The organism is Streptomyces sp. NPDC004752 (genome assembly GCF_053601275.1).
This window is the reverse complement of sequence record NZ_JBSGBN010000027.1, coordinates 1-82118: the sequence shown is the minus strand read 5'-3', so window position 1 is coordinate 82118 and position 82118 is coordinate 1. Positions and strand designations below refer to the sequence as shown.

Here is an 82118-nt window from a genome sequence, read left to right as displayed (position 1 = left end):
GAGCGCCGCCCGCACCCGCTCGGCCTCCTCCTGCAACCGCGCCACCTCTTCCCGGACCTTCTTCTCCCGGGCCTCCAGCAGACCGAGCACCGACGGCACCAGCCACCTCCACAAGCGAGACGAACGGACGAAACACGCCCATCTCTCCCGCCGCCAGGCGGAGTTCATGCCCACCCAGCCCGAACCAAACGATCACGTTCGGAAAGCGGATGGTGTCTAAGGAACCCACACCGTCCAGACGCATGATTGGGCTGCGCCGCCGGGGATGGCGTCGTTCTCGCGGACTGTCCAGTTTGATGGTCTTATCTCCAAGCTGGTCAAGGGCCTGGGTGCTGTCGACGATCTTGTGATCCGGACGGACGGGCGGCCGTTCCTCGGTGTTCGCGATTATGCACGTGTGCTCTCGTGATCTTCGCCGCCTACAGTTCGGTGATCGGTACCTTCTTCTCCGAGCTCTTCCCCACCCGGATCCGCTACCCAGGTATCTCCCTCGCGTACCACCTTGCCTCCGTCGTCGCCGGTTCGCTCGCGCCGGTCATCGCGCTCGTGCTGTACGTGAAGTTCGCCACCGGTTACGCGATCGGCGCCTGTCTCGCGGCCATGGGCATGGTGTCGCTGATCGCCGCGCTCATCGCGAAGGAAACCCGCTCCGTCACACTCGACACAACCGAGAGCATCGACGAGAACAACACACCAAGCGCGAAAACCACACCGACATAGCCCTGAGGTGCGATCAGGCACCGTGGCGCCAGCGCGATGAGGCATGGTCCGACACGGAGTGGCGCCCGGACCATGCCTGCTCCACGGTGCCACAGCTACAACAGGTGGGCACGATCTCCGGTCGAGGTGGGGCGGTGGAGTGTGGTCAGAGCTGCTGGCGTTCAGGCCGCCGAGCGGCGACGGGGCCACGGGCCGACGACGTCCAGCGACCCGAGTGTGTGAGGTCTTTTCGCCCGAGCCGGGCACTCCCCCGCCGGTGTCCGCCCACCTCGAGCCTCGGCAGCGCCGGGTCGCCGACAGCGACGCCACGACACGGGAACGGCTGAGCCGCGCCCGAGCAACCGCTCCGGGCAGGTCGCCGCCGACGAGCCGGGAAGCGGTCCACTGCGAGCCCTTCTCGGTCTCTCTTCCCCATCGCGTCTTGGAAGGACGCAGCGCACCGGCGTCAGCCAGGGTGGGGAGTGTGCAGGTGCTCGGGAATTGACCGTGGCAACGCGGCGCCCGGTCGATCAGCAGCCGGCGGCGCACAGCGCGCTCTATTACAGAGCCTGCTCGCACCAGATGGTCTTGCCCTGCCGGGTGTGTCGGCTACCCCACCGCTGGGTCAGTTGGGCGACCAGCAGCAGTCCGCGGCCGCCCTCGTCGTACAGGCGCGCACGGCGAAGGTGCGGGGCCGTGTTGCTGCCGTCGACGACCTCGCAGATGAGCGTGCCGACCTTGATCAGCCTCAGCTGGATGGGCGACTGCCCGTACCGGAGCGCGTTGGTGACCAACTCACTCACCACAAGTTCGGTAACGAACTCCAGCTTCTCCAGGCCCCAGGCACTCAGCTGCTCCTGGGCCCAGCTTCGGGCTTCGCCGACGGCGGCGGGATCGGCGGGAATATCCAGTACAGCGATCTGGTCCGTGCCCAGAGCGCGAGTACGGGCGATGATCAGGGCAGCGTCGTCGGTGGGGGCGGCCGGGAGCAGTTCGTCAACCACGTGGTCGCACAGAGCGTCCGGCGAGCGTGCGGGGTAGGTCAGCGCGGTGCGTAGCCGCTCCAGTCCCTCATCGACGTCGCGATTGTGGATGTCCAGCCAACCGTCGGTGTACAGGGCAAGCAGGGTGCCCTCGGCTAGGTGCACCTCGAAGGATTCGAACGGCAGATTGCCCAGGCCGAGCGGGGGTCCGGAAGGGATGTCCAGGAACCGTGTGGAGCCATCCGGGGCCACTGCCAGCGGCGGCGGATGCCCGGCCAGGGCCAGCACGCAGGTGCGTGCAACCGGGTCGTAGACCGCGTAGGAGCACGTGGCGCCCAGGCCAGTGGGGTCAGTGCCGACGTCGCTGTCCTCGGTGGCCAGGCGGGTGACCAGGTCGTCCAGGTGGGTAAGCAGCTCGTCCGGGGGCAGGTCCACGTCCGCCAGAGTGCGCACTGCGGTGCGCAGCCGCCCCATGGCAGCGGCGGCAGTAAGGCCGTGGCCGACGACATCGCCCACGACCAGGGCCACGCGGGCGCCGGACAGTGGAATCACGTCGAACCAGTCTCCCCCTACGTGAGAGCGCCCGCCCGCAGGCAGGTAGCGGGAGGCGGCCTCGACCGCCACCTGCGTCGGCAGACGCCGAGGTAGCAGGCTCTGCTGCAGCGCCAGGGCGGCTGTGCGCTCGCGGCTGAAGCGTCGGGCGTTGTCAAGGCACACCGCGGCGCGGGCGACTAGCTCCTCCGCCAGCAGGCGTTCGTCATCGGTGAAAGGTTCCGTGGCGCAGCGGAGGATCATGGTGACGCCCAAGATGGCGCCGCGCGCACGTACCGGCACGCTCAGGATCCACCGGTAGCACTTTTGTCGGTAAAGGTTGGCGCGCACAAGGTCTTCAGCCAACCAGGCGCGGGTCGCCGGGTCTGTCACGTGGTGCATGTCCGAACGGCCGGTCACCATGCAGCGGACCGCAGGAGAGTAGGCGGGGTAGAAGTCCACTTCTCCTGGCTGGCGCAGGGCTTCCGGGGCTCCTTCATGGATCGACCGGTTTGCGACCCGCCGCAGCGCTACCGCACTCGTGAAAGGGCCGGGCTCCTCACCGCTGAGCGTGGTATCCAGCAGGTCGACGTTGAGCCAGTCTGCACGGAGCAGGGGGAGAGTCACGTCCGCGAGCTCCTGGGCAGTGCGCATCACGTCCAGGGTGCTGCCGATGCGGGTACTGGCCTCATTCAGCGCGGCCAGTCGCTCGCGGGCGCGGTACTTCTCGGTGGTGTCGGCTGCCGTGAAACACAGGCCCAGTACACGCCCGAGCCGGTCGCGCAGCAGGGAAGCGGAGACGGAGAACACACGGTCGTGCTGGGGCTCGGCGGGCAAGCGGCCTTGGAACTCTGCTTCCTGGACGGGCTCGCCGGTGGCGAGGACTTGGCGCAGGCACCGCTCCCAGGCCACCGGGTTGTGGCTGATCAGGACGTCGGTGACGTGCTTGCCTCGGTGGTCCGCCTCTGAGACTCCGGTCAGGCGGGTCATCGCGGAGTTCTGTCGGACACATCGCAGCGTGAGATCGCAGATCATCACCGCGATGGGGGAAGAGGTGAACAGCCAGTCCAGTACCGCTCCCCCGTCCTGGGACAGTGTTGGAGAGGGACGCCCTGCTGCGGGGAGAGGCAGTACTCCCTCGTGCGATGGACGCCCGCCGCGAGCGGCGCCTTCAGCGCTCATACCGCCCGGCCTTACTGGGGTGCAATCGGAGTGTGTGTCCTTAGACTAATCTTCAAAACGCTACCCTCGCTCTGCGTCCCGAACAAGGCATGCTCCCGAGGTGGTCGGTGCGATCGGCCATGTCCGGACCACCCGACGGAACGCCAGGAACTCAGACCCACAGCAAGGGGGCACGGTGGCTGGGGCGCGTCTGAACCGGCTGCCGTCTGAGGAGGTAGTGGCTTGGCGCCGTCGCCGAAGCTCCACCGGGGAGAGCGCCGTGCCAACCGCGTACGGGCCGCACGCTGGACCTCTCTCGCAGAGATCAGACGGGGTGAAGCGCTTTGTGGACCGGCTGAGGGACGTCGCTCAACCGGTGAGGACTGCCGGGCGGCGCCGGGTGATTCCCGCGGTGAGGGCGGCAGCGAGCCCCGCGGTGGCCAGAGGCGCGCCACGATCAGAACGGCCTGCCACGCCAGCGCCTGCAGCAGGTAGCCCAGCACGTCGGTGAGCATCAGCGAGTACGCCGCAACGCCGCAGACGACCACCCACGCGATGTGCGGCAACCGGATGCCGAGAACGCTCCGCACGACGGTCTCAAGGTTGTTCGCGGCCAGGAAGTAGTTCGCGGTGTTGATGCGCGTCTGGGAGATCGCGACCAGCAGCACACCCGCGAGCCCCAGCGATCCCACGACGGCGTCGACCACGCCACTCTCGGTGCCGCTCGCGCCGAAGGCGGTGACGACATGGATGCCGATCAGCCCGTTGACCCCGAACGTGCAGGCGTAGAAGAGCGGACCGAACGTCACCCGACGGTGGAAACCCGCGTCCTCGGACCGCCCGAGAGCAGCGAAGTCGATGGTGTACATCATCATCACCCACACACCCATGTAGATCAGGTATGAGCCCAGCCAGCCCGGAATGCCCGGCGTCGGCGCGGGCGCAGCCAGCCAGCCGTGCGGGTACCCGTGCTTGAGCGTCGCCGCCAGGACAAGCGCGACCAGACCCGTCACGTAGAACGGCAGCAAAAACCCGTTGAGCCGGTCGAGCCAGTGCCGGACCCCGCCGAAGGCCAGCGGCATCGCATACAGCACGCACACGGCGTACCAGAGCTTGATGCTGCCGCCGAACCAGGCATGCATGCTCACCGCGATGACCGAGCCCTCGAAGGCGCCGTAGTAGAGTGCGGTGACGGCGAGCAGCAGCGCCGCGAGGGTCGCGCCGTGTCTGCCGAAGAGCACCTGTGACAGGCTTTCGACGGTGTGCCCGGTGCGCAGGGCGTACGTCGCCAGCACCTTGTTGACGATCCCGTACGTGGCGATGGAGAGCACCATGCCGATGATCGTGCTGCGTGGGCCGTACGCCGCGGCGGACGCCGCTGAGACATAGAGCCAGAACATAGCGCTGAACAGCGACCACCAAGCCATGGTGAGAGACCACTTGTTGACTTTCGTCTCGGCTGCCTGGGGATCGACGGCTTGTCTTTGGAGCTGGACCATGTCGCGGAACCTTCGGTGCTGCCAGCGTGGTTCGCCGGTTGTCACGAGGGTGCCGACGGCAGTGCCCGGCCGATATGTGTCGGTGCGTACAAACGGCCGGCCGGGGGCTGTCCAAGCTGCGCACTCGCGTCACCGTCATGGTCCGGCACGCTTGGTCCGCCCAACGCCGCTGGGCGTTCGATGACCGGCCAAGCAACCGCAGAGGGAGACATGGCGACTCTTCGCTCACACGTCCTGATCGATCACAGCCCGAGCACGGTGTGGAAGGTGATCCGAGGAGGAGATCGTCACGCTCGACGACGAGCTGCTTCGCCTCCAGTACCGGGCGGTCGGCGGGGATCTTCCGATCACCAGCCACCTGGGCACGGTCGACGTCCTGGAGATCGATGAGGGCCGCTCGATGGTGGTCTACAGCACCGAGATCGAGCCTGATGGGCTCGCGGGCGCGTTCGGCCCCGCCGAGACACTCGGCAATCCGCGCGGCAATGTGCTCGACGTACGGGCGGTGGCCGACGTCGCGCACGCGGCGGGCGTCCCGCTGATCGTGGACAACACCGTGCCCACCCCGTACCTGCTCCGGCCCATCGAGCACGGCGCCGACATCGTCGTGCACTCCGCGACCAAGTTCCTCGGCGGCCACGGCACCACCATCGCCGGCATCGTCGTCGACGGCGGCACCTTCGACTTCGGCGCCCACGCCGACCGGTTCCCCGACTTCAGCGAACCTGACCCCAGCTACCACGGCCTGCAGTACTGGCCCGCGCTCGGCCCGGGTGCCTTCGCCATCAAACTGCGCGTGCAGCTGCTCCGCGACATCGGACCGGCCCTCTCCCCGCACTCGGCCTTCCTGCTGCTGCAGGGCGTGGAGACGCTCAGTCTGCGCCTCGAACGGCACTCCGCCAACGCCCAGGCCCTGGCCGAATGGCTGGAACAACGCGACGAGGTCGCCACCGTCCACTACCCGGGCCTGGAATCCAACCGGTGGTACGAGGCAGGGCAGCGCTACCTGCCGCGCGGCGCCGGCGCGGTCCTGGCCTTCGAACTGCGGGACGGCGTCGAAGCGGGCAAGCGGTTCGTCGATGCTGTCGAGCTGTTCAGCCATCTCGCCAACATCGGCGACGTGCGCAGTCTCATCATCCATCCGGCGTCCACCACCCACAGCCAGCTGGACGAGGCACAGCTGGCGGCGACCGGCACCTCGCCCGGCCTGGTCCGCCTGTCGGTCGGCATCGAGAACCTCGCCGACCTCAAGGCGGACCTGGAGGCAGGCTTCCGCGCGGCGAAGGGCGCGTCCTGAACACCGTACTGGCGACCTCCGAGGTCCCCCTCCCGCCGGCCTCCGGGGCCTGGCGGGAGGGGGACCCGCCGGGGCGCCGACAATGGCACGTACGGGAGAAACCGCTGCCGCTGGAGGCCGGAGGTGAACTGCCCGGCGTGCGGCTCGCGTTCGAAACCTGGGGGCGGCTTGCACCTGACCGCTCCAATGCCGCACTCGTGCTCCACGCGCTCACCGGCGACAGCCATGTCACCGGACCGGCCGAACCCGGTCATCCCACACCCGGCTGGTGGGACGGGCTCATCGGGACCGGTCTCGCACTGGACACCGACCGCTGGTTTGTCGTCGCTCCCAACGTGCTGGGCGGCTGCCAGGGCAGTACCGGACCGGCGTCCTTCACACCCGATGGACGCCACTGGGGTGGCGGCTTCCCTTTCCTGACACAGCGTGACCAGGTGGCCGCAGAGGCGGACCTGGCCGACACGCTGGGCATCGACCGCTGGGCACTGGTCGTCGGCGGGTCGATGGGCGGAATGCGGGCGCTGGAATGGGCCGTGTCGCATCCGGAACGGACGCGGGCGCTCCTTCTGCTGGCCACGGCGGCCGCGGCGAGCGCGGAGCAGATCGCCTGGGCGAACATCCAGCTCCATGCCATCCGCAGCGACCCTCACTGGCGCGGCGGCGACTACCACGACGCCGGCCCCGGACTCGGCCCGCACGCGGGACTCGGCCTGGCCCGTCGCCTCGCCCACGTCACCTACCGCAGCGAACCGGAACTCCAGGTCCGCTTCGGCCGCGCGCCGCAGGGCACGGAGGATCCCTGGAACGGCGGCCGGTACCAGGTCGAGTCCTATCTCGACCACCACGCCGCCAAGCTCGTGCGCCGCTTCGACGCGGGCAGCTACGTCACACTGGCAGAGGCCATGAACAGTCACGACATCGGTCGCGGCCGAGGTGGTACGCGCGCCGCCCTGAGCCGTGTGACGGCCAGGACCCTGGTCGCAGGCGTCGACTCGGACCGTCTCTATCCGCTGCCCCAGCAAGCGGAGTTGGCAGCCGGGATTTCTACAGCGGATCACGTCCGGGTGGTCGAATCCCCATACGGTCACGACGGCTTCCTCATCGAAGTGGGACAAGTCGCCGCACTCGTGAGCGAACTCGTCGGCTAGACGGCGCCGGGTGGCCGCGTGGGCTCGGCCTCCGGCCCTCGCCGTCGGCGGTGACGCTGCGCGGCGAAGCGGTGGTCCCGCGTCAATGTCGGCATCCTGTTCCTCACCACGGCCCGGCGCGAGGCGTCGGGCCAGAGGGGCAGAAACCCAGTCGGGCCAGCCATGTCGGCGAGCTCCCGCCCCCCTCGATGAGCTTGTCCATCTCGGGGTTCCGCTCGTTTCGACGGTGAGCTCGCCGTACATGGTCAGCGCGCAGCTGCACGAGCGCCACCCACAACTGGACGTCACCGAGCGTGAGTTCACCGCCGCCCTGCCCGACGCCTCGGACGGCGGGATGCCGGCCCGCTGCAGCGAAATGGCCAAGTCAGGCCCGAGGACGCCCTGTTGCCACAGATCGGCGGCTGACTTCACGATCGAGGTCGGTGCCGGGGCGTAGGTCTTCGACACCACTCCGGCCCGGGCGAGCGCCTCCCAGGCGATGAGGATCGCGACCGGAGTCGTGTAGCTGCCCAGCGGCCAGCGCAGGCGCTCGCGGAGTGTGCTGAGCGGTGTGCTTCGGCGGGCGTCGCGCGGCAGGAACACCTCACGCTCGCGCACGCTCGCCGTCTCGACGTCCGGGCGCTCGGTGGCGGCCGGCGCCTTGAGGCTGAGCTCGGTCATGCCGCCACCGCCAACACGCTGCTGTAGTGCGACGAATCGCCGACGAGTTGCTCGCTGCGGCGGCCGTCGACACCGGTCGGCACCTCACCCGCGACCGTCACCCGGTTGAGGCGGCGCGGGTGGTCGTCGTAGTTGTCCACCCCGTAGTGCTGGGTGATCCGGTTGTCGAAGATCAGCAGCTGGTTCGGGGACCAGGTCCAGCGCAGGATGTTCTCCGGGCGGGTCACGTACGACTGCAGGATGCGCAGCAGGTCCACCGAGTCACTGCCCGACAGCCCGACGATCCGCTTGGCGAACCCGCCGATGAACAAACCGCGTTCACCCGTCAGCGGATGCACCCGCACGACCGGGTGCTCGGCCTCGTAGGGCGTCGAGACGAAGACGCGGTCGTACTCCTGCCGTTCGGCGGTCACGGCCGCGGGGCGCGCGTAGTCGTACTGGTTCGTGTGCACGACGCGCAGCGTGTCGGCAAGGGAGCGCAGCGGTTCGGGCAGGTCGCGATAGGCCGCCGCGGCGTTGGCGATGAGGGTCTCTCCGCCGTACGGCGTGGTCACGATCGACCGGAGCGTGGTGAGCTGCGGCGGATTGACAACGAAGGTGACGTCCGTGTGCCATTCATTGGCCTTGGACGTCTCACTGTCGACGGCGAGCACGTTCGTCGTGCCCTCTGCCGCCGGCACGTTCGGATGAGCGGTCGTCAGGTCGCCGAACTACCCGGCCACACGCTCCTGGTCGGCGTTGTCGAGCCGCACGTCGTCGAACACGATCGCCTTGTGCTCGTTGAGGGCGTCCCGGAGCGTGGTGATCGTCGAGAAGTCCGGCGGCGCCGCGAGGTCGACGCCCTCGACGACTGCGCCGATACGGCCGGTGAGCTTAAGGATGGACGGAGGCATGAGGGGGTCCCTCCGGACGGATGAGCACACCAAGGCGTGCCGGGCAGTTGGATGAAGGCGCTGGTAGCGCGCAGGGCTGATCGACCCAGCACGCGGAACGCCGAATCGGCCGGGCCGGAGAGAAAAAGCGTGGTCGCAGGACTGCTACAGCCGCGTTCTCAGCGACCCGGTCGGCGTGCGCGAACAGGCTTCCGGCTGATACGAGGCGGAGAGCTCACAGGAGGCGGATACGACGATCCGGTAGGGAAGCATCGCAGTGCGGGCGGTTTCACACCGCCCCGGCCCGGCGCGCGCCGACTACACACACCGGCGGATGCCGGCGACCACTTGCCGGGTCAGTGACAACAAAACGCGCTGGAGACGTGCGCCAGATCGATGTGGCGCCGCCGGGTCAGGTCCACGCGCGGGTTCATGGGACGGGAGTCCAGCAGACGGTCACCACGTTGGTCAATGCTTTTCCGGACAGGTCTTGCATTGCGGACACGCAGCACCTCTGCGCCGGTCGACGGCCGCCGCTCGGTACGGCTTGCCCGCCGTCGCCGTCGACGGCGACGGTGGGCAAGATCCGCGCATTCGAGGCCCAAGAAGGCACGCAGGCGTCCCAGCGGTGAGACGCCCCTCCGCCATGTGCGACCTTGACATTCGCAGGGGCGGACGACGTACGTTGAAAAGGAGATTACTGACAGCCGGAGGCTTTGATGCACGTACTGGGCGCGGCACCGCGCGGTGCGTGCACCGGTGCACGGCTCATCACCCGGCGTCATGTCGACTACTGCCGTACCTCCTCCGCCGTCTGTCCTTCCGTACACGCCTGACCCTGCCGGCCTTCCCGCCGGCTGTCTCGTCGTGGCCCTATGGCCGCGAGTCCTCGTGTTTCCCGGAAGGAACCCCATTGACCGGCCCCGCCCTGCACCTGGCCGTCGAGATCGACAGCGACGGCGCCCACCCCGCGGCCTGGCGCCGCGCCGTCCACTCTCCCGATCAGCTGCTCACACCGCGCCGCGTGGCCCAGGTCGCCGCCATCGCCGAGAACGCCGGGTTCACCCTGATCACCCTGGATGACGGGGTGCTGCCGCCCGGCGCCTCACCGGGGCCGGTGGGCCGTATCGGCGCGGTGGAGCGGGCGGCCTTCGTCGCGGCGTCCACGAGCACCGTCGGGATCGCGCCCGTCGTCCCGGTCACGTATGCCGAACCCTTCCATTTCTCCAGCCAGTTGGCGTCCCTGGACCACGTCTCCGCTGGTCGCGCCGGGTGGGTGGTGACGGAGGAGGAACGTCCCGAGGCGGCGCGTGCCTGGGGGCGGCCGCTGATCGCCGACGCCGCCGCGCGGGCCCGGGAGTCCCGGGACGGTGTGGAGGTGGCCCGCGCCCTGTGGGACTCGTGGGAGGACGACGCGGTCATCCGGTCCGTGGCCACCAGCCGCTACCTCGACCGCGAGCGGCTGCACTACATCGACTTCACGGGCGAGACGTATGCCGTCAAAGGCCCGTCGATCGTGCCGCGCCCGCCTCAGGGGCAGCTGGTCGTCCTGGGCCGGCCGGACCGGGTTCCCGCCGCACAGCTCGACGTCGCTCTCGTCGAGGGGCGCGACCTCGCGTCGGTCACCACGGCCGCTGCCGCCGCCGGTACGCCCCGCGTCTTCGCCGAGGTCGACGTGGCGCTGGACACCCCGGAGTCCACGGCCGCCGAGCGCGTCGCCGACCTGGAACGGCACGCGGCGTGGAGCGACCGGGGAAGGCTGCGGCACGTCGGTCCCGCAGATCAACTCGTCGCTATCCTGGGTGAATTGAGTCGTCACGTCGACGGTGTACGGCTGCATCCGTTGGTGCTGGACGAGGACCTGCCCGTCCTCTCCCGCCTCGTGCTGCCGGCCCTGTCCGAGCGGCGCCTCGTCACCCGTGCGCTGCCCGGTACGTCCCTGCGCTCGACCCTGGGTCTGGAGCGCCCCGCCAATCGCTTCGCCGCCGCATCCGCGGCTGCCCAGGAGGACGCCCGATGACCCGCACCGACCCCCTCGACGTCCCCCGGCCGCACGCCCAGCTGCACTTCGGGGTGTTCTTCCAGGGCGTCAACCACTGGACCATCTGGTCCGCCCCCGAAAGCGGCTCCCAGATCGACCCAGCCTCTTTCCGCCGGGTCGCGCAGACAGCCGAACGGGGCCTGTTCGACGCGTTCTTTCTCGGCGAGGGGCTGCGGCTGCGCGAGGTCGACGGCAGGATCCACGATCTCGACGTGGCCGGACGTCCTGACGCCATCACCCAGCTCGCCGCGCTGGCCGCGGTCACCCGCCGGATCGGCCTGGTCTCCACCTCGAACTCCACCTTCAACGAACCCGCCGATCTGGCCCGCCGTCTGTCCGGACTCGATCTCCTCTCCGAGGGCCGCGCCGGCTGGAACGTGGTGACCACGGACAACGCCTGGACCGGAGCGAACTTCCGCCGCGGCGGCTACCTCGACCATGCCGACCGCTACCGCCGCGCCGAGGAGTTCCTCACCGTGGCCCGCGCCTTGTGGGACGGCTGGGAAGACGGATCAATCGCCGACTCCGCGCGTGCACGGGAATGGTCGGTGCCCGGTGCCGTACGCCGGGTGCGCCACCGCGGACCGCAGTTCGACGTCGACCTCGCCCCCACCCTGCCGCGCAGCGCCCAGGGCCACCCGGTCATCTTCCAGGCCGGTGACTCCGGTGAGGGACGCGACTTCGCCGCCCGCAACGCCGACGTCATCTTCTCCGCGCACGGCAACGACTTCGACGACGCACTGGCTTTCGCCGACGACATCCGGCGCCGGCTGCGGGCGGTCGGCCGACCCGACGACGACCTGCGGATCCTGCCCGGCACCGAGATCATCCTCGGCGCAACCGAGGAGGAGGCCCAGGAGAAGAAGCGCTGGATCCGCCTCCAACAGGTCACCCCAGCCACGGCGTTGGGGATCGCCGGGCTGCTGTGGGGCATCGACCTCTCGGACCGCGACGCCGACGGGCCACTGCCGAAGGAGGATCCGGTCGTCGCCGAGAACGACGGTTCCTTCGGCGCCCGGCGCATCGCCGACCCGCGCGCGGTCGTGGCCGAATGGCGGGCGAAGGCGGACGCGCACGGCTGGTCGCTGCGCGAGACCGTCATCGCGCTCGGCCCACAGCGCGGGCATGTCGGCACCCCGTCCGGCCTGGCCGACAAGTTCGCCCACTTCGTACGGCGCGGCGCGATCGACGGCTTCAACGTCACGCCGTACCTCATCCCCGACGGCCTCGACGACATCGTCGACCTGCTCGTCCCGGAACTGCAGGAACGCGGGGTCTACCGCACCGAGTACACCGGCACCACCCTGCGCGAGAACCTCGGCCTGCGCGAACCCCTCACGCACCGGTCCGCGCGGGACCGACGGCAGGCGGGATGAGCACCGGGATGGCCCTTCCGCTCAGGATTGAGTACACATGACTGACAAGAAGCTGTCACACACAGACCGGAATGCGGGTCCGACCGACGCCCGTTCTGACTGACATGACTGTTGGAGTAGCGCTCAACGCGTCCGACGCGCCGAACCAGGTCGACGCCACCGTGCAACTGGCCCAGGAGGCCGCGGGCGCCGGTCTGCGGTCGGCCTGGTTCGGGCAGACCTTCGGCGCGGACTCACCCCAGCTCGCGGCGATCGTCGGACGCGAGGTGCCCGGACTGCAGGTCGACACCTCCGCGATCCCCGTCTTCGGCCGCCACCCGCTGCTGGTCTCCAACCAGGCCCAGACCGCCCAGGCCGCGACCCACGGCCGCTACCACCTCGGCCTGGCCCTGGGCACGAAACTGCTGACGGAGACCGGCTTCGGCCTGCCCTTCGAACGCCCCATCGCCCGCCTGCGTGAATTCCTCACCGTACTGCGGCAGTTGACCGAGACCGGCACGGCCGACTTCCACGGCGAATTGCTCACCGCGACCACCCCGGTCCCGGCGCGGTACCGGGTGCCGAGAGCGGTGTCCCCCTGCTGGTCGCCGCGATGGGGCCGCAGGCGCTGCGGGTCAGCGGTGAGCTGGCGGACGGGATCCTGCCCTACCTGGCGGGACCGCGCGCCCTTGCGGAACACATCGTGCCCGCCCTGACCGCAGCCGCCGAGGCCGCCGGCCGCCCCGCGCCCAGGATCGTGGCCCTGGTGCCCGGCGTGGTCACCGACGACGTGGAGGCGGTGCGGGCCAAGGCCACCGAGAGCCTCGCGTTCTACGAACAGATCCCGTCCTACGCCCGGGTCATCGAGCTCTCCGGCGGCCGGCGGGCCGCCGACCTGGCCGTGATCGGCGACGAGAAGGCCGTCGAGGCCGAGATACGCCGTTACCGCGACGCCGGCGCCACCGAGGTCGTGTTCTCGGGCACCGAGATCGCGGGAGAAGCCGACCGCCGAGGCACCTGGCGACTCCTCGGCGAACTGGCTCGCTGAGCACGCCGGTCGAACCGACGGCCCGACCGGCCCCCCTGCACCCCCGTGACGAAGGAGTACCCATGACCAGCGAGGCCACCACGACCGACTTCCGTGCATTCACCGAGAACTGGCTGGAGTGGTACCGCGCCCAGGAGGCCCGGCTCGCCAGCCCGCACGGGTTCCTGGCGATCACCGGCCTGCACTGGCTCGACGACCGGCCCCAGCGCTTCCCCGACGCGCCCGGTGCGTGGCGCACCGGCCCAGACGGGGTCGTCGTAGACCTCGACGACGGCGAGGAACTGGTCGTCGACGGAACGCCGGTGCACGGGGAACACCACTTCGGCGTGCTTCCCGAACGCGGCGGCGTCGACGCGGTCTGGGGAGACGCCGTCATCGAGGTCGCCAAGCGCGGCGGCAACGACATCGTGCGCCCCCGGCACCCGGACGCGCCGCTGCGTACGGCCTTCACCGGAACACCCGCGTACGCCCCCGACCCGCGCTGGGCCGTGACGGGCCGCTACATCCCCTTCGACACGCCACGGCCGACCACCGTGGGCGCCGCCGTCGAGGGCCTTGAGCATGTGTACGACGCTCCCGGCAGGGTCGAGTTCGAGCTGGACGGGCGCCCGCTGTCGCTGACCGCGTTCCCCGGCCCTGGCGCGGACCGGCTGATGGTGCTCTTCACCGACGCGACCTCCGGGGTCACCACCTACGCCGCCAACCGGGCCCTGCCCCTGGAGCCGCCCGCCGCCGACGGTACGGTCGTCCTGGACTTCAACCGCGCCGCGAACCTGCCATGCGCCTACACGGACCTGGCCACCTGCCCGCTGCCCCCGGCCGAGAACCGGCTGCCGGTGGCGATCGAGGCCGGCCAGAAGATCCCCCGCGAGCGCGGCGGTTCCTGAGCCGGACCCGGTGCCGGTCCGACTGCCCCAGCAGGGCGTCGATTTCCGGCATTGACGTACGACAAGAGCCCTCCGTACGATCACGAACGGCATTGAGTGCCAGCGTCAAGCCCTGGCTCGCTGACCGGCAACCCTCCCGCGCGGTGGGGTGCTCCAGGTGAAAGCCCGGCGGGATCACCGACGATCCCCGCAAGCGCGTGGCCCCGTGACCGGGGCCGGAAATGTGGAGGACCGGCATGCGGCACGGTGGTGACCTCAGCGCCCGCTTCGCCGACGCCACCGTGTTCTCCCGGCTCTCGCGTCGGCGCCACATCGACCTCAAGCGCTCGACCAGCTGCCTCTGTCAGGCCTGACGGCCCCTTCCGCCGCCGGTCGTAGTCCGGCACGCACCGGCCGTCACCGCAGCCGCCTGCGGCTGACCCCCGCTCCGCCCTGGTCCCTGTCTGCACAGCGCTTCCCCGCCACCGGTCTTGTACCGGCCAGGGCCGCACACCCATGCACGGTTGTGCCTTGTACGGCGCCTCCATGCCTGGTGACACGAGTAGGAGAACCCTCCGTGAACGCACTTCCGGCTTTCAGAGCCCCCCGCTGGGCGCCCCTCGCCGCCCTGCTGACCACCAGTGTTCTGCTGACCGCCTGCGGTTCGGGCGACGACTCCGATAGCGGAAGCAGCCGGCCGAAGTCCGGTGGCACCCTGACCTTCGCGGTGAGTTCCGACGTCGGCTGCGCGGATCCACAGCAGGTCGGCAGCAACGAGAGCATCTACTCGGTGCGCCAGACCGTGGACTCCCTGACCGACCAGGACCCCAGGACCGGCAAGATCGTGCCGTGGCTCGCCAAGAGTTGGGACATCAACGCCGACGCCACGGAGTTCACCTTCCATCTGCGCTCGGGCGTCACCTTCAGCGACGGCTCCCAGCTGACCGCGCAGGTGGTCAAGGACAACTTCGACGCGGTGCCGAAGCTCGGCGCCCTCGGGGTCCTCGCCCAGGGCTATCTCAGCGGCGTCAAGAGCACCACCGCGGTAAACCCGCTCACCGTCAAGGTGACCTTCAAGGAGCCCAACGCCCAGTTCTTCCAGGCGACTTCGACCCACTCGCTGGGCATCGAGTCGTCGGCGAGCGTGAAGAAGACCCCGCAGCAGAAGTGCAGCGACGGTGTGATCGGGTCGGGGCCGTTCGTGCTCAAGCAGTACGTCCAGAACCAGTCGATCACTCTGGCCAAGCGCACCGGCTACGACTGGGGCTCCTCGCTGTGGTCCAAGAAGGGCGAGGCATACTTGGACAAGCTGGTCTTCAAGGTCGTCCCCGAGGCGGGGGTGCGGGCCGGCAGCCTCCAGTCCGGGCAGGTGGACGCGATCAGCAGCGTCGGCAAGGCCAACGAGGCGGCGCTCGGGGGCGGTCAGGTCACCCTGCTGCGCCGGGCCAACCCCGGTGTGGTCTTCGGGCTCGGCGTCAACAACTCGCGGCCGCTGCTGAAGGACGTGAAGGTGCGTCAGGCGATCCTGGCGGCCATCGACCGCAAGCAGATCGCCGACACCGTGTTCCCGACCGGCACCCAGCCGGCGACCAGCGTCCTGGCGCACACCACGCCCGACTACACCGACCTCTCCTCGGACCTCGCCTTCGACGCGGCCAAGGCGAAGTCCCTGCTGGAAGCGGCCGGTTGGAAAGCCAGCAGTGACGGCATACGCGCCAAGGACGGCAAGAAGCTGAGCCTGACCATCAGCTGGTTCCCCAACGCCGCCACCAACCAGCCCGCACTGGAGCTGGTCCAGCAGCAGCTGAAGGCCGTCGGGATCGACGTGGTGCTCAAGCAGGGTCAGGTCAGTCAGTTCGCCACCACGCTCCAGGGCGGTGACTTCGACCTGGTGTGGAGCAACGTGACCCGCTCCGACCCGGACATCCTGCGTACCTCCTTCTCCACCCAGCTGGCCAACTTCTACCGCCTGCCCGCCACTTCCCTGGACAGGGCACTGTCCGGCCAGGCCGCGACCACGGACACCGCCAAGCGCGAGCAGCTGGTGGACGAGGCGCAGCAACTGATCGTGCAGAACGCGTACAACGTGCCAGTGGTGGAACTCCAGACCCAGCTGGCCGTGTCGAAGAAGGTGCACAGCCTCGACTTCGACTCGGGCAGCCGCATCCAGTTGCACGACACCTCGATCGGCTAGCGCATGCGCCGCTATGTGATCAAGCGACTGGCACAGGCGGTCGGGGTGCTGTGGGCGGCGTACACGGTGTCGTTCCTGGTACTGAACTGGTTGCCCGGTGACCCGGTCACCGCGATGGCCAGTGCCGGGATGGACTCGGGGGACGTCGACCCGGCCCGGCTGGCCGCGCTGCGGCACGAGTACGGCTTCGACAAGCCGGTGCTGGTGCAGTACGCCGACTACCTCGGCCGGGCGGTGCGCGGAGACTTCGGCGACTCGGTCGCCACCGGCCGGCCGGTCACCTCGACGCTGGCCGACGCGCTGCCGCAGACCCTCCAGCTGACCGGCGCGGCACTGCTGCTCGCGGTGGTCCTCGGCGGCGGCCTGGCGGGGCTGGCGACGTACACCTCCCGGCGATGGCTGCGGCAGCTCCTGCTGTCGCTGCCCCCGCTGGGGGTGTCCGTCCCGACGTTCTGGGTGGGTCTGCTGCTCGTCGAGGCGTTCTCCTTCCGACTGCACTGGTTCCCGGCGTTCGGCAACGACGGGCTGAAGGGGCTGGTCCTGCCGGCCCTGACGCTGGCGGTCCCGACCGGCGCTCAGGTCGCCCAGGTGCTCGCCAAGAGCCTGCTCACCGCGCTGGACCAGGCGTATGTGGAGACCGCGCGGGCCAAGGGCGCCGGCCGGTGGCGGGTCCATCTGCGGCACGCGCTGCGCAACGCGTCCCTGCCGGCGCTGACGGTCGTCGGCCTGCTGGTCGGGCAGCTGATCGCCGGTTCGGTGGTCGTCGAGACGGTGTTCTCCCGCGACGGCCTCGGGCGCGTGACCGCGGCGGCGGTCACCGCCCAGGACATCCCGGTGGTCCAGGGGGTGGTGGCCTTCGGGGCGCTGATCTTCGTGACGACGAACCTGGTCATCGACCTGGTGTATCCGCTCCTGGATCCGCGGATCGTGGTGGCCTCAGGCAGAAGGGCGGCACTCGCATGAGCCAGAGCCTTGTCGACGACCCGGCCGAGGCGGCGCCGGGACTGGCTCGCCCGGTCGAGGCGGGGTCGGGGCCGGAGCCGGGACGCCGCGTGGATGTACGGCGGCTGCTGCGCTTTGTGGCGCGCCGCCCGGGTCTGCTGCTGTCGGTCGTCGTCCTCGTGCTGGTGGTGCTGGCCTCGTTCTGGCCCGACCTGTTCACCTCGCAGGACCCGCTGAAGGGCGTGCCGTCGCAGAACTTCCGCGGCCCGAGCGGAAGTCACTGGTTCGGCACCGACGAGCTGGGCCGCGATGTGTTCTCGCGGGTCGTCCATGGCGCCCAGCTGTCCCTGAAGGCCACGCTGATCGCGGTGCTGGTGGCGTTCGTGGTCGGCGGACTGCTCGGGGTGATTGCCGGGTTCGTGGGCCGCTGGGTGGACGACGTGCTGATGCGCTTCGTCGACGTACTGCTGTCCATCCCCGCGCTGTTCATGTCCCTGGCCCTGGTCACCGCGCTGGGCTACGGCACGGTGAAGGTGGCGGTCGCGGTCGGCATCGCCAGCGTCGCCGCGTTCGCCCGGGTGGCGCGCGCGGAGGTGCTGCGGGTGCGGCAGGCGGTGTTCGTGGAGGCGTCGCGCGCGAGCGGGGCCCGCTGGTACTCGGTGCTGGGCCGGCACGTGCTGCCCAACACGGCGGGCCCGGTGATCGTGCTGGCCACCCTCGACTTCGGCTCCTCCATCCTGGCCGTGTCGGCGCTGAGCTTCCTCGGCTACGGCGCGCCGCCGCCCGCTCCGGAGTGGGGCACGTTGATCTCCGACGGCCGCAACTACCTGGCCAACGCCTGGTGGCTGACCACGCTGCCCGGGCTGGCGATCGCCGCGACCGTGCTGGCCACCAACCGCATCGCCCGGGCGCTGGACGGCGAATGGTCCCGGCAGCGATGACAGACGAACGTGAGAACGGTGACGACGTGACCACACCGCTGCTGGAGATACGCGGCCTGTCGGTGTCGTACCGCACCCGGGGCGGCACGGTCGAGGCCGTCCGGGGCGTGGACCTTGACGTATGGCCGGGACAGGTGACTGCGGTGGTCGGCGAGTCCGGCTCCGGCAAGAGCACGACCGCACACGCGATCACCCGGCTCCTTCCAGGGAACGGCAGCATCGACGCGGGCACGGTCCGCTTCGGCCGGCACGACCTCGCCACCCGGTCTGAGGCGGAACTACGTACCGTACGCGGAGCGCGGATCGGACTGGTCCCCCAGGATCCGACGGTCTCCCTCAACCCGGTCAAGCGGATCGGCGACCAGGTCGCGGAGGTGCTGCACATCCACGGCCTGGCGACCCGCCGCTCGGCCCCCGCCGAGGCGGTCGCCGTCTTGGACCGGGCTGGGCTGCCCGACGCGACCACCCGCGCACGGCAGTACCCGCACGAACTGTCCGGCGGAATGCGGCAACGCGCGCTGATCGCCATCGCCATCGCCGCGAAGCCCGAGTTGATCATCGCCGACGAGCCCACCAGCGCGCTCGACGTCACCGTGCAGCGGGTCATCCTCGACCATCTCCAGCGCCTCACCGAGGAGTCAGGCACCGCGGTCCTGCTCGTGACCCACGACCTCGGGGTCGCCGCCGACCGGGCACAGCGGCTGGTAGTCATGTCGCGGGGCAAGGTCGTCGAGGCGGGCCCGACCCATGACATCCTCGCCAACCCCCGGCACGAGTACACGCGGCACCTGCTGGCCAGCGCCCCGAGCCTGACCACCGCCCGCCCCCGTACGGCCGTCCCCACTCCGCAGGCGTGCACGGCCTCCCTGGTCGAAGTACGCAACCTGGTCAAGGAGTTCAGGCTCCCCCGTACCGGCGACGGGCCCCGCACCCTCCGCGCGGTCGACGACGTCAGCTTCACCGTCCACCGCGGCCGGACCCTCGCCCTGGTCGGCGAGTCGGGCTCGGGCAAGTCCACCACCGCCCGCCTGGTCCTCCGTCTCACCGACGCGACCGCCGGACACGTCCTGTTCGACGGCACCGACGTCACCACCGCGCGTGGCGCCCAGGCCAGGCAGCTGCGCCGCCGCGCCCAGCTCATCTACCAGAACCCGTACGCCTCCCTCGACCCCCGCTTCTCCATAGCCGAGGTGATCACCGAACCACTCCGGGCCTTCAAGGTCGGCGACCGCGCCTCCCGGCTCGCCCGCGCCCGCGAACTGCTCGACCGGGTGGCGCTTCCCTCCGCCACGCTGGAACGGCGTCCGGCGGAGCTGTCCGGCGGGCAGCGTCAGCGGGTGGCGATCGCCCGCGCCCTCGCCCTCTCCCCCGACCTGGTGGTGTGCGACGAGCCGGTCTCCGCGCTGGACGTGTCCGTGCAGGCCCAGGTCTTGGACCTGCTGGCCGAGTTGCAGGCCGACACGGGGGTGGCCTACCTCTTCATCTCCCACGACCTGGCCGTCGTACGGCAGATCGCACACCAGGTCGCCGTCATGCGGGCCGGCCGGATCGTCGAGACGGGCCCGCCGGAGGAGCTGTTCACCAGCCCCCGCCACGAGTACACCCGCAAACTGCTCGCGGCGATCCCCGGCGGTCGTGTCCCCTCCCCCGCCGCCGAGACCACCACGAGCTGAGGACCAGCGTCACATGAGCACCCCCACCATCACCTCCCTGGCCCTTCTCACCCCGGGCAACTTCGCCGACGACGATCCCTACACCGGCCTGGAGGAGACACTCCAACTCTTCGAATACGGCGAGCGGTTGGGCTTCGACGGCGCCTGGATCCGCCAGCGCCACCTCGAACACGGCGTCGGCTCGGCCGCCGTGTTCCTCGCCGCGGCCGGCCAGCGCACCGAGCGGATCGAACTGGGCACCGCAGTCATCCCCATCGGGTACGAGAGCCCGTTCCGCCTGGCCGAGGACCTCGCGCTGGCCGACGTACTGTCCCGCGGCCGCCTCCAGGTCGGCTTCAGCACCGGCATGCCTCACCCCGAACTGCTCGGCGACCTGGTGTACGACGGGGACTGGCGCGGCTTCGACCTGTCGTACGGCAGGATCGCCCGCCTCGTCGACAACCTGCGCGGCGACTACCTCGGCGGCCCGGACACGGTGATCCACTCGCCCGGGAACATCCAGCGGCCGCGGCTGCAGCCGCACAACCCCGGTCTGGTGGAGCGGATCTGGTATGGCGGAGGCAGCCTGCGCTCAGTCCGCTGGGCCGCCGAGAACGGTCTCAACCTGCTGTCCGGCAACATCGTCTCCGGCGAGGACACCGAGGACTTCACCACCGCCCAGCTGAACCTGCTCTCCGAGTACCGGCGCACCCTGGGCGACGACCGGCCGGCGACGCGGGTAGCGCTCGGACGGGTGATCGTGCCGTTCGACAGCGCCGACGCGGCCACCCGGGTCCGCTACCGGGACTACGCGGCCAGTCGGCACGAGCGCGCCCTGAAGCCGCAGACCCTGGCGGCGCTGGGCCCGAAGCGGTTCCTGTTCGCCCCGGACGTGGTCGGCACCGCGGAACAGATCCTGGAACAGTTGGCGGCCGATCCCGTCCTCGCTCAGGTGTCCGAGCTGCGCCTGGAGCTGCCGTACGAGTTCCATCGCGAGGAGTACGAACAGATCCTGCACGACGTACGGCATCTGATCGCCCCCGAGTTGGGCTGGCGCCCCGCTTCCCCGGCGTTTCAGGAGACGGGCCGGTGAGTCCTGTTCCGGAGCCCCGGTCCGGCTGGAGATGCACGCCCGCGAGCCGTTCGCCCAGGCCCACCGCTTCCACCGCGCCGGGGCATACGAGGCGCTCACCGCCACCGACCACTACGCCATGGCTCCGACGGCACCAAATCTGGTAACGCCAGCTGGTTACGGCGTTTACCCGGCAGGGCACGACGACATCGCCGCCAACGCGCTTCGAAGTCGTGAGCAGCCCTCGCCTCTCCCTCCTCCGACAAGAGACCCAGGCAGGGGCGAGCCCACCCGTTCGCGGCCGGTGACGCCCCGCCGAGTGATGTAGCGGCGAGTGCAGTGAGTGCGCAGGTCGCGGGCTGTATGCAGAGCCCTCTGTCACCTATTCGGGGCTGTTGCATCCAGCTCGTGTAGGTGGAACTGTGCGTTCTGGCAGCCCTTGAGGGCGTGCGGTGGGACATCGATGCGCCCCGCAAGGTGAGGCTGCCCTGTGCGATGGGGGTCGCATGACCAGCGAGGTGAGGTTCGAGCCCGACTTGTATCGGGACACCGCCGGTTACTACGACAGGTTCCGGCTGCCCTATCCCGACATGATGATCGCCGACCTCGCGCGCCGGACAGCCTGTGGGGCTCGAGTAATCATCGCTGCTGGTCAAGCGGCGTACCTGTACTCGTTGATCACGCCGCCGAGGATGCGGGTGCGCAGGACTCTGCGGTCGGCCGGGGCACGGACCTGCGGCGGTTGTTCGTGGGCTTCGGGAGACAACTGGCTTCGCGCCCGGTGGGGGCGATGCGCGTTGTAGCGCCTCTCGTACTCGGCAAGAACCTGGCTCGCGTGAGCTTCGCCCAGGATCAGCACATGATCGAGGACTTCTCGGCGGAGGGTGCCGATCACTCGCTCGCAGTGGGCGTTGGCCCTCGGCGCGCGGACCGGTGTCTTGATGATCTCGATATCCTCGGCGTGAAACACCGCATCGAACCTCGGTGTACTTGCTGTCGCGGTCTCGGATCAAGAAGCGCAGCGGGTCCATGCTCGCGCCGAGTTCGGCGGCCAGGTTGCGGGCTTGCTGGGTGGCCCAGGCAGCGGTCGGGGTGCAGTGACGCCGGCGATGTGCAGGCGCCGAGTGTGGTGTTCGAGGAAGACCAGGGCGTACAGCCGGCGCAGGCCGATGGTGTCAATGTGGAGGAAGTCGCAGGCCATCACACCGGCTGCCTGGGCGGAGAGGAACTCGCGCCAGGTGGGGCCAGTGCGGCGCGGGGCCGGATCGATGCCGGCCGCGTGCGGGATCTCCCAGACGGTCGAGGCGGCGATCGGGTGTCCGAGCCGGACCAGTTCGCCCTGGATCCGGCGGTGTCCCCATCGGCTGTTGTCCCGGGCGAGGCGCAGCACGAGATTCTTGAGGGCCGCATGGGTGGGCGGCCGTCCCGGCCCACGGCGTCGCCCGGAGTAGTCCCAGCGGCGGGCGATGAGCTTGCGGTGCCAGGCCAGAAGCGTGCTGGGCGTGACCGGGAAGACCTCGGCCCAGTGGCGGCGCGAGATCAGCGAGGACAGGGCCACGAACCAGAGGCGGTCCGCAGACTCGTACCGTATTGGTCTTTGCAGCTGGCGTCGTAGCACGGCGTTCTCGTGCCGCAGGACCAGCAGTTCCGCCTCCTTCGTGGTCTGGCGCCGCAGCAGCACCGCCGGAACAGACAGAAGATGCCGAGTGACCTGGTACACGAGCGACACGATCACTTGAGCATGGTCGCAGACCAACACCCCGGGGCGTGGCGCTTTGACCAGCAGCGATGAATAACCGAGCCCCACAGGGACAGGCGAGGCCAGTTGTCGCATGCATCCTCGCCATCGTCCTGTGCTGCCGAGCCATCGGCCTCGACGCTCAGCGCGTGGCCGACTACATCCTCCATCAGCGAGTGGATCTCTTTCCCGCACCGGGAGATGGTCTCCTCCAGGCGCTGGAGCCGCTGGCTGGCGTCGCGTTAGGCGTTCGCCTCCATCGGTGAGCCGTCCACGGCCACCGCCGAAAGACCGACCAGGCCACGTCGGCCGCACAGCGACAACACCTGCACGAACAGCGAGTTCAAGGCGGCACGGTGGCGTCGTACGAACCGCGCGACGGTGGAGTGGTCCACTCGGCGGTTCGCGGCGATGACTCGGCAGCCCACGTCGTCCCAGCAAGCCTGCTCGATGCGACGGGAGGAACGTACTCCCTTGCTGTAGCAGCACAGGAGCAACGCAATCAGGCTCGCGGGAGGGTAAGCCGCCCCGCCCCGCCCAGCGTCATGGTAGCTGTTCTCGAACGCCGACAGGTCAAGTAGCTCGACGGCGTCGAGCACCCTCCAGCACAGGTGGTCGGGCGGCAGCCACTCCCGCACATCCTGCGGCATCTCAAGATCACGTTCACGGTCGCATGACAAGAAGTTCCGCCCCACCAGCCAAGATTCCGACGCCTCCCTGATCTTCGGAACCGAACAACGAATCGCTCTTGACCTTCACTGGGCAGGAGCCGTGCGACAGCCTCTGCAGGTGCGGGCGGAGGTTCCGAAACCCTCGGCGGACTCGGGCCGGGGTGAGCCGGCCGGGCTTGGCGGGCTGCTCCCACGGCCGCCGCAAGTCGGCGGCGGCGTCGCGCAGGAGCCGGATCTGGGTGTGACCTGCGCGGTGACCGCAAACCCGCAGATCACCCGCGTCGCGCAGTCGATGAACCACGTCACCCACGGACGCCCCGGAGCCCCGTCGATGTCCACCTCGACCTTCACCTGGACGTGGTCGGTCTCCCACGCCTCATTACGGTGCACGGCAGGACGCTCGAAAAACACGTCGTGCTCCCGGCGGGCGGCCCCACCACCGCGCATCCCTGCCCTCACCCACGGTGTCACGTCCCGGGCGAGGGCCCGGTACAACGTCGCCAAAGACGGCGTCATCTGACCCGCCACGGCCGCCTCGGCTACCAACTATCAGTGCAGGGCGACCGCGTTCCCCCGGTGGAACGCCAGCCGACGAGTCAACTGCGGCGTGAGAGTGAACCGGCGGCGCTCAGCCCGCTCCAGACGGCCCTCTTCTCGTGCTGCCACAAGCCACCGGCGCACCGTCCGCTCGGACACCGCCAGTGTGTCTGCGACCATCCGCCGATGACCGGCCGCAACACACCGGCATCCGCCGCAGCCCCAACCGAGCCCACCCCACGCTCCCCCACCGCAGACCGGGCACCCACGGCCCACCGAGAATGATCAAGGAAAGACTTGACTCCATTGGAGCCTTCAGCTTGCTGACCAGCCAATTCTCAACCACTGACCAACTGTCCTCACCTCGCTGTCCAGCTCCAACGCCCTCCCCCACCACCCCGAACACCCTGCAAGACAACACCAATCAGCCCACTCAACCTCATCCACCCACCTGGACACTGAAATGAGAACCACACCGGACAAGTACGCGAGAACGACCAGTCACGGGCGCGTCAGCGCCCGGAACCCGCTGCGCGGGGGAAGGAAAGGCCGCGTCTGTCGGGCCATCAAACACGTCACAGCTACACCCAGACAGCAGCCAGACCGGCTCCCGCTCCTGCTCTTTCCGGACCGTCGGTGGCCTGGGCGCGCGCTACGCCCGGTGCTGCTACTCCATGGCGTGACCGTAGTGAGCGGCCAGTGCCGTCAGGTTCGGTTCACCAAATTCTGCGCGCAAGGCGTTGAACGCTTCGACTTTCTCATCGCCGAATCGTCGGACGTACTGGGCATAAGTGGGCGCAGACAAGAATTTCGGGCGTGTGGTTTTACTGTGGAATTTATCGGCATACATGATCAGTCTCTCCTCTGCGGTTTCCGCGAGGTAATCGCAGGGCGGCAGCGGAAGACCCTGTGAGATGACGTCATGCTTCGTGAGACCTACGCCGGTATGGCATGAGCAGATCCGGCAGAGGCGTTCGGGGTAGTTCTCATTGCTGAGGATCTCATCGCCGAGGATGCCGTGACGGACGTAGTTTCCGTGGTCGATGTGTCCGTCAACGTCGTAGAGGGAGTAGACCCCGATGTCGTGAAGGAGACAGCCCGCCCTCACCTGCTCAAGATCTACCTGCACGGGCGAACATGCGATGAGGTGCTCGGCAACGCTCCAAACGATCTCACAATGGGTGTAGACGAGATCGAGGGCTTCTTGCGTCGGCGCGTACTTCTCGTGCAGAGCGCGGATTTCTTCAACACTGGGAAGGGACACGTGCAGAGCGTAGCAAGGGCTGTTCAGGCCATGACGGTCTCATCTGTGGCTTTGTTCATGTCGCAGGGTTCTGGCTCAACTTCTGTGACGCGACCACTCTGAGTAACAGATGAGCCCCTTCGAGCTGTACGTGAAGTCGCCCGAAAATGGTCCGTGAGCAAGGCAGTTGGGCTGAATGTTCGGGCCGTGGAAAAGGTCGTGCTCCGGCTGAAGGAATTGTTGTTCCCGTCGGTCGCGGACATCGCGGTGCTGTCGGTAGACGTGAACATCGAGATAGTGCGCGTTGACGCGCGATGCACTGCGGACGGCGCCGTGTGCCCGGTCTGCGGGGTCTGGTCGAACCGGGTTCATGGTTCCTACCTGCGGTTTCCCGCTGATGTACCGAGCGGTGGCCGAAGCGTTGTTCTCCAGTTGAGGGGCCGTCGGTTCGCATGCGGGAACTCGGGCTGCGCACGCCGCACCTTCGTCGAGCAGACACTTGGGCTGACGCTGTGCTTGCCGGAAACCTCATCCATGCAGGTGAGGGTCTGTCTGGGGGGCAGAGTACTCGCGCGGCTGGTGGTCGCCCCGGCATGATGGCCAGCCGTGCTGCTTCGACTTGCCTATCTGGGTGTGGCGAACGTGTTCGCACTGCTGCGACTGCTGCCGGTGAGCAACCAGGACAAGGACGCGGAGATCCTCGCGCTGCGTCATCAGATCACGGTGCTGGAGCGCCAACTCGACGGCCGGAGAGTGCGGTTCGCCCCGAGTGACCGGGTGTTCCTGGCCGCGCTACTGCACCGGCTCCCGCGCGGTGTGCTGCGCCGGGCACGGCTGCTGGTGCGCCCGGACACTGTGCTGCGCTGGCACCGTGACCTGGTCTCGCGCCGCCACGCGGCCCGTTCCCGGCCGGGGCGTGCGGGTCGGCCGCGTACCGTGCGCTCGATCCGCGTTCTCGTGCTGCGTCCGGCGCGGGAGAATCCCGGCTGGGGCTACCGGCGCATCCACGTCGAGCTGCTGGTTCTGGGCGTGCAGGTGGCCGCCTCCACGGTGTGGGAGATCCTGAAGGAGGCGGGGATCGACCCGGTACCCGAGCGGGGTTCCAGCACCTGGACGGACTTTCTGCGCTCCCAGGCCGATGCCCTGCTGGCGTGTGACTTCTTCGAAGCGGTCACCCTGTCCGGGGCGCGGCTGTACGTGTTCGCGGTGATCGGGCACGCCGGCCGGCGCATCCGGGACCTGGGCGCGACGGCGCACCCGACCGCCTCCTGGGTGGCGCAGGCCGCCAGGAACCTCGTCATGGATCTCGAGGATGCCGGCTGCCGGGCAAAAGAGACGGCGCCAGCCTGAGCGTCTACCAGGTCACCCGCGAACTGCAGTTACTCCTCGCGGCCTGGAACGGCGCCTGCCCCATCTGTCACCGAGGCATGCCAGAGCTGGCATCAACCTGACCGGGCCCTACTTGGTGGTCACACAGGTTGGGTGGTACGGCAGTTGGGGAACGTATCGGCTCCATTGCTGCCAGCTCAAGGCGCCGGAGCTCCCGTCGCAGATACGGCTGATGGCGGACTCGACGTTCAGGTCCCAGAGCGTGGCCACGCCGTCGTCGGTGGTGGCGGCCAGGGTGTGACCGTCCGGGCTGAACGCCAGAACGGCGACGAATCCGGTCTCCACGGTCAGCGGTCGGCCGATGGAGGTGGGGTGGTCGGGATCGGTGACGTTCCACAGGTTGATGGTGCCGTTGTCGGTGTGGCTGGCCGCCGCGAGGGTGTGCCCGTCCGGGCTGAACGCCACCGACCACAGGCTGCCGCCGGGTACCGTCAGGGGCCTGCCCCTGCGCGTGAGGTGGTTGGGGTCGGTGGCATTCCACAGGGTGACGGTGCCGCGGTCGTTCCCGGTGGCGAGCGTGCGGCCGTCCGGGCTGAACGCCACCCAGGTGCTGGTGCCGGTCGGCTGGTCGATCGGCTTCCCGATGCGGACCCCGGGGTCGGTCGTACTCCACAGGCCGACCTCGCCGTTGCTGCCGTCGCCGCCGGCCGCCAGGATCGTGCCGTCGCGGCTGAACGCCAGGGACCGGACGGACCTCGTGCGGTCATTGGAGATGCCGGCCTTGGACTCGGGGTTCGCGGGGTCGCTGACGTCCCACAGGGCGATGCTGCCAAGCGCGTCGTCGCCAGCCGCGGCCAGGGTATGGCCGTCCGGGCTGAACGCCAAAGAGAAGATGAGTCCGTCGGCCCCGGTGAGGGTCTCACGGAGGCGAACGGGATGGCTGGGGTCGGCGGTGTTCCAAAGCGTGACGGTGCCGCCGCTGTCACCTGCGGCCAGGGTGCGCCCGTCGGGGCTGAACGCCACTGCGTTGACCGGGTCCTTGGGACCGGTGAGCGGATCGCCGAGGGGAACGGGGTGGTGGGGGTCGGTGGTGTTCCACAGCGAGACGGTCTTGTTCTGGTTTCCGGCGGCCAGGGTGTCGCCGTCGGGGCTGAACGCCACGGATGCCACATTGCCGCCGGCGCCGATGATCCGGGTCGGCGGCAGATTCCACAGATCGACGTTGCCGTCGGTGTTCCCGGCGGCGAGGGTGCGGCTGTCGGGGCTGAACACCACGTCGGTCACCCCGTCGCCGGGACCGGTCAACGGTCGGCCCAGAGGGCCGATGGCTTCGGGGTGGGTGACGTTCCACAGATGGATGGTGCCGTCGGCGCTGCCGGCCGCCAGGGTGTGCCCGTCCGGGCTGAACGCCACCGACATGACGGGCTGGGCGGGACCGGTCAGCGGCTTGCCCAGGGAGGTGGGGTGGCCGGGGTCCGCGACCTTCCACAGGTGGACCTTGCTGTCGCTGGATCCGGCGGCCAGGGTGCCGCTGTCGGAGCTGAACGCCAGGGAGTTGGCGGGACGCCCGGCCTTAAGGGAGCGGCCTCGGGCGGGGTGGGCCGGGTCGGTGGTGTTCCACAGGCGGATGGTGCCGGCGTCGTCGTCGCATGCGGCGGCCAGGGTTCGCCCGTCGGGGCTGAACGCGATGCTGTAGGAGAAGACGTCGGAGCAGTCGAGGTTCAGGGGCGCGCCCGCGGGGTTGACGTCGTGGGGGCGGGTGACGTTCCACAGGCTGACGAGCCCGGTGTGCCATCCCGCGGCCAGGGTACGGCCGTCGGGGCTGAACGCCAGCGATTCGATGGAGGCCATGGCGTCCCAGTCCTTGATGGCGGGACTCTTCAGCCGGCCGAGCAGGTCTGGGTGACTGGGGCTGGTCAGGCTCCACAGGTCGACGAATCCGCCGGAACCGCCGTCGCCTTTGTCGCTGGTGTGGCCGCCGATGGCCAGCACCCGGCCGTCCGGGCTGAACGCGAGCGAAAGGATCGAATCGACGGAACGGTCCACGGGCACGGCTTTGCCCAGCGCCACCGGACGGCTGGGATCGGAGACGTCCCACAGCCGGACGAGCCTCTGGTTAACATTCCCGGCGGCCAGCATGTGTCCGTCGGGGCTGTAGGCCACGGTGTACACCGCGCCGGACGGGCCGGGAAGCCGGGTGGCCAGCGGTGTGTTCTCGGTCGAGATGAGCCGGGACGCCGCCTCCGGGGTCGGGGCCATCCGGTGGGCGGTCAGCGCGAGTTGAGCGGACAGCGAGGGATCGGTCGGCGCCAGTTGCACGGACGCGGAGGTGACGGCGGCGTTGATGGCCTGGTCGCGGGCTCGCACGGCCTGGGCGGCGGCGGCCCGGGCGTTGGACTCCTGCCGGAAGGCGAACACCGCGGCCAGCGAGGCGACCACGGCCAGGGCGGTGATGGTGGCAACCGCGGCGCGCCGGAGCCGTTGCCCGCGCCGCTGGTGGTGGCGGGCGGCTGCCAGGAATGCCCGGGCGGCGCCGCTGAGTTCCGGCCCGTGCGTTTCGGCCCAGGCGAGCGCGGCCTCCAGGCGGTTGCCGCGGTACAGCGCGGCTGCCTCCTGGCCGGCCCGTTCCCAGAGCGCGGCCGCCTCCTCCAGATCCTGTCGTACGAGGTTCCCGCCGCGGTCGTGCTCGATCCAGTCCCGCAGCCGGGGCCAGGCGCGGATGAGCACCTCATGTGTCATCACCACCGTGTCCTGGTCCCGGGTCAGCAGCCGGCCACGGGTGAAGTCGTCCAGGACTCTTTTGGCCGCTTCCCGGTCCGACGCATGCCGCAGCAACTCGTCGTATCGGACGCGGCGGCGGCTGTCGTCGGCGTCGCGTCCCACGATGACGAGCCGCAGGAACACCCACCGTGCGGCTTCGCGGCAGGGCGGCGGCAGGATGTCGTAGAGCCTGTTCGCCGTGGTGGCGATGGCGCCCTGGATGCCGCCGGTGACGCGGTATCCGTCCACGGTGAGCGTGTGGCCGTGACGCTGCTGCCAGGTGGCCCGCAGCGCGTGTGCGAGCAGCGGCAGCCGGCCCGTGGTGCTCGTACCGATTGGTCCCCCGTTGACCGCGCCCAGGTCCGCCAGCAGCACCTCGACCAGGCCGTCTTCGACGTCGAGTCCCACGTTGTCGGCCGGGCGGCGGATCGCCTGCTTGAGTTCGTCTTCCGTCATCGGCTCCAGCAGGACCGGTCCGGCCTGGAGCGCCGCCCGGAGCTGCGGATGGGCCGTGCACGCGGCATAGAAGTCCGCGCGCACTCCCAGCACCACGACCGCGCCACCCGCGGGCCGGGCCAGACGGTCCAGTACGTCGATGAACCACTGCCGTTCGGTCTCGTCGCCGCAGGCTGTAAAGACCTCCTCGAACTGGTCGACCACGACGACCAGGCCCGCGGAGGGGGGCTCCCCGGTGGGCGCCGGATCGCCGGCTCCGGTGATCTCGCGCAGCTCGTCAAGGCACCGTGCGGGATCGGCCCGCCACTCCGGTGCCGTGCGCCGGGCGGTCTCGGCGTCCAGCCCGGCGGCGGCCGCCAGTGCCAGGGCCGGGGACGCCGTCGGGGTCAGCAGCAGTCGGGGCCAGGTACTCGTACCCGCCACCGGAAGCCGGCCGTCGTCCAGGGCCGACAGCACTCCGGCCGCGAGCAGGGACGACTTCCCGGCTCCCGAGGGGCCGATCAGCACCAACGGGCCGCCCTCACGCAGCCGGGCGTCCATCCGCTCGCACACGAGGTGAACCATGCGCTCACGGCCGTAGAACCACTGCTTGTGCAGCGCGCCGAACGGGGCCAAACCCGGGTACGGGCACAGCACTTGGTCGGCGCCGGGGCCGGGCAGGGTTCTGCGCCCCTCGTCGCCGTAGCGAACGTGGATGTCGCGGCCGGCCATGAAGGCGCTGCCCCCTCCCGTCACGGTCGCCTTTAGCCCTTTCGGCTGCCAGGGGGGCGGACCGTCAGGGGTGGGCCCGTCGGTGGGCGGCTCGTCGGGGGTGGCCCCGTCGGGGGACGCGGCACCGGTGTCGCGTTCCGTCACGCCTGTTCGCCTCTGGTGACGGTCATGTCCCGGCCGGCCAGGAACGCGTCGCCGCCGGAGACGTGTGCCTCCAGCGTCATCGAGCCCGTGATCTGCTGTTCCGGGGTTCCGGCAGCGCGCAGTTCCTCGCCGAACAGCGCGCGCAGCTCGTCGACGGCGTCCGGCCGCGTGGCCATCAGCCGGATGATGCGCGCCTGCCACTCGGCGACCAGCAGCCCCTGGAGCTCCTGGCCGTCGCCCGTCTGCTGTGCCTGGAGCAACTCGCCGCGCGCATCGGCGAGTTCCTCCTCGACGCGCTCCGGGTGCGCGGACCGCCACAGGGACAGGACCGAGGACTTGACCGCGGCCCAGCCGTCCGTCGCCAGCAGATCGATCAGGCGTGCCGCGGCCGCCGACGCCAGGCCGGCGAGTTCCACACTCGTCTCCATGCATTCTCCTTGTCGCTTACCGTGCGTGGGCCGCGATCGCGGTCACTGTCAGGTGCGAGGCGATGAACACGTGGTCGCCGCCCACCGTCCACATGAACCCCACGTCCGGCTGCCCGGGGTCGCTGTACTTCCACCGGGCCCTGCCGATGGCCGCGTCGATGGCCCACAGCGTCTTGGCGCTGTCGGTGGCGAAGACGGTGTCGGCCGAACACTGCGTGCTCTTGCCGGAGAGCCTGCTGGCGGCTTTGAACATGTTGGAAGTGCCCGTCTCGCTGGCCCCTTCGAGCCTCGCGACCCACTTGAGAGTGCCGTCGGCCGTGGCCAAGGCGGCCAGGTCGCTGCCGATCGGTACGTACACGGTCGCGCCGTCCAGGCTGGAGAACGGTGTGCCGATCCGGACCTGGTCCCCGCTCTTCGAATCGAAGCGCTGATGCCACTTCTCGCTACCCGTGGCCGCGTCGACGGCGAACAGCGTGTCGCCGTTGCCGCCGGCGAACAGGAACAGCCCTGCGGCGTAGCACGTCAGCGGCCAGCCGGTGCTGAAGTAGTACGCGGCGTCCGGAACGGACACCTTCCAGCCGCGGGCGCCTTTCCTGCCGACGTCGATCATCTGGACGCGGCCGGGCTTCTTGCCCGGAACGGCCGAGGTGGCCAGCAGGTGAGAACCGGAGGGCGGCACGAGCACGTTGTTGATGTCCGTGCCCTTGACCTGCCACAGCATCTTGCCGGTCGCGGCGTTGAACGCACGGATGTAGCCGGTGGTCGGAGACCCGGTCGAGAACTTCCCGTCGAGCTGACGCACCTGCCCGCACACATAGACCGTGTTCCCCGCGACTGCCACATAGTTGCTCGGGTACATCGACACAAGCGTGGCGCCGCCGGGGTCGTAGGCGGAAAGGTTGGTCGCCCACTTCGCCTTCCCGCCGACGGTGTCGAACGCCGCCAGCACGCCTGACTGACTCGGTGTGTCGCAGAGCAGGTAGAACACTCCGTCCGCGTACGCCGTCGGGTACTTGAAGCTGTCCGTGCGGAACGCGTTGGTCGTGTTCAGGGGATCGAACACGGATTTCCCGGTTGCGGCGTCCAGGAAGGACGTGGCCGTGTCCGTGACCACCATGACCACCTTGTCAGACGCTTCCAGGCAGGTGGGGGCGTTCTTTCCGGCTTCCGACCATGTTTTGACGGCGTCGGGTCCGGCCAGAACGACCGGTTCCGGTCCGTCCGTCGAGGACGGCGACGCCGAGGGGCCGGACGTGGATCGCCCGCCTGACGGAGAAGCCGGCCGCGCGGTGGACCCGGGCCCGCCGGCCCGGCCGTCGGGTGCCGGCGACGAGTCGCCGGAAAAGGCGAGTGCCGCAGCGGCTCCGCCTAGTACGGCGGCGCCCCCGGCCAGACCGATGATCAGCTTCCGGCGGCTGACACCCGTCCCGGCAGCGATCACCGGCGGTGGAGGAATCAGGCCCTGGCCGCCGCCCTGGGCGGACGCCGACCCCACCACCGCAGCCGCGGCGGCCATGTCGGCGGTCACCGCCGGCGGCAGCCAAGTGCCCTTCAGGGCCGGCAGGTCCTGACGCCTCAGGTAGTCGACGAGTTGCTCCGCGGTGGGACGGTCCGGCGGTTCCGGGTACAGGCAGCCGCCGATCACCTCGCGCAGCGACACGGGCAGGGCGCCCGTGTCCGGCTCGCCTCCGGAAGCTGCGAACAGCACGGTCGACCCGAGGTCGAACATTTCGTTCGTCGGTGAGGGTGCCGGACTGCCGGTGGCTCCCACGATCCCCAGGGCGGTGATGCGGGGCCCGTCCATGGTCAGCAGCACCGAGTCCGGGCTCACCTCGCCGTGGACCGTCCCGGCCGCGTGGAGTGCGGCCAGCGCCCGGGCGAGGCCGTCGGCGAGTACCCGCAGAGCCGGTTCGGACAGTGGGCCGTGCCGGTCCACCGCCTGCCGGAGCGGCAGTCCGGCGGTGAACTCGGTCGCCAGCCAAGGAACCGTTGCGTCGGCGTCGGCATCCACCACCGGTACGAGGAAGGCACCGGACAGTGTCCGTGCCGCCTCCACAGCGACTCGGAACCGGTCCCGGAACCCCGGGTCCGCGGCGAGTTCGGGCCCCACGACCGTGACCGTGACGAGTCGCCCATCGTCCGTGCGGGCCGTGAAGACTTCGCCCCCGCCGACCGTGCTCTGCCTTCCGAGCAGCGCATACGGCCCGATCCGATGAGCACCGTCTGCTCCGGGATGATCCATCGTCCGCCCCTCACGCCAGCCTGATCGTCTGATCACGGGCCGCCTGGTAGGCGCTGCCACCGCCGGACACGTGGGCCGTCATGGTCACTGACGGCTCCGGATCGGCGGCTGGCGCCGTGCCGTGCCCGGGTTCGATAGCGGGGTCGGTATCAGTATCGGACAGGAGAGCGGTCACGGCGTCGCCCAAGTGCTCTAGCCCGTCCGGCAGATGGGTCTCCGGAACGCGGAGGAACTGCAGGCGCGCCAGCTCCGCGATCTCGGCCGGCAGCGCCGAGGCGTCGGGCAGCATCGTCGCGTCACCCAGAAGGACCGGGACGACGCGGTTTCCCGCCCGCAGAGCTGTCGCGATCTCCAGGCGGACCCAGTCATGAGCCCGGTCCAGGAGCCGCACACCGTCCTCGCCTCGCGCGTCGAGCCACCCTGGCCCGATCAGTACGCACATGAGCTCGCACTCGGCGGCTTGCCGCCGCAGGATCTCGGCGAAATCGGACCCGGGTGGAATCGACTGGCCCGACTTGAAGATCTCGTTGGCACCTAAGCGGTCGGACAGCGCGTGGTAGACGCGGTCTCGCATCCACCGGGAGTCCGGTTTGCGAAAGCTGACGAAGATGCGCGGCACAATTGCCCCCTCTCTGGCACGCCTTGACGTCAGGGATCATGCTCACCCTAGGGGTGGAATACAACGCTCGGTGGCTATTCGCCGGGGATTGAATAGCAGCCGCAAGGCTCCGTAGGCTGGCCGGTATGGACCCGGCGGACAGCGCGGCAGGGACGGTCTCGGCAGGGAGATGGACCAGCACGCGTCTGCCGCCGGGCGACTTCGGCGTTGTCCTGGCCACACTCCGGGCACGTCGGGGGTGGAGCGTGCGCGAGTTCGCCCGGCGTGCGAACGTGTCCGAAGGGCAGATCTGCAATCTGGAGAGCGGGTTGCGCAACCCGACGCCTGCTGTGGCGGCGGCATGCGATGCGGCCTTCGGCACCGACGGGGAACTCGTCGAGCTGGCCGGGGTCGGCCGCCGCGGCGCCCGGGCCGAGGGCGTCGTCGAGGCCGGCCCCGTGGTCGCCGGATACGAGCGGGTCCTGTGGGAGCTGAAGGACATCGGCAGATCCACCGGACCGAGGTTCGTCACCGCTTCGATGAAGTCGATCATGCGGATCCTGACGGATGCCGGTCCGCACGCCGTTGGCGAGGAGCGTGCCGAGATCTGGCTGCTGGCCTCGAGGTTCGCCGAATACACGGGGTGGATGGCACAAGAGGCGGGAAATCCCGCGGGGGCGTTGCGCTGGACAGATCTCGCGGTCCGCTGGGGCGCACAGGGCGGGGATGAAACGGTGGCCGCGTATGCCCTGGTCCGCAAGGCGTTCATCGCCCAGCACCGCGGTGACACCGATGCGGCGATCGGATTCGCTGATCAGGCGGCCGGGCACCCGGCGGCCAATCCGGTGATCCGCGCGCACGCCGCGCGGCGCGCGGCCCAGGGGCATGCGCGCCGTGGCGATGCGGGGGCCTGCCGGGAGGCACTGGAGCGGTTCAGAAGCCACGCCGCCGAGGCCATCGGCGACCGGACCCCTCGCTGGGGCCCGCGCATCGAGAACGGCAACCCTCGGCTCATCGAGGCGTCCTGCATGCTCAGCCTCCGTCGCTTTGAGCTGGCCGCCGACCTTTTCGCCTCCGAGCGCCTGCGTCGACCGGCCGTCCCGGCGGACAGCAACTCCCAGGCACGCTTCGCGGTTCGGCAGGCGATAGCCCTGGCCGGTGTCGGCCGTCTCGACGACGCCTGTCAGATCGTCGAGGCCGCGCTGCCCGCGATCAAGCGCATCGACTCGGCCACCGTCCGCGCGGAGCTGGGCAGTTTCGTGGAACAGGCCCGGACCCGGAGAGCCAACCCGGGCCAACTCGCCCTCATCGACGCATCGGCCGCCCTCGCGATCGGCTGACAGTCGCGGTCGGCTGGCAGTACGGACAGATCTAGTGGGGCCTGGTCAGGTTGATGTCGGCTCCGGCATGTTCACTGCAGTCACGATGCAGTCGAGCATTCAGCTTCTCGAACGCGACAGCCGTCTTGATCAGATCGGCCTCGTAGATCCACGTCATCGCCTGGTCCGAGAGCTTGGCCCCCTCTGCCTCCAAGATGAAGTCCCAGATGCGCTGGGACCACGCGTTGAAGGTCTCCGCTGCGAGCTTGCCGCTCTTCTTTCTGGCCGCAGCCGCACGCTAACTGCACGAGCCGTGCCGACCAACACCATTTCCCACCTCGACGTAGCCGCTGGGCACCGAAGACAGAGGAATCTCGTTCCCCCTGCTCGGGTCTCACACCTGCTGGCCCTTCCCGTACTGCCACCTCTGGCCGGTCCCTCTGTATTCGGCGACCGCGATCGTGTCGGTACCAGGAGCCATCCGCGCGACGTACAGCACCCCCTCCAGATGATCGACTTCGTGAGCAACCAGCCGGGCAAGCCCATCCGTGAAGAGCGTCGTCTGATATTGCCCATCGAAGTCCTGATGTCGTACCCGCAGCATGCGCGGGCGAGGAGCAGCCGGGCCTCCTTCTCCGCGTCGTTGATGCCGCTGATCAAGGAGTGCCGGTCGCCGTAGTTGCGCGGGTTGAAGGTGCGGTCCAGGCTGGTCACGTGGATGAGGTAGCCGCCCGCCTCCGCCGCGTCGACCAGGGCCACGCCCTGACCGGTCTCGCGGGCGAGTCGGCTGACCTCCCACAGGACGAGGACGTCGCCCGGGTCGCCGAACGCGCCGGACGTCAGGTCGGCCAGCAGCTTCTCGAAGTCGTCGCGGGTCTTGGTCGCGTACTTGCTGGCACTGCCGGTGTCCCTGTACGGCTCACCCCACGTCCACGGGCCGTGGTCGGCCTCGGCCACGATGTTGTCCCGGTGCTGGTCGGTGATGCTGCGAGCGGTCTTCCCCTTGCCCTTGGACACCCGCAGGTACTACCGCGCCGTCCGCGCCCCAATTACCGTCGCCATGGCCCTCCCCTGCCCCTTACGGTCGCACTATGTCTCCTTCACAATCAACCGTAGGTGTAATTATGACCGTGGACGACGACCCGGGGGTGTCCCGTGCCGTCGCCCGGGATCTGCGGCGCCGCTACGGCCAGTCGTACCGGATCGTGCGCGCCGAGTCCGGGGAGTCCGCGCTGGACGCGCTGCGGGAACTGAAGCTGCGCGGCGACCTCGTCGCCGTGATCCTGGCCGACTACCGGATGCCGCAGATGAACGGCATCGAGTTCCTGGAACAGGCCCTGGACGTGTACCCGGGCGCGCGGCGGGTGCTGCTGACCGCGTACGCGGACACGAACGCGGCGATCGACGCGATCAACGTCGTGGACCTCGACCACTATCTGCTCAAACCGTGGGACCCGCCGGAGGAGAAGCTCTACCCGGTCCTCGACGACCTGCTGGAGGCGTGGCGCACCAGCGACCACCGGCCCGTGCCCAGCACCAAGGTCGTGGGCCACCGCTGGTCGGCCCGGTCCTCGGACGTACGGGAGTTCCTGGCCCGCAACCAGGTGCCGTACCGCTGGTACTCGGTCGACGAGCCGGAGGGCGGACGGCTGCTGGCCGCGGCCGGGCAGGACGGGCAGCGGCTCCCGCTGGTGATCACCCCGGACGGCACGGTGCTGGTCGAACCGGAGGCGCCCGAGCTGGCGGCGAAGGTGGGCCTCGCGACGACCCCGACGGCCGACTTCTACGACCTCGTCGTCATCGGCGGCGGACCGGCCGGGCTCGGCGCGGCCGTGTACGGGGCCTCGGAGGGGCTGCGCACGGTACTGGTGGAGCGGTCGGCGACCGGCGGGCAGGCAGGCCAGAGCTCTCGGATCGAGAACTACCTGGGCTTCCCGGACGGCGTCTCCGGCGGGCAGCTCACCGACCGGGCCCGGCGGCAGGCCGCCAAGTTCGGTGCCGAGATCCTCACCGCGCGCGAGGTGACCGGCCTGGAGGTCAGCGGGGCGGCCCGGGTGGTGCGGTTCGCGGACGGCACCGCGGTGGCGGCGCACAGTGTGATCCTGGCGACCGGAGTGCAGTACCGGCAGCTGACCGCGGACGGCTGCGACGGCCTGACCGGCTGCGGGGTGTTCTACGGCTCCGCGCTGACCGAGGCCGCCTCCTGCCAGGGGCACGACGTGTACATCGTGGGCGGCGCCAACTCGGCGGGCCAGGCCGCGATGTACCTGGCCCGGGGCGCCAAGTCGGTGACGCTGCTGGTGCGCGGCCCGGACCTGTCGGCGTCCATGTCGCACTATCTGATCCAGCAGCTCGACGAGGCGCCCAACATCTTCGTGCGCTCCCACACCGTCGTGGAGGCCGCGCACGGCACGGACCGGCTGGAGCAGCTGACGCTGCGCGACTCGGCGACCGGGGAGACGGAACGCGTCGACGCCCAGTGGATGTTCGTGTTCATCGGCGCGGCCCCGCTCACCGACTGGCTGGACGGCACGGTGCTGCGCGACGCGCGCGGGTTCATCCTGGCCGGGCCCGATCTGACGGCCGACGGTCGGCCCCCGGCCGGCTGGGAGCTGGACCGGCCGCCGTATCACCTGGAGACCAGCGTTCCCGGCGTGTTCGTGGCGGGCGACGCCCGAGCCGAGTCCGCCAAGCGCGTCGCGTCGGCCGTCGGCGAGGGGGCCATGGCCGTGATGCTCGTCCACCGGTATCTGGAGCAGTCATGAGCGGTCGGCTGATGCCGTGCAGCCCCGAGGAGATCGGTTCGCTGTTCCTGTTCGAGAAACTCGAACCCGAGCAGCTCGGCCGGTTGTGCTGCGAGGGGCGGGTGGAGCTGTTCGAGCCCGGCCCGGTGTACACCGAGGGCGAGCCCGCCACCTGTTTCTACGTCATGATCGAGGGCACCGTGGTGCTGTCCCGCCGGGTGGCCGGCGACGACATAGAGGTCACCCGGACCTCGCAGCGCGGGGTGTACGCGGGCGCCATGCAGGCATACCTGGGCGACCGGGTGCGGCAGGCGTACAACAACTCGATGCGGGTCACCGAGCCGACCCGGTTCTTCGTGCTGCCCGCCGACACGTTCGCGGACATCATGGGCGAGTGGTTCCCGATGGCGGTGCATCTGCTGGAGGGACTGTTCTTCGGTTCGAAGAGCACGCAGGCGGCCGTCGGACAGCGTGAACGGCTGCTGGCGCTGGGCTCGTTGTCGGCCGGTCTCACACACGAGCTGAACAACCCGGCGGCGGCCGCCGTGCGGGCCACCGCGACCCTGCGCGAGCGGGTGGCGAAGATGCGGCACAAGCTGGCGGTGATCGCCGAAGGCCCGTTCTCCCGGGAGGCGTTGGCGGATCTGGTCGAGATCCAGGAACGCACCGCCGAACGGGTCGCCAAGGCGCCCGCGCTCAGCCCGCTGGAGGCCGCCGACCGGGAGGACGCCGTCACCGACTGGCTCGACGACCACGGCATCGGCGACGGCTGGCAGCTCGCGCCCACCTTTGTGCAGGCGGGGCTCGATGTCGACTGGCTGGAGCAGGTCGGGGCGGCGGTCGGCGAGGAGATCCTGCCGCATGCGATCGGCTGGCTCAACTACACCGTCGAGACCGAGCTGTTGCTGAACGAGATCGAGGACTCCACCACGCGTATCTCGCACCTGGTCGACGCGGCCAAGCAGTACTCGCAGCTGGACCGGGCGCCCTACCGGGTGGTGGACGTGCACGAGCTCCTCGACAGCACACTGACGATGCTGTCCGGGAAGATCGGCCCACGGATCGGGGTCGTCAAGGAGTACGACCGTACGCTGCCGCCCGTGCCCGCCTATCCGGCGGAGCTGAACCAGGTGTGGACCAACCTGATCGACAACGCGGTCGCCGCCATCAACAGTGCGGGCGGCGAAGGCACGTTGACGGTCCGCACGGCGGCGGACCACGAGCGGATCCTGGTCGAGTTCCGCGACACCGGGCCCGGTGTGGCGCCGGAGATCCGCGACCGTATCTTCGATCCCTTCTTCACGACCAAGCCGGTCGGCGAGGGCACCGGGCTCGGCCTGGACATCTCCTGGCGGATCGTCGTCAACAAGCACCACGGCACCCTCCGGGTCGAGTCGGTGCCCGGCGACACCCGCTTCCAGGTCCTGCTCCCGCTGACCACCGAGACACCCGCCGAGACACCCGAGGAGGAGGCATGACCGACACCGTGATCGATCCCGCCGTCCCGCCCAGCGGCACCGGCTGCGTGGAGTGCGACGAGGCCGGCGGGTGGTGGTTCCACCTCCGGCGCTGCGCGCAGTGCGGGCACATCGGCTGCTGCGACGACTCGCCCGCGAAGCACGCCACCGCGCACTACGCGGCCACCGCCACCCGGTGATCCGCAGTTTCGAGCCGGGCGAGGAATGGTTCTGGAACTACGCCGCCGGCGAGCTGTACGAGAGCGGTCCCGAACTGGCACCGCCCACCGCCCACCCGACCGACCAGCCGGTCCCCGGCCCCGCCGGCCGGGTCCCCGCCGACTGGGCGCAAACCCTGCGCTGACCCACGGCAACACGCCCCCGAGGGGAGGCGGGGGCGTGCGCCCAGCCACGACGTATGGGCTGCGCAGGACGCGGTCGAAGTCGGTGACGGCGTCGAACAGCCCGTTGGCGCTGATGAATGCGTTCACTTCCTGGCGTACGGCCGCGGCGGCCGGATCCTCTTCGGGCCGGCCCTTGAACGGGCCGACGGTGGCACCGACGACACATGCGCCGACCCGCGTGGCCATCCCGTGACCTGGGCGGCCCGTTCGGCCAGGGTCATGTCCCGCCAGTCCGGCAAGGGCGAGTAGCGAACGTCCCCCTCGGCGCGGTCGATGTCGCCGTGGACCGCCATCCCGAGGCCGAGGACCGGCGCGCCGTCATCGCCCGCGGCAACGAGCAGGACCGGCGTCGGCTCGGCCGTCGAGGCGAGCACCCTCCTGATCGTGCGCTCCGTGAGCGGTACACGGGGGGCCGACGCGTATCCGGCAGCGCGGATCGGTCAGCACACCGCTGATTTCGTCGCCGGTCACTTTCCACCTTCACACCGATGAACAAGGCCCGTCCGCCATCGGACCAGGTCGGCCCGGCGGGCCGCCTCCTGCCCAGCCGTCGGAGGAAACCGCCACCGGGTGAACGGCGGCCCACCTGCTGTGTGTCAGCCGCGCTGACGTGACGGCGCGAGAGAAGGTTGCCTCGCCCGCACCCGGGCGATGTCACGCCGAATCATCACAGATGGGAGTGGAGAACCGGATGATCTCAGCAACGGTGGGCCAAGGCGCGGTACTCGGAGCGGTGACCCTGTCGCTGCTCGGCGTGCCCGCGCAGGCCGCGCCCGGCCAGGTCCGCGCCGAGGCGGCGGCCGCACTGCCGGCCCCGGACACCGCGGCACTGCGCAACGTGCTCCGCTCGGCGGTGACGCAGGGCGCCCCCGGCGCCATGGCCCGGATCGACGACCACGGATCCGTGTACTCGGCGGCGCAGGGCTTCGCCGACCGGGGCACCCAGCGGGCCATCGCCGCCACCGACCGCTTCCGCGTCGGCAGTGTCACCAAGACCTTCTCGGCCGTCGTGCTGCTGCAACTGGTGGACGAGCGCAAGCTGGACCTCGACGCGTCCGTCAACCGCTACCTGCCCGGCCTGCTGCCCGACGACCGGATCACGGTGCGGCACCTGCTGAGCCACCGCAGCGGCCTGTACGACTACACCAACGACCTGTTCGCGCAGACCGTCTCCGGCTTCGAGTCGGTGCGCAACAAGGTCTACACCTACCGCCAGTTGGTGAACCTCTCCCTGAAGAAGGGGCGCACCAACGCGCCGGGCGCCGCCTACTCCTACTCGAACACCAACTTCGTGGTGGCCGGGATGCTGATCGAGAAGCTCACCGGGCAGTCGGTGCGCGCCGCGTACGAGAACCGCGTCTTCAAGCCGCTGAAGCTGAGCGACACCTCCTATGTGCACCCCGACGTCAAGATCCCGGGCCGCTACGCCCGTGGCTACCTCACCCCCGACACGGCCGGGGCGGCCCTGATCGACTCGACCGAGCAGACCGTCTCCTGGGCGCAGAGCGCGGGCGCCATCATCTCCACCCCTCGGGACCTCAACACCTTCCTGTCCGCGCTCGCGGGCGGCAAGCTCCTCTCGCCCGCCGCGCTCGCGGAGATGGAGCGCTTCACGAAGGTGAACAGCACGACGGCGTACGGCCTCGGGCTGCGCCGCCGCGACCTGTCCTGCGGCGTCTCGGTCCATGGCCACACCGGCGTCGTCCAGGGCTACTACACCTACGCCTTCACCAGCAAGGACGGCCGACGCAGCGTCACCGCGCTCGCCAACACCTCCAACAACACCGAGGTGCTCAACACGATGGCGGGCACGCTGGAGTCGGCGTTCTGCGGGAAGCAGGCGAATCCGAAGCGGGCCAAGGCGGTCTTCGAGCGCACCGAGGACATCGCCCCGTCGGTGGTGCGTCGCTGAGCGACCCGCGGCAACCATCGCGCGCCGCCCAGGCCGGGAGCCACGCCGACTTCGTCTTCTCCAACCAGCCGACCGCCCCGGGCGTCCGGCTGAACGGCGGCGCGCTGAGCGTGGAACCGGCCCGGCTGCGCCCGCGGGCCGTCCGGGTTGCTGCCGGCCGAGCCGTACCGCCGGGACGCCACCTGGAGACTCCGGGCGATCGGGCAGCGGTACGCCGACGGACTGGCCGGACTCGCCCGGGACTTCGGGGTGGAGATGACCGTGGAGATGACCGATGACGACCCGGCGCCCCTTCCCCCTCCCCCACCCCGGCCGCTCGCGGACCCCGGCCCGCCGCCTCCCGCGTACCCGGCGAACCCGTCGCCGCCTCCCCCGCGCTGTGCGTTGCGCGTTGCGCGGCCTGCCGGGCTCCTGCTGGGCCTTGATCGGTTCAAACGGAGTTGACCTGCCCGGTGTCCCCGGGCGAGGGTGCCTGTCGGCGCGGTGTTCCTCACCCTCAACCGCGCCGGAAAGGGTGACAGCCTTGATCGGCATCCCGGACATCGAAGCCGCGGCGCGCAGCATCGCCGGGCACCTCGTACGCACCCCGACCGTGCCGAGTCCCGGCCTGTCCGCGCTGCTCGGCGCCCCGGTCACCGCGAAGCTCGAACTGCTCCAGCGCACCGGCTCGTTCAAGGCGCGCGGCGCCACGGCGAAGCTGCTGTCGCTGAGCGAGGCCGAGCGTACGGCCGGAGCGGTCGCGGTCAGCGGCGGCAACCACGGCGTCGCCCTCGCGGTGATGGCCGCCGCCCTTGAGGTGAAGGCCACGGTCGTCATGCCGGAAACAGCGCCCGCGCGCTCGATCGCGATCGCGCAGGAGGCCGGGGCGACGGTGCGGCTGACCGACGGCATGGACAGCGCGTTCGCGCTGGTCAAGCAGTTGCGGGACGAGGGGCTGACCCTGGTCCACCCGTTCGACGACCCCCTCGTGATCGCCGCGCAGGGCACGGTCGGGCTGGAGTTCACGGACGACGCCGACGAGCTGACCGACGTGATCGTCAGTGTCGGCGGCGGAGGACTGATCGCCGGGGTGGCCGCGGCGCTGCGCGCCCGGCGGCCGGGCGTGCGGGTGTGGGGCGTGGAGACGGAGGGCGCCCAGGCCATGTCCGAGGCGCTGGCCGCGGGCGGGCCGGTGCCGGTCGCACTGTCGTCGGTGGTCACCACGCTGAGCGCCCCGTCCGTGTCCCAGTTGACCTACGACCATGTCGCCGCGCTGGTCGAGGAGGTCCTCGTGGTCCCCGACCGGGAGGCCGTGCGGGGCTGTCTCGACCTCGCCGAGCACGCGAAGGTGTGGGCGGAACCGGCCGCCGGTTGTCTGCTGCCCGCGGCCCGTCGGGTGCTGGAGCGAGTGGGCGGCGGCGCGCGGCTCGGGCTGGTGGTGTGCGGGGGCAACGCGACGCCCGGGGAGGTCATGGCCTGGACGGAGCGGTTCGAGCTGCGCTGACGGGCAGCCCGGCACCACGTCACCTGCCGCCAGCCGCCGTCCGCCGTCCGCCGTCCGCCGTCCGCCGTCCGCCGTCCGCCTGCGGGACAGCCCTCGCTGACCCTCCGTTCTCCCGAAGACCCGGGCCACGCCGACAGGTTGAACAAAAGGCGGGAATCGTCCCGGAGTTGCCGCTTCTTTGAACACTCCGTGTCGCGCCCCGCGTACTCCTGGAAAAGACGGCGCAGGGGTTCAGCGAGGGATGGCCATGGCCAAGACACACGTCCGCGCGCACGAGTGGGTGGCCGGACGGTACCGGCTCCTGGAGGTCGTCCAGCGCGGGACCAACCGTGTCTGCTGGTACGCGGAGGACGCGGAGACGGGGCGGCCCCGTCTGGTGACCCGGGTGGAGCTCCCGGCGGGCAGGACGCGGGAGACCGGGCGGCGGACCGCCGCCCGCGTGCTGCGCAGCTCGGAGGTCATGACGCGGCTCCGCCCCGGCCGGGTCGCCACGGTCCTCGACGCGGTCGAGGAGGCGGGCGCGCTGTGGACGGTCGCCGAGTGGATCGACGGCACGCCGCTGGACGAGTTCCTCGCCCGGCAGGGCGCGCTCGCCCACCCGCGGGCGGCCCGGATCGGCCTGGAACTGCTCGACGTGCTGGAGGCCGCGCACCGCGAGGGCGTCACCCACGGCGAACTCAGTCCCGGCCAGGTCTTCGTCCGCGACGAGGGCCCGGTCGTGGTCACGGGGTTCGGCTGGGCGGGCGCCACCCTCGCCCCGCGGGTCACCGCGCCGTCGTACGCCTCCCCCGAGCAGGCTCGCGACCAGCGGATCGGCCCGGCCGCCGACCTGTGGGCGCTCGGCGCCATCCTCTACACCATGACCGAGGGCCGGCCGCCGTTCCGCGACCGGGGCGGGCCCGAGGCCACGCTCCGGGGCGTGGACCGACTGCCGCCGCTTACACCGCTGCGCGCCGGCCCGCTGACCCCGGCGGTGCACGGGCTGCTGCGCAAGGAGTCCCAGGAGCGGCTGTCGCGGTCCCTGGTCCGCGAGGCCCTGACCCGTGTGCTCGCCGAGGACTCGGGGGACGGTCCGCCGACCGGTTCCGGGTCCCGGCCGCGGGTCGGCCGTGGCTGGGGCGGACGGACCGTGGCCGCGGGAACCGCGCTGGCCGTCGTGACCGTGTCCGGGGCCGTCCTGTACGCGACCCGGGGCCTGCCCGGCAGCGAATCCGCCGCGTCCGCACCACCGCCCCGGACGTCCGCCGCGGCCACTCCGACCGACTCCTCGCCCCCGGCCGCGCCCACCCCCTCCCCGACCGCTTCGGCTCCCTCCCCGACCGCTTCGGCTCCCTCCCCGACCGCCTCGGCCACCGCGCCGGCCGCCCCCGGCGGGGACCGCCTGCCGAACGGCTACCGCGGTCACACCGCCCCGGAGGGCTTCACCGTGGCGCTGCCCGACGGCTGGAAGCGGCTGCGCACCGCGCGCGGGGGCGACCTCTCGTACCGTGTCACCTACGGTCCGGGCGGATCCGACCCGCGCACCCTGTCCGTCACCTACAGCGAGCGTCTCGGCCCGGACCCGGTCGCCGTCTGGCGGGACGACGTCCAGCCCGGCCTGGAGCGGCTCGGCGGCTTCCGGCGGATCGGCACCATCCGGGCGACCACGTACCAGGGGTACGAGGCCGCCGACATGGAGTGGCTCTCGGGCACCGGAAGCGAACGGCTGCGCACCTTCGGCCGGGGCTTCCTGATCGGCGGCCACCGCGGCTACTCGCTGCGGTTCACGACCGCGGACGGCGCCTGGGACTCCGCGGACAGCCGGTCCGCCCTCGACACCTTCCTGCGCACGTTCCGGGTGCCGAAGAACTGAGCGGCCGCCCGAAGACGACCTCGCCGCGGCAGCCCGGCACAGCAGCGTCAGCGGATCGATACGGGCTGCCGTTCCGCGCCCGTGCCGTCCGGGGCAGGCCCATCGTGCCACGCCGTCGGGAGAGTTCTCTGTGCCCCTGCTGATCGCCCCGGCCGGGACGTCCGCCGAGTCCGCGCCGTCCCCGCGCCCCTGTCGCCTCTCACCCCTGTCGCCCCCTCCGGGTTCGTCCCGCACTTCGCGGCGCTCGCCCCGGGCCGGGAGGTCGGGCTGCCAGCTGCCGACGCCCGGCGGTCCTCCTACCTCTCCCGCTCCGGCGCCGCCTCGGAGCGCGGCGGCGCCGTCGCGAACGCCGCCGAGGCGCAGGGCATCCGGTCGACCAAGGCCCTCGAAGCCGCCGAGAACCCACCGCGCTGCGCGCCCCGATCCTCGCCCCCGCGCCCGAACCGCCCGTGCGGCGCGCACCGCGCTGCTCCACCGGCTGGGTGAAGGCCCGTACCCGCAGGCCGAGTTGGCGGACCGCGGGCGGGCCGGTCACGGTGCGCCGGGAGGCCGAGCGGCAGCTGTCCCGACGCGCTGCGCGGGCCACCGGGAAATCGGGCCGGCGACTGAGCAACTCGCGCTCCACAGGGGTACTGGAGGGCGCTACGTCGACCGTCCTGGGAGGCCCTGACGTGAAACCCTGTGTGCACAAGACCCTGGTGGTGCAGCTCCGGGCGGGCGGCACGGACCGTTTTCCCGTGCTCGCCCATCTGACCTACGACGTCGGCGACCCGTTCGCCGTCACGGCGGTGTTCGGGCACGACGGTCATGTCCTGGCCCGGTGGCGGCTGGACCGCGAGATGCTCGCCGAGGGCCTGCGCGGGCCGGTGGGCGTGGGCGACGTACGGCTGCGGCCGGTGGCCACCGGGGTGTGGCAGGAGCTGCGCATCGACCTCCTCGGCGATCTCAAGCCCGACGGCGGCCGGCATCAGGCGGTGGTGTTCGCGTGGGCGCCGACGATCGCCGCGTTCCTGCGGGAGACTCGCGAGGCCGTGCCGCCGGGGCGGGAGGTGGTGCCGGTCGACGACATCCTGGCCGAGATCCTCGCTGCGGGGTGACGGCATCGAGCCCCGGCTCAGCGCGTGGTGTGACGGCGGCGCACCCACAACGGCACCAGATACCAGCACAGGACGTACCAGACCACCACCACGGCCACCAGCCACGCCACAGCGGGGTCCTTCGTGGCCACCCGGAGGATCAGCAGCAGCGAGGCGGCCATGGTGGCCAGCAGCAGGAACAGGCCGACGAAGGTGAGCCGGGACGCCCAGTGCACCGCCCGGGGTTTCACGCGTCGCCCCGAGACCAGGCGGTGCAGCGAGACCGGTCCGATGAGGGCGCCGGTGGAGCAGGCGCCGAGCACGACGGTGACGATGTAGATGACCCGGTCGGCGGGGGCCAGGTGGTCGTACTTGGCGCTGAAGACGACGGTGAGCAGGAAGCCGAACAGGATCTGCACGCCCGTCTGGGCGACGCGGACCTCCTGGATGAGTTCGCTCCACATCCGGTCGGCCCGTTCCTCGTCGGTCTCGTCGCGCCCCGTCCGGCTGCCCGCCTGCGTCATGCGATGCGGGTAACCGCCGCGCCGGTCGTTCAAACGGCGGATGCCCCTACCAGCGGTCCTCCAGGTCCTCCACCTGGGCCTTCATCCGGTGGTCGTGATCCGGTGGTCGTGCAGGTCCCGGATCGCGGCGTGGCCCTGCGCGGACCGGGACGGACGGCGGTTCGGCCGCGTGGGCGCGGGCGGGCCGGTCGGGTGTGCGGGCGCCCGGGATCACGGTGGTCACGCCGGGCTGTTCGACGATCCGGCGCAGTGCGAGGTGGTCAGGTCCCGTAGGCGCGCGACCCCGTCGCTCGAGCGGACCGGGCGGTGCCCGACGGCACGCGCCGACTCCAGTCCGTGCGCCCCGTGTTGGGGCACAGGTCGCTCGACGTGTTCCGGCAGCCGGGACCTGAGCCCCTACGCTCCCTTGCGCCACACCGGACCTACACCCCCCTGCACCACACCGGGAGTGCGGCGCGCGTCCGGTCATGCCTCGGCGGTACGGCATTCCGGGTGGCCCCAGCCCTGGGCGTTCTTGGCGATGGGCTCGCCGGCCGCGTAGGGGCGGCCGCACACACAGCGGCCGGGGAACTTGGCCTTGATGGTGCGCGCGGAGGAGCCGCCGCCGGTCCGGCGGGGTGCCTTGCGCCGGGGCCCCGCGGACGCCGGGGTGTCGGGCGACGGCGGCGGCTTGGGCGAGCCGAGGGCGCTGCCCGCCGGTTCCTGGGCGGAGGCCGCCTGGCTGGCCGCCCGGTCGGCGAAGTCGTTCAGCGGGTCGCCGTCGACCTGGTGGGCGGGGACGTAGCGGAACTCGACGGAGCGGCCTTCGAGCAGCTCGTCGATGCGCACCACCAGGTCCTGGTTGGCCACGGGCTTGCCGGCCGCCGTCCGCCAGCCGTTGCGTTTCCAGCCGGGCAGCCAGGTGGTGACGGCCTTCATCGCGTACTGCGAGTCCATCCGGACCTCCAGCGGCAGCCCGGGGTCGGTCGCCGCCAGCAGCCGTTCCAGAGCGGTCAGTTCGGCGACGTTGTTGGTGGCCCTGCCGAGCGGTCCCGCCGCCCAGCGGGCGGGCGCCTCCGTTTCGTCGGACACCACCCAGGCCCAGCCCGCCGGGCCGGGGTTTCCCTTCGAAGCCCCGTCGCACGCGGCCACCACACGTTCACGCATGGGCACGATCATGCCATGGCCGTGCGCGCCGTCCGTCCGGGGCCGGTCAGACGTCCCTGACGGGCGGCATCTCGCCCTGGGTGGTGGCGGTGTCGATCACCGAGAAGTTCGCGCCCTGCGGGTCGGTGATCGCCGCGAACCGACCGAACGGGCTGCTCATGGGCCCGAAGCGGAGGATGCCGCCCAGCTCGGCGGCCGTGGCCACGGCCGCGTCGCAGTCGGCGACGTTGAAGTAGACGTTGATGTACGAGGGCACTTCGGGCGGGAAGTCGTCCGTCATCTTCATGCGGCCGAGCACGGTCGTCCCGCCCAGGTCGAACACCCGGAAGTCGACGGCGTCGTCCTCGATCCGCTTGGCCCGGTAGGAGAAGACCGCGGAGAAGAACGCGTCCGTCTTCTCGGGTTCGCGGGTGAAGACCTCGGCCCAGCAGTAGGCGCCGGGCACGGCCGTGGCCGCAAATCCCTCGTGGCTGCCCGGCTGCCACACGCCGAACAGGGCGCCGCTGGGCTCGCGGGCCAGGCACACGGTGCCGAAGGTGCCGACCTGCATCGGCTCCATCAGGACCTCGCCGCCGTTGTCGCGGATCCGGGCGGCGCTCGCGGCGGCGTCGGCCGAGGCGAAGTACAGACACCACTGCGAGGGGGCGTCCTGGCCGGGCATGGGCGGTACGACGGCCGCCACCGCCTTGCCGTTCGCGTATGCCTGGGTGTAGTCGCCGTACTCCGGCGACGCCTCGCCGAAGGTCCAGCCGAGGACGTCGCCGTAGAAGGTCTTGGCGCCCTCGACATCGTTGAACATCGCATCGGCCCAACAAGGGGTTCCCTCGGGTGGTACGGCCATGGACCGGCCCTCTCACGTGTGACGCACTGTCCGCGTTTCCAGCGGTTCCACGCTAGCCATCCCGGCCGGGGCCCGCGCGCCGAACGGGCGGAGCTGCCCGAGACTGGAAGCGGCGGGCGGGGGACGGTGGGCTGCGACGGGACGGGGCACGGCATGACGGACTCGACGGCGGCAGGGACGATGCGGGCGTGGTCGGTGACCGTTCCGGGGCCGGTGGAGGGGGAGCCCCTCCGGCTCGTGGAGCGGCCGGTGCCGGTCTTCGGGGACGACGAGCTGCTGGTGCGGGTGCGTGTCTGCGGGGTGTGCCGCACGGACCTGCATGTCGCCGAGGGGGACCTGCCGGTGCACCGGGCCGGGGTGACACCCGGGCACGAGGTGGTGGGCGAGGTCGCCGGGGCGGGCGCGGCCGTCGAGGGCTTCGCCGTGGGCGATCGGGTCGGCGTGGCCTGGCTGCGGCGCACCGACGGCAGCTGCGCCTACTGCCGGCGGGGCGCGGAGAACCTGTGCCGGCGCTCGGAGTACACCGGCTGGGACGCCGACGGCGGTTACGCGCAGTACACGACCGTGCCGGCCGCGTTCGCCTACCGGCTGCCGGACGCCGTGCAGGACGTGGCGCTGGCTCCGCTGCTGTGCGCCGGCATCATCGGCTACCGCGCGCTGCGGCGGGCCGCGCTGCCGCCGGGCGGCCGGCTCGGGCTGTACGGCTTCGGGGGCAGCGCGCATCTGTGTGCCCAGGTGGCGCTCGCCCAGGGGGCCACCGTGCACGTGCTGACCCGCGGCGCGCCGGCCCGGCGGCTCGCCCTCGACCTGGGTGCCGCCTCGGCGCGCGACGCGTACGACGCGCCGCCCGAACCCCTGGACTCCGCCGTCCTGTTCGCCCCGGTCGGCGATCTGGTGCCGGTCGCGCTGCGGGCGCTCGACCGGGGCGGTGTGCTGTCCGTCGCGGGCATCCATCTCAGCGATGTGCCGGCGCTGCGTTACGAGACCGACCTGTTCTACGAGAAGGAACTGCGCAGCGTCACCTCCAACACCCGTGCGGACGGACGGGAGTTCCTGGACCTGGCCGCGCGGCACGGCATCCGTGCGACGACCCACCCCTATCCGCTGTCGCGTGCCCCGCAGGCGCTCAGAGACCTCAAGTCCGGGCGCTTCGACGGGGCGGCGGTGCTGGTCAACGACTTCTCCTGAGCCCAAACGCGCCGCGGTCACCGGGCGCGGAGGCGGCCGGGCGGCGCGCGGCCGATCCGCCTCGCGCCGTGTGCCGCAGCCGACGGGTTTGCTCATCCGAGGCCCGGAAGCGCCCCCTTCGCGCCATCCCCGGCCGTCGCCGCAGCTGTTCGGCTGGATCGAGCACACGGCCAACTCGCACCTCAACGACCGATCCGGTCACCCCTGTTCATCCTGCGGGAGGGAAAGTGTCCACACCGGACAGCGCCACCGGTTCCGCCGTCGACGAACCCGATCCCGATCCCTCGGCCGAGCGGCAGCTCACCAGTCTCGGCACCCGGGCGGCCCGGCAGCTCGCCACGATCACCAAGTCCGAACCGCAGATGCAGGCCATCACCTCGCGCTGGCTGCTGAAGACGCTGCCCTGGGTGGATGTCAGGGGCGGCACCCACCGGGTGAACCGGCGGCTTCAGCTGCGCACCGGCCGCGGCCGGGTGCACTTCGAGTTCGAGCAGAACGGCGCCGACGACATCAGTACCGCAACGGCAGCTTCCGGTACCTGCTGATCGCGGCCGACCGGGTCTGAGCCCCGGCCGCGCCTGATCGTGCCCGGTCCACTCCCCCGGCATGCTGCGCCGCGCGCGGGCGATCGCGCTGGCCGTCGTGGACCGGGCACGGGTTCGAGGGCGCCGGTGCGTGGCCACCGGCCCGGCGGGCGGCTACTCGCCCGCGTACGCCTTCCGCAGCTCGGCGATGTCCAGCTTGCCCATCGTGTGGATGGCCCGGGTGGTGCGGGCCGCCTTCTCCGGTTCGGCGTCGCACAGCATGTCGATGAGCCCCTCCGGGATCACCTGCCAGGAGACGCCGAACTTGTCCTTGAGCCAGCCGCAGGGGCCGGGCGTGCCGCCGTTCTCGGTGAGCCTGGTCCAGTAGTGGTCGACCTCCTCCTGGTCCGCGCAGAGGATCTGGAAGGAGATCGACTCGTTGAAGGTGAACTCCGGGCCGCCGTTGAGGGCGACGAACTTCTGGCCGCCCGCCGTGAACTCGACGGTGAGCACGGAGCCGGCCGGGCCCGGACCGGCGTCGTTGTAGCGGGTGATCCGGCCGATGCCGGAGTTCTTGAAGATCGAGACGTAGTGGTGGGCGGCCGCCTCGGCCTGCCCGTCGAACCAGAGACAGTTGGTGAGTCCGTCGGCGGTCATGGGTACCTCCCGGGGCATGGAACACGGTCGCCAGTACCGACCGTCCGGCGCCACGAAACTCATCGGCGCCTTGACGAATGGTCCAGAGACCCGGGCCCGGCCGCGAGGCCGGTTCTGCATCCGGATCATCCGGATCAGGACGTCCTGGCCCGGCGAGAACATCCGTCACATCGGTCACATCCGTCACATCGGTCACCATCGACGGTGCGACCACGCACGTCGTGCGGGTCCGCTCCCCGGAACCGGACACCACGCCGCCGCTTCGCCGCGAGGGAGGAGCCGGGCCTGCCGGCCGGTGACGTCCGGGCGTTCTTCCGGCAACCGCGCGAGCGGCACGCCGGGGTGACGACCTGGCCCCGCCTGTCAAGCGGCCAGGCACAACCCCCGGGCGGGCGCGGCGGACGGACGGCGGCCGACGGCGGCCTGCCGGGCCAGTTCGTCCTGGGCCTGGGACAGTAGGTCGCCGAGGCCCAGCCCGAGGGCCCGGGCCGCCGCCGCGAGGACCTCGGAGGAGGCTTCCTTGCGCCCGCGTTCGACCTCGGACAGGTACGGCACGGAGATCCGGGCGGCGTCGGCGACATCCCTGAGCGTGCGCTCCTGCGCCTGACGTTCGCGGCGCAGTACGTCCCCGACCAGGTCGCGCCACAGGGGTTCGCCGGGCGCGGGGGCCGGGGTTCCGGGGCGGTCTGCCCGAGGAGACAGGGAGACGACACGGGCATCGTTCGGCATGTGGCTGCTCATCCGGTCAGCCTAGGGATCCCGGGCGATCCGGGAAGGGTCCGGCGTTGCGCCCTGAGTGGAATCGTGGCGGGAAGGAGTCGGAGGACCGTGCTGCGAGACACGTTCGACGAGGCCGCCGAGCTGTACGGGCGGGCGTGGCCCCGCTGTCCGCGGTCCCTGGTGGCGGGCTCGCCCGGCAGGCGGGCATCGGGCCGGGCAACCGGGGGCTGGAGATCGGCACGGGGACGGGCAAGCTCACCATCGACCTGGCCGGGTCGGGCTGCCGGATCACCGCCGTGGAACCGGGCCCGGCGCTCGCCCGTGTCGATAGGCCGGGCGGCAACGCCGTCGCCCGGCGGCAGCTGCCGGCACACCCGTCGGTGAAGGTCGTAGTGGCCGATTTCGAGCGGTGGGAACTGTCGGCCGAGCCGTTCGACGCGGTGGTGTGCGCGACCGCGTTCCACTGGATCGACCCGGCGCTGCGCGTGGTGAAGGCGGCTCGGGCGCTGCGCCCCGGCGGATGCCTCGCCCTGGTCACGACCCACCATGTGGCGGGCGGCGCACAGGAGTTCTTCGAGCGGACGCGGCGGTGCCACGAGCGCCGGGACCTGGCCGCCCCACTGAGTCGACGGCTCGTCCCCGGAGTCAGAAACGACCACGGACTACCGCGAGTTGACCGAGTCACCGAACTTCGGCGAGGTCGCGGTCGGTGACCGGGCGCCGGCCCCGGCCGACTGGCGCGGACTGCCGTGCCGCATCCGCGAGGGCCGCGCCGCCGGGCAACCGCGGTGCGCCGGGGGGCCACCGCCCAATTCACGCCACGCCGTCGTACAGGGACATGCCCCGGTTCACCCCGGGTAGGCGAACCGCGAACTGAGACATGGCTCGCCGGTTCGCGGGTAGCGGAGCCGGCACGACAGGGCACTGGGACCGCGGTCGCGGCACACGGGCCGCGGATCCAAACAACGAACCGTGACTTTCGTGGGGAGAGGGCAATGGACACCGCCGGGATCCGGTCGGAAGCAGTCGTCGAGAAGACCGCCGAGGACGGAGCAGGCGAGTGGTCACTGCCGGGGATCGAGGACCCGGCGTCGGTCGCGCCGCGTGACGCGCGGGAACTGTCACGGCGGTTCTTCCAACGCCTTACCGAACTGGCCGAGGGCACGCCGGAACACCAGTACGCGCGCAACACGCTCATCGAGATGAACATGTCGCTGGTGCGGTTCGCGGCCGGCCGGTTCCGGGGCCGCGGCGACGACATGGAGGACATCGTCCAGACCGGGATGATCGGTCTGATCAAGGCGATCGACCGGTTCGAGCTGTCCCGCGAGGTGGAGTTCACCTCGTTCGCGGTCCCTTACATCGTCGGGGAGATCAAGCGCTTCTTCCGCGACACGACCTGGGCGGTGCACGTGCCGCGGCGGTTGCAGGAGCTGCGGGTCGAACTGGCGAAGGCACGTGAGGAGTTGTCCAGTCGGCTGGACCGCGAGCCGACGGCCGCGGAGTTGGCCGTGCTGATGAACATCTCCGCTGACGAGGTGGTAGAGGGCCAGCTGGCCGCCAACGGGTACAACTCCGCGTCGCTGGACGCGGCGCTCACCGGCGACGGTCCGGAGGACGGCGAGGCGGTCCTCGCCGACTTCATCGGCGTCGAGGAGGAGGGACTGCGGCTCATCGAGGACTTCCACTCCCTGGCCCCGCTGATCGTCGACCTCGGCGAGCGGGACCGGCAGATCCTGCATCTGCGGTTCGTGGAGGAGGCCACCCAGGCGGAGATCGGCGAGCGGCTCGGCTGCTCGCAGATGCATGTCTCGCGCCTGATCAAGCGGGTCATCGCGCGTCTGCGCCGGGGCATGCTGGGCGAACTCGGCTGCGCCTGAGACCGGGACCGCGGGACCGACGACGGGCCCGGCCCGGCCCGGCGGGCGGGGCCCCGCCCGCCGGACTCACGCGCGCGACGTCCTCGGCGGACTCGCGGCTCCGGTGGTCTCGCGGCCCCGGTGGCCTTGCGGGCTCAGCGGACAAACGGGCTCAGCGGACAAGGCGGACTCGCGGGCTCAGCGGGCGAGGGTGAGCAGGGCGCGTACCCGCTTGCCGACGGGTACACGCTCTGCGGTCACCTCGGCGGCCAGCGCGTGCACGATCTCCAGGCCGTGCCGTCCGACGCGTTCGGGGTCACGCGGATAGCGGCTGGGCAGTGCCACGCTGCTGTCGTAGACGGAGACGGCGACCGCCGCGTCGGTGCCCTCCAGCTCCAGGATGTACGGGCCGTTGCTGTGCCGTTCGGCGTTGGTGACCAACTCACTGACCACCAGGAGCAGTTCCTCGTCGGTACGGTCGTCGATGGTGGTCCGCCAGGCGGTTCTGAGCTGTTGGAGGAAGAGCACGGCGAAGGACCGTGCCGCGGCGATGCAGCCCGGCTCGCCGGTGTAGTGCGCCGCCCGCCGAAGCGGTTCCACGGGCACGTCGAAACCAGTCGATATCACTGCCCCGTCCAGGTGCTCGAACATCTGTGTCTTCCTCGGCGGCCGATCCGGCCGGTCACTGCCGCACCCGTGCTCGTACCCCGAGCGGGGCCCCGCAGTCCCGGTCGCGCGTTCGCCGACCGCGCACAGCGGACATCGTGACGGCACTCCGGGACACCTGGAGGGTATCCGGTCCGGGACGGGCCCGATTTCACCCCACCGGGAAACGCGTCGGACCGGTCGCTGGTCCTGTGGTGCGTGCGGCGCGGGCGTAGCGGGCGGCCAGGTCAGTGAATGCCGTGGCCAGTTGGGGTGGTCCGATGACTTCGATATCGGTGTCGAAGCGGCCGATGACGGTGGCCAGTCCGGCCCATGACCAGGAGCCGAGGGTGAGTCGGCAGTGGTGGGGGCCGAGCTCCTCGACGATTCCGTCCTGGGCGAAGGGCGCGACGTCGGCGGCCGGAAGATGGAGGATGACTTCGCCCCGGCAGGGCCAGTCGGTGGTGGTGCCGTCGTTGCCGCGGAATCGGCTGGTGATGAAGGTGGAGACGGTGCCGCCGGGGAGTTCGCGCGGGGCGAAGCGGGGGCCGGTGGGTGTGCGGGGCCGGATGCGGTCGACGCGGAAGATGCGCCAGTCCTCGCGGTCGAGGTCCCAGGACACGAGGTACCAGCGATGATGCCAGGTGACCAGGTGGTGGGGTTGTACGCGGCGGAGCATATCGGCCGAGGTGCCCGGGCCCGGGGTGTAGTCGAAGCGCAGTTCCTCGCGGGCGTGGATGGCACGGCTCAGGTCCACCAGGACCTGGATGTCGGCCTGCGGAGTGTCGCGGGCCGCGGGCGGCTCGACGGCGGTGATGCGCAGCAGGTCGATGCGGTGGCGCAGGCGGGGTGGCATGACCTGGCGGAGCGTGGCCAGGGCGCGGGTGGCGTCTTCGGCGACGGTGGTTCCGGTGGCTGCGGTCTGCAGCGCGACGGCCAGCGCGACCGCCTGCCCGTCGTCGAACAGCATGGGTGGCATGTGGGCGCCGGCCTCCAGGCGGTAGCCGCCGGCCGGTCCCTTGACGGTCGTGATCAGGTAGCCGAGTTCGCGCAGGCGGTCGATGTCACGGCGCACGGTGCGCGAGCTGATGTCGAGACGCTCGGCGAGAGCCTCGCCGGACCAGTCACGGTGCGCCTGAAGCAGTGAGAGCAGCATGAGCAGCCGGGAGGAGGTCTTGTGCATGCGAGCCATTTTCACCGCAGTACAGGACACAACCTGTCCGCTACCTCCGCCATGGTGGCACACGAGCCGTTCGGGAGGCATCGCTCCAGGTCACGGCAGCCGCCACCACCAGGGCTTGGACGGTCGGCGGCGTACTCGTCACATCTAGGCAAGGAACAGGGCATGTCCGTCACGACCACCACCCACCTGAACTTCCGGGGCACCGCACGTGAGGCGCTGGACTTCTACCGGTCCGTCTTCGGCGGACGTACTGTCGCGGTCACCTACAAGGACGCGGGCGCCGTGCAGAACGAGAGCGAGGCGGACTGGGTGATGTGGGGCGAGGTGGCCGGCGCCAACGGCTTCCACGTCATGGCCTACGACGTGCCCTCGCAGCTGCCCTGGAACCAGGGCGAGAACCCGTTCTTCGTCTCCGTACGCGGTGACGACGCCGAGGAGATCAGCGCCCTGTGGGACAGGCTCGCCGACGGCTCGACCATCGTGCGTCCGCTGGAACCCGCGCCGTGGGCGCCGCTGTACGGCATGCTCACCGACCGCTTCGGGGTCACCTGGGTGCTGGACGTCACCGCCCCCTACAACGGCTGAACCGGCCGACCGACATGCCTGCGCCGACCGTCCTCGACAGCCGCGCCCTCAACCGCGCCACCCTCGCCCGCCAGCACCTGCTCACGCGCACCGACACATCCGTGCCCGAGGCGGTGGCCCACTTGTGCGGACTGCAGGCGCAAGAGCCCCAGGAACCGTTCATCGGGCTGTGGTCCCGCCTTGCCGACTTCAAGCCCGAGCAACTGGACGATGCTCTGACCGGCCGCACCATGGTGCGTACCCACCTGATGCGCCGCACCGTCCACCTCGTCACCTCCGACGACGCGCTCGCCTGGCGAGCCCGCCATGACGCCATGCTGCGCCGGCGAGTGCTGGGCACCTACCGGCGCGAACTGGCCGGCATCGACCTGGACGAGGTCGCCGCCGCCGGCCGTGCGGCCATGGCCGACCAGCAGCCCCGCACCATGCGCGAGCTCGTACAGGCCCTCGAAGACCGCTGGCCCAGCCCACCGCACCGTGTCCTGGGCGAGCTGCTGGTCGCGGCCCTCATCCCCATGGCCCAACTCCCGCCCCGCGGCCTCTGGCACCAGAGGGCCGGCGTACGCAATCTGCCGTTGGCCACCTGGCTGGAACGGGACATCGACCCCCTGCCCGCCGGGGACGGCGATCCCGTCGGACAGCAACTGCTGCGCCGCTATCTCGCCGCCTACGGGCCCGCCGCCGGTGCGGACCTACGCGCCTGGTGCGGCCTCGCCGGGCTTCCCACCGCCATCAAAGCCGCCCGGGAAGGACTCGTCGTCTTCCGCGACGAACGCGGCCGCGAACTGCTCGATCTGCCCGACGCACCCCGCCCCCACCCCGACACTCCGGCCCCCGTCCGGTTCCTACCGGCCTTCGACAATGCCATCCTCGGCTACCACGACCGCGGCCGCATCATCGACGCCCCCCACCTCGGTCTGTCCGTCGCAGGGCACCGCACGGTCCTTGTCGACGGACGCGTCACCGCCACCTGGACCGTGCACGACCAGCACCTTCGTATCAGTCCTCTCCGCCCCCTCACCGCCCTGGAACAAGAAGCCGTCCGCGCCGAAGCCCAGGACTTGATCACCTTCCTTGACGAGGGCATCGATCACGTCCGCCTCGACACCGAAACCTGACGATCATGCCCTCGGTTCCCGACTTGTGTCGTCGTCGGTGACAGCGAAACCAACAACGCGGACGGACCTGTGAAGGGGCGGGCGGCCCCGGCGCTGCTTAGCGTGGCAGCGTGAGCCCCACCACCCTCGCCGACCGGGCCGTCCGCCGCCACGGCTGGCCCCAGGCCGTGGCCGCGGTGCTGGCGGGGCTCGCCGCCATGCTGGGGGTGGCCGCGCTCGGCCTGTGGGCGGCCGGGGCCGCGGGGCTCGGGGGCGGCGCGTTCGCCCGGATCGTCGTGGCCACCGTGGTGACGGCGGTCGGCGGCACGGTCGAGCTGTCCGGGAACGCTGGGGTGTTCGCGCAGACCCGGGCGGGGCTGGCGGTGATCCCGCTGTCGGTCACCCTGGTCGGGGTGCTCGTGATCGCCGCGGCGTTCCTGCGTCCGCTGCGGCACCGGGCGGTCGCCGACGCCGGGGAGCTGGCCGGGTGGGCCGCCCGGGTCGCGGTGCTGTGGCTGCTCGCGCTGGTCGGCCTGGCCCTGGCCGCCCGCCACACCTTCGCCGTCGACCTCCGCAACGGCACACTCAACGAACTCACCGGCCTGTTCGGCGCGGCGCCGACGCTCGGGTTCACCACGGACGTGCCGCTGACGGTGCTGTTCGGGCTGCTGTGGCTGGCCGGGGTGCTGATGCTGGCGCTGCTGGTGTCGTACGCGCCGCCGCTGCCCGGCCGGCTGTTGCGATTCCAGGAGGCGGCACGACCTGCCACGTCCGCCGCCGTCACGCTGCTGCTCGCGTACGTCGTGCTGGGTGCGCTGGCCGCGTTGGTGACGGCGGCCACGCGCGGGCACGCCGCGCAGACCTTCGCGGTGCTCCTGCTGGGACTGCCGAACCTGGCCTGGCTCGCGCTGACCCTCGGTCTCGGAGCAACCTGGCACGGCCGGGTGGACGGCCCGTTCGGGCTGCCCCTGCCGCACATCCTGGACGAGGTGCTGCGCACCCCGGACGTCTCCATGCTGAACCTGCGCACCCTCGCCGAGCACGACGGCAGGGCGTGGTGGTTGCTGGTCGCCGCCGTGGTGCTGGTGCCGGCCGCCGCGTTCTTGACGGCGGCACGGTCACCGGCCCGCACACCGGCCTGGCGGCACGCGCTGTACTTCGGCGTGGCGCTCGCGGCGGCGGTGTCGATGATCTGTCTCGTCGGCCGAATCTCGGCGCACTACGGCCTGTCCGTGCTGGGCATCGGTGACCTGAGCGGCGGGCTGTCCGGCGAGCTGCTGCTGCGCCCCGAACCGTGGCCGACGGTCGCCCTCGCGGCGCTGTGGGGGCTGGCCGCCGGGTTCCTCGGCGGACTGCTGGCCCGTCCGGTACGGCAGCGGGGCCAGGCCGGGCGGGTGCGCCGCGGGTGGAGGCGGTGACGCGGGCCGACCGAGCGGGGGTCCGCGCCGACCGGTCCCGTCCGACTCGGGTGTCGCCGTCCGTGCCACGACACGGGTCGGTTCATGGCACCGGGCGGCGGGTGGTCCGGGTGCTCACGGTCGGTGGCGTGGCCGGGTGGGGTCGGGTGGGGTCGGGCATCTGCCAGGCGGAGAGCCCGGGCTGGGGGACGACATGGGTGGGCCGGAATCCGGAGCCGGTCATCGCGCACCGCCCGCTTCCGCGCCCCGGCGGGCCCGGGCCGGTGCGCGGCCGCGGAGCCGGAAACCGGCACGGCACGGCACGGCCGGGGTGCGCGGGCGCGCCTCATCAGTGGGCCGTGCCGCCCGTCCGGGACCGATTCGGGACCGGTTCGGGACCGGTTCGGGCGCCGAAGAGGGGAGCACCCGCTCCGCCATGCCCGGAATTCTCCGATTCCCCGCCCCGACATGTACGACCGTCAGGTCGAGGCGTGGCAGGAACGTGGCCGGCGGTCGCTGTCGCGTGTCAGGCGACGGGCAGGACGAGGGCCGGGAGGGTGCGCTGCATCCGCAGGGCGTCGACGGACTCGGCGAGCAGTTCGTACTCCGTGGTGTCGTCACTCGCGGCGATCCGCACCAGCCGCCCGCCCGCCAACTCGTCGGCCACCAGCTCCTGTTGGACGTCGTCGGCACACCAGGCGCGGAGCACGCCGGGCACGTCCGGCACGTTCTCCGCCACCGGGACGAGGGCGCCGCGCGGGAAGTTCGGGTTCTCGGGGCTCGGATCGAGGCGTTCGGCGATCCAGAACGCCCGGTCACGCAGCCACCACAGGGCGAGGGCCAGGGTGGGCGCACGGTAGGTGCCCAGCGGTACGCCGATGCGCTGTCCGTCGCACGCCCCGTACGCCGTGACATGGCACAGGAATTCGTCGTGCACGATCACCTACCCGTCGCCTCGCGTCCGTGCCGGCTGGTCCTCGCTCTCCGTGCGGCTCGTATGCGGTGAAGTGCCCCTGACGTACGAGTATCTTCACTACTGAAACACTGTCACCATGGCATTCCGGCCACTCTCCTGGCATATTCCGCGCTCACACATGGCCGGAATGCGCCCGCCGACGCGGTGCCGCCGTCATGAACCGAGCCGACTCCGACGTGGTCATGCTGGACGAGGAGGGCCGGACCACCCGGGCCCTGGGCTTCCTGGACCGCGTGCCCGCCGTGGCCTGACGGCCCGGTGGCCGGCGCCGCACGGCGGTGGGCACCGTATGGCGATGGGTGCCGCACGGCGGCGGGCGCCGGCTCCGGGATGTCCCTACGCGGTGACGATCGCGTCGATCCGGGCCAGCTCGTCCGCGTCGAAGTCCAGGTTGCGGACGGTGGCGACGCTGTCCTCGATCTGCTGCGGGCTGCTCGCGCCGACGAGCGCGGAAGTCACCCGGCCGCCGCGCAGCACCCAGGCGAGGGCGAGCTGGGCCAGGGTCTGACCGCGGCCCTTGGCGATCTCGTCGAGGGCGCGCAGCTTGCCGACCAGCTCCGGCGTCACCGATTCCGCCAGGAAACTGTCGCTCGCCGCCCGCGAGCCCTCGGGGATGCCGTCGAGGTAACGGGCGGTGAGCAGGCCCTGCGCCAGCGGGGAGTAGACGATCGAGCCGACCTCCAGCTCGTCCAGGGCGTCCAGCAGTCCCTCGTCCTCGGGGCGGCGGTCGAGCATCGAGTACCGCGGCTGGTGGATGAGCAGCGGGGTGCCCAGCTCGCCCAGGATGCGGGCGGCCTCGCGGGTCTGCTCGGCCGAGTAGTTGGAGACACCCACGTACAGGGCCTTGCCCTGCTGGACCGCGGAGTGCAGCGCGCCCATCGTCTCCTCCAGGGGAGTCTCCGGGTCGTGGCGGTGCGAGTAGAAGACGTCGACGTACTCCAGGCCCATCCGCGCAAGGCTCTGGTCGAGCGAGGAGAGCAGATACTTGCGCGAACCCCACTCGCCGTACGGGCCGGGCCACATCAGATAGCCGGCCTTGGTGGAGATGACGAGTTCGTCACGGTACGCCCTGAAATCCGCCGTCAGGGCCTCCCCGAGGGCGGACTCGGCGGCGCCGGCCGGCGGGCCGTAGTTGTTGGCCAGATCGAAGTGGGTGACCCCGAGATCGAAGGCGCGGCGCAGGATGGCGCGCTGGGTCTGTACCGGACGGTCGGGGCCGAAGTTGTGCCACAGACCGAGGGACAGGGCGGGGAGCTTCAGGCCGCTGCGTCCGGTACGCCGGTAGGGCATGTCGGCGTAGCGGTCGGGGTGTGCGGTGTACAACGCGACTCCAGAGGGGTTGGCACACGGTCGCTCCCACTCTTCCCCGGCCCACGGGCAGTGGTCCAACAGGAGAATCCGATGGAATTCAGCGGTTAGGCTTCTCAATCATGGAACTGCGTCACCTCCAGCATTTCGTCGCGGTCGCCGAGGACCAGCACTTCACCCGGGCCGCGGAGCGGCTGATGGTGTCCCAGTCCGGTCTTTCGGCGTCGATCCGGGCACTGGAGCGCGAGCTGCGGGCTCCGCTGTTCGTGCGCACCACCCGCCGGGTGACGCTGACGGAGGCGGGGCGCGCGCTCTTGGCCGAGGCGGAACGGATCCTCGCCCAGGTGCGGTCCGCGCACGAGGCGGTCGCGGCCGTGCAGGGCGTGCTGCGCGGGACGCTGGCGCTGGGCACCGAGCAGTGCATCGCCGGGGTGGATGTGCCGGGACTGCTGGCCGCGTTCCGGCGGCGCCACCCGGACGTGGAGATCCTGCTGCGACAGGCGGGCTCGGGCGCGCTGGCCGAGGACGTCGCGGCCGGCCGGCTCGACCTGGCCTTCGCCTACCGCACCCAGGACGACACGGACCAGTTGCGCTCGGCGGCGCTGACCAGCGAGCCGATGACCGTGCTGTGCCATCCCAGCCACCGGCTGGCCACGGCCGGGGCGGCACTGGTCCCGGCCGACGTCGGCGGCGAGGTCTTCGTCGACTTCCACCCGGACTGGGGGCCGCGCCGCACCACCGACGGCGTGTTCGCCGCGGCGGGGGTCCGCCGTGCGGTCTCGCTGGAGGTCAACGACGTACACAGTCTGCTGGACCTGGTCGACCAGAACCTGGGGATCGCCGCCGTACCCCGCCACTTCCGGCACAAGCGGCCCTCGCTCACCGCGCTCCCGCTGAAGGGCACCGGCGAGACGGAGTACGAGACGGTCGCGCTGCTGCCGCCCGAGCGAGCCACCAGCCCGGCGGCCCGGGCGCTGATGACCCTGCTGGAGACGGGAGACCTGGCACCACCCCAGGACGGCGCCCACCCCTGCTGACGACGCCCGCGCCCCTGCTGACCGCGCCCGCCCGCCGCGGACCCGTGCCCGCTCCCCACGACACGCGGCACGGCGGGGTTCGCGACGGCGGGCCCGCTCACGGGAGGAGAGAGACGGACCATCGGGCAACAGCGCGGAACCGTCACCTGACTGATCGTCACCGTCCTTTCCCTCAGCACACGTTCACCTGGCGGTGGGGCGGGTCGGCCCCATGGTCCGGGGACCGCGAAGCGCGAACGCCGGAACACCGGAACGCCGGTCTGCATCGGGACCGCGTGCGGCGGCGGACACCGGACGACCAGCAACAGGCGTCCGGGCCTTCTCCACCGCGCTCATACGAGCCGTCGACCCGGGTCCGTCCGCCGCAGCGGATACCGCCGGGCTTCCACGGAAGCCGGGTTCCAGGCGCAGGACGGCGGGCGATGCGCGATGGTGGACGTATGCATGCCCGGGACATCCTCATCGACGGCTACGGCCGTATCCGAGAAGAAGTCCATGCCGCCCTCGACGGCCTCGGACCGGACGAGCTGAACGGCCGTCCGGGCGCGGACGCCAACTCGGTCGCCTGGCTGGTCTGGCACCTCACCCGAATCCAGGACGACCATGTCGCCGACGCCTTCGACCTAGACCAGGTGTGGCTGGCCCAGGGCTGGGAGAAGCGATTCGGCCTGGATCTGCCGCGCCGTGACACCGGCTACGGCCACAGCGCGGCGAAGGTCGCCAAGGTCCGGGTCGACTCGGCCGACCTGCTGACCGGGTACTACGACGCCGTGCACGAGCAGACCCTCGACTTGCTGCGCGAACTGCCCGCCAAGGACCTCGAACGGGTCGTGGACGAGCGCTGGGACCCGCCCGTCACCCTGGGCGTCCGACTGGTCAGCGTGCTGTCGGACGACCTCCAGCACGTCGGGCAGGCCGCCTATGTGCGGGGACTGCTGCCCAGCACGGCGGCATGACCCGGCAGGACCACGTCCTCGATGAGCGCCCCGCGCTCGTCGATGCCGGGCGCGGTCACGCGGATGTGTCCTCGGGCAGGCGATGCGGTTCCGGCGGGCCGGGTCGGACGGCGGGCTGGAGCAGGTCCCAGCGATTGCCGTACCGGTCCTGGAAGACGGCGACAGTGCCGTACGGCTCGTGCCGCGGCTCCTCCAGGAAGGTCACGTCGGCGGCGCGCATCCGGGCGTGGTCGCGGGCGAAGTCGTCGGTGTGCAGGAAGAAGCCGACCCGGCCGCCGGTCTGGTCCCCGATCCGGGCGCGCTGCGCCGCGTCCTTCGCGCGGGCCAGCAGCAGCCCGGTGCCGTGCTGCTCCGGGCCCGGCGCGACGACGACCCAGCGTGAGCCGTCGGGCCGGGGAGTGTCCTCGACGAGCCGGAAGCCGAGGGCCCGGGTGTAGAAGGCGATCGCCTCGTCGTAGTCGTCGACGACGAGGGTGACCAGGGCGACGCGTCTCATCGGGGCCTCTCGGTGGGGTGGGCGGGGGCCGAGGTTATGCGTAAAACCTGGTGGACACCAGCCATCCTCGGCAGCCGGTCGGAGACTTGAGGTCGGCCCGGAACCGGAGGGGGAGCCGGGGCCGGGGTCGGGGTCGGGGCCGGGGCCGGGGTCGGGTCAGCGGGTCTCGTCGCCCTGAGCGACCTCCACCCGATGGTGGAAGTCGATCATTCCGGTCCCCGCGGCGACGCTGGAAACGGCGGCGCAGGAGACCAGCAGGACGGCGATCCAGGGGATGGCCCGGCGCGGGACGTGCGGGGCGGACAGGAGGGCCTGGACGCGCCGGGGCACGGGTCCGGTGGTCGCGGCGGGTGCGAAGTCCGGACGGGCGGAGCGGACGCTCTGGCCGGCGAGGGCGGCCCGGGCGATGGCGCGGGCGGTCAGCCGCCGGTCACCGACGGCACCGGCCGCCGCCTCGTCGGCGGCCCGTTCCGCCGCGAGCCGGATGGTCTCGCGGACCGGACGCAACGCGGGGTGGCAGTGCGCGGCCAGTTCGGCGGCGGCGAGGAAGAAGTGGTGGCCGGCCTCGTTGTGCGCCCGTTCGTGGGCGAACAGCGCCTCGCGTTCGGCGGCGTCCAGGCTGCGCAGCATGGCGGTCGTGACGACGATGCGGTGCGGTCGGCCGGGCAGCGCGTAGGCGTCCGGCCGTGGCGAGTCGACCACGCACAGGTCGCCCGCGGCCGGCCGGCGTCCGGCCTCGGTGCGCGCGGTCCGGAAGGCGCGCAGCTGGCGCAGCACCGAGCGTACGAGCGTCCACGCGCACACGGCGAGCACGCCGACCGAGGTCGCGGCGAGCGGCACGACGAGGAGGTCGGAGGCGGTGCGCAGGGGGTGGACCAGCTCGCCCAGCGCGGCGAAGACGGGCAGCTTGAGCAGCCCGGTCAGGACGAACGCGCCGAGCGCGGCCAGGGAACAACCGGCGAGGACGACCGCAGTGACGGTGATCGCCCAGAGTGCCGCGGCGGGCGCGAGCCGATCGAGGACGCGCCGGGCGAGCGCCGGCATGGCGAACGGCAGCAGCAGCGGAAGCAGGAGCAGCGCGGTCATCGCTCACCGGGTTCGAGCAGGTCGCGCAGGACACGTTCGTCGTCCGGGCTGAGCTGGGCGACGAAGCGGGCCAGCACCGTCTCCCGGTCGCTGTCGCGGTCGAGTTCGGTGTGCATACGGCGGGCGGTGAGGCCCTGCGCGTCCTGGACCGGGACGTAGGCGTAGCCGCGGCCCTGGCGGTGCCGGTCCACGACGCCCTTCTCGTGCAGCCGGGACAGGATCGTCGTCACCGTGGTGCGGGCCAGGTCCGCGCCGAGGCTCCGCTGCACCTCACCGGGCGTCTGTGGCCCGTCGGCGGCCCACAGGGCGGCCATGACGCTCGCTTCGAGCTCGCCGGCCGGCCGGCGTTCGTCCTTCGAGTCGGTCATGGAACGTCCCTCAGCCCGTCTGCGGTCCACCGTCCAGCAGACCGTCTACGCGATTGTAGTCAACCGGGCCGCCGTCGTACGGCCCTGCCCGCACGACCATTATGGGTCCACCATGAAAGGCACCCCGGGCCGTGATCGCAAGGAGTGTCTCCCTCCCCCGGCCCCGCACTTCATGACATCCTCCCGGGCACCGGGGCGCCGTGGGGTGTCGGTCACCTGCTACACGCACGGCAGACCCCCGGATCGACACCCCGCTCCACCGGATCGGCAAAATCTCTTCCATGACCATCGCAGCGCATCCGCTCGTCGTCCGCGCCCGCCGCCTCGCTGACGAGTTGCTCGCCCCGGCGGCGGAACGCGTCGACCAGGAGGGCGTGCCCGCGGGTCACATCGAGGCGATCAAGAATGCGGGGCTGCTCGGAGTGGGCGCGCCGGTGGCGTACGGCGGCTCGGCGGCCCCCGCGGCCGTCGTCCGGCGAACCGCGGAGATCCTGGCCGGGGCGTGCTGCTCGACGTGGTTCGTGCAGACCCAGCACCACACTCCGGTGCTCACCCTGGCGAAGAGCGAACGGCCGGTGCGGGAGCGGCTGCTGGGCCCGCTCTCCCGTGGTGAGCTGCTGGCCGGGGTGGCCTACGCCCATCTGCGGGCGCATCCGCGCACCCCGGTACGGGTGACGCGGGAACGCGGCGGCTGGCGGTTCGCGGGCACGGTCCCCTGGTACACCGGGTGGGGACTCAACGACGTCATGCTGCTGGCCGGGGTGACCCACGCCGACGAGGCGCTGTTCGCCTTCACCGAGGCGCGCGAGCAGGCCGGGCTGCGGGCCTCGCCACCGATGCGTCTGGCGGCGCTCACCGCGTCCCGCACGGTGTCGCTGGAGCTCACGGGCCTGTGGCTGCCGGACGAGGCGGTGGCCCTGCGGATGCCGTACCCGCAGTGGGCGGCGACCGACCGGCCGAAGACGCTGAACACGAGCCCGGCGGTGTTCGGCATCGCCGAGGCGGCGCTCGCCCTGCTGGACGAGGACACCGCGGCGCCGCTGCGGGCCCGGCTGTCCGAGGTCCGCGGCCGGGCGTACGCGCTCGCCGACCGGCCCGTGTCGCACGGGCGCCCGGAGGAGCGGCTGGCGGTGCGTGCCGAGGCATACGAGATGCTGCGCACGGCCACCACCGCGGCGGTCGTCGCCGGCGGCGGCCGTGCGATGTCGCTCGCCTCCCCCGCCCAACGGTTCGCCCGCGAGGCCCTGTTCCTCCTGGTCCAGGGCCAGACGGCGGAATCCCGCCGAGCGCACCTGAACACGCTCACCGCGGGACCGGCCTGACCGGACCGCGCCACCGGCACCACGGGAGCGGACACGGCGTCGCGGGGTGCGCGCAGGCCGTGCCAGCGGGCGGGCGGCGGTGGTGCGGGGCAGGGGCACGCGGCGCCACAGGGCACGAACGCGACCTTCGTCTCGTTCACCGCCGATCCGCGTCTGCCCGACCACTCACCGCCGTCGGCCGCGCTGGACGGCCCCCGCCGGGGGGTACCGCTCTTCGTCCGCGACCGCGGGGTGAGCCGGTCCGGGTTCGCCGCGCCCGACCGGCTGGTGTTCCTCGCCGACTGTCTACGACCTGAACGCGGGAGAGCGCGAGCGCGCGGCAGGCGGCTCGTCGTGCGGTCCTGACAGACGTGACTGGCGGCCACAGTCGCGCGGGCCGCCCGACAGCACCGGAGACTGCCGACGCGCCTCCTGCACGCCCTGTTCGGCAGCGGCGACGTACCGGGGCGGCCTCGGCTCGCCGCCGACCATCGCCGCTGGTCGGCACCGGTGTACGCGTCGACACAGAGGCGAGGTCCGGTCTGTGCTCGATCGGGTTCCGCTCCGCCAGGCGCTGCACCGTCTCCCACCGCACCGGCGCCGGTCGCCGGGCCTCGCCTCCCCCACAGACCTGACGGCGACTCAGGTCGCCCGTGCACCGGAGAGATCCGGGCACGGTGGCCAGTCATGTCCGGTGCGGCCTGCGGCAGTTGTGGCACCTTCTCGGCCTGCGGGCGGGGCGGAGATGTCGGCGCCGACGCGGGCGAGCGTCCGCGAGGCCCGTCCACGAGGGCTATCCGCGAGGGCGGGCCGACGCAACTGACAGGCGGCCGAGTGGCGTTGGGGGCGGACGGCGCCGGGCACCTCGGTCGTCGGTCCGGGCCCGCGCCATGGAACGGGCGGCGGCGCCCAGCTGACGGGCCGGGCGCCGTCGGGGAGGTGTCGGACGTCCCGGGGCCGCGCGGCGCGCACCCCGGATCGGTCGTTCGCCGTTCCACCGATGCGGACCGCATGGACCCGCCCCCTACACATAAAGGTGAAATAAGGGCAGAATGCAGATAAGCGGCTCTTACCGCATACCGCATCAGACGCGGTTCAGCCTGCAAGTCAAGAAGGAGACGAGTCATGGCCGATGTCTCGCACACCAGAGGTGACATAACGAGCCACCCTGATGTCTCCGAAATGCGGGAACGCTACGCCCGCATGCTCGGCGGTCGCGATGTGGCACTCGTGGACGGACCGGTGTTCCTGCTCGGTCTGTACTGCGCGGCGTCACCGTGGATCCTCCACTACACGACCAGCCAGCCCGCGCTCATGACCCACAACCTGATCATGGGCATCGCGATAGGGCTGCTGGCTCTGGGGTTCACCAGGGCACCGGAGCGGATGTACGGGCTCAGCTGGGCCATGTGCGCCCTGGGCATCTGGATGATCATCGCGCCGTGGATCGTCGGCAGCAGCCCGGACGCCGGCGTCGTGATCAACAACGTCGTCATCGGCGCGCTGGCCTTGCTCCTCGGGCTGATCTGCGCCGGTACGGCGGCCAAGAGCAAGCCCAAGGCGTAGCGGCACCGAAGCGTCCTTCGGAAGGGAGGATGCGGGGCCGGCCCGATGCGGCCGGCCCCGCCAGACCCCGACAGTCCGCTCCCCGGTCCGGTCCGGCCCGGCGACACGGCGCCGGCCAGGGCTCCTGCGGCGGCGGACTGCCGGTCTCGATCAGCGACTTGAGGTGGGACAGCACCGTCGGCCGGCCGGAGGACACGTCCCTCAGCTCACCCTCGCCGTCGAGAGCCACGGGGCAGAGGTGGTTTGCCGCTTTTCCCTCCCCCCGCCGCACCGCGCCCACCAGGTTGCCGTCCTCCAGCCCGGCGACGTGCCGCGTGACACCCAAGTCCCGCGGCGCCCAGCGCGATTGACACGGCCCACGCGGTGATTGACACACCCCTCGACGGACCCTAGCTTGGCGCGAGTTAGTAAAGTTTCCTAACTTTACGAGGCTGGAGACGCCGTGTTCCCTCGCCCCGCCGCCCGACACCGCCTCGCCGCCTCCGCCGTGGCCCTCGGTCTGCTCTGCCCGCTCGCCGTCGGCGCCTGGGCCGGGCCCCGGAACCCGTCTCCGGCGGTGGGACACCAGCTGAAGGTGACCCGCGTCCCCGCGGCGGCGGGCACGCACACCCCGTTGTCCGGCTACGCGATCCAGTCGACCGCGAAAGTGGGCGACTCCCCGGCGGCCGTGTCCTCCCCCGGCTACCCGGCGGCCGGCTGGTACCCCGCGGGCCCCCGCTCGACCGTGCTCGCCGCGCTGCTCGCCGCCGGTGTGTACGCCGACCCGTTCTTCTCCGCCAACCAGCGGCAGATCCCCGAGGCCGACTTCCGGGTCCCGTGGTGGTACCGCTCGGACTTCACGGTCACCGACACCACCCAGCGCACCTACCTCGACTTCAGCGGCGTGATCTCGGCCGCGGACGTCTATGTGAACGGGCGCCGGGTGGCCACGGCGACGGATGTCGCCGGCGCCTACACCCGTCACGAACTGGACATCACCGCGCTGGTGCGCACCGGCACCAACACGGTCGCCTTCCGCGTCCTGCCCAATGACCCGACCCGGCAGCTCACCATGGGCTGGCTCGACTGGCTCCAGCCGCCGCCCGACGCCAACATGGGCATCGTGCGCGACGTCCTGGTCCGTCGCGGCGGCCCGGTCGCGCTGCGTGACGCACACGTGCTGACCCGCCTGGACCTGCCCTCGCCGGCCACCGCCGACCTCACCGTCGAGGCGCAGGCCCGCAACGACTCCGACGCGCCCGTCATCGCCGAGGTCACCGGCAGCGTCGCCGGGGTCGCCCTCCGCAAGGCCGTACCGCTCGCCGCGCACGAGTCGAAGACGGTCGCCTTCACCCCCGCGGACGTGCCCGGCCTGCACCTGACCTCGCCCCGGGTGTGGTGGCCGGCCGGCCTGGGCGGGCAGCCCCTGTACGACCTCGATCTGACCGCGTCCGTATCCGACACCCCCTCGGACACGGCGCACCAGACCTTCGGGATCCGCGACGTCCGGGCTCCCCTGAACGCCGACGGCGCCCGCGAGTACCGGATCAACGGGCGCAGGCTGCTGATCAAGGGCGGCGGCTGGTCGCCGGACGAGTTCCTGCGCTGGGACCGGACCTATGCCGAGGACCGCCTGAAGTACGCCCTCGACCTGGGGCTGAACACCATCCGTCTGGAAGGCAAGATCGAGCCCGACGAGTTCTTCGACCTGGCCGACCGGCACGGCGTCCTCACGCTGCCCGGCTGGGAGTGCTGCGACAAGTGGGAGGGGCAGGTCAACGGCAGCGAGTCGGGCGAACGGTGGAGCGCCGCCGACTACCCGGTCGCCAAGGCGTCGATGGCCGCCGAGGCCGCCCGGCTGCGCAACCACCCGAGCGTGATCTCCTTCCTCATCGGCAGCGACTTCGCGCCGGACGCCACGATCGAGCGGAACTACCTGGACGCCCTGCGGGCAGCCGACTGGCCGGCCCCGGTGGTGCCCGCCGCCTCCGACAAGTCCTCGCCGCGGCTGGGTCGTTCGGGCATGAAGATGACCGGGCCCTACGACTGGGTCCCACCGGCGTACTGGTACGCCAAGCGCGAGGGCGGCGCCACCGGCTTCAACTCCGAGACCAGCGCGGGCCCGGACATTCCCACCCTCGACACCCTGCGCCGGATGCTGACCCCCGCCGAGCTGGCCGCTCTCTGGAAGGACCCGGGCGCCCGGCAGTATCACCGCTCCCCCTCGGCGACGTTCGGCACCCTCAGCCTCCACAACGCCGCGCTCACCGGCCGCTACGGCGCCCCGCGTGATCTCGCCGACTATGTGCGCAAGGCACAGTTGTTGCAGTACGAGAACGTACGCGCCCAGTTCGAGGCGTACGGGCGGGCCGCCACGGACGCCTCGAAGCCCGCGACCGGGCTGGTCTACTGGATGTTCAACAGCGGCTGGACATCCCTGCACTGGCAACTGACGGACCGTTATCTCGACCAGGGCGGCGCCTACTTCGGTGCGAAGAAGGCGAACGAGCCGCTGCACGTCCAGTACTCGTACGACGACCGCTCAGTGGTCGTCGTCAACAACCGCCGCTCCCCCACCGGCCCGCTCACCGCACGGGCCACGCTGTTCACCACGGACGGCACCCCGGTGTACGACCGGACCGTGTCGGGGGTGCGCGTGCCCGGCGACGGGGCGCACGCCACGGCTCTCACCCTGCCCGCGTCGGTGAACGGGCTGACGCCGACATATCTGGCCCGGCTGGTCCTGACCGACGCGGCGGGCCGGGAGGTGAGCCGGAACGTGTACTGGCTCTCCACCCGGCCCGACACCCTCGACTGGGCCCGCACCGACTGGTACCACACGCCGACCACGAGCCACGCCGATCTGACAGGGCTCGGCCGGATGGCCCCGGCCCCCGTGTCGGCCAAGGCCGCCACGGTGTCGTCGGACGGCCTGTCGACGACGACGGTGACGCTGCGCAACGCGGGGCGCGGGCGGACGCCGTCGCTGCTGACGGACGTCCATCTCATCGACGCCGCCGGCGTTCCGGTGCTGCCGGTGCGCTGGTCGGACAACCAGGTCACGCTGTGGCCGGGCGAGACGGCGAGGCTGACCGCCGTCTACCGGACATCCGATCTGCGCGGCTCCGCGCCGCGAGTGCGCGTCTCGGGCTGGAACACGCCCGAACGGACCGTGGCCGCGCGCTGACCGAGGACAGCGGTGCCGAGTGCCGACGCCACCGAGCCAGGCGTAGGACGAGGCCGTGCGTGCCCGCTCGGCGCCGGGTTCGGGGCCGCCGACACCTGGGGACCCGACTGGCGCGGACACACCGCCGTACCGCGCGCGTCGGCGCCCGCGTACCACCCTGACCGGGCCCGGCCGAGCCCGGGGCGCCGACAGGCCCTACGCCTCGTACAGATAGGGCGTCGTGGTGGTCAGGGCGTGGAAGCCGAGGCGTTCGAGGACGCGACGGCTCATCGGCAACGCGTCGACCTGGAGGTAGCGGTAGCCGCGGGCCTCGGCGGCGCGGGCGCGGTGGGCGATCAGGGTGCGGTACACGCCGCGGCCCCGCCAGTGTTCGAGGGTGCCGCCGCCCCACAGCCCGGCGAACCGCGTCCCGGGCACCGGCTCCAGCCGGGCGGCGCTCACCGGTTCGTCCCCGGCGAGGGCGACGACCGCGACGAGCGAGCCGGGGTCGGCGGCGAGCCGGGTCAGCAGCCGGTGGCGCAGCTCGCTCCCGTCCGCGCCGAACACGTTCTCGTGCACCTCGACCACGCGCTCGATGCCGGCCGCATCATCGGCCCGCAGGACGCGGACGCCCGCGGGCGGTTCGGCGTCCGCGGTCAGCGCGACCACCTCGGCGGTCTCGGCGACCATCAGCGTCTCCTCGGGCTCGGGCGTGAACCCGGCCGCGATGAGCCGGGATCCGAGGTCGGCGGGGAGGTCGTGACCGTGCAGCTTCCACTCGAACGCGTGCCGGAGCGCGGTGTAGTGCGCGACCTGCCCGGCGATCGCCGCGTCCGCGTCCGTACCGTCCAGGTCGGACCACAGGACGCCGTTCCAGCCCTGGGCACCGGCGACCTGCCGGACCACGGTCGCGGTGCGCTCGATCCGGGCGTCGGGTCCGTCGGGCCGTGCGTTCTTGCGCATGTCCCCGTCGTAATGGGCGAGTACCGCTGCGTGGTCCATGCGCCCAGTCCAACATCAAGGACCGGGCGCGGCAACGGAATTGATCACGGTCTGCGCTCTGCGGTCGGCGTGGGCGTCCGCGTCCGGTACGGCAGGACCGCTGTGTCGGAACCGGCCGACACCGATGCGGCCACCCCGTCGCGGACCACCGTCCACGACGCGGGTATCACCGCCGGTTCCCTGGACGGCGGCGGGCCCGACGGCCGTGGCGTGCGCCCGGAGCCGTACCGCAAGAAGGGGCATCCGCCATGCTGCGGGCGCTGCCGGTGAACGAGGTGACGCCCGGGGTCCGCGTCGAGGGGCCGGGGCCGGAGTCGGCCGAGGAGGTGCGCATGTCGCACCGGAGGTTCCAGGGGGCCGCGGTCCGACCGGGGCGTCGGCCGGTGCGCCGACCGGCGGCCGTGGCGGACGGGCCGGGGGCGCGGTCCGGGCGCCGGGGTCGGGAGCGCCGCCTCCGGGGAGGGGTCAACTCCGGGCTCCCGGGCGGTAGCGGCGGTACAGGGCGGCGCCGGAGAGCAGCAGGGCCGCGCTCGCCGCGACCGCGGGGGCGGTCAGATCGGTGCCCGTGTGGGCGAGGGCGGCGTCGGCCGGCGGGGCGGCGGGACGGGGCGCCGTCGGCGCGGGGTGGTGCGCCCGGGGCGGGGCGGGCGGGGTCGTCGGCGGCTTGGCGGGCGGTTGCGGGGTGGGCTTCGCCGGAGGGCCGCCGGGGGTGTTCGCGGACTCGTTGCCGACGGCCGGGTTGCCGACGCCGACCACGTTCACGGTGTTGCCGCTGACGTTGACCGGGAGATGGACCGGCACCTGGATGCCGTTGCCGGAGACCACGCCCGGGGAATCCTTGCCCACGCCCTGGGCGGACGCCCCGCCCGACGAGGCCGCCCCGCCGCTCCCGACGCCGGCGCCGCTCCCGACGCCGACGCCACCCCGGTTGGCGCACGTGTTGCCCGCGGCCGGGTTGAGGAGCCCCGCCACGTTCACGGTGTTGCCGCACACGTTCACCGGGATGTGCACCGGGAGCTGGATGGTGTTGCCGGAGAGCACGCCCGGCGAGCCGGCGGCGGCACCGTCCGCCGCGGAATCCGCGTGCGCCGGGATCGTCACGGCCATCGCGCCGGAGGCGGCGGCGACGGCGATCACACCGTTTCGGGTAACCCGTTTCATCGGCTCCTGCCTTCCTGACATGGTCACGGGCGCTCGCCCGCATCGGATTAAACGCGGACGACCCATCCGAGTTATGGCTTATCGTCCTTTCACCCCATCGAGCGACACGGTTATCGAACCATGCGTGAATCCCCCGAATGCCGTCCCAGGCGTCCGGAGGCGAGCATTCCGCGGGCCGCCTATGGTGATCGGGAGCGCTGCCCCGGTCCGCAGCGGGGCACCCTTGGAGGCATCGATGCTGGCCAAGCTGTCCAAGCGGCCCGCCGTCCAGCGCTGTGCGGGCGCCGGAGCCGTCACGCTGGCGCTGCTCGGCGCGGGGCTGCCCGCGGGGGCCGCCACCCCGCCCCAGCCCGACCTGTCGCGCTTCTACGATCAGCGGGTCACCTGGTCGGCCTGCGGGGGCACCGCGGGCGCCAAGGGCCTGCAGTGCGGAAAGGTGACGGTCCCGCTCGACTATGCGCGGCCCGGCGCGGGCACGCTCGAGTTGGCGCTGGCTCGCCGCCCGGCGACCGGGAAGTCGCTGGGCTCCCTGGTGCTGAACTTCGGCGGCCCGGGCGGCGCGGGCGTCAGCACGCTCGCCGCCTCCGGCAAGGACTACCTGGCCCTGACCGACGGCTACGACGTGGTCACCTTCGATCCGCGCGGCGTCGGCCGCTCCTCGCCCGTCAGCTGCGGCGAGGGCACCGACAAGGCCACGGCCACGGCGGGGGACACCGCCGACCAGCACGATCCTCAAGCACTCATGACGTTGCTGCGCAAGGCCGCCGCCGAGTGCGCCCGCTACTCCGGCCCCGTCCTGCCCCACATAGGCACCATCAACGTCTCCCGGGACCTCGACGTCATACGCCAGGCCCTCGGCGACAAGAAGCTCAACTATCTCGGCTTCTCCTACGGCACCCGGATAGGCGCGGTCTACGCCGCCCAGTTCCCCGGCGAGGTGGGCCGGATGGCGCTGGACGGCGTGGACACCCTCACCGAACCCCTCTCCGAGCAGGGACTGGCGGGTGCCGAGGGGCAGCAGACCGCGCTGGACGACTTCCTGGACTGGTGCGTGAAGGACCGGGGCTGCCCCTTCGGCCGGGACCGCCGCACGGCCGGGGACCAGGTCCTGAAGCTGGTGCGTTCGCTCGACGCGCATCCGGTGCCGACCGGCTTCGGCGGCCGGTACTCCGGCCAGGACCTGGTGGGCGCCCTCGGGCAGGGCCTCTACAGCGAGAAGCTGTGGCCCTCGCTCGAACGCGCTGTGCTCTCCCTCCTCGACGACGGTGACACGCGCAGGTTGGAGACCTTCGGGGCGGGCGGGGCGGCGCCGTCGCACCGGTCCGGCGGCGGACTCGTGGCGGAGGCGGACGTCCCCGTGGACAACCTGTCCGCCGCGCTGATGGCGGTCAACTGCGCCGACGACCCGGACCGCCCCGGCACCGGACAGATCACCAGGGACATCACGCGGCTGCGCGCCGCGTACGAGAAGGCGTCACCCGTCTTCGGCCGGCACCGGCTGGCCGAGTTGCTGATGTGCTATGGACGTCCCAGGGGCACGGACTTCATCCGCGACCGGGTCAAGGACGTCGACACGTCGAAGATGCTCCTGGTGGGCACCCGCGGCGACCCCGCCACGCCGTACCGCTGGACCGTGGAGACCGCCCACCGGCTCGGCCCGTCGGCCGTGGTGCTCGACAACAAGGGAGAGGGCCACACCGGTTACTCGTCCTCCAAGTGCGTGCACCGCAAGGTCGACGACTTCCTGCTGTACGGCTCCCTGCCCGCCGACGGGAGTTCCTGCCCGGCGGACCGGGCGGAGTGACGCCGCGTTCCGGCGCGGCCCCGCGGTGACCCGGGCGGGTGACGGACGCCGGTCCGCCACAACCTCCCGGCCCTCCCGGCCGTCACACCGAGTGGGCGGGCGGGTCCCGCCGTAGTGGCATCGACCGACCCAGGGGGAATCCATGATGCGCATCCGTACCGCCGCGACCGTGCCGGCCGTCGTCCTCGCCGCGACGTCCCTGCTGCTCGCCGCGCCGCACGGCCCGCCGGCCGCCCGCGGCACCGTCTGTCCGGAGCGGGCCCTGACCGTGCGGGCGGCGGTGGCGTCCGCCGATCCGACCGTGGTGCGGCTCGATGTCACCAACCGCTCCGGCCGCGCCTGCACCGTCGACCGCGTGCCCACGGTCACCTTCGGCGATCTGGACGGCGCGGCCCTGCCGGTGCCCGACGGCGCGGTCGGCACCTACCGGATCGGCGCGGGCCGCACCGCGTACGCCGCCGTGCGGACCATCGCCGACCCGGCGGACCCGCAGGCCCGCCGGGTGGACGCGATCGCCGTGGCCGCGGACCCGGGTCATCGGGGGCGCGTGTTCACGGCGGCGGAGCTGGGCGCGGGCGGGGCCGTGCGGGTGTGGGAGCCGGTGACGACCTGGTGGCAGCCGTCGGCGGCGGCCGCAGACCGGGCGATCGGGCTCAGCTGAGCGTCAGCTCGGGCGCGTACATGTCCAGCCAGAGCGCCAGATCGAGGGTGCGTTCCAGGCCGTGCCGGGCCGCCTGGGAGCGCGCGGGCAGTTCCCGTTGGGCCGCCCGGTCGGTCTGCTCCCGGTCGACGAGCTCGAACACCGGGTGGTCGGTCCGGGCCAGCAGCTCCTTGGCCTGTTCCTGGAGGGCGAGGCCGTACCGGGGGTCCTGGGTGGACGGGTAGGGGCTCTTGACCCGCTCGTACACGGACTGCGGGATGACGTCGGCGCTCGCCTCGCGGAGCAGGCTCTTCTCCCGGCCGTCGAAGGACTTCAGGGACCAGGGCGTGTTGTAGACGTACTCGACGAGCCGGTGGTCGCAGTAGGGCACCCGCACCTCCAGACCGACGGCCATGCTCATCCGGTCCTTCCGGTCGAGCAGGGCGCGCACGAAACGGGTCAGGTGAAGGTTGCAGACGCGGCGCATCCGGTACTCGAAGTCGCTCTCGCCGTCGAGCCGGCCGATGCCGGCGACGGCGGTGCGGTAGGCGTCGGCGATGTACGCGTCCAGGTCCAGGGTCTCGGCCAGGTCCGGGCGCAGGACGTCGGTGTCCCTGCCGAAGTGCCGGTTCGACATGGCGAGCCAGGGGAAGGTGTCGGCGCTCCGGGCCTGCTCGTCGAAGAACTGCTGGTAGCCGCCGAAGACCTCGTCGGCGGACTCGCCGGACAGGGCGACCGTGGACTGGTCGCGGACGGCTTGGAACAGCAGGTAGAGCGAGGCGTCCAGGTCGCCGAAGCCGGCGGGCAGGTCGCGGGCGCGCAGCACCTTCGCCCGGACGGCGGGGTCGGCGAGGGCCTGGGCGTCGAGGACGATGTCGTGGTGGTCGGTGCCGGCGAGGCGGGCCACGTCGTGCACGAACGGGGTGTCCGGAGTGGCGCGCAGTCCGTCGGGCACGAAGTGGTCGGTCTGTCCGGCGAAGTCGACGGCGAAGCTGCGCACCTTCTCGCCCTGTTCGGCGAGTTGGCGGGCGGCGAGCGCGGTCATGGCGGAGGAGTCGAGGCCGCCCGAGAGCAGGGTGCAGCGCGGCACGTCGGCCACCAGCTGGCGGCGCACGATGTCGTCGAGGAGGTCGCGGACACGGGCCACGGTGGTGGTCCGGTCGTCGGTGTGCGGCCGGGTCTCCAGCCGCCAGTAGGTGCGGGTGCGCAGTCCGGTGCGGTCGACGGTGACGACGGTGCCGGGCTCCACCTCGCGCATGCCCTCCCACACAGCGTGCCCGGGCGTCCTGACCATGGTGAACAGCTCGCGCAGCCCGTCCAGGCCCACCCGGGGCCTGACCAGCGGGTTGGCGAGGATCGCCTTGGGTTCGGAGCCGAACAGGACGCCGTCGGGCGTCGGGTAGTAGATGAAGGGCTTGACGCCCATACGGTCGCGGATCATCACGAGCTTGTCGTGGCGGCCGTCCCAGACGGCGAAGGCGAACATGCCGTTGAGTCGCTCGGCGAGTCCGTCGCCCCATTCGAGGTAGCCGCGCAGGACGACCTCGGTGTCGGAGCCGGTGGTGAAGCGGTGCCCGCGCCCGGTCAACCGCTGTCGAAGTTCGGTGAAGTTGTATGCCTCGCCCGAGTAGACCAGCGCCACGGTTCCCTGCGGCGTGGTGACCGTCATGGGCTGCCGACCGCCGGGCAGATCGATGATGGCGAGCCTGCAATGGCCCAGGGCGGCGGGACCGTCGATCCAGGTGCCGCGGTCGTCCGGGCCGCGGCAGGCCATCGTCTCGGTCATCGCGTCCAAGGTCGCGGCCTCGGCGAGCAGGTCGCGGTCGAAGGAAACCCAGCCGGTGATGCCGCACATGCCTTTCCTCCTGCCTCCGGGCCGGCGTCGGCACCTCGCTCACCTGCGTTTTCGTAGGCGGGTTCCGTCGACCGCCGAACCAGTTGTAACTAGCATCTACTTTACGTAGCGTGCGCTGCCGGGGCCGGGGCGGTCAACGCGGCCGCACCACGCACCCCCGTCCGGGCCACGCTTTCGGCACGCTTTCGGCCGCGCTTTGCCCGCGCGAGGCCCGCGTTTCGCGGGCCCTACCACGCCCGACCCGCCAGGAACCGGCCACCGGCAAAAACTTCCCCAAACGCCGAGCATCTCCGCCCAGCACCTCCGCCCGGCGCCTCACCATCCGCCGGCTCCGGTGATGGCGGGTTCGACCCGGGATACGCCCGGTTTCCGTGCACGCGCCCGAACCCTGCCGTGCGCGCGTCCAGACACTGCCGTGCACGCCCGGGTCCCGCTGGTGCGCGCCGGGGCCCTCCCGTCGTCCGCCATCTCCACTCGCCCCGCCCGGCGTGGGCGCCCGTCGCCGTCACCGGCGTTCGCCGGGGATGTCGCATGTGTGCCCCTGGGACGCCCGGCCCGCCTGCCGCCCGGGCGGCCGTATCGCCTGACGCAGCACCCGGACGACACCTTCGGGGTCGGCGACGGAGACGACGAGGCGGGCATAGGGGGCACTGGAGGGCCACAGGTCGACCACGACGACCGGGCCGTGCTCGCGCACCGCGACCAGGTCGCGGCCCTCGGGATGACGCCACTCGCCCACACAGAAGCGGTCGGGCAACCAGCGGCCGAAGCGCGGCAGGCCGCGCAGCGCGCGCCACCAGTCGGGCTCGACCGTCGCGTCACGCACCGCCGCGAGCGGAACACGGACCGCCCGCACGCGCCGGACCAGCAGCCGCTCCGGTACGCCGAGGCGGACGACCAGGTCGCGTCCGTCGACGGCCGGTCGAGCCATTCGCGCCCACCTCCCGATCGCCGTCCGCCGGCCGCGCCACACCGGCAAGACCTCCTCGGATATGTAAATGAATACCCCAAATGCCCGATCTGCGAATCCGCCCTATCGTGCTCTTATGGAGCACGCACTCAGCCCCTCGACCCTCGCCGAACTGCGGCGCCCGCGCCCCTATCCCGCAGTGTCCGTGCTGACGCCGACGCACCGCCGCGAGCCCGACAACACCCAGGATCCGGTCCGGCTGCGCAATGTGGTGGCCGTGGCCAAGAAGCAGCTGGAGTCCGACCCCGCGGTCACCCGGGAGCGGCGCGCCGACGTCGTCGACCAGCTCGACCGGGCCCTCACCGAGGTGGATCTGGCGCACTCCGAGGACGGCCTGGTGATCTTCGCCGCGCCGGGCGAACACCAGGTGTGGTCGCTGGCCCGTACCGTCCCGGAGCGGGTGGTGCTCTCGGACACCTTCCTGACCCGCAACCTGGTCTCCGCGCACGCGGCCGAGCGGCCGTTCTGGGTGCTGTCGGTCTCCGCCGACCGCGTCACCCTGTGGGACGGCGGAGTCGACCGGGTCGTGGAGGCCCGCGTCGGCGGTCTCCCGCTGTCCCGGGGCCGGGAGAACTTCGACGCCGAACGCCAGGAGCGCATCGGCGACTTCCCGAGTACCTTCCGCGACGAGGACACCCGACACTTCCTGCGGGTGGCGGACACGGCGATGACCGCCGTGCTGCGCGAGCGCCCGAGGCCGCTGTACGTCACCGGCGAGCAGGCCGCGCTGTCCCTGCTGGACGAGGTCGGCGGGGTCGCGCGTCAGGCCGTGCACATCCCGCACGGCGGGCTGGCGAGCGGCACTCCCGAAGCCGTGTGGCAGGCGATCCGGCCGGTGGTCGACGCCGAGGCCGGGAAGTCCGCCGACCGGGTCGCCCGGGAACTGGACGCGGCCCGTGGCCGCAAGGAGTTCGCGGCGGGCGTGGACGAGGTCTGGAAGAGCGCGCGCGAGGGCCGGGTCCGGCTGCTCGCCGTCGAGGAGAACTACCGGGTGACCGTCCGCGACGACGGCGATCATCTGATCCCCGCCGAGAGCGGCGACCTCGACGCCCGCGAGGACGTCGTGGACGAGATCGTGGAGCAGTGCCTGGAGACCGGCGCCGACGTGCGCTTCGTACCGGACGGCACGCTGGACGACGCGCGCGGCATCGCGGGGGTGCTGAGGTACTGACGGCACGCCGCCCGGCCCGGACGGCCGGCGCCCCTGTGCGTACGCTACGGCGTGATCGTCGGCCGGGAGAGAAGGCGCACATGGGTGAGCTGCTGGGCGTCGCGGTACTGGGTGCCGGACACATGGGCGCCGATCACATACGTCGACTTGCTCATGTGGTGAGCGGCGCCAGGGTGGCCGCCGTGGCCGATCCCGACACCGGGCGTGCGCAGGAGGCGGTGGCGGGCCTGGACGGCGTCTCGGTGCATGCGGAGGCGGCGCCCGCGCTGGACGCGCCCGGTGTGGGCGCCGTCCTGATCGCCTCGCCCGACCCCACGCACGAGGAGGCCCTGCTGGCCGCCTTCGACCGCGGCCTGCCGGTCCTGTGCGAGAAGCCCATGGCGCCCGACTCCACAGGGGCGCTGAGGGTGCTGGAGGCGGAGGCCGGGCTGGGCCGGCGGCTCGCGCAGATCGGGTTCATGCGGCGCTACGACGCCGAGTACCGGCGTCTGAAGTCCCTGCTGGACGGCGGCAGTCTGGGACGTCCGCTGATGCTGCACTGCACCCATCGCAACGTCTCCTCGCCGCCCGGCTTCACCAGCGCCATGCTGATCGACAGCTCCGTGTCGCACGAGATCGACGCGGCCCGCTGGCTGCTCGGCCAGGAGCTGACCGCCGTGACCGTGCTGCGCCCCGCGCCCTCGTCCGGTGCCCCGCAAGGTCTGGCCGACCCGCAGTTCGTGGTCTTCGAGGCCGAGCAGGGCGCCCTCGTGGACGTGGAGGTGTTCGTCAACTGCGGCTTCGGCTACCAGGTGCGCTGCGAGGCCGTCTGCGAGGCGGGCAGCGCCCGGATCGGCGCCGAGCACACCATGGTGGTCACCGCCCGAGGCGGCACCCGGGAGGATGTGGCGCAGGACTACATCGTCCGGTTCGCCGACGCCTACGACCGTGAACTGCGGGCCTGGGTCGACGCCACCCGCCGGGGACGGGTCACCGGTCCGAGCGTGTGGGACGGCTATGCCGCCTCCGTCGTCGCCGAGGCCGGGATCCAGGCGCTGGAGACGGGCCGCCGTACGACCGTCGAACTCGCCCCGCGCCCCGCCCTGTACGCCGACGCCGACCGCTGACCCCACACCCCGCCCTGTACGCCGGTCCGGCCATCGACCCCTCGCCCCGGACCGCACGCCCGTCCCGGCCTCGGCCCCGGGGCGGACCGCCGCCCCGGGGTTCGGGCCGTCGGCCGACGACCGTCACACGCCGCCGAACAGCGCGCCGAGCCCGCGTTCGACGACCGTCTCGATGTCCTCCTCCCCTGCCGCCACCACGGCGTAGCTGCGCCGCAGGAAGCCGCGGAGCGCGCTGGTGTCGAACTCGAGCAGGGCGACGCCTTGCGGCGCATGGAACTCCAGCAGCGTGCATGTGCCTCCGTACGGCCGGACCCGCACGTCACCGCACCCGGTGGGGGCGGCCAGCCCCGCGTCCAGCAGGGAGCGGGCGAAGGTCCAGGTGACGCCCTCGCCGTCGAGGGCCGCCTCCGGTGGGAAGTCGACGAAGACCGCGAGCGGGTCCCGCACGGTGTACCGGAGCGTGGCGGGCACGAGGACCTCCCGGTCCTCGGCGGTGATCAGTCGCGCGCGGGCGGGCTGCCGGATGCTGGTGTCCATACAGATACGAGCACGACAGCCCCGGTCGTAGGACACCTTGAGCGACACCCCACGATGTGTTGTGCGTCACCGCACGAAACAGGCATGAACGCGAGGGCACGCCCATGGGTCGAACACGTGGTCGCGCGCTCCGCCGACAGCCCTGGCGATCCGTCAACGAGCGTACGGCGACTACGACTTGCCCGCCCGACCGGGTACGCCGAAAGCACTGGTCGACCACGCCATGAAGACTCTGACATATGCCAGAAGCACCACCGTATCGTGTGTTGCCAAATCCCTTACGGGGCGTCGCGGGCTGTGCGACAGTCGTAACCGGTCCCCCGGGCCCCCAGGCCCCCAGTTCTCCTTGTGCCGTACCGTCCCCGCATCGGAGTGCGTCATGCCGTCCCACCTCTCTGCGGATCGCCCAGCCGCCCAGCCGCCGGGGCGCGGCTCGGTCGAGGCGCTGATCACGCAGACGCGGCGACTCAAGGGCGAGGTGGACGCCGTGCGCAGGGACACGCACGGCGACGGCACGGATCCGCAGGAACGCTGGCAGCGCGCCCTGTACGACCTGGCGCTGCACCAACTCAACGATCTGGACGAGCACTTGGCGCAGCTGCGGGACGGCCCGCCGCCGGTAGCTCCCGACCCGGCACAACCCGCGCCCCGATCCCTCGGCCCGGCGGCGTCCGTCCCGGCACCGACCGGCTCGCTGCTCAGCCGGGTCGGCAGCGCGGAGTGGAATCTGCTGACGGACGAGGCCAGTTGGTCCGGTGAGCTGTACCAGATCCTCGGCCGTGACCCGGCCACGCCCGCGCTCACCCTGGACGAGCTGCCGTCCCTGGTCCTCGACGGGGACCGCCTGAGACTCACGGCGATGGTCACCGACTGCCTCGTCGACGCCAAGCCGATCGACGGGGAGTTCCGCCTCGTACGGCCCGACGGATCCGTGCGGACCGTACACATGATGGGCGAGCCCGTGCTGGACGCCGACGGCAGTACCGCCTCGATGTGGGCCGTCCTGCGCGACGTCAGCGAACTGCGGCGCAGCCAGCGGACGGTGAGCGAGACCCGGGACTCATTGCAGCGCCACCGTCAGCAGGCGCAGACCGAGCACCGGCTCGCGGCCGAACTGCAGGAGGCCGTGCTGCCCCCGTGGCACGGCCTGCCGGGGCCCGCGCACCAAGGGCCGCGGTCCCTGGACGTCGCGGCCCGCCGGC

The 82118-nt window shown here is 71.5% G+C and carries 66 protein-coding genes, 12 pseudogenes and 1 riboswitch; of the genes and pseudogenes, 45 read left to right on the top strand and 33 right to left on the bottom strand.

Features of this window, described 5'->3' with window-relative positions:
• Positions 1 to 405 precede the first annotated feature (405 nt).
• Complete coding sequence (locus tag ACWEKM_RS14290) at positions 406 to 720, top strand: hypothetical protein (RefSeq protein ID WP_451621458.1); 315 nt, start codon at positions 406 to 408, stop codon at positions 718 to 720.
• A 539-nt stretch (positions 721 to 1259) separates the two neighbouring features.
• On the opposite strand, the gene ACWEKM_RS14285 is transcribed toward ACWEKM_RS14290, so the two are convergent.
• Both ACWEKM_RS14285 and ACWEKM_RS14280 read right to left on the bottom strand, forming a co-directional pair.
• Positions 1260 to 3395: a SpoIIE family protein phosphatase gene (locus ACWEKM_RS14285; RefSeq protein ID WP_451621457.1), complete on the bottom strand. Its 2136-nt coding sequence runs from the start codon at positions 3393 to 3395 to the stop codon at positions 1260 to 1262.
• A gap of 11 nt (positions 3396 to 3406) precedes the next feature.
• Positions 3407 to 4873: a hypothetical protein gene (locus ACWEKM_RS14280; protein WP_451621456.1), complete on the bottom strand. Its 1467-nt coding sequence runs from the start codon at positions 4871 to 4873 to the stop codon at positions 3407 to 3409.
• 457 nt (positions 4874 to 5330) lie between these two features.
• Here ACWEKM_RS14280 and ACWEKM_RS14275 point away from each other — a divergent pair.
• From ACWEKM_RS14275 to ACWEKM_RS14265, 3 genes and pseudogenes are all read left to right on the top strand, one after another.
• Positions 5331 to 6170, top strand: a pseudogene (locus ACWEKM_RS14275) (O-acetylhomoserine aminocarboxypropyltransferase/cysteine synthase family protein); the annotation flags it as partial.
• The gene (gene metX, locus ACWEKM_RS14270) at positions 6167 to 7318 is read left to right on the top strand and encodes a homoserine O-acetyltransferase MetX (protein ID WP_451621464.1); all 1152 of its coding nucleotides are present in this window, start codon (positions 6167 to 6169) and stop codon (positions 7316 to 7318) included. The pseudogene ACWEKM_RS14275 and the gene metX, both read left to right, overlap by 4 nt.
• Before the next feature lie 226 nt (positions 7319 to 7544).
• Positions 7545 to 7754 carry a hypothetical protein gene (locus ACWEKM_RS14265; RefSeq protein ID WP_451621455.1) on the top strand — a complete coding sequence of 70 codons (210 nt, stop codon included), beginning with the start codon at positions 7545 to 7547 and terminating at the stop codon, positions 7752 to 7754.
• Positions 7755 to 7974: 220 nt separating this feature from the next.
• On the opposite strand, the pseudogene ACWEKM_RS14260 reads toward ACWEKM_RS14265, so the two are convergent.
• Positions 7975 to 8871: pseudogene (locus ACWEKM_RS14260) on the bottom strand (TauD/TfdA dioxygenase family protein).
• An 892-nt stretch (positions 8872 to 9763) separates the two neighbouring features.
• On the opposite strand from ACWEKM_RS14260, the gene ACWEKM_RS14255 reads away from it, so the two are divergent.
• From ACWEKM_RS14255 to ACWEKM_RS14210, 10 genes and pseudogenes are all read left to right on the top strand, one after another.
• Complete coding sequence (locus ACWEKM_RS14255) at positions 9764 to 10870, top strand: LLM class flavin-dependent oxidoreductase (RefSeq protein WP_451621454.1); 1107 nt, start codon at positions 9764 to 9766, stop codon at positions 10868 to 10870.
• On the top strand, positions 10867 to 12267 hold the full coding sequence (locus tag ACWEKM_RS14250) for an NtaA/DmoA family FMN-dependent monooxygenase (RefSeq protein WP_451621453.1): 1401 nt from the start codon (positions 10867 to 10869) through the stop codon (positions 12265 to 12267). Before ACWEKM_RS14255 ends, ACWEKM_RS14250 begins: the two co-directional genes overlap by 4 nt.
• 104 nt (positions 12268 to 12371) lie before the next feature.
• Positions 12372 to 13294 (top strand): annotated as a pseudogene (locus ACWEKM_RS14245) (LLM class F420-dependent oxidoreductase).
• Positions 13295 to 13356: 62 nt separating this feature from the next.
• Complete coding sequence (locus ACWEKM_RS14240) at positions 13357 to 14181, top strand: DUF1684 domain-containing protein (protein WP_451621452.1); 825 nt, start codon at positions 13357 to 13359, stop codon at positions 14179 to 14181.
• Positions 14182 to 14269: 88 nt separating this feature from the next.
• Positions 14270 to 14383, top strand: a riboswitch (SAM riboswitch).
• 34 nt (positions 14384 to 14417) lie between these two features.
• On the top strand, positions 14418 to 14534 hold the full coding sequence (locus tag ACWEKM_RS14235) for a putative leader peptide (RefSeq protein WP_334314335.1): 117 nt from the start codon (positions 14418 to 14420) through the stop codon (positions 14532 to 14534).
• Positions 14535 to 14737: 203 nt separating this feature from the next.
• Positions 14738 to 16354, top strand: coding sequence for an ABC transporter substrate-binding protein (locus ACWEKM_RS14230; RefSeq protein ID WP_451621451.1), 1617 nt, complete (start codon positions 14738 to 14740; stop codon positions 16352 to 16354).
• Positions 16355 to 16357: 3 nt separating this feature from the next.
• Entirely contained in the window at positions 16358 to 17317 is a 960-nt protein-coding gene (locus ACWEKM_RS14225; protein ID WP_451621450.1) for an ABC transporter permease, read from the top strand.
• The gene (locus ACWEKM_RS14220; protein WP_451621449.1) at positions 17314 to 18237 is read left to right on the top strand and encodes an ABC transporter permease; all 924 of its coding nucleotides are present in this window, start codon (positions 17314 to 17316) and stop codon (positions 18235 to 18237) included. Before ACWEKM_RS14225 ends, ACWEKM_RS14220 begins: the two co-directional genes overlap by 4 nt.
• Positions 18219 to 19910, top strand: a complete 1692-nt coding sequence (locus ACWEKM_RS14215; RefSeq protein ID WP_451621448.1) for a dipeptide ABC transporter ATP-binding protein — start codon at positions 18219 to 18221, stop codon at positions 19908 to 19910. The genes ACWEKM_RS14220 and ACWEKM_RS14215 overlap by 19 nt, the downstream gene beginning before the upstream one ends.
• A gap of 13 nt (positions 19911 to 19923) precedes the next feature.
• A complete protein-coding gene (locus ACWEKM_RS14210; RefSeq protein WP_451621447.1) occupies positions 19924 to 20982 on the top strand; it encodes an LLM class flavin-dependent oxidoreductase in 1059 nt (352 codons plus the stop codon).
• A gap of 631 nt (positions 20983 to 21613) precedes the next feature.
• Here ACWEKM_RS14210 and ACWEKM_RS14205 read toward each other — a convergent pair.
• The 5 genes and pseudogenes from ACWEKM_RS14205 to ACWEKM_RS14185 form a co-directional block, all read right to left on the bottom strand.
• A pseudogene (locus ACWEKM_RS14205) lies at positions 21614 to 22696 on the bottom strand (integrase core domain-containing protein).
• 245 nt (positions 22697 to 22941) lie between these two features.
• The gene (locus ACWEKM_RS14200) at positions 22942 to 23349 is read right to left on the bottom strand and encodes a transposase (RefSeq protein WP_451621446.1); all 408 of its coding nucleotides are present in this window, start codon (positions 23347 to 23349) and stop codon (positions 22942 to 22944) included.
• A 100-nt stretch (positions 23350 to 23449) separates the two neighbouring features.
• A pseudogene (locus ACWEKM_RS14195) lies at positions 23450 to 23620 on the bottom strand (NF041680 family putative transposase); the annotation flags it as partial.
• A 299-nt stretch (positions 23621 to 23919) separates the two neighbouring features.
• Entirely contained in the window at positions 23920 to 24087 is a 168-nt protein-coding gene (locus tag ACWEKM_RS14190; protein ID WP_451621445.1) for a hypothetical protein, read from the bottom strand.
• A gap of 487 nt (positions 24088 to 24574) precedes the next feature.
• A complete protein-coding gene (locus tag ACWEKM_RS14185; protein ID WP_451621444.1) occupies positions 24575 to 25171 on the bottom strand; it encodes an HD domain-containing protein in 597 nt (198 codons plus the stop codon).
• A gap of 186 nt (positions 25172 to 25357) precedes the next feature.
• Here ACWEKM_RS14185 and ACWEKM_RS14180 point away from each other — a divergent pair, with 186 nt between their 5' ends.
• Both ACWEKM_RS14180 and ACWEKM_RS14175 read left to right on the top strand, forming a co-directional pair.
• Positions 25358 to 25747, top strand: coding sequence for a transposase family protein (locus tag ACWEKM_RS14180; RefSeq protein ID WP_451621443.1), 390 nt, complete (start codon positions 25358 to 25360; stop codon positions 25745 to 25747).
• A 9-nt stretch (positions 25748 to 25756) separates the two neighbouring features.
• A pseudogene (locus ACWEKM_RS14175) lies at positions 25757 to 26482 on the top strand (integrase); the annotation flags it as partial.
• A gap of 126 nt (positions 26483 to 26608) precedes the next feature.
• Here ACWEKM_RS14175 and ACWEKM_RS14170 read toward each other — a convergent pair.
• The 4 genes from ACWEKM_RS14170 to ACWEKM_RS14155 are packed head-to-tail and all read right to left on the bottom strand — an operon-like array spanning position 26609 to position 33839.
• Complete coding sequence (locus tag ACWEKM_RS14170) at positions 26609 to 30550, bottom strand: nSTAND1 domain-containing NTPase (protein WP_451621442.1); 3942 nt, start codon at positions 30548 to 30550, stop codon at positions 26609 to 26611.
• Positions 30547 to 30978, bottom strand: a complete 432-nt coding sequence (locus ACWEKM_RS14165) for a hypothetical protein (protein ID WP_451621441.1) — start codon at positions 30976 to 30978, stop codon at positions 30547 to 30549. The genes ACWEKM_RS14170 and ACWEKM_RS14165 overlap by 4 nt, the downstream gene beginning before the upstream one ends.
• Before the next feature lie 16 nt (positions 30979 to 30994).
• Positions 30995 to 33220 carry an outer membrane protein assembly factor BamB family protein gene (locus ACWEKM_RS14160; RefSeq protein WP_451621440.1) on the bottom strand — a complete coding sequence of 742 codons (2226 nt, stop codon included), beginning with the start codon at positions 33218 to 33220 and terminating at the stop codon, positions 30995 to 30997.
• A gap of 10 nt (positions 33221 to 33230) precedes the next feature.
• Positions 33231 to 33839 carry a toll/interleukin-1 receptor domain-containing protein gene (locus ACWEKM_RS14155; RefSeq protein WP_451621439.1) on the bottom strand — a complete coding sequence of 203 codons (609 nt, stop codon included), beginning with the start codon at positions 33837 to 33839 and terminating at the stop codon, positions 33231 to 33233.
• Between the two features lie 125 nt (positions 33840 to 33964).
• Between ACWEKM_RS14155 and ACWEKM_RS14150 the strand changes: the two genes are divergently transcribed.
• Complete coding sequence (locus ACWEKM_RS14150) at positions 33965 to 35158, top strand: helix-turn-helix domain-containing protein (protein WP_451621438.1); 1194 nt, start codon at positions 33965 to 33967, stop codon at positions 35156 to 35158.
• A 373-nt stretch (positions 35159 to 35531) separates the two neighbouring features.
• Here the strand turns inward: ACWEKM_RS14150 and ACWEKM_RS14145 are convergent, their stop codons facing one another.
• Together ACWEKM_RS14145 and ACWEKM_RS14140 are read right to left on the bottom strand one after the other, a co-directional pair.
• Positions 35532 to 35741, bottom strand: a complete 210-nt coding sequence (locus ACWEKM_RS14145; protein WP_451621463.1) for a peptide deformylase — start codon at positions 35739 to 35741, stop codon at positions 35532 to 35534.
• Between the two features lie 155 nt (positions 35742 to 35896).
• A pseudogene (locus tag ACWEKM_RS14140) lies at positions 35897 to 36154 on the bottom strand (recombinase family protein); the annotation flags it as partial.
• Positions 36155 to 36228: 74 nt separating this feature from the next.
• Between ACWEKM_RS14140 and ACWEKM_RS14135 the strand changes: the two are divergent.
• The 3 genes and pseudogenes from ACWEKM_RS14135 to ACWEKM_RS14125 all read left to right on the top strand — a co-directional run bounded on the left by ACWEKM_RS14135 (position 36229) and on the right by ACWEKM_RS14125 (position 39702).
• The gene (locus ACWEKM_RS14135; protein WP_451621437.1) at positions 36229 to 37902 is read left to right on the top strand and encodes an FAD-dependent oxidoreductase; all 1674 of its coding nucleotides are present in this window, start codon (positions 36229 to 36231) and stop codon (positions 37900 to 37902) included.
• Positions 37899 to 39359, top strand: coding sequence for an ATP-binding protein (locus ACWEKM_RS14130; RefSeq protein WP_451621436.1), 1461 nt, complete (start codon positions 37899 to 37901; stop codon positions 39357 to 39359). The genes ACWEKM_RS14135 and ACWEKM_RS14130 overlap by 4 nt, the downstream gene beginning before the upstream one ends.
• A pseudogene (locus ACWEKM_RS14125) lies at positions 39356 to 39702 on the top strand (UBP-type zinc finger domain-containing protein). Before ACWEKM_RS14130 ends, ACWEKM_RS14125 begins: the two are co-directional and overlap by 4 nt.
• 52 nt (positions 39703 to 39754) lie before the next feature.
• On the opposite strand, the pseudogene ACWEKM_RS14120 reads toward ACWEKM_RS14125, so the two are convergent.
• Positions 39755 to 39925: pseudogene (locus ACWEKM_RS14120) on the bottom strand (SGNH/GDSL hydrolase family protein); the annotation flags it as partial.
• 508 nt (positions 39926 to 40433) lie between these two features.
• On the opposite strand from ACWEKM_RS14120, the gene ACWEKM_RS14115 reads away from it, so the two are divergent.
• The 6 genes and pseudogenes from ACWEKM_RS14115 (at position 40434) to ACWEKM_RS14090 (ending at position 46086) form a co-directional block, all read left to right on the top strand.
• Complete coding sequence (locus tag ACWEKM_RS14115; protein WP_451621435.1) at positions 40434 to 41654, top strand: serine hydrolase domain-containing protein; 1221 nt, start codon at positions 40434 to 40436, stop codon at positions 41652 to 41654.
• A gap of 147 nt (positions 41655 to 41801) precedes the next feature.
• Positions 41802 to 42098 (top strand): TerD family protein, encoded by a 297-nt coding sequence (locus tag ACWEKM_RS14110; protein ID WP_451621434.1) that lies wholly within the window; start codon positions 41802 to 41804, stop codon positions 42096 to 42098.
• A gap of 79 nt (positions 42099 to 42177) precedes the next feature.
• Positions 42178 to 43137 (top strand): threonine/serine dehydratase, encoded by a 960-nt coding sequence (locus ACWEKM_RS14105; protein WP_451621433.1) that lies wholly within the window; start codon positions 42178 to 42180, stop codon positions 43135 to 43137.
• 241 nt (positions 43138 to 43378) lie between these two features.
• A complete protein-coding gene (locus ACWEKM_RS14100; RefSeq protein ID WP_451621432.1) occupies positions 43379 to 44989 on the top strand; it encodes a serine/threonine-protein kinase in 1611 nt (536 codons plus the stop codon).
• Between the two features lie 210 nt (positions 44990 to 45199).
• Positions 45200 to 45503, top strand: a pseudogene (locus ACWEKM_RS14095) (hypothetical protein); the annotation flags it as partial.
• Positions 45504 to 45660: 157 nt separating this feature from the next.
• Entirely contained in the window at positions 45661 to 46086 is a 426-nt protein-coding gene (locus tag ACWEKM_RS14090) for an SsgA family sporulation/cell division regulator (RefSeq protein WP_451621431.1), read from the top strand.
• 17 nt (positions 46087 to 46103) lie between these two features.
• Here ACWEKM_RS14090 and ACWEKM_RS14085 read toward each other — a convergent pair whose 3' ends face one another.
• The 4 genes from ACWEKM_RS14085 to ACWEKM_RS14070 form a co-directional block, all read right to left on the bottom strand.
• Positions 46104 to 46589, bottom strand: coding sequence for a DUF6328 family protein (locus tag ACWEKM_RS14085; protein WP_451621430.1), 486 nt, complete (start codon positions 46587 to 46589; stop codon positions 46104 to 46106).
• Between the two features lie 46 nt (positions 46590 to 46635).
• Positions 46636 to 46812: a hypothetical protein gene (locus tag ACWEKM_RS14080; protein WP_451621429.1), complete on the bottom strand. Its 177-nt coding sequence runs from the start codon at positions 46810 to 46812 to the stop codon at positions 46636 to 46638.
• Positions 46813 to 47054: 242 nt separating this feature from the next.
• Positions 47055 to 47747 (bottom strand): ribonuclease H family protein, encoded by a 693-nt coding sequence (locus ACWEKM_RS14075; protein ID WP_451621428.1) that lies wholly within the window; start codon positions 47745 to 47747, stop codon positions 47055 to 47057.
• A gap of 34 nt (positions 47748 to 47781) precedes the next feature.
• On the bottom strand, positions 47782 to 48576 hold the full coding sequence (locus ACWEKM_RS14070; protein WP_451621427.1) for a VOC family protein: 795 nt from the start codon (positions 48574 to 48576) through the stop codon (positions 47782 to 47784).
• A 180-nt stretch (positions 48577 to 48756) separates the two neighbouring features.
• Here ACWEKM_RS14070 and ACWEKM_RS14065 point away from each other — a divergent pair, with 180 nt between their 5' ends.
• On the top strand, positions 48757 to 49764 hold the full coding sequence (locus tag ACWEKM_RS14065) for a zinc-binding alcohol dehydrogenase family protein (protein ID WP_451621462.1): 1008 nt from the start codon (positions 48757 to 48759) through the stop codon (positions 49762 to 49764).
• 227 nt (positions 49765 to 49991) lie between these two features.
• Positions 49992 to 50276: pseudogene (locus ACWEKM_RS14060) on the top strand (Crp/Fnr family transcriptional regulator); the annotation flags it as partial.
• A 186-nt stretch (positions 50277 to 50462) separates the two neighbouring features.
• On the opposite strand, the gene ACWEKM_RS14055 reads toward ACWEKM_RS14060, so the two are convergent.
• Both ACWEKM_RS14055 and ACWEKM_RS14050 read right to left on the bottom strand, forming a co-directional pair.
• Positions 50463 to 50945, bottom strand: a complete 483-nt coding sequence (locus tag ACWEKM_RS14055) for a VOC family protein (RefSeq protein WP_451621426.1) — start codon at positions 50943 to 50945, stop codon at positions 50463 to 50465.
• Positions 50946 to 51308: 363 nt separating this feature from the next.
• Positions 51309 to 51686 carry a helix-turn-helix domain-containing protein gene (locus ACWEKM_RS14050; RefSeq protein ID WP_451621425.1) on the bottom strand — a complete coding sequence of 126 codons (378 nt, stop codon included), beginning with the start codon at positions 51684 to 51686 and terminating at the stop codon, positions 51309 to 51311.
• A gap of 134 nt (positions 51687 to 51820) precedes the next feature.
• Here ACWEKM_RS14050 and ACWEKM_RS14045 point away from each other — a divergent pair, with 134 nt between their 5' ends.
• Positions 51821 to 52378 (top strand): class I SAM-dependent methyltransferase, encoded by a 558-nt coding sequence (locus tag ACWEKM_RS14045; RefSeq protein WP_451621424.1) that lies wholly within the window; start codon positions 51821 to 51823, stop codon positions 52376 to 52378.
• Between the two features lie 282 nt (positions 52379 to 52660).
• On the top strand, positions 52661 to 53545 hold the full coding sequence (locus ACWEKM_RS14040; protein ID WP_451621423.1) for an RNA polymerase sigma factor SigF: 885 nt from the start codon (positions 52661 to 52663) through the stop codon (positions 53543 to 53545).
• Positions 53546 to 53722: 177 nt separating this feature from the next.
• On the opposite strand, the gene ACWEKM_RS14035 is transcribed toward ACWEKM_RS14040, so the two are convergent.
• Entirely contained in the window at positions 53723 to 54175 is a 453-nt protein-coding gene (locus ACWEKM_RS14035) for an ATP-binding protein (RefSeq protein ID WP_451621422.1), read from the bottom strand.
• A 166-nt stretch (positions 54176 to 54341) separates the two neighbouring features.
• Entirely contained in the window at positions 54342 to 55352 is a 1011-nt protein-coding gene (locus ACWEKM_RS14030) for a helix-turn-helix transcriptional regulator (protein WP_451621421.1), read from the bottom strand.
• Positions 55353 to 55514: 162 nt separating this feature from the next.
• Here ACWEKM_RS14030 and ACWEKM_RS14025 point away from each other — a divergent pair, with 162 nt between their 5' ends.
• The 3 genes from ACWEKM_RS14025 to ACWEKM_RS14015 all read left to right on the top strand — a co-directional run bounded on the left by ACWEKM_RS14025 (position 55515) and on the right by ACWEKM_RS14015 (position 58452).
• Positions 55515 to 55937 carry a VOC family protein gene (locus ACWEKM_RS14025; protein WP_451621420.1) on the top strand — a complete coding sequence of 141 codons (423 nt, stop codon included), beginning with the start codon at positions 55515 to 55517 and terminating at the stop codon, positions 55935 to 55937.
• A 14-nt stretch (positions 55938 to 55951) separates the two neighbouring features.
• Entirely contained in the window at positions 55952 to 57055 is a 1104-nt protein-coding gene (locus tag ACWEKM_RS14020) for a winged helix DNA-binding domain-containing protein (RefSeq protein ID WP_451621419.1), read from the top strand.
• A gap of 110 nt (positions 57056 to 57165) precedes the next feature.
• On the top strand, positions 57166 to 58452 hold the full coding sequence (locus tag ACWEKM_RS14015) for a streptophobe family protein (RefSeq protein ID WP_451621418.1): 1287 nt from the start codon (positions 57166 to 57168) through the stop codon (positions 58450 to 58452).
• A 505-nt stretch (positions 58453 to 58957) separates the two neighbouring features.
• On the opposite strand, the gene ACWEKM_RS14010 is transcribed toward ACWEKM_RS14015, so the two are convergent.
• The gene (locus ACWEKM_RS14010) at positions 58958 to 59368 is read right to left on the bottom strand and encodes a hypothetical protein (protein WP_451621461.1); all 411 of its coding nucleotides are present in this window, start codon (positions 59366 to 59368) and stop codon (positions 58958 to 58960) included.
• Positions 59369 to 59743: 375 nt separating this feature from the next.
• On the bottom strand, positions 59744 to 60730 hold the full coding sequence (gene mgrA, locus ACWEKM_RS14005) for an L-glyceraldehyde 3-phosphate reductase (RefSeq protein WP_451621417.1): 987 nt from the start codon (positions 60728 to 60730) through the stop codon (positions 59744 to 59746).
• Between the two features lie 107 nt (positions 60731 to 60837).
• On the opposite strand from mgrA, the gene ACWEKM_RS14000 reads away from it, so the two are divergent.
• Positions 60838 to 61752: a LysR substrate-binding domain-containing protein gene (locus ACWEKM_RS14000; RefSeq protein ID WP_451621416.1), complete on the top strand. Its 915-nt coding sequence runs from the start codon at positions 60838 to 60840 to the stop codon at positions 61750 to 61752.
• Between the two features lie 440 nt (positions 61753 to 62192).
• Entirely contained in the window at positions 62193 to 62708 is a 516-nt protein-coding gene (locus ACWEKM_RS13995) for a mycothiol transferase (protein WP_451621415.1), read from the top strand.
• A 55-nt stretch (positions 62709 to 62763) separates the two neighbouring features.
• Here ACWEKM_RS13995 and ACWEKM_RS13990 read toward each other — a convergent pair whose 3' ends face one another.
• The 3 genes from ACWEKM_RS13990 to ACWEKM_RS13980 all read right to left on the bottom strand — a co-directional run bounded on the left by ACWEKM_RS13990 (position 62764) and on the right by ACWEKM_RS13980 (position 64658).
• Entirely contained in the window at positions 62764 to 63204 is a 441-nt protein-coding gene (locus ACWEKM_RS13990; protein ID WP_451621414.1) for a VOC family protein, read from the bottom strand.
• Between the two features lie 156 nt (positions 63205 to 63360).
• The gene (locus tag ACWEKM_RS13985) at positions 63361 to 64290 is read right to left on the bottom strand and encodes a M48 family metalloprotease (protein ID WP_451621413.1); all 930 of its coding nucleotides are present in this window, start codon (positions 64288 to 64290) and stop codon (positions 63361 to 63363) included.
• Complete coding sequence (locus ACWEKM_RS13980; protein WP_451621412.1) at positions 64287 to 64658, bottom strand: BlaI/MecI/CopY family transcriptional regulator; 372 nt, start codon at positions 64656 to 64658, stop codon at positions 64287 to 64289. The genes ACWEKM_RS13985 and ACWEKM_RS13980 overlap by 4 nt, the downstream gene beginning before the upstream one ends.
• Before the next feature lie 281 nt (positions 64659 to 64939).
• On the opposite strand from ACWEKM_RS13980, the gene ACWEKM_RS13975 reads away from it, so the two are divergent.
• The 4 genes and pseudogenes from ACWEKM_RS13975 to ACWEKM_RS13960 all read left to right on the top strand — a co-directional run bounded on the left by ACWEKM_RS13975 (position 64940) and on the right by ACWEKM_RS13960 (position 70691).
• Positions 64940 to 65980: an acyl-CoA dehydrogenase family protein gene (locus ACWEKM_RS13975; protein ID WP_451621411.1), complete on the top strand. Its 1041-nt coding sequence runs from the start codon at positions 64940 to 64942 to the stop codon at positions 65978 to 65980.
• 153 nt (positions 65981 to 66133) lie between these two features.
• Positions 66134 to 66322: pseudogene (locus ACWEKM_RS13970) on the top strand (deoxyribodipyrimidine photo-lyase); the annotation flags it as partial.
• Between the two features lie 762 nt (positions 66323 to 67084).
• Positions 67085 to 67525 carry an SPW repeat protein gene (locus ACWEKM_RS13965; RefSeq protein ID WP_451621410.1) on the top strand — a complete coding sequence of 147 codons (441 nt, stop codon included), beginning with the start codon at positions 67085 to 67087 and terminating at the stop codon, positions 67523 to 67525.
• Positions 67526 to 67967: 442 nt separating this feature from the next.
• Positions 67968 to 70691, top strand: a complete 2724-nt coding sequence (locus ACWEKM_RS13960; protein WP_451621409.1) for a glycosyl hydrolase 2 galactose-binding domain-containing protein — start codon at positions 67968 to 67970, stop codon at positions 70689 to 70691.
• A gap of 195 nt (positions 70692 to 70886) precedes the next feature.
• Here ACWEKM_RS13960 and ACWEKM_RS13955 read toward each other — a convergent pair whose 3' ends face one another.
• Positions 70887 to 71672, bottom strand: coding sequence for a GNAT family N-acetyltransferase (locus tag ACWEKM_RS13955; RefSeq protein WP_451621408.1), 786 nt, complete (start codon positions 71670 to 71672; stop codon positions 70887 to 70889).
• A gap of 102 nt (positions 71673 to 71774) precedes the next feature.
• On the opposite strand from ACWEKM_RS13955, the gene ACWEKM_RS13950 reads away from it, so the two are divergent.
• The gene (locus tag ACWEKM_RS13950) at positions 71775 to 71942 is read left to right on the top strand and encodes a hypothetical protein (RefSeq protein ID WP_451621407.1); all 168 of its coding nucleotides are present in this window, start codon (positions 71775 to 71777) and stop codon (positions 71940 to 71942) included.
• A 195-nt stretch (positions 71943 to 72137) separates the two neighbouring features.
• Here the strand turns inward: ACWEKM_RS13950 and ACWEKM_RS13945 are convergent, their stop codons facing one another.
• Positions 72138 to 72833 (bottom strand): chaplin, encoded by a 696-nt coding sequence (locus tag ACWEKM_RS13945; protein ID WP_451621406.1) that lies wholly within the window; start codon positions 72831 to 72833, stop codon positions 72138 to 72140.
• A 235-nt stretch (positions 72834 to 73068) separates the two neighbouring features.
• Between ACWEKM_RS13945 and ACWEKM_RS13940 the strand changes: the two genes are divergently transcribed.
• Together ACWEKM_RS13940 and ACWEKM_RS13935 are read left to right on the top strand one after the other, a co-directional pair.
• On the top strand, positions 73069 to 74637 hold the full coding sequence (locus ACWEKM_RS13940; protein ID WP_451621405.1) for an alpha/beta hydrolase: 1569 nt from the start codon (positions 73069 to 73071) through the stop codon (positions 74635 to 74637).
• A 145-nt stretch (positions 74638 to 74782) separates the two neighbouring features.
• Complete coding sequence (locus tag ACWEKM_RS13935) at positions 74783 to 75298, top strand: DUF4232 domain-containing protein (protein WP_451621460.1); 516 nt, start codon at positions 74783 to 74785, stop codon at positions 75296 to 75298.
• Here the strand turns inward: ACWEKM_RS13935 and asnB are convergent.
• Together asnB and ACWEKM_RS13925 are read right to left on the bottom strand one after the other, a co-directional pair.
• On the bottom strand, positions 75291 to 77132 hold the full coding sequence (gene asnB / locus ACWEKM_RS13930) for an asparagine synthase (glutamine-hydrolyzing) (RefSeq protein WP_451621404.1): 1842 nt from the start codon (positions 77130 to 77132) through the stop codon (positions 75291 to 75293). The two genes, ACWEKM_RS13935 and asnB, sit on opposite strands and share 8 nt — an antisense overlap.
• Positions 77133 to 77637: 505 nt before the next feature.
• Positions 77638 to 78063, bottom strand: a complete 426-nt coding sequence (locus ACWEKM_RS13925; protein WP_451621403.1) for a hypothetical protein — start codon at positions 78061 to 78063, stop codon at positions 77638 to 77640.
• 115 nt (positions 78064 to 78178) lie between these two features.
• Between ACWEKM_RS13925 and ACWEKM_RS13920 the strand changes: the two genes are divergently transcribed.
• A complete protein-coding gene (locus tag ACWEKM_RS13920) occupies positions 78179 to 79273 on the top strand; it encodes a baeRF3 domain-containing protein (protein ID WP_451621402.1) in 1095 nt (364 codons plus the stop codon).
• A gap of 122 nt (positions 79274 to 79395) precedes the next feature.
• Positions 79396 to 80379 (top strand): Gfo/Idh/MocA family protein, encoded by a 984-nt coding sequence (locus tag ACWEKM_RS13915; protein ID WP_451621459.1) that lies wholly within the window; start codon positions 79396 to 79398, stop codon positions 80377 to 80379.
• A 123-nt stretch (positions 80380 to 80502) separates the two neighbouring features.
• On the opposite strand, the gene ACWEKM_RS13910 is transcribed toward ACWEKM_RS13915, so the two are convergent.
• Positions 80503 to 80916, bottom strand: coding sequence for an SsgA family sporulation/cell division regulator (locus ACWEKM_RS13910; protein ID WP_451621401.1), 414 nt, complete (start codon positions 80914 to 80916; stop codon positions 80503 to 80505).
• A gap of 379 nt (positions 80917 to 81295) precedes the next feature.
• Between ACWEKM_RS13910 and ACWEKM_RS13905 the strand changes: the two genes are divergently transcribed.
• Positions 81296 to 82118: PAS domain-containing protein (locus ACWEKM_RS13905; protein WP_451621400.1), on the top strand; the 823-nt coding region annotated here is incomplete at its 3' end.

What these genes read in the sequence shown, in the direction of transcription:
- ACWEKM_RS14285 (WP_451621457.1), bottom strand. Translation starts at nt 3,395, where the DNA reads ATGAGCGCTGAAGGCGCCGCTCGCGGCGGGCGTCCATCGCACGAGGGA.
- ACWEKM_RS14280 (WP_451621456.1), bottom strand. Translation starts at nt 4,873, where the DNA reads ATGGTCCAGCTCCAAAGACAAGCCGTCGATCCCCAGGCAGCCGAGACG.
- ACWEKM_RS14250 (WP_451621453.1), top strand. Translation starts at nt 10,867, where the DNA reads ATGACCCGCACCGACCCCCTCGACGTCCCCCGGCCGCACGCCCAGCTG.
- ACWEKM_RS14240 (WP_451621452.1), top strand. Translation starts at nt 13,357, where the DNA reads ATGACCAGCGAGGCCACCACGACCGACTTCCGTGCATTCACCGAGAAC.
- ACWEKM_RS14235 (WP_334314335.1), top strand. Translation starts at nt 14,418, where the DNA reads ATGCGGCACGGTGGTGACCTCAGCGCCCGCTTCGCCGACGCCACCGTG.
- ACWEKM_RS14225 (WP_451621450.1), top strand. Translation starts at nt 16,358, where the DNA reads ATGCGCCGCTATGTGATCAAGCGACTGGCACAGGCGGTCGGGGTGCTG.
- ACWEKM_RS14220 (WP_451621449.1), top strand. Translation starts at nt 17,314, where the DNA reads ATGAGCCAGAGCCTTGTCGACGACCCGGCCGAGGCGGCGCCGGGACTG.
- ACWEKM_RS14215 (WP_451621448.1), top strand. Translation starts at nt 18,219, where the DNA reads ATGGTCCCGGCAGCGATGACAGACGAACGTGAGAACGGTGACGACGTG.
- ACWEKM_RS14210 (WP_451621447.1), top strand. Translation starts at nt 19,924, where the DNA reads ATGAGCACCCCCACCATCACCTCCCTGGCCCTTCTCACCCCGGGCAAC.
- ACWEKM_RS14200 (WP_451621446.1), bottom strand. Translation starts at nt 23,349, where the DNA reads ATGCCGCAGGATGTGCGGGAGTGGCTGCCGCCCGACCACCTGTGCTGG.
- ACWEKM_RS14190 (WP_451621445.1), bottom strand. Translation starts at nt 24,087, where the DNA reads ATGGTCGCAGACACACTGGCGGTGTCCGAGCGGACGGTGCGCCGGTGG.
- ACWEKM_RS14165 (WP_451621441.1), bottom strand. Translation starts at nt 30,978, where the DNA reads ATGGAGACGAGTGTGGAACTCGCCGGCCTGGCGTCGGCGGCCGCGGCA.
- ACWEKM_RS14160 (WP_451621440.1), bottom strand. Translation starts at nt 33,220, where the DNA reads ATGGATCATCCCGGAGCAGACGGTGCTCATCGGATCGGGCCGTATGCG.
- ACWEKM_RS14150 (WP_451621438.1), top strand. Translation starts at nt 33,965, where the DNA reads ATGGACCCGGCGGACAGCGCGGCAGGGACGGTCTCGGCAGGGAGATGG.
- ACWEKM_RS14145 (WP_451621463.1), bottom strand. Translation starts at nt 35,741, where the DNA reads ATGCTGCGGGTACGACATCAGGACTTCGATGGGCAATATCAGACGACG.
- ACWEKM_RS14135 (WP_451621437.1), top strand. Translation starts at nt 36,229, where the DNA reads ATGTCTCCTTCACAATCAACCGTAGGTGTAATTATGACCGTGGACGAC.
- ACWEKM_RS14130 (WP_451621436.1), top strand. Translation starts at nt 37,899, where the DNA reads ATGAGCGGTCGGCTGATGCCGTGCAGCCCCGAGGAGATCGGTTCGCTG.
- ACWEKM_RS14115 (WP_451621435.1), top strand. Translation starts at nt 40,434, where the DNA reads ATGATCTCAGCAACGGTGGGCCAAGGCGCGGTACTCGGAGCGGTGACC.
- ACWEKM_RS14100 (WP_451621432.1), top strand. Translation starts at nt 43,379, where the DNA reads ATGGCCATGGCCAAGACACACGTCCGCGCGCACGAGTGGGTGGCCGGA.
- ACWEKM_RS14085 (WP_451621430.1), bottom strand. Translation starts at nt 46,589, where the DNA reads ATGACGCAGGCGGGCAGCCGGACGGGGCGCGACGAGACCGACGAGGAA.
- ACWEKM_RS14075 (WP_451621428.1), bottom strand. Translation starts at nt 47,747, where the DNA reads ATGATCGTGCCCATGCGTGAACGTGTGGTGGCCGCGTGCGACGGGGCT.
- ACWEKM_RS14070 (WP_451621427.1), bottom strand. Translation starts at nt 48,576, where the DNA reads ATGGCCGTACCACCCGAGGGAACCCCTTGTTGGGCCGATGCGATGTTC.
- ACWEKM_RS14065 (WP_451621462.1), top strand. Translation starts at nt 48,757, where the DNA reads ATGCGGGCGTGGTCGGTGACCGTTCCGGGGCCGGTGGAGGGGGAGCCC.
- ACWEKM_RS14055 (WP_451621426.1), bottom strand. Translation starts at nt 50,945, where the DNA reads ATGACCGCCGACGGACTCACCAACTGTCTCTGGTTCGACGGGCAGGCC.
- ACWEKM_RS14050 (WP_451621425.1), bottom strand. Translation starts at nt 51,686, where the DNA reads ATGAGCAGCCACATGCCGAACGATGCCCGTGTCGTCTCCCTGTCTCCT.
- ACWEKM_RS14040 (WP_451621423.1), top strand. Translation starts at nt 52,661, where the DNA reads ATGGACACCGCCGGGATCCGGTCGGAAGCAGTCGTCGAGAAGACCGCC.
- ACWEKM_RS14035 (WP_451621422.1), bottom strand. Translation starts at nt 54,175, where the DNA reads ATGTTCGAGCACCTGGACGGGGCAGTGATATCGACTGGTTTCGACGTG.
- ACWEKM_RS14030 (WP_451621421.1), bottom strand. Translation starts at nt 55,352, where the DNA reads ATGCACAAGACCTCCTCCCGGCTGCTCATGCTGCTCTCACTGCTTCAG.
- ACWEKM_RS14025 (WP_451621420.1), top strand. Translation starts at nt 55,515, where the DNA reads ATGTCCGTCACGACCACCACCCACCTGAACTTCCGGGGCACCGCACGT.
- ACWEKM_RS14020 (WP_451621419.1), top strand. Translation starts at nt 55,952, where the DNA reads ATGCCTGCGCCGACCGTCCTCGACAGCCGCGCCCTCAACCGCGCCACC.
- ACWEKM_RS14000 (WP_451621416.1), top strand. Translation starts at nt 60,838, where the DNA reads ATGGAACTGCGTCACCTCCAGCATTTCGTCGCGGTCGCCGAGGACCAG.
- ACWEKM_RS13995 (WP_451621415.1), top strand. Translation starts at nt 62,193, where the DNA reads ATGCATGCCCGGGACATCCTCATCGACGGCTACGGCCGTATCCGAGAA.
- ACWEKM_RS13990 (WP_451621414.1), bottom strand. Translation starts at nt 63,204, where the DNA reads ATGAGACGCGTCGCCCTGGTCACCCTCGTCGTCGACGACTACGACGAG.
- ACWEKM_RS13985 (WP_451621413.1), bottom strand. Translation starts at nt 64,290, where the DNA reads ATGACCGCGCTGCTCCTGCTTCCGCTGCTGCTGCCGTTCGCCATGCCG.
- ACWEKM_RS13980 (WP_451621412.1), bottom strand. Translation starts at nt 64,658, where the DNA reads ATGACCGACTCGAAGGACGAACGCCGGCCGGCCGGCGAGCTCGAAGCG.
- ACWEKM_RS13975 (WP_451621411.1), top strand. Translation starts at nt 64,940, where the DNA reads ATGACCATCGCAGCGCATCCGCTCGTCGTCCGCGCCCGCCGCCTCGCT.
- ACWEKM_RS13965 (WP_451621410.1), top strand. Translation starts at nt 67,085, where the DNA reads ATGGCCGATGTCTCGCACACCAGAGGTGACATAACGAGCCACCCTGAT.
- ACWEKM_RS13955 (WP_451621408.1), bottom strand. Translation starts at nt 71,672, where the DNA reads ATGGACCACGCAGCGGTACTCGCCCATTACGACGGGGACATGCGCAAG.
- ACWEKM_RS13945 (WP_451621406.1), bottom strand. Translation starts at nt 72,833, where the DNA reads ATGAAACGGGTTACCCGAAACGGTGTGATCGCCGTCGCCGCCGCCTCC.
- ACWEKM_RS13940 (WP_451621405.1), top strand. Translation starts at nt 73,069, where the DNA reads ATGCTGGCCAAGCTGTCCAAGCGGCCCGCCGTCCAGCGCTGTGCGGGC.
- ACWEKM_RS13935 (WP_451621460.1), top strand. Translation starts at nt 74,783, where the DNA reads ATGCGCATCCGTACCGCCGCGACCGTGCCGGCCGTCGTCCTCGCCGCG.
- asnB (WP_451621404.1), bottom strand. Translation starts at nt 77,132, where the DNA reads ATGTGCGGCATCACCGGCTGGGTTTCCTTCGACCGCGACCTGCTCGCC.
- ACWEKM_RS13925 (WP_451621403.1), bottom strand. Translation starts at nt 78,063, where the DNA reads ATGGCTCGACCGGCCGTCGACGGACGCGACCTGGTCGTCCGCCTCGGC.
- ACWEKM_RS13920 (WP_451621402.1), top strand. Translation starts at nt 78,179, where the DNA reads ATGGAGCACGCACTCAGCCCCTCGACCCTCGCCGAACTGCGGCGCCCG.
- ACWEKM_RS13915 (WP_451621459.1), top strand. Translation starts at nt 79,396, where the DNA reads ATGGGCGCCGATCACATACGTCGACTTGCTCATGTGGTGAGCGGCGCC.
- ACWEKM_RS13910 (WP_451621401.1), bottom strand. Translation starts at nt 80,916, where the DNA reads ATGGACACCAGCATCCGGCAGCCCGCCCGCGCGCGACTGATCACCGCC.